General features: G+C 50.5%; 107 protein-coding genes, 2 tRNA genes, 1 other RNA gene, 1 pseudogene and 1 riboswitch (2 of these 112 running past the window's edge). Of the genes and pseudogenes, 56 read left to right on the forward strand and 55 right to left on the reverse strand.

All coding sequences use genetic code 11. The features are described 5' to 3' along the window. From ACYZZ0_RS09480 to ccmI, 10 genes are all read left to right on the forward strand, one after another. On the forward strand, window positions 1-307 hold the 3' portion of the coding sequence (locus tag ACYZZ0_RS09480; RefSeq protein WP_461536375.1) for a rhodanese-like domain-containing protein. The gene continues 185 nt to the left of window position 1, outside the view; the window shows 307 of its 492 coding nt (coding positions 186-492); its start codon lies off the left edge, out of view; the stop codon is at window positions 305-307. A 390-nt stretch (window positions 308-697) separates the two neighbouring features. Continuing rightward, window positions 698-1,378 (forward strand): cytochrome c biogenesis heme-transporting ATPase CcmA, encoded by a 681-nt coding sequence (gene ccmA / locus ACYZZ0_RS09485; RefSeq protein WP_461536376.1) that lies wholly within the window; start codon window positions 698-700, stop codon window positions 1,376-1,378. Continuing rightward, window positions 1,378-2,103 carry a heme exporter protein CcmB gene (ccmB, locus tag ACYZZ0_RS09490; RefSeq protein ID WP_461536377.1) on the forward strand — a complete coding sequence of 242 codons (726 nt, stop codon included), beginning with the start codon at window positions 1,378-1,380 and terminating at the stop codon, window positions 2,101-2,103. The genes ccmA and ccmB overlap by 1 nt, the downstream gene beginning before the upstream one ends. A 138-nt stretch (window positions 2,104-2,241) precedes the next feature. Further along, on the forward strand, window positions 2,242-2,976 hold the full coding sequence (locus tag ACYZZ0_RS09495) for a heme ABC transporter permease (RefSeq protein ID WP_461536378.1): 735 nt from the start codon (window positions 2,242-2,244) through the stop codon (window positions 2,974-2,976). Between the two features lie 7 nt (window positions 2,977-2,983). Beyond that, window positions 2,984-3,220 (forward strand): heme exporter protein CcmD, encoded by a 237-nt coding sequence (ccmD, locus tag ACYZZ0_RS09500; RefSeq protein WP_461536379.1) that lies wholly within the window; start codon window positions 2,984-2,986, stop codon window positions 3,218-3,220. After that, window positions 3,220-3,732 carry a cytochrome c maturation protein CcmE gene (ccmE, locus tag ACYZZ0_RS09505; protein ID WP_461536380.1) on the forward strand — a complete coding sequence of 171 codons (513 nt, stop codon included), beginning with the start codon at window positions 3,220-3,222 and terminating at the stop codon, window positions 3,730-3,732. The genes ccmD and ccmE overlap by 1 nt, the downstream gene beginning before the upstream one ends. After that, complete coding sequence (locus tag ACYZZ0_RS09510; RefSeq protein WP_461536381.1) at window positions 3,729-5,723, forward strand: heme lyase CcmF/NrfE family subunit; 1,995 nt, start codon at window positions 3,729-3,731, stop codon at window positions 5,721-5,723. Before ccmE ends, ACYZZ0_RS09510 begins: the two co-directional genes overlap by 4 nt. Further along, window positions 5,723-6,265 carry a DsbE family thiol:disulfide interchange protein gene (locus tag ACYZZ0_RS09515; RefSeq protein ID WP_461536382.1) on the forward strand — a complete coding sequence of 181 codons (543 nt, stop codon included), beginning with the start codon at window positions 5,723-5,725 and terminating at the stop codon, window positions 6,263-6,265. Before ACYZZ0_RS09510 ends, ACYZZ0_RS09515 begins: the two co-directional genes overlap by 1 nt. Before the next feature lie 2 nt (window positions 6,266-6,267). Further along, the gene (locus tag ACYZZ0_RS09520; RefSeq protein WP_461536383.1) at window positions 6,268-6,762 is read left to right on the forward strand and encodes a cytochrome c-type biogenesis protein; all 495 of its coding nucleotides are present in this window, start codon (window positions 6,268-6,270) and stop codon (window positions 6,760-6,762) included. Next, window positions 6,762-7,994, forward strand: coding sequence for a c-type cytochrome biogenesis protein CcmI (gene ccmI / locus ACYZZ0_RS09525; protein ID WP_461536384.1), 1,233 nt, complete (start codon window positions 6,762-6,764; stop codon window positions 7,992-7,994). The genes ACYZZ0_RS09520 and ccmI overlap by 1 nt, the downstream gene beginning before the upstream one ends. An 86-nt stretch (window positions 7,995-8,080) precedes the next feature. Here the strand turns inward: ccmI and ACYZZ0_RS09530 are convergent, their stop codons facing one another. Continuing rightward, window positions 8,081-8,296, reverse strand: a complete 216-nt coding sequence (locus ACYZZ0_RS09530; protein WP_461536385.1) for a hypothetical protein — start codon at window positions 8,294-8,296, stop codon at window positions 8,081-8,083. A gap of 366 nt (window positions 8,297-8,662) precedes the next feature. Here ACYZZ0_RS09530 and ACYZZ0_RS09535 point away from each other — a divergent pair, with 366 nt between their 5' ends. Further along, on the forward strand, window positions 8,663-9,154 hold the full coding sequence (locus ACYZZ0_RS09535; protein ID WP_461536386.1) for a hypothetical protein: 492 nt from the start codon (window positions 8,663-8,665) through the stop codon (window positions 9,152-9,154). A 207-nt stretch (window positions 9,155-9,361) separates the two neighbouring features. Here the strand turns inward: ACYZZ0_RS09535 and nrfA are convergent, their stop codons facing one another. From nrfA to ACYZZ0_RS09575, 8 genes are all read right to left on the reverse strand, one after another. Further along, window positions 9,362-10,795, reverse strand: a complete 1,434-nt coding sequence (gene nrfA / locus ACYZZ0_RS09540) for an ammonia-forming cytochrome c nitrite reductase (protein WP_461536387.1) — start codon at window positions 10,793-10,795, stop codon at window positions 9,362-9,364. Then, window positions 10,785-12,680, reverse strand: coding sequence for a heme lyase CcmF/NrfE family subunit (locus tag ACYZZ0_RS09545; protein ID WP_461536388.1), 1,896 nt, complete (start codon window positions 12,678-12,680; stop codon window positions 10,785-10,787). Before ACYZZ0_RS09545 ends, nrfA begins: the two co-directional genes overlap by 11 nt. A 5-nt stretch (window positions 12,681-12,685) precedes the next feature. After that, entirely contained in the window at window positions 12,686-13,279 is a 594-nt protein-coding gene (locus tag ACYZZ0_RS09550; protein WP_461536389.1) for a NapC/NirT family cytochrome c, read from the reverse strand. Window positions 13,280-13,491: 212 nt separating this feature from the next. Next, complete coding sequence (locus ACYZZ0_RS09555) at window positions 13,492-14,094, reverse strand: transglycosylase SLT domain-containing protein (RefSeq protein WP_461536390.1); 603 nt, start codon at window positions 14,092-14,094, stop codon at window positions 13,492-13,494. Beyond that, window positions 14,091-16,127: an NAD-dependent DNA ligase LigA gene (gene ligA / locus ACYZZ0_RS09560; protein WP_461536391.1), complete on the reverse strand. Its 2,037-nt coding sequence runs from the start codon at window positions 16,125-16,127 to the stop codon at window positions 14,091-14,093. Before ligA ends, ACYZZ0_RS09555 begins: the two co-directional genes overlap by 4 nt. A 126-nt stretch (window positions 16,128-16,253) precedes the next feature. After that, window positions 16,254-17,423, reverse strand: coding sequence for a cell division protein ZipA (gene zipA / locus ACYZZ0_RS09565; protein ID WP_461536392.1), 1,170 nt, complete (start codon window positions 17,421-17,423; stop codon window positions 16,254-16,256). 341 nt (window positions 17,424-17,764) lie between these two features. After that, entirely contained in the window at window positions 17,765-21,268 is a 3,504-nt protein-coding gene (gene smc, locus ACYZZ0_RS09570) for a chromosome segregation protein SMC (RefSeq protein WP_461536393.1), read from the reverse strand. 328 nt (window positions 21,269-21,596) lie between these two features. Then, window positions 21,597-23,552, reverse strand: a complete 1,956-nt coding sequence (locus ACYZZ0_RS09575) for a hypothetical protein (protein ID WP_461536394.1) — start codon at window positions 23,550-23,552, stop codon at window positions 21,597-21,599. A gap of 345 nt (window positions 23,553-23,897) precedes the next feature. On the opposite strand from ACYZZ0_RS09575, the gene ACYZZ0_RS09580 reads away from it, so the two are divergent. Both ACYZZ0_RS09580 and ACYZZ0_RS09585 read left to right on the forward strand, forming a co-directional pair. Then, the gene (locus ACYZZ0_RS09580; RefSeq protein WP_461536395.1) at window positions 23,898-25,019 is read left to right on the forward strand and encodes a hypothetical protein; all 1,122 of its coding nucleotides are present in this window, start codon (window positions 23,898-23,900) and stop codon (window positions 25,017-25,019) included. Next, window positions 25,016-26,083, forward strand: a complete 1,068-nt coding sequence (locus ACYZZ0_RS09585) for an acyltransferase family protein (RefSeq protein WP_461536396.1) — start codon at window positions 25,016-25,018, stop codon at window positions 26,081-26,083. The genes ACYZZ0_RS09580 and ACYZZ0_RS09585 overlap by 4 nt, the downstream gene beginning before the upstream one ends. 55 nt (window positions 26,084-26,138) lie before the next feature. On the opposite strand, the gene ACYZZ0_RS09590 is transcribed toward ACYZZ0_RS09585, so the two are convergent. After that, a complete protein-coding gene (locus tag ACYZZ0_RS09590) occupies window positions 26,139-27,317 on the reverse strand; it encodes a pyridoxal phosphate-dependent aminotransferase (RefSeq protein ID WP_461536397.1) in 1,179 nt (392 codons plus the stop codon). 259 nt (window positions 27,318-27,576) lie between these two features. Between ACYZZ0_RS09590 and uvrB the strand changes: the two genes are divergently transcribed. Beyond that, window positions 27,577-29,595 carry an excinuclease ABC subunit UvrB gene (gene uvrB, locus ACYZZ0_RS09595; RefSeq protein WP_461536398.1) on the forward strand — a complete coding sequence of 673 codons (2,019 nt, stop codon included), beginning with the start codon at window positions 27,577-27,579 and terminating at the stop codon, window positions 29,593-29,595. Between the two features lie 52 nt (window positions 29,596-29,647). Here uvrB and ACYZZ0_RS09600 read toward each other — a convergent pair whose 3' ends face one another. Continuing rightward, entirely contained in the window at window positions 29,648-31,111 is a 1,464-nt protein-coding gene (locus tag ACYZZ0_RS09600) for a hypothetical protein (RefSeq protein WP_461536399.1), read from the reverse strand. A gap of 152 nt (window positions 31,112-31,263) precedes the next feature. Between ACYZZ0_RS09600 and ACYZZ0_RS09605 the strand changes: the two genes are divergently transcribed. Next, a tRNA-Val gene (locus tag ACYZZ0_RS09605) sits at window positions 31,264-31,340 on the forward strand. A gap of 34 nt (window positions 31,341-31,374) precedes the next feature. Then, window positions 31,375-31,451, forward strand: a tRNA-Val gene (locus ACYZZ0_RS09610). An 80-nt stretch (window positions 31,452-31,531) separates the two neighbouring features. Here ACYZZ0_RS09610 and ACYZZ0_RS09615 read toward each other — a convergent pair. Next, window positions 31,532-31,699: pseudogene (locus ACYZZ0_RS09615) on the reverse strand (hypothetical protein); the annotation flags it as partial. 645 nt (window positions 31,700-32,344) lie between these two features. Here ACYZZ0_RS09615 and ACYZZ0_RS09620 point away from each other — a divergent pair. The 7 genes from ACYZZ0_RS09620 to ACYZZ0_RS09650 all read left to right on the forward strand — a co-directional run bounded on the left by ACYZZ0_RS09620 (window position 32,345) and on the right by ACYZZ0_RS09650 (window position 37,631). Continuing rightward, window positions 32,345-33,160, forward strand: coding sequence for a tetratricopeptide repeat protein (locus tag ACYZZ0_RS09620; RefSeq protein ID WP_461536400.1), 816 nt, complete (start codon window positions 32,345-32,347; stop codon window positions 33,158-33,160). A 446-nt stretch (window positions 33,161-33,606) separates the two neighbouring features. Next, the gene (locus tag ACYZZ0_RS09625) at window positions 33,607-34,191 is read left to right on the forward strand and encodes a hypothetical protein (RefSeq protein WP_461536401.1); all 585 of its coding nucleotides are present in this window, start codon (window positions 33,607-33,609) and stop codon (window positions 34,189-34,191) included. Then, complete coding sequence (locus ACYZZ0_RS09630) at window positions 34,181-34,879, forward strand: hypothetical protein (protein WP_461536402.1); 699 nt, start codon at window positions 34,181-34,183, stop codon at window positions 34,877-34,879. Before ACYZZ0_RS09625 ends, ACYZZ0_RS09630 begins: the two co-directional genes overlap by 11 nt. A 75-nt stretch (window positions 34,880-34,954) precedes the next feature. Then, the gene (locus ACYZZ0_RS09635) at window positions 34,955-35,794 is read left to right on the forward strand and encodes a DUF2971 domain-containing protein (protein WP_461536403.1); all 840 of its coding nucleotides are present in this window, start codon (window positions 34,955-34,957) and stop codon (window positions 35,792-35,794) included. Window positions 35,795-36,090: 296 nt separating this feature from the next. Next, complete coding sequence (locus tag ACYZZ0_RS09640) at window positions 36,091-36,420, forward strand: hypothetical protein (RefSeq protein ID WP_461536404.1); 330 nt, start codon at window positions 36,091-36,093, stop codon at window positions 36,418-36,420. Beyond that, window positions 36,417-37,220, forward strand: a complete 804-nt coding sequence (locus tag ACYZZ0_RS09645) for a DUF2145 domain-containing protein (RefSeq protein WP_461536405.1) — start codon at window positions 36,417-36,419, stop codon at window positions 37,218-37,220. The genes ACYZZ0_RS09640 and ACYZZ0_RS09645 overlap by 4 nt, the downstream gene beginning before the upstream one ends. A 63-nt stretch (window positions 37,221-37,283) precedes the next feature. After that, entirely contained in the window at window positions 37,284-37,631 is a 348-nt protein-coding gene (locus ACYZZ0_RS09650) for a hypothetical protein (RefSeq protein WP_461536406.1), read from the forward strand. Between the two features lie 46 nt (window positions 37,632-37,677). On the opposite strand, the gene nfi is transcribed toward ACYZZ0_RS09650, so the two are convergent. Beyond that, window positions 37,678-38,427: a deoxyribonuclease V gene (nfi, locus tag ACYZZ0_RS09655; RefSeq protein WP_461536407.1), complete on the reverse strand. Its 750-nt coding sequence runs from the start codon at window positions 38,425-38,427 to the stop codon at window positions 37,678-37,680. 53 nt (window positions 38,428-38,480) lie between these two features. Between nfi and ACYZZ0_RS09660 the strand changes: the two genes are divergently transcribed. From ACYZZ0_RS09660 to recR, 5 genes are all read left to right on the forward strand, one after another. Then, complete coding sequence (locus ACYZZ0_RS09660) at window positions 38,481-39,269, forward strand: ParA family protein (protein ID WP_461536408.1); 789 nt, start codon at window positions 38,481-38,483, stop codon at window positions 39,267-39,269. Between the two features lie 91 nt (window positions 39,270-39,360). Then, window positions 39,361-39,458, forward strand: an RNA gene (ffs, locus tag ACYZZ0_RS09665) — signal recognition particle sRNA small type. Window positions 39,459-39,671: 213 nt separating this feature from the next. Next, complete coding sequence (dnaX, locus tag ACYZZ0_RS09670; RefSeq protein ID WP_461536409.1) at window positions 39,672-41,684, forward strand: DNA polymerase III subunit gamma/tau; 2,013 nt, start codon at window positions 39,672-39,674, stop codon at window positions 41,682-41,684. A 26-nt stretch (window positions 41,685-41,710) separates the two neighbouring features. Next, window positions 41,711-42,037 (forward strand): YbaB/EbfC family nucleoid-associated protein, encoded by a 327-nt coding sequence (locus tag ACYZZ0_RS09675; RefSeq protein WP_461536410.1) that lies wholly within the window; start codon window positions 41,711-41,713, stop codon window positions 42,035-42,037. 61 nt (window positions 42,038-42,098) lie between these two features. Then, window positions 42,099-42,701 (forward strand): recombination mediator RecR, encoded by a 603-nt coding sequence (gene recR / locus ACYZZ0_RS09680; RefSeq protein ID WP_461536411.1) that lies wholly within the window; start codon window positions 42,099-42,101, stop codon window positions 42,699-42,701. 239 nt (window positions 42,702-42,940) lie between these two features. Here the strand turns inward: recR and ACYZZ0_RS09685 are convergent, their stop codons facing one another. The 5 genes from ACYZZ0_RS09685 to ACYZZ0_RS09705 all read right to left on the reverse strand — a co-directional run bounded on the left by ACYZZ0_RS09685 (window position 42,941) and on the right by ACYZZ0_RS09705 (window position 48,866). Further along, window positions 42,941-43,561, reverse strand: a complete 621-nt coding sequence (locus ACYZZ0_RS09685) for a peptidylprolyl isomerase (protein WP_461536412.1) — start codon at window positions 43,559-43,561, stop codon at window positions 42,941-42,943. Window positions 43,562-43,610: 49 nt separating this feature from the next. Continuing rightward, complete coding sequence (locus ACYZZ0_RS09690; protein ID WP_461536413.1) at window positions 43,611-44,099, reverse strand: hypothetical protein; 489 nt, start codon at window positions 44,097-44,099, stop codon at window positions 43,611-43,613. A 46-nt stretch (window positions 44,100-44,145) separates the two neighbouring features. Beyond that, a complete protein-coding gene (locus ACYZZ0_RS09695) occupies window positions 44,146-46,614 on the reverse strand; it encodes a tyrosine-protein phosphatase (RefSeq protein WP_461536414.1) in 2,469 nt (822 codons plus the stop codon). A 38-nt stretch (window positions 46,615-46,652) separates the two neighbouring features. Continuing rightward, window positions 46,653-48,116, reverse strand: a complete 1,464-nt coding sequence (locus tag ACYZZ0_RS09700) for a hypothetical protein (protein ID WP_461536415.1) — start codon at window positions 48,114-48,116, stop codon at window positions 46,653-46,655. A gap of 180 nt (window positions 48,117-48,296) precedes the next feature. Beyond that, entirely contained in the window at window positions 48,297-48,866 is a 570-nt protein-coding gene (locus ACYZZ0_RS09705; RefSeq protein ID WP_461536416.1) for a YecA/YgfB family protein, read from the reverse strand. Window positions 48,867-49,032: 166 nt separating this feature from the next. Here ACYZZ0_RS09705 and recQ point away from each other — a divergent pair, with 166 nt between their 5' ends. Then, a complete protein-coding gene (gene recQ, locus ACYZZ0_RS09710) occupies window positions 49,033-51,189 on the forward strand; it encodes a DNA helicase RecQ (protein WP_461536417.1) in 2,157 nt (718 codons plus the stop codon). A 22-nt stretch (window positions 51,190-51,211) separates the two neighbouring features. Here recQ and ACYZZ0_RS09715 read toward each other — a convergent pair whose 3' ends face one another. Then, window positions 51,212-51,712 carry a SprT family zinc-dependent metalloprotease gene (locus ACYZZ0_RS09715; protein WP_461536418.1) on the reverse strand — a complete coding sequence of 167 codons (501 nt, stop codon included), beginning with the start codon at window positions 51,710-51,712 and terminating at the stop codon, window positions 51,212-51,214. Window positions 51,713-51,999: 287 nt separating this feature from the next. Then, entirely contained in the window at window positions 52,000-52,602 is a 603-nt protein-coding gene (locus ACYZZ0_RS09720; RefSeq protein ID WP_461536419.1) for a Yip1 family protein, read from the reverse strand. Window positions 52,603-52,780: 178 nt separating this feature from the next. Between ACYZZ0_RS09720 and ACYZZ0_RS09725 the strand changes: the two genes are divergently transcribed. Continuing rightward, a complete protein-coding gene (locus ACYZZ0_RS09725) occupies window positions 52,781-53,662 on the forward strand; it encodes a glucosaminidase domain-containing protein (protein ID WP_461536420.1) in 882 nt (293 codons plus the stop codon). A gap of 149 nt (window positions 53,663-53,811) precedes the next feature. Then, a complete protein-coding gene (locus ACYZZ0_RS09730; protein ID WP_461536421.1) occupies window positions 53,812-54,690 on the forward strand; it encodes a DUF547 domain-containing protein in 879 nt (292 codons plus the stop codon). 29 nt (window positions 54,691-54,719) lie between these two features. Here the strand turns inward: ACYZZ0_RS09730 and ttcA are convergent, their stop codons facing one another. Beyond that, window positions 54,720-55,658, reverse strand: coding sequence for a tRNA 2-thiocytidine(32) synthetase TtcA (gene ttcA, locus ACYZZ0_RS09735; protein ID WP_461536422.1), 939 nt, complete (start codon window positions 55,656-55,658; stop codon window positions 54,720-54,722). Between the two features lie 222 nt (window positions 55,659-55,880). Between ttcA and ACYZZ0_RS09740 the strand changes: the two genes are divergently transcribed. Beyond that, window positions 55,881-56,207: a TraR/DksA family transcriptional regulator gene (locus ACYZZ0_RS09740; RefSeq protein WP_461536423.1), complete on the forward strand. Its 327-nt coding sequence runs from the start codon at window positions 55,881-55,883 to the stop codon at window positions 56,205-56,207. Window positions 56,208-56,214: 7 nt separating this feature from the next. Here ACYZZ0_RS09740 and ACYZZ0_RS09745 read toward each other — a convergent pair whose 3' ends face one another. The 13 genes from ACYZZ0_RS09745 to ACYZZ0_RS09805 form a co-directional block, all read right to left on the reverse strand. After that, complete coding sequence (locus ACYZZ0_RS09745; protein ID WP_461536424.1) at window positions 56,215-56,757, reverse strand: hypothetical protein; 543 nt, start codon at window positions 56,755-56,757, stop codon at window positions 56,215-56,217. 186 nt (window positions 56,758-56,943) lie between these two features. Next, window positions 56,944-57,735, reverse strand: a complete 792-nt coding sequence (gene fnr, locus ACYZZ0_RS09750) for a fumarate/nitrate reduction transcriptional regulator Fnr (RefSeq protein WP_461536425.1) — start codon at window positions 57,733-57,735, stop codon at window positions 56,944-56,946. A 310-nt stretch (window positions 57,736-58,045) separates the two neighbouring features. After that, a complete protein-coding gene (hemN, locus tag ACYZZ0_RS09755; protein ID WP_461536426.1) occupies window positions 58,046-59,431 on the reverse strand; it encodes an oxygen-independent coproporphyrinogen III oxidase in 1,386 nt (461 codons plus the stop codon). Window positions 59,432-59,785: 354 nt separating this feature from the next. Then, window positions 59,786-60,475 carry a sulfite exporter TauE/SafE family protein gene (locus tag ACYZZ0_RS09760; RefSeq protein WP_461536427.1) on the reverse strand — a complete coding sequence of 230 codons (690 nt, stop codon included), beginning with the start codon at window positions 60,473-60,475 and terminating at the stop codon, window positions 59,786-59,788. 2 nt (window positions 60,476-60,477) lie between these two features. Continuing rightward, window positions 60,478-60,687 carry a cbb3-type cytochrome oxidase assembly protein CcoS gene (ccoS, locus tag ACYZZ0_RS09765; protein ID WP_461536428.1) on the reverse strand — a complete coding sequence of 70 codons (210 nt, stop codon included), beginning with the start codon at window positions 60,685-60,687 and terminating at the stop codon, window positions 60,478-60,480. After that, the gene (locus ACYZZ0_RS09770; RefSeq protein WP_461536429.1) at window positions 60,684-63,191 is read right to left on the reverse strand and encodes a heavy metal translocating P-type ATPase; all 2,508 of its coding nucleotides are present in this window, start codon (window positions 63,189-63,191) and stop codon (window positions 60,684-60,686) included. The genes ccoS and ACYZZ0_RS09770 overlap by 4 nt, the downstream gene beginning before the upstream one ends. Beyond that, complete coding sequence (locus tag ACYZZ0_RS09775; RefSeq protein WP_461536430.1) at window positions 63,188-63,757, reverse strand: FixH family protein; 570 nt, start codon at window positions 63,755-63,757, stop codon at window positions 63,188-63,190. Before ACYZZ0_RS09775 ends, ACYZZ0_RS09770 begins: the two co-directional genes overlap by 4 nt. A 164-nt stretch (window positions 63,758-63,921) precedes the next feature. Continuing rightward, complete coding sequence (gene ccoG / locus ACYZZ0_RS09780) at window positions 63,922-65,343, reverse strand: cytochrome c oxidase accessory protein CcoG (RefSeq protein ID WP_461536431.1); 1,422 nt, start codon at window positions 65,341-65,343, stop codon at window positions 63,922-63,924. Between the two features lie 117 nt (window positions 65,344-65,460). Next, window positions 65,461-66,384 carry a cytochrome-c oxidase, cbb3-type subunit III gene (gene ccoP, locus ACYZZ0_RS09785; RefSeq protein ID WP_461536432.1) on the reverse strand — a complete coding sequence of 308 codons (924 nt, stop codon included), beginning with the start codon at window positions 66,382-66,384 and terminating at the stop codon, window positions 65,461-65,463. Then, window positions 66,377-66,565 (reverse strand): cbb3-type cytochrome oxidase subunit 3, encoded by a 189-nt coding sequence (locus tag ACYZZ0_RS09790; protein ID WP_461536433.1) that lies wholly within the window; start codon window positions 66,563-66,565, stop codon window positions 66,377-66,379. The genes ccoP and ACYZZ0_RS09790 overlap by 8 nt, the downstream gene beginning before the upstream one ends. A gap of 2 nt (window positions 66,566-66,567) precedes the next feature. After that, window positions 66,568-67,179, reverse strand: a complete 612-nt coding sequence (gene ccoO, locus ACYZZ0_RS09795; protein ID WP_461536434.1) for a cytochrome-c oxidase, cbb3-type subunit II — start codon at window positions 67,177-67,179, stop codon at window positions 66,568-66,570. A 23-nt stretch (window positions 67,180-67,202) separates the two neighbouring features. Further along, entirely contained in the window at window positions 67,203-68,642 is a 1,440-nt protein-coding gene (gene ccoN / locus ACYZZ0_RS09800; protein ID WP_461536435.1) for a cytochrome-c oxidase, cbb3-type subunit I, read from the reverse strand. Between the two features lie 345 nt (window positions 68,643-68,987). Continuing rightward, window positions 68,988-69,926 carry a Dyp-type peroxidase gene (locus tag ACYZZ0_RS09805; protein ID WP_461536436.1) on the reverse strand — a complete coding sequence of 313 codons (939 nt, stop codon included), beginning with the start codon at window positions 69,924-69,926 and terminating at the stop codon, window positions 68,988-68,990. A gap of 243 nt (window positions 69,927-70,169) precedes the next feature. Between ACYZZ0_RS09805 and crcB the strand changes: the two genes are divergently transcribed. From crcB to ACYZZ0_RS09825, 4 genes are all read left to right on the forward strand, one after another. Further along, the gene (gene crcB / locus ACYZZ0_RS09810) at window positions 70,170-70,550 is read left to right on the forward strand and encodes a fluoride efflux transporter CrcB (protein ID WP_461536437.1); all 381 of its coding nucleotides are present in this window, start codon (window positions 70,170-70,172) and stop codon (window positions 70,548-70,550) included. 13 nt (window positions 70,551-70,563) lie between these two features. Beyond that, the gene (locus tag ACYZZ0_RS09815) at window positions 70,564-71,211 is read left to right on the forward strand and encodes an alpha/beta family hydrolase (RefSeq protein WP_461536438.1); all 648 of its coding nucleotides are present in this window, start codon (window positions 70,564-70,566) and stop codon (window positions 71,209-71,211) included. Between the two features lie 93 nt (window positions 71,212-71,304). Next, entirely contained in the window at window positions 71,305-72,630 is a 1,326-nt protein-coding gene (locus ACYZZ0_RS09820; RefSeq protein WP_461536439.1) for an MATE family efflux transporter, read from the forward strand. Between the two features lie 397 nt (window positions 72,631-73,027). Continuing rightward, window positions 73,028-73,774 carry a class I SAM-dependent methyltransferase gene (locus ACYZZ0_RS09825; protein WP_461536440.1) on the forward strand — a complete coding sequence of 249 codons (747 nt, stop codon included), beginning with the start codon at window positions 73,028-73,030 and terminating at the stop codon, window positions 73,772-73,774. A 4-nt stretch (window positions 73,775-73,778) separates the two neighbouring features. On the opposite strand, the gene ACYZZ0_RS09830 is transcribed toward ACYZZ0_RS09825, so the two are convergent. Further along, complete coding sequence (locus tag ACYZZ0_RS09830; RefSeq protein WP_461536441.1) at window positions 73,779-74,480, reverse strand: class I SAM-dependent methyltransferase; 702 nt, start codon at window positions 74,478-74,480, stop codon at window positions 73,779-73,781. A gap of 174 nt (window positions 74,481-74,654) precedes the next feature. Further along, window positions 74,655-75,143, reverse strand: coding sequence for a hypothetical protein (locus tag ACYZZ0_RS09835; RefSeq protein ID WP_461536442.1), 489 nt, complete (start codon window positions 75,141-75,143; stop codon window positions 74,655-74,657). Between the two features lie 328 nt (window positions 75,144-75,471). Between ACYZZ0_RS09835 and ACYZZ0_RS09840 the strand changes: the two genes are divergently transcribed. Further along, window positions 75,472-76,965 (forward strand): peptide ABC transporter substrate-binding protein, encoded by a 1,494-nt coding sequence (locus tag ACYZZ0_RS09840; protein ID WP_461536443.1) that lies wholly within the window; start codon window positions 75,472-75,474, stop codon window positions 76,963-76,965. A 197-nt stretch (window positions 76,966-77,162) separates the two neighbouring features. Here the strand turns inward: ACYZZ0_RS09840 and ACYZZ0_RS09845 are convergent, their stop codons facing one another. Beyond that, complete coding sequence (locus tag ACYZZ0_RS09845) at window positions 77,163-77,486, reverse strand: antibiotic biosynthesis monooxygenase family protein (protein ID WP_461536444.1); 324 nt, start codon at window positions 77,484-77,486, stop codon at window positions 77,163-77,165. An 83-nt stretch (window positions 77,487-77,569) separates the two neighbouring features. Between ACYZZ0_RS09845 and tusA the strand changes: the two genes are divergently transcribed. Further along, complete coding sequence (gene tusA, locus ACYZZ0_RS09850) at window positions 77,570-77,806, forward strand: sulfurtransferase TusA (RefSeq protein ID WP_461536445.1); 237 nt, start codon at window positions 77,570-77,572, stop codon at window positions 77,804-77,806. Between the two features lie 65 nt (window positions 77,807-77,871). Here tusA and ACYZZ0_RS09855 read toward each other — a convergent pair whose 3' ends face one another. After that, window positions 77,872-78,579 (reverse strand): hypothetical protein, encoded by a 708-nt coding sequence (locus tag ACYZZ0_RS09855; RefSeq protein WP_461536446.1) that lies wholly within the window; start codon window positions 78,577-78,579, stop codon window positions 77,872-77,874. A gap of 329 nt (window positions 78,580-78,908) precedes the next feature. On the opposite strand from ACYZZ0_RS09855, the gene cdd reads away from it, so the two are divergent. Further along, window positions 78,909-79,790 carry a cytidine deaminase gene (cdd, locus tag ACYZZ0_RS09860; protein WP_461536447.1) on the forward strand — a complete coding sequence of 294 codons (882 nt, stop codon included), beginning with the start codon at window positions 78,909-78,911 and terminating at the stop codon, window positions 79,788-79,790. A gap of 65 nt (window positions 79,791-79,855) precedes the next feature. On the opposite strand, the gene ACYZZ0_RS09865 is transcribed toward cdd, so the two are convergent. From ACYZZ0_RS09865 to ACYZZ0_RS09875, 3 genes are all read right to left on the reverse strand, one after another. Next, entirely contained in the window at window positions 79,856-81,259 is a 1,404-nt protein-coding gene (locus tag ACYZZ0_RS09865; RefSeq protein ID WP_461536448.1) for an MATE family efflux transporter, read from the reverse strand. A gap of 183 nt (window positions 81,260-81,442) precedes the next feature. Then, entirely contained in the window at window positions 81,443-81,994 is a 552-nt protein-coding gene (locus ACYZZ0_RS09870; protein ID WP_461536449.1) for an elongation factor P hydroxylase, read from the reverse strand. Between the two features lie 3 nt (window positions 81,995-81,997). Continuing rightward, entirely contained in the window at window positions 81,998-82,204 is a 207-nt protein-coding gene (locus tag ACYZZ0_RS09875; protein ID WP_461536450.1) for a YqaE/Pmp3 family membrane protein, read from the reverse strand. Window positions 82,205-82,341: 137 nt separating this feature from the next. Between ACYZZ0_RS09875 and pdxB the strand changes: the two genes are divergently transcribed. Beyond that, window positions 82,342-83,496, forward strand: coding sequence for a 4-phosphoerythronate dehydrogenase PdxB (gene pdxB, locus ACYZZ0_RS09880; RefSeq protein ID WP_461536451.1), 1,155 nt, complete (start codon window positions 82,342-82,344; stop codon window positions 83,494-83,496). Between the two features lie 85 nt (window positions 83,497-83,581). On the opposite strand, the gene ACYZZ0_RS09885 is transcribed toward pdxB, so the two are convergent. Continuing rightward, complete coding sequence (locus ACYZZ0_RS09885; protein ID WP_461536452.1) at window positions 83,582-83,776, reverse strand: PA1571 family protein; 195 nt, start codon at window positions 83,774-83,776, stop codon at window positions 83,582-83,584. Window positions 83,777-84,072: 296 nt separating this feature from the next. Between ACYZZ0_RS09885 and ACYZZ0_RS09890 the strand changes: the two genes are divergently transcribed. Then, the gene (locus ACYZZ0_RS09890) at window positions 84,073-85,191 is read left to right on the forward strand and encodes an ATP-NAD kinase family protein (protein ID WP_461536453.1); all 1,119 of its coding nucleotides are present in this window, start codon (window positions 84,073-84,075) and stop codon (window positions 85,189-85,191) included. A 76-nt stretch (window positions 85,192-85,267) separates the two neighbouring features. Here the strand turns inward: ACYZZ0_RS09890 and htpX are convergent, their stop codons facing one another. After that, the gene (gene htpX, locus ACYZZ0_RS09895) at window positions 85,268-86,140 is read right to left on the reverse strand and encodes a protease HtpX (RefSeq protein ID WP_461536454.1); all 873 of its coding nucleotides are present in this window, start codon (window positions 86,138-86,140) and stop codon (window positions 85,268-85,270) included. A 186-nt stretch (window positions 86,141-86,326) separates the two neighbouring features. Here htpX and ACYZZ0_RS09900 point away from each other — a divergent pair, with 186 nt between their 5' ends. Further along, window positions 86,327-86,569: a YecH family metal-binding protein gene (locus ACYZZ0_RS09900; protein WP_461536455.1), complete on the forward strand. Its 243-nt coding sequence runs from the start codon at window positions 86,327-86,329 to the stop codon at window positions 86,567-86,569. A gap of 295 nt (window positions 86,570-86,864) precedes the next feature. Continuing rightward, window positions 86,865-88,640, forward strand: a complete 1,776-nt coding sequence (locus tag ACYZZ0_RS09905) for a hypothetical protein (protein WP_461536456.1) — start codon at window positions 86,865-86,867, stop codon at window positions 88,638-88,640. 54 nt (window positions 88,641-88,694) lie between these two features. On the opposite strand, the gene ACYZZ0_RS09910 is transcribed toward ACYZZ0_RS09905, so the two are convergent. Further along, window positions 88,695-89,270 (reverse strand): TetR/AcrR family transcriptional regulator, encoded by a 576-nt coding sequence (locus ACYZZ0_RS09910; protein ID WP_461536457.1) that lies wholly within the window; start codon window positions 89,268-89,270, stop codon window positions 88,695-88,697. 300 nt (window positions 89,271-89,570) lie between these two features. Here ACYZZ0_RS09910 and ACYZZ0_RS09915 point away from each other — a divergent pair, with 300 nt between their 5' ends. Further along, window positions 89,571-90,770: a BaiN/RdsA family NAD(P)/FAD-dependent oxidoreductase gene (locus ACYZZ0_RS09915; RefSeq protein ID WP_461536458.1), complete on the forward strand. Its 1,200-nt coding sequence runs from the start codon at window positions 89,571-89,573 to the stop codon at window positions 90,768-90,770. Between the two features lie 61 nt (window positions 90,771-90,831). Here ACYZZ0_RS09915 and ACYZZ0_RS09920 read toward each other — a convergent pair whose 3' ends face one another. The 5 genes from ACYZZ0_RS09920 to ACYZZ0_RS09940 all read right to left on the reverse strand — a co-directional run bounded on the left by ACYZZ0_RS09920 (window position 90,832) and on the right by ACYZZ0_RS09940 (window position 94,848). Continuing rightward, window positions 90,832-91,320 (reverse strand): universal stress protein, encoded by a 489-nt coding sequence (locus ACYZZ0_RS09920; protein ID WP_461536459.1) that lies wholly within the window; start codon window positions 91,318-91,320, stop codon window positions 90,832-90,834. Window positions 91,321-91,413: 93 nt separating this feature from the next. Then, the gene (locus ACYZZ0_RS09925; RefSeq protein ID WP_461536460.1) at window positions 91,414-92,742 is read right to left on the reverse strand and encodes a TRAP transporter large permease; all 1,329 of its coding nucleotides are present in this window, start codon (window positions 92,740-92,742) and stop codon (window positions 91,414-91,416) included. A gap of 13 nt (window positions 92,743-92,755) precedes the next feature. Then, on the reverse strand, window positions 92,756-93,286 hold the full coding sequence (locus ACYZZ0_RS09930) for a TRAP transporter small permease (protein WP_461536461.1): 531 nt from the start codon (window positions 93,284-93,286) through the stop codon (window positions 92,756-92,758). Between the two features lie 11 nt (window positions 93,287-93,297). Further along, window positions 93,298-94,362, reverse strand: a complete 1,065-nt coding sequence (locus ACYZZ0_RS09935; RefSeq protein WP_461536462.1) for a TRAP transporter substrate-binding protein — start codon at window positions 94,360-94,362, stop codon at window positions 93,298-93,300. A 96-nt stretch (window positions 94,363-94,458) separates the two neighbouring features. Continuing rightward, window positions 94,459-94,848, reverse strand: coding sequence for a 5-carboxymethyl-2-hydroxymuconate isomerase (locus ACYZZ0_RS09940; protein WP_461536463.1), 390 nt, complete (start codon window positions 94,846-94,848; stop codon window positions 94,459-94,461). 248 nt (window positions 94,849-95,096) lie between these two features. Between ACYZZ0_RS09940 and hpaH the strand changes: the two genes are divergently transcribed. The 12 genes from hpaH (at window position 95,097) to ACYZZ0_RS10000 (ending at window position 107,729) form a co-directional block, all read left to right on the forward strand. Next, window positions 95,097-95,900 carry a 2-oxo-hept-4-ene-1,7-dioate hydratase gene (gene hpaH, locus ACYZZ0_RS09945; RefSeq protein ID WP_461536464.1) on the forward strand — a complete coding sequence of 268 codons (804 nt, stop codon included), beginning with the start codon at window positions 95,097-95,099 and terminating at the stop codon, window positions 95,898-95,900. Between the two features lie 17 nt (window positions 95,901-95,917). Then, a complete protein-coding gene (gene hpaI, locus ACYZZ0_RS09950) occupies window positions 95,918-96,724 on the forward strand; it encodes a 4-hydroxy-2-oxoheptanedioate aldolase (RefSeq protein ID WP_461536528.1) in 807 nt (268 codons plus the stop codon). 30 nt (window positions 96,725-96,754) lie between these two features. Further along, window positions 96,755-97,423, forward strand: a complete 669-nt coding sequence (locus ACYZZ0_RS09955) for a fumarylacetoacetate hydrolase family protein (RefSeq protein ID WP_461536465.1) — start codon at window positions 96,755-96,757, stop codon at window positions 97,421-97,423. 2 nt (window positions 97,424-97,425) lie between these two features. Continuing rightward, the gene (locus tag ACYZZ0_RS09960; RefSeq protein WP_461536466.1) at window positions 97,426-98,208 is read left to right on the forward strand and encodes a fumarylacetoacetate hydrolase family protein; all 783 of its coding nucleotides are present in this window, start codon (window positions 97,426-97,428) and stop codon (window positions 98,206-98,208) included. Between the two features lie 92 nt (window positions 98,209-98,300). After that, window positions 98,301-99,833, forward strand: a complete 1,533-nt coding sequence (gene hpaE / locus ACYZZ0_RS09965) for a 5-carboxymethyl-2-hydroxymuconate semialdehyde dehydrogenase (protein WP_461536467.1) — start codon at window positions 98,301-98,303, stop codon at window positions 99,831-99,833. Between the two features lie 107 nt (window positions 99,834-99,940). Further along, complete coding sequence (gene hpaA / locus ACYZZ0_RS09970) at window positions 99,941-100,852, forward strand: 4-hydroxyphenylacetate catabolism regulatory protein HpaA (protein ID WP_461536468.1); 912 nt, start codon at window positions 99,941-99,943, stop codon at window positions 100,850-100,852. A 99-nt stretch (window positions 100,853-100,951) separates the two neighbouring features. Then, entirely contained in the window at window positions 100,952-101,374 is a 423-nt protein-coding gene (gene hpaR, locus ACYZZ0_RS09975) for a homoprotocatechuate degradation operon regulator HpaR (protein WP_461536469.1), read from the forward strand. Between the two features lie 241 nt (window positions 101,375-101,615). Next, window positions 101,616-102,542 (forward strand): 3,4-dihydroxyphenylacetate 2,3-dioxygenase, encoded by a 927-nt coding sequence (hpaD, locus tag ACYZZ0_RS09980; protein WP_461536470.1) that lies wholly within the window; start codon window positions 101,616-101,618, stop codon window positions 102,540-102,542. A 47-nt stretch (window positions 102,543-102,589) separates the two neighbouring features. Further along, on the forward strand, window positions 102,590-103,813 hold the full coding sequence (locus ACYZZ0_RS09985; protein WP_461536471.1) for a Bcr/CflA family multidrug efflux MFS transporter: 1,224 nt from the start codon (window positions 102,590-102,592) through the stop codon (window positions 103,811-103,813). A gap of 220 nt (window positions 103,814-104,033) precedes the next feature. After that, window positions 104,034-105,203 (forward strand): p-hydroxyphenylacetate 3-hydroxylase oxygenase component, encoded by a 1,170-nt coding sequence (locus ACYZZ0_RS09990; RefSeq protein WP_461536472.1) that lies wholly within the window; start codon window positions 104,034-104,036, stop codon window positions 105,201-105,203. A gap of 84 nt (window positions 105,204-105,287) precedes the next feature. After that, window positions 105,288-106,208: a p-hydroxyphenylacetate 3-hydroxylase reductase component gene (locus ACYZZ0_RS09995; RefSeq protein ID WP_461536473.1), complete on the forward strand. Its 921-nt coding sequence runs from the start codon at window positions 105,288-105,290 to the stop codon at window positions 106,206-106,208. An 84-nt stretch (window positions 106,209-106,292) separates the two neighbouring features. Continuing rightward, a complete protein-coding gene (locus ACYZZ0_RS10000) occupies window positions 106,293-107,729 on the forward strand; it encodes an NAD-dependent succinate-semialdehyde dehydrogenase (protein ID WP_461536474.1) in 1,437 nt (478 codons plus the stop codon). Between the two features lie 82 nt (window positions 107,730-107,811). Here the strand turns inward: ACYZZ0_RS10000 and ACYZZ0_RS10005 are convergent, their stop codons facing one another. The 6 genes from ACYZZ0_RS10005 to ACYZZ0_RS10030 form a co-directional block, all read right to left on the reverse strand. Next, the gene (locus ACYZZ0_RS10005) at window positions 107,812-108,774 is read right to left on the reverse strand and encodes an ABC transporter substrate-binding protein (RefSeq protein WP_461536475.1); all 963 of its coding nucleotides are present in this window, start codon (window positions 108,772-108,774) and stop codon (window positions 107,812-107,814) included. 54 nt (window positions 108,775-108,828) lie between these two features. After that, complete coding sequence (locus ACYZZ0_RS10010) at window positions 108,829-109,578, reverse strand: ABC transporter permease (protein ID WP_461536476.1); 750 nt, start codon at window positions 109,576-109,578, stop codon at window positions 108,829-108,831. Beyond that, on the reverse strand, window positions 109,575-110,348 hold the full coding sequence (locus ACYZZ0_RS10015; protein WP_461536477.1) for an ABC transporter ATP-binding protein: 774 nt from the start codon (window positions 110,346-110,348) through the stop codon (window positions 109,575-109,577). Before ACYZZ0_RS10015 ends, ACYZZ0_RS10010 begins: the two co-directional genes overlap by 4 nt. A 110-nt stretch (window positions 110,349-110,458) precedes the next feature. Beyond that, window positions 110,459-110,570: riboswitch (TPP riboswitch) on the reverse strand. 136 nt (window positions 110,571-110,706) lie between these two features. Beyond that, window positions 110,707-111,552 carry an SDR family oxidoreductase gene (locus ACYZZ0_RS10020; RefSeq protein ID WP_461536478.1) on the reverse strand — a complete coding sequence of 282 codons (846 nt, stop codon included), beginning with the start codon at window positions 111,550-111,552 and terminating at the stop codon, window positions 110,707-110,709. Window positions 111,553-111,769: 217 nt separating this feature from the next. Next, window positions 111,770-112,366, reverse strand: coding sequence for a TetR/AcrR family transcriptional regulator (locus ACYZZ0_RS10025; RefSeq protein WP_461536479.1), 597 nt, complete (start codon window positions 112,364-112,366; stop codon window positions 111,770-111,772). Window positions 112,367-112,387: 21 nt separating this feature from the next. After that, on the reverse strand, window positions 112,388-114,316 hold the 3' portion of the coding sequence (locus tag ACYZZ0_RS10030) for an acetyl/propionyl/methylcrotonyl-CoA carboxylase subunit alpha (protein WP_461536480.1). The gene runs 75 nt beyond the window's last position; the window shows 1,929 of its 2,004 coding nt (coding positions 76-2,004); its start codon lies beyond the right edge, outside the window; its stop codon occupies window positions 112,388-112,390.

The raw sequence follows: 114,316 nt of genomic DNA on the forward strand, positions 1-114,316 counted from the left end.
ATGGGAATGGGGGCATGTTGAAGGTGCTCACAGCCTTGATCTGGGATCGGCCTTTTCACAACTCAGCTACCGGGATGATATCGACCGGGAAACTCCGATGGTGATCTACGGCAACAGTTCGTATCACATGCAGGGTGCTTTCGCGAGTTATCTGGCATCACTCTGGGGTTACAAGCGTATCTTTTATCTGCGTGAAGGCTACTTCAGTTGGCTGTCAAAGGACTTTCCGGTGGACCTGACAGCAGAGCGTGACCCGGCTTGTCTGGCACAGGCAGAACTGCCCGCATCTGACGCCAAAACCTGCTAGTTTTTTACCCTGTCTTCGATAAAACCCGCTTTCAGGTTGTGCCTGGAAGCGGGTTTTACCTGTCCTGATTCCTTCCTTGCATAAAAATGACCTTGATCATTGCTGTTGGCAATATCTTTTTATGTATAATCCGAACCGGTTATGCAGGTCCGACCCCTCCGGACAAATGTTGGTGATGCCTTTGACCAGTCTGGCAAGACGCCAGAGTGAATGCTGCACACATATTCGACAGGACTCGTAATCTGTGCCGCTATGTACGCATTGTCATTCCCGGCAGGCGCTGTATCTTGGGTCACGTATTCTGGTCAATATTTCGTGGTCAACTGTATAAAGAGATAACTCTGGATTTGCTCAGAGTTGCGATGAAGATCAAAACCAAGAGAGCTGCCCTTGCTGGAAGTTGTCAATCTTGCCTGTGAGCGTGATGAACGCGTACTGTTTTCAGGCCTGTCCTTTACCTGCCCCAAAGGCAGTATTACCCGCATTGAAGGACCCAATGGCTGTGGTAAAACAACACTGCTGAGAATCCTCGGGGGGCTGGGGGTTGCAGCTGAAGGTGAAGTCTTCTGGGCGGGCCAGTCAATAATTGAAGAACGTCATCTCTATCTTTCCCATCTGAATTACTGCGGACACCAGCCCGGTGTGAAGCTGAGTCTCACCGCGGCTGAAAATCTGGCTTGGTATGCCGGTCTGCATGTGAACATTGAGCGCAAAGAGCTGGAACTGTTGCTGGCCGATGTTGGCCTGCGAGGTTTTGAAGATGTGCCCTGCTATCGGCTGTCTGCCGGTCAGCAACGCCGGGTTGCACTGGCAAGATTGCTGCTTAACCGTCATGTGAATAACGATAATGCCGGTCAGCTGTGGATTCTGGACGAACCTTTTACTGCTATCGATATCAGCGGTGTCCATGAGCTGGAACAGCGACTGATCGATCACGCCAACCAGGGCGGCATCGTGGTACTGACTACCCACCATGAAATGGTGCTGGACAACTGCACCTTCCAGTCAATCAAGTTGGGTGAGTTTGTGCCCACAGCTGATCAACTGATCCAGGAAGAGGAGGACTTTTAATGACCACTTCTTCCGCAACTACACATTCCACAATTACACAATCACATTCCGTATCTTCCGGTCAGGCATTTATGACCCTGCTGCGTCGGGATATGCTGCTGGCAATTCGCAACAAGGGTGACTGGGTCAATCCGCTGTTCTTCTATCTGCTGATTGTCATGTTGTTCCCGCTGGCGATTACACCGCAGAAAGATTCCTTGATCGAAATGGCCGGTGGTGCCATCTGGATTGCAGCACTGCTGTCAGTACTGCTTTCGATGGACAGTCTATTCCGCTCCGACTTCGAAGACGGCAGCCTTGAACAGTTATTGCTGGCGCCCCATCCGCTGTCACTGATGGTGATATCAAAACTGCTGGCGCACTGGTTGCTGACCGGTCTGTTGCTGACCCTGTTTAGCCCGTTGCTGGCGCTGCTGTTGCACCTCCCTTTTGAGGCTGGAAAAGCACTGTTTGCCGGTCTGCTGGTGGGTACACCCATTCTCAGTATTCTCGGTGCCATTGGTGTGGCACTGACAGTTGGTCTGCGTCGCGGTGGTGTTTTGCTATCGCTGCTGGTGATGCCGCTGTATATCCCGATTCTTATTTTTGGCAGTGGTGCCGTGCTGGCAGCGCTGGACGGTCTATCATGGGCTGGGCATATCTACTGGCTGGGTTCGTTACTTATGCTGGCGTTGACACTCGGACCTTTTGCCATTGCCGGAGCACTGCGTATCTCGCTTGAGTGATATGCAGGAATGAGACAATACCGGAATATGACAAGCACAAAATTAAATCCGGGGAGTTATGGTACACTCCCCGCAATTTTCAAGCTGACCCCTGTACGAGGATGATGTACGAGGATATGCGTACATAGCGATAACGATATGAACTGGACTTTTTTTCACAAGCTGGGCTCGCCCAAATGGTTTTATGAGATCAGTGGCCGCTGGTTGCCCTGGCTGGTGATCTCCAGTGCAATTCTGATGACAGTGGGACTGGTATGGGGACTGCTGTTTGCGCCACCCGATTATCTGCAGGGCAACAGCTACCGCATCATCTTTATTCATGTGCCGTCTGCATTCCTGGCTCAGGCCACTTATGTAATGATGGCTGTGGCCGGTGCCGTGGCACTGATCTGGCGGATGAAGCTGGCTGACTGGGCGCTGAAATGCGGCGCGCCGATCGGTGCGTCCTTTACCGTGATGGCACTGGTCACCGGCGCCGTCTGGGGCAAGCCGACCTGGGGTACCTGGTGGGTATGGGATGCCCGTCTGACCGCCATGCTGATTTTGCTGTTTCTCTATATCGGTATTATTGCCCTGCGTGATGCCTTTCCAAGTCAGCAGACCGCCAGCAAGGCCTGCGCCATTCTGGCTCTGGTCGGCGTCGTCAACATTCCGATTATCAAATTCTCGGTGGAGTGGTGGAACACTCTGCATCAGCCCGCAACCCTGAAACTGACCGAAAAGCCCGCCATGGCGCCTGAAATGCTGATCCCGTTGCTGATCTGTATGGCCGGCTTTTACCTGTTCTTCCTGACGGTGTTCTTTCTCCGCCTGAGAAATGAAATCCTGCACCGCGAGCAGCGTACCCGTTGGGTCAGAGCATTGTTTAGCTGAGGTAGTTATGGCATTCGAAGATTTTGCGAGCTTTATCGCGATGGGGGGGCACGGACTGTATGTCTGGACCAGCTATGCCGTCGCTGCCCTGGTTGTGATCTTTAACCTGGTGGGGCCCTGGCGTGAAAAGCGTCGGATTCAGGCCAGCATCAGCCGGCAAATGCGCCGGGAAACCGCTGCACCGAAAACAAAACCTGTACAGCGGTCAGCACCGATGAAGCCAGCTCACGGAGAAAGTGTTTAATGCATCCACAACGAAAACGTCGACTGATAGCTGTACTGTTGATTGTACTGGGGGTTGCACTGGCGGCTGGTCTGGTGCTGATGGCGCTGAAAGAGAATATCAACCTGTATTACTCTCCCAGCCAGATTGCGGCCGGTGAAGTAAAGGAAGGCCAGCGCCTGCGTGGTGGTGGTCTGGTAGTTCCGGGCTCGCTTAAGCGTTCCGAAGACGGACTGGATGTTGAGTTTGAAGTGACCGACAACCAGGCCGTGGTCAAGGTCAAGTACCGTGGCATTCTGCCGGACCTGTTCCGTGAAGGGCAGGGTATTGTCGTCACCGGCAAGATGGAAAACGGCGTAATCAATGCCTCTGAAGTGCTGGCCAAGCATGATGAAAACTACATGCCGCCGGAAGTACAGAAAGCGATTGATGAAGCCCATCCCGGTGCCGTCGAAAACACACCTGCGACAGGTTACGGTGCAGAAAAACCGGACGCTGAAGCAGTGAAGAAAGAAGGGGAGACCCAGCAGTGACCCCCGAGCTAGGACAACTGGCCCTGATACTGGCACTCGCCATGGCAGTATTTCAGGCAGTAATACCGCTGGCAGGCGCTTCGCGCAACCAGCCGGTATGGATGGCCATGGCGCGCCCGCTGAGCTGGGCGCAGTTCTTCTTTCTGTTACTGGCTTTTCTCTGCCTGGTGCAGGCATTTGCCACCGATGATTTCAGTGTGGCCTACGTGGCCAATCACTCCAACTCGGCGCTACCGCTGGAATACAAGGTCAGTGCCGTCTGGGGCGGACATGAAGGCTCGCTGTTGTTGTGGGTACTGATTCTGAGTGCCTGGGGCTTTGCGGTCAGTCTTTACAGCAAGTCATTGCCACTGGTGATGGTGTCCCGGGTATTGAGTGTGATGGGGATGATCAGTGTCGGCTTCCTGCTGTTCGTACTGATGACATCCAATCCGTTCCTGCGCAATCTGCCGTTCCCGCCAACCGATGGTGGTGACCTGAATCCGCTGCTGCAAGACCCTGGACTGATCTTCCATCCGCCGATGCTCTACATGGGTTATGTCGGCTTCTCTGTTGCCTTCGCATTCGCGATTGCTGCCCTGCTGGGTGGCCGTCTTGATGCCGCATGGGCGCGCTGGTCCCGACCCTGGACAACCGTTGCATGGTGTTTCCTGACCCTGGGTATTTCCCTCGGCAGCTGGTGGGCTTACTACGAGCTGGGCTGGGGCGGCTGGTGGTTCTGGGATCCGGTAGAAAACGCTTCCCTGATGCCATGGCTGGCCGGTACCGCACTGGTACACAGTTTGGCGGTTACCGAAAAGCGCGGTGTATTCAAGAGCTGGACCGTGTTGATGGCGATTCTGGCCTTCTCCCTCAGTCTGCTGGGTACCTTCCTGGTACGTTCCGGTGTGCTGACTTCGGTACACGCCTTTGCGGCTGATCCGGGCCGCGGTATGTTCGTACTGGGCTTCCTGCTGCTGGTTGTCGGTGGTTCCCTGACACTGTATGCATTTAAGGCACCTGTCGTTCGATCCAAAGGTGAGTTCTCGGCACTGTCCCGTGAAACCCTGCTGCTGGGTAACAATGTACTGCTGGCCGTAGCACTGGCGGTGGTACTTTTGGGTACCCTGTTCCCGCTGCTGTATCAGGCATTGTGGAATGACATGATCTCTGTGGGACCGAGCTATTTTAACTTCCTGTTTGTACCACTGTGCTGGTTGACCGGATTGCTGATGACCGTGGGCGTTATTGCCAACTGGAAGAAATCCCTGCTGAGCTGGCTGGGTCGTCAGCTGATGTTCTCGGCAATCGGCAGTGTAGTACTGGGGGTTGCCCTGAGCCTGATGGTCAAGGGTGACTTCACCTGGCAAGCACTGATTTCCTTTGTTGTAGCACTGTGGATTGTGGCCGGTATTCTGCTGGATCTGCGCGCCAAGACCCGTAACAAGCCAACCCTGTGGGCGGGTCTGTCATCGCTGAAACCGTCGCTGTATGGCATGCATCTGGCCCACCTGGGTCTGGCTGTAAGCATTGTCGGTGTGGTGATGACCACCAACTACTCCCAGCAGGTTGATATTCGCATGACACCGGGGCAACAGGCTCAGGTCGGCGACTTCACTTTCAAGTTTGAAGGTGTGTCTCGCGGAGCCGGTCCGAACTATCTGGCCGATATCGGTACCCTGCGGGTGTATCGTGATAACGAACAGGTCACCGTGCTGAACCCGGAAAAGCGGATGTATCAGGTACGCGGACAGGTGATGAGTGATCCGGGCATTCAGGCCGGTTTCTTTGAAGACTTGTATGTTGCGCTGGGCGAGAAAATGGATAACGGCGCCTGGTCTCTCAGGCTACACGTCAAACCTTATGTACGCTGGATCTGGCTGGGATCAATCCTGATGGCGCTGGGTGGTGTATTGGCCGTTGCTGACCGCCGTTACCGGATTGCCGTCAAGAAAAACAGCAAGCAAAAGGCCGGGAATGCAGCCATGGAAAAAGCAGGGAGTATGGCCTGATGAAACAGAATTCACGACTGAAACTGTTCCTGCCGCTGGGCATCTTTCTGGTGCTGTGCGGCTTCCTGTATGTCGGCCTGTTCCTGAACAAGACCGACCTGCCTTCGGCACTGCTGGATGAGCCGTTTCCGGAGTTTCAGGCGGTCGGCCTGAAAGATCCGAGTCAGGTGATTACCCGCAAGGATGTCATTATCGGCAAACCGGCTCTGGTAAACGTCTGGGCCACCTGGTGTATAGCCTGTAAGGTGGAGCACCCGTTCCTGACCGATCTGGCCGAGCGCGGTGTTGCCATTATCGGCATCAACTACAAGGATGACCGGGCTGAAGCACTGCGATGGCTGGATCAGCTGGGCAACCCCTACCTGTTCAATATTGCCGATGAAGATGGCCGTCTGGGTCTGAACCTGGGGGTTTACGGTGCACCGGAAACCTATCTGATCGATGCCGAAGGTGTGATTCGCTACAAGCATATCGGGATTGTTGATGAGAACGTATGGCAAGACATTCTCAAGCCCCGCTATGAACAACTGCAGGTGAAGTAAACGTGCAAGGTCGAGTATTTAATACATTGATTGCGGCACTGGCAGCACTGGTTTTCAGTGCTGCACTTCAGGCCAATGTTGAAGTTTATAACTTTGACAAGCCGGAAGACCGGGTCCGGTTCTACAGCCTGACCGACGAGCTGCGTTGCCCCAAGTGTCAGAACCAGTCGATTGCCGATTCCGATGCGCCGATTGCGACAGACCTTCGCCGGGAAGTTCACCGCATGATTCAGGAAGGTAATTCCGACGATGATATCGTCAACTTCATGGTCAAGCGTTACGGTGACTTTGTCCGCTATACCCCGGCGTTGACCAACCGCACCTGGATTCTCTGGGGCGGGCCGCTGCTGCTGTTATTGCTGGGTGCTTTTGCGATTATGCGAATGGTGCGCAAAAACCAGACGTCAGCCGTCAGTGACGAGCCTGAAGAGACCACGCAGGAAGACAAGGCAGCACGCATGCAACGGGCAGAGCAGATGCTGAAGGAGCGTGACTGATGACAGAATTCTGGATTGTTGCGGCACTGATGATCATCATTGCCGCCGCGTTTGTGCTGGTACCAGCACGGATGTATCAGAAGCGCAACCTGGCTGACAGTGCGGCCGAAGGTGTGCTGGAAGATGCCAATGCCGCGGTTTATCGTGACAAGTTGCGTGAGCTGGAAACCGAACATGCAGAAGGTCGTCTGAGTGCAGATGAACTCAGCGAGCAGAAGCAGGATCTGGTCAAGCGACTGGAAGAAGAGCTGGAAGCTGAACCGGCTGGTCAGGTAAAGACTGAATCCAAAGGCAGTTTGACGCTGCCGCTGGTTATGGTTGCGATTCTGCCACTGTTCGCCATCGGACTTTACTTCCAGTGGGGCGCTTATGATGAAGTGACCTTCCAGCAGAAAATGCAGAATCCCCAGTCCGGGCAAAGCCTGCCGGAACTGCTGGCCGAGCTGGAAACCGTACTGCAGAAACGGCCGGACAATGTTCAGGGCTGGTATATGCTGGGCCAGGGCTATATGTCTGCGCAGCAATTTGACAAGGCCGCTGCCGCTTTCCGCAAGCTGCTGGACCAGACCGGTGCTGATGCCGAAATCATGAGCCAGTATGCTCAGGCCAGTCTGCTGGCAAACGACAACCGTATGACGCCGGTCGTCGCTGAAATGGTTGAGCGGGCGCTGCAGCTTGATCCGGATAACCGCACCGCACTGGGTATTCGTGGTATTGCGGTATTCGAGAAAGGTGATTATCGCGAGGCGATCCGGGTCTGGCAGAAACTGCTGGAAGGCACCACTGCCCAGGAAGGCCGTCAGGCACTGCTGGCCGGTATTGAACAGGCCCGTGCCCGCCTGAAAGAGCAGGGCGAAAATGTAGACGATCTGCCGGTGGTTAGCACCGACAAGGCAACAGCTGGCAATGGTATTCAGGTTTATGTCGAACTGGGTGGCAAGCTGAAGGATCTGCCGCCGCAAACCCGCGTCTACCTGTTTGCAAGAGCATCCGGTGGCAGCAAAATGCCGCTGGCCGTTATGCCGTTAACAGTTGCCCAGCTGCCGCTGAAAGTCGAGCTGAATGACACTCATGCCATGATGGACGGACTCAAGGTATCCGACTATGAGAAGTTTGATATCGTGGCCAGAGTTTCACTGTCCGGTGATGTGATGAATGCGGATTATGAATCTGTTGTACCGGGATACAACAAGGGTTCTGATCAGCCAGCTCAGGTTATTATCGAGGGTTAATAGCTTACGGTATTCTGAGTAATGAAAGGCGCTGTATTAATAGTGATACAGCGCCTTTTTTATATCCAGTCGAATGGGCAAGGTCTCTACTGCCCCGGGCGCTGCTTTTTTATCCAGAGCTTCCAGCCGTGGCCGCTGTATCTGGAGAGCAGGAGTGACAGCCCAAAGATAAAACCGGGTACCAGCAGCATCATCCAGGCACCTGACTTTTCCGCCTGTGAAATACCGACAATACATCCGACCAGGACAATGATGCCAAAGACCGTAAAGAGGTTAACCACCCCCCTGAAAATACCCGCCATTACTCAGCTCTCGTAAAAAGCTCTCAATATAGCAATATCAACCTGTTGGGCAATGCGTGGATATGCTTGATGTTGAACACAGAATGCATGTTCTCTAATTTTCCACAAGTTTGAATATCTGATAGATCAGATTTGAGATGTAGTAGAGTTGTGGACAAATCAGAGCTCTTCTCATGGTTTTGTGAGTATGTATGTTCAGTCTAAGAAAGAGGTATGGTAGTCACTGTATGTATTTTAAATGAATAGCCTTATCATATTCTGACCGGTGAAAAATATTTTAAATTTACAGTTTGCTATTATGCCTCATTAGTAAGAGAAAATATTTATAATTTGAAGCTCAGTAGTGTTTCTTTAGCGAGTTGAAAAATGAATATAGTTATCTCTGAAAGTGATCTTTCAGTTGAGGTCATTTCTAAACTACTTATTGGAAATGGGTTCAGGGTCACAGATACACATTATTGGTCAAAAAATAATTTTTTTGTTGATGCAATCAAAGATAAATATGCATTTAGGGTCGTGGTAATAAAATATGAGTATGGGCGATACGCTGCTGCTAATATGTCAATAAATTTAAAGGATATATATGACGACGGAATAAAAGATACATTGAGGGTCTTGATTAACAGGCTTAATCTTGATGATTCAAGTCAGTTTGTGAGGGTTTCTGTAGAGTTTGATGATTCAATTTCTGTTCCGTCAAATGAGGCTTATATTACCACTCAAGCAAAAATAAATGCCTCTGGAATAATGGTTTTTAATCACTTCCTTTTTCAAATGAAGGAAGCATTGAGAATTCATGAGCAGATTATTGATAGCTTAAAAGAAAAAGAAGTATCTTTTTTATTGTATTCGGCATGACAGCTTTAGAAGCTGAATTTTACCAGTCGTTACATATCTATCATCATATGAATAAGCAGTAAATCTTTAATTCGGGTGGCTTCAGGTTATTCGGATTATGATATTTGGAGAATTAGTCCTATATGTTCATGATTTAATATCGCCAGATAGCAAAAAACCGCTGCTACAAACGTAACAGCGGGCTTGAAAAAGAAGTCAGGTCAGCAATTACAACAAACCTTTCTCCTTCGCTTCAGCATCCCACTTCGGCAGGATTTCTTTCTTGAACTCTTCCTTTTCTTTCACCAGTTTTTCCATATCCAGACCGATGAACGCCTGAGCCTTGGCCTTGGAAGAAAGATCCGGCATGGCAACAGCGTCGTTGATACCGTGTTTGGCCAGTACCCGGGCGATTTCCAGACGGGCTTCACCAGCCTTCTCTACAGCAGTACCCAGAATCCGCAGGGCTTCTTCAGGCGCGTGGAAAGATGCACCGTGAGAGGCAATGGAGAAGTCCCAGCGCCATTGAGCGTGACGGATCAGCTTCAGGGCGTTGGCCATTTCTTTTTCAGTTGCACCGGCATCCCAGGCAGCCTTGGCTTCGATATGCGCTTTAACCAGCAGATCTTCAGCTTTCAGCTTGATCTCGTCGATCTGTTCCTGACGGGTGTAGGTGGCTTCCAGCAGATACGCCTTGTCCTGGCTGTGGCAGGTTTTGCAGGTGCCTTCGATATCACGCAGCGGACTTACGACACGGTGGTCAGTAAAGGTCACACCCTTGTCCTGCTTCTTGGACATATGGCAGTCAGAGCAAGATACATTGTTCTTGCCGTGTACGCCCTGTTTCCACATTGCCCAGCCCGGGTGCTGTGCTTTCAGCATCGGAGTTTTGGATATTTTGTGGGTCCAGTCCTTGAACTCCAGCTCATCGTAGTACTTCTCCATATCCTCAACCTTGAGGCCGTTCTTCCATGGGAAAGTGACCTCCTTGTTGGGGCCGGCAAAGTAGTATTCACTGTGGCACTGAGCGCAGACCAGTGACTTCATATCCTGATGGGAAGCCTTGCTGATATCCTCGCCCATGCTGGCCAGACCGTCTTTCAGCCAAGGGTTGCCCGGTTTCAGCGACATGTTCTTGCCTTCACCGGCATCATGGCAGTTTACACAGCCAATTGGATTAACAATTTCGGAGCCTTTGGAGGCCCACTTGCCACTGAAGTAGTCTTCCTTGCCAATCTTGTTGATCAGGCGCGGAACGTCCGGGCTCTTACAGCTCCAGCAGGCGCTGGGCATCGGGCCGTCTTTATCAGTTTTGGGTGCACCGGTACGGAGCGTATTACGTACGTCAGTAATCGCATACATATGGCCGCGTGGCGCATTGTAGTCCTTGGAGAAACCGTAACCGGCCCACAGCACGACCAGACGCGGGTCCTTTTCCAGTACATCTTCAAATGTATTGCCGAGATGTTTGCTGTGGAAGTCCATATCAGCAGTACTTTTCCAGCTGGCATGCTGGCGTGGAAAACCTTCTTTAAACATGTCGTTGCGAGATTCGAAGGTTTTATCTGCAGGATCGGCTGCGCCTGCTGTCATGGCTACCGCCAGCAGACCGGCGAGTAGCGGGGAACCCCGTTTTATAAACGCCCGCAGTTTAGTGTTCATAACGTTCTCCTGTATGAATTGCGTGCAATTTGTCCTGAAAGGAAGTGTGTGTTGTTATGCTTTGTCGGGTAGGGAGGAGGGTAAGCAGCCCCCCGAGAATCATTAACAGCGCGCCGCTCCACAGCAGGCTGATAAACGGTATCAGTTTGATCCGTACTGACCAGGAACCATCGCCGTAGGGTTGTCCCAGCGCGATGTAGACATCTTCAAAAACGGAAGACTTGATGCCTACTTCAGTCAGTGCCAGATCGAAGTAGGGATAGAAACGCTTTTCGGAAATAACGGTGTCGGTTTTATCTTCTCTGGTGACATCAAAGAAGGCGTAATCGGACAGGTAGTTATTCACCATACGGGGTGTTGTTCCGCCGAATTCAACCTGATAGTGCCCCAGCTGGGCAGACTGCCACGGATATAACCTTTGCTCGGTTTGCTGCATACCGATCATTGAGAATGCAGAACCGGCAATAGCCAGCCCCAGTCCGGCATGAGTCAGGCAGGATGCAAAAGAGTAACCCTGTTTCCAGCGGCTGAAGCTGGCGGTCAGCACCAGCAGTGAGATGGTGATCGCTGCCCAAGCTGTCCAGTCAAAAGCTATTACGGTGCAGGTAACGGCCAGAGCCAGTGCAGCACAGCCTGTAAACTGGAGTACAAGATTTTTAATGCTGGAACCTTTCCGACCGGATGACAGCCAGAATGCTGCGCCCATCAACAATGCCAGCGGAACAAAAAAGGTATTGAAGTAAGCGGCACCCACAGAAATAGAGCCCAGCCCGGCCGCCATAATAATGATTGGGTAAACAGTACCCAGTATCACTGTGGCACAGGCAACCAGCAGGCAGAGCACAACTATCAATAGGGGAATATTGATCTTCCGGGGCAGCGTCAGTGCTTTTGAAATAACCGGAGGGCGAATGCCGTACAGGGTAAACGCGGTACCGGCAGTCAGCATCAGCAGTGCCAGAATAGCAATACCCCGGGCCGGATTGACGATAAAGGCATGAACTGAAGACAGGACACCGGAACGGACAATAAACATCCCGACCAGTACCAGCGCCAGACTGGTAATTGTCAGCAGCACTACACCCTTGATGGCTTCAGGCCAGCGCTTGCACAGTAATAACTGATGAATCAGCGCGGTAATGGTCAGCCAGGGCATCAGTGAAGCATTTTCGGCCGGATCCCAGAACCACCAACCGCCCCAGCCCAGTTCGATATACGCCCACTGACTGCCAAGTACAATGCCGGCGGTCAGGAAGGTCCAGCACAGTAACAAGTGCCGGCGGATGATAGCGGTCCATTTCTCCGCAGGCAGCTGAAGCCACATGGCGGCCATGGCGATACCGAAGATAACTGTAGCGCCGGCATATCCCAGATACAGTGCCGGAGGATGAACCGCCAGTGCCGCATCCTGCAGCATCGGGTTAAGTCCTTTGCCGTCCAGAGGAATATCCCCGGCAGTGCTGACAAAGGGAGAAGAGAGCAACAGCAGTAGCTGCATACCCAGACTGACCAGTGCCATAAACACCAGACCCAGCCGTTTCAGTGCGGCAGGCTGAATGCTGCGGGAGAGGCTGAAAGCAGCAACCCAGCCAGCCTGTAACGCAATCCAGAGCAGCAGTGAACCTTCATGCCCACCCCAGGCGGCAGTAACACGATAGAGCAAAGGCAGGCGTACACTGCTGTGACTGACGACATAGGCAAGGGAAAAGTCATGCTGCACCAGCGCCATAATCAGAATGGCCATGGCACCAGACAGAGTCAGAAAGACGAGTGCAGGCAGGTAGCTGGCAATAGCCACCGGCTTTTTCGCCAGCAACAGCAGAAGTTGCAGGGCGGTCAGTGCCAGTGCCAGCCAAAGCAGCAGGTTGCCGATTGCTCCAGACATGATCGTTACTCAGCCGGAATCGGCTTTTTCATCAGCTTGGTATTGGGCAGCTTGTGTGCAATACCCTGATGGCAGTCGATGCAGGTCAGCTTTTCATCAATCATTTTCTGGTGATTGACGCGCGCCCATTCGTACTGGTTATCCAGAGAGGTTTCCAGATTGACGTGGCAGTGACGGCAGGCAGCAGAATCATTGGCTTGCATCTTGTCCCACACCCGTTCAGCCATGGCCAGACGATGTTCTTCGTATTTTTCCGGCGTATCGATAATACCGGTGAAGTGGCCGTAAACTTCACGTGCCGCTTCTATCTTCCGCAGTACCTTGCCGACGAAATCGTGAGGAATATGACAGTCGCCGCAGGTGGCGCGGGTGCCGGTGCTGTTGCTGTAGTGAATGGTGTCTTGCAGTTCGGCGTAGGCATTCTGTTCCAGCTCATGACAGCTGATGCAGAACTCTTCAGTGCTGGTGGCACTCATGGTCCAGTTAAATGTTCCCCAACTGGCCAGACCGAAAACAATGCCAAAAATGATAAGGCCGCCAGCCGAATACCGGGCCGTTGGCTTGGAAGCAAATTGGAGCAGCTGTTTAAGAACTCTCATGGCAGATCCCTGGTGCTCGTATTGTGTGTGACTGACAGAATTAAGAATTTTTTGTGTGTAAAGGAATTGTCAGTCTTTCAGGGATTCATTACTTGATTGATGTCACAACTAGGCACGAGTTAAAAAACAAATATTCAATATGCCTGTTTTATGAAAAGTTAGTGTGTGATAACTATTCTCATTCAATTTTGAAGGAAAAGCGGGCCTGATGATTACAGGCCACGGCAGGTGCGAAGCTGCTGTCCATACTCTTTTGCGCGCCAGTGTACTTTATTGGCGACATTCAACAGCCATTTCTTCTTTTTGTGAGTGCCCCGGCGATAGCCTCCCATCCCCTCGTGATAATTCAGATAGAGATGATCTGCCCGCCACAGGGAAACACCGTTTACCTTGCGTGATTTGCGGGTATACCAGCCAATAAAATCAATCGCGTCAGCAAAGTCATCCCGTTTTGCGAACCAGCGGCCGGCTTCTTTCAGATACTCCTGCCAAACGCCATCCAGTGCCTGGGCATAGCCGTATGCAGTGGACGGTCGTGGACCGGGAATAAAACCAAGATAACGTTTTCTTGGCGGGCGGGCGTTGTGCTTGAAGGAAGACTCCTGATGCATGATGGCCATCATGACATGGACAGGCGTCCCCCAGCGTTTATTGCTTTTCACTGCAGCCCGGTGCCAGCCGGACTGGTTTTTGAACATATGACACAGGTTGTGGGGTTTGGATGGCGGACGGGTTGTCGTGCCGGCACAGCCGACCAGAATCAGACAGAACAGAATAATACTGCAAGACTTTAACCGGCCGCCCCTGTGTATCATGGTTGCAATCCATGCTCCGTTAGCAGTTCGATAAATGCTGATTCGTCCAGAACCTGAATACCCAGCTCGGTTGCTTTTTTCAGCTTTGAACCGGCTTTTTCGCCGGCGACCAGTGCGGTGGTTTTGGCGGATACACTGCCGGCAACCTTGGCACCGAGTTGCTGCAGCAGTTTCTTACCGTCATTACGCCCCATACTCTGTAACGTACCGGTCAGTACCCAGCTTTGTCCAGCCAGCGGCTGTTCTGATGCATCCTGTTTGACCGGTTTTTCCCAGTGAATACCGGCGGCAATCAGGCTGTCGATCACTTCAAGGTTATGGGGTTGTTTGAAGAAGCGGGCAATATGGGCAGCGACAATGGGGCCAACGTCGGCGACTTCAATCAGAGCCTCTTCTGTGACCACTCGCAGTTCATCAAGGCTGCCAAAGTAGTTGGCCAGGTTCAGTGCAGTGACTTCACCGACTTCACGAATACCCAGGGCAAAGATAAACCGGTTGAGGCTGGTTTTTTTGCTGGTTTCCAACGCTTTCAATAGATTCTGAGCTGACTTGGGGCCCATTCTTTCCATACGAACCAGCTGGGCTTCGGTCAGGCTGAACAGGTCCGCTGCAGTTTTAATCTGTTCCTGATCGACCAGTTGTTCGACCAGCTTGTCACCCAGACCTTCAATATCCATCGCCTTGCGAGAAGCAAAGTGTTTGATCGCTTCCTTGCGTTGAGCCTGGCAGTAAAGGCCGCCACTGCAACGGGCTGCTGCTTCGCCTTCTTCCTGTTCAATATCGGAACCGCAATCGGGACAGCTGGAAGGCAGTACAATTTCCCGAGCGTCTTCCGGGCGTTTGTCGGCCAGGGCACGGGCAACCTTGGGAATAACATCACCGGCACGATGGACGACAACCGTATCGCCAATCCGCAGATCCAGTCGTTCGATTTCATCCATATTGTGCAGGGTGGTATTGCTGACGGTAACACCACCAACAAAGACCGGCTTAAGCCGAGCAACTGGCGTTAATACACCGGTTCGGCCTACCTGAAACTCGACGTCCAGCAGTTCAGTCGTAGCTTCCTGTGCCGGGAATTTACGAGCAATAGCCCAGCGTGGGGCCCGTGCAACAAACCCCAGCTGTTGTTGCTGCGCAAGATTGTTGACCTTGAAAACAATGCCGTCGATCTCGTACGGCAACTGCTCACGCTTTTGTTCCAGCTTGTTGTAGTAGTCGACACAGGCTTCGACCCCGGAAACAACATCCATTTCCGGGTTAATGCGGAAACCCCACTGGTTCAGTTGCTTCAGAATGGCGCCGTGAGCTTCAGGCAGTGAACCTCCTTCAACAATCCCTGCACTGTAGGCACACATTTCCAGCTGGCGCTCGGCAGTGACCTTGGAATCCAGTTGACGCAGGCTGCCGGCGGCGGCATTGCGGGGATTGGCAAACAGTTTGTCATCCTTTGCCTGCTGGCGCTGGTTCAAAGCTTCAAAGCCGGCTTTGGGCATGTAAATCTCACCCCGAACTTCCAATCGTGCCGGCCAGCCGGTGCCGCGCAACTTCAGCGGAATAGACGGTATTGTTCGAATGTTTTGGGTAATATCTTCGCCAGTATAGCCATCGCCTCGAGTGGCGCCACGAATCAGACGCCCGTCTTCATATAGCAGACTGACGGCAATACCGTCGAGTTTGGGCTCACAGGCATACTCGATAGCACCGGCTGCCTTCAGACCTTCACTGACCCGACGGTTAAAGTCGCCCAGCTCTTCATCACTGAAAGCGTTATCCAGCGACAGCATCGGTATTTCATGTTGAATACTGCCAAAGCCTTCCAGTGGTGCAGCACCCACCCGCTGGGTCGGTGAATCAGATTGCACCAGTTCCGGGTGATTCTGTTCCAGTTGTTGCAGTTCGCGGAAAAGAATGTCGTATTCAGCGTCAGAAATTTCCGGCTCATCCAGCACATGGTATTGATAATTATGGCGGTCGAGCTGTTCGCGCAGAGTGGAAATACGCTGATGAGGTGAGATTTCAGTTGTATTCATGGGGATTTAATATCTTTGAACTTCACTGCAACAAGGCCGTCGGTCTGCCTTTATAACAGCTGGCCTTGTCACAGTCAGCACAGGGAAATGCAGGAAAGGACCCCTGTGCTGTTTAAATAATGAATATCAGTCGTTCAGGTTAGGCATTGTCAGCTGCTTCCGCTCATAGTCCCTGATACGCTGGCGATAATGTTCCAGTGTCTGTTGCGTAAAGACGCTGTGGTTTTCATCCTTCAGCTCGCCGTTCAGAGCTTCAGCCATACCACGCGCGGTTTTTTCCATCCGGTTCAGGGTTTTGACCGGCGCATCCGGTCCCGGCAGGCTCATAAAGAAACTGATCGCGGTGGTTTCCAGCTGCTCCATTTCATCCAGATTGAAAATGCCGGGTTCTTCCGCATTGGCCATGCTGAATTCGATCACATCCCGACCGTTCTGCTCCATGAAATGGTGGAAGATATTCATCTCACCAAAGCGCAGGCCGCGGGACATTACCTGTTGCAGCAGCTGCTCACCGGTAAATCGTTCTTCCCGGGCAAACACATGAATAATAAAATATTCATCAGGTTTGGGGCGTGGATCAGTAGCCTGTTTGGCTTCAGCCGATTTTTTGGCCGGCTCAGGTTCTGCATGACTGCGGCGACTGTCTGCAGCATCGGCAAACAGACTGTCACTACTGAGTTCTGCAGGAATCTCGGGTTCGGCTGCCAGTGGCCGGGTGATTGAAACATCTTCAATCCCGCCTGGAGTATGGGTCTCGGTTTTCAGAAAGGCGTCTGTTTCCTGTTTTACAGGCTCAGGCTCAGGCTCAGGCTTCGCTTCCGGAAATTCGAGTTGGTCGATATGGGGGGTATGCTGCTCTTTAACTGTCTGATCGTTAAAGGGCTGCTCATTGAAAGCCGGTTCATTGAATGAATGGGCAGAGAAATCATCTGAGAGGGAAACCTGGGCGTCGTCGTTTCCGGTATGGTCCCGGCTTGCCTTGTTTCCGGCTGGACGGGGGCTGGAAATTTCTGAAGAGCTGCCACCCATGTCACCCAGGGGATCGCTGAAATCAGGCTCGATACGCTGGCGCCTTTCCTGCTGGGGCTGCGGTTTGGCCTGTTCCGTGCGTGACACGCGGGCACCGCCATTGGGCAGTTCACTGCCGTAGGTTTCCGCACTGCCTTTGACTTCTTCGAGGCCGAAGCGAAGTTCATTGGCACGCTTGCGCGCCAGCCACATCCTTCGGAATCCATCCACCAGAATGCCAATCAAAACAATGACTCCAATTATTAACAGCCACTCACGTAGACTCATATCCATGCTGCCTGTCGAGTTTACCTATGGTTACCCGATTTGACCCCGGGAATCCCTGTGCCGTTCAAGCAAGCGCTCGAGCGGCACGTCATAAAATCCAACGCAAGTATAACTGACCTGATATAAGAAAGACTCGTCGTATAGCTCTGTTTTTACATATTTATGTCAGCAGCTAATCTTGTCCGTCCATGTCGCCATGCACCCTGCGGTTCGGGTAATACTTGCGTGGCGTAACTACTTCTTTTGATTAGCAAATATAATGCCGAAAAAAAATCCTGGCTGTTTGCCTTTTGTGAATAATTGGCTGCATAACTTTTACTATTTTGCAGCCCGGTTTACATTCAGCTTATCGCCATGGCAGCCGCTTCTTCAATGTCTACAGATACCGGTCGTGACACACCGGGTTCGTGCATGGTGACACCAATCAGCTGATTTGCGGCTTCCATCGCAATCTTGTTATGGGTGATATAAATAAATTGCACTTTTTCTGACATTTCTTCAACCATTCGTGCGTAACGACCCACGTTAGCATCATCCAAAGGCGCATCAACCTCATCCAGCATACAGAAAGGAGAGGGGTTCAGCTGGAAGATGGAGAAGACCAGTGCAATCGCTGTCAGGGCTTTTTCACCACCGGATAGCAGGTGAATGGTGCTGTTCTTCTTGCCCGGCGGCTGAGCCATAATGGTGACACCGGTATCCAGCAGATCTTCGCCGGTCAGTGCAAGGTAAGCACGGCCACCACCAAAGACTTTCGGGAACAGTTCCTGCAGACCGGCGTTAACCTTTTCAAAGGTAACCTGGAACCGGTTGCGGGTTTCCTTATCAATTCGGCGAATGGCGTTTTCCAGCGTTTCCAGTGCTTCCACCAGATCGTCATTCTGGGCATCCAGATACTTCTTGCGCTGGGACTGGGTATCGTACTCTTCAATCGCTGCCAGGTTGATGGCACCGAGGCGTTGAATCCGGTTACCGATTTTTTCGAGGATCTCTTCCCATTCGTTCTCGGTGGCACCTTCAGGGAGGTTGTCGATCACGGTCTGCAGATCGAAATTACTTTCAGCCAGCTGTTCTTTCAGGGTGTTACGACGTACCTGCATGCCCTGCCAGTCCATCCGCAGCTTTTCCAGTCGACCGCGAATATTGGCAGTTTCCTGCTCAGCCTGATGACGTTCCTGTTCAAACTGGCGCAGCTGATGCTCAACCCGTTCCAGTTCACGACGGGCTTCGGCCATTTCCTCTTCAACGGTCAGTCGCTGTTCCAGCAAGGCTTCCAGCTGAAGTTCCAGATCATCGGAAGGGGATTCGGCTTCTGCAAGGGAGTCCAGCAACATTTGACGCTGGGCATCCAGTCTTTGGTTCTGTTGCTGCAGTCGTTCAATACTGGCTTTGGTGGATTGAATCTGGGTGGTTGCAGCCTGCTGGCGCAGCGCTAACCGGTGAGCACGATCACGCTGGTCACGGGCCTGCATCCGCGCCTGATCCAGTCTGTCGCGCAGCACTTCCCGTTGTTCCTGCAGTTCTTCCCGGCGGGCAGAGTCATCTTCCATCCGGTCCAGCGCTTCCTGCAACAGTAACCGGGCTTCACCCAGCTTTTCCTGTTCCAGTGACTGTTGTTCCTGGATATCGCGCCGTTCTTCTTCAATTCGCTGACGCTGCAGGGTGAACTGTTCAACCCGCACTTTTTTACCGGCCAGTTCTGCCTGAATACTGGCTTGCTGCTGACGCTGTTCGTTCAGGGTGCGGCGCAGCTGCTCACGATCCTGTTCCAGCTTCTGCAATTGTTCTCGCAGGGTCTGGCGCTGGGATTCCAGAGTGTTCAGTTCATTGTTATTGCTTTCGGTGGACTGCAGCAGTTGTTCAATTTCCTGCTTGCGGGCCAGTACGCCGGATTCAGACGTATGTTCCCGGTTCAGTCGCAGCCAGTCTGATCCCAGCCAGATACCGTCAGTAGTAATCAGGGATTCGTGAGCTTCCAGTCCGGAGCGGAGCTGTAAAGCGCTGGTCAGACTGTCAGCAACATAAACCGATGCCAGTCGGGTTGGTACCGGTCCGGCGGTAACCAGCGATGCCAGTGAGGTAAGGTCAGAGCGACCGGAAGCCGACTTATGTGGGCCGGTTTCCAGCAGGGTAACCCGACCGTCTTCAAGGCCTTCCAGACCTGCGGCGAGATTATCCAGGCTATCAACACAAACTGCCTGGACGTGATCACCCAGTACCGTTTCCAGCGCAATATCCCAGCCATCCTTGATCTGGATGTTATCTGCCAGTCGGGGTTTGTTATCCAGCTGCTGGCTTTCCAGCCACTGGGCAGTGCCTTCGGAGTTGCTCAGGGCTGCCTGCTGCAGTGCTTCAAGTGATGACAGGCGTCCCTTGTCGCGGCTGAGCTGTTCCCGCAGATCATCTGCCTGAACGGCTATATCTTCCAGTGCTTCCCGGCGACTGGAGATTTGATGGTCAGTATCTTCCAGCCTGGTTTCACTGGATTCTACTTCCAGCTCGGCTTCAGTCTGGCGCTCCAGTAGCAGTTCGATTTCCTCTGCAACCGGGTCGTGCTGCATGCTATCCAGTTCTTCCTGCAACCGGCGACTGCGTTCCGCAACCCGTTCCATAGCCTGTTCCAGATGCTGGATGCGGGACTGTTCAACTTCAGCCTGACGTCGGGGTTCCTGGGCATTCTGACTGAAACTGTCCCATTCCTGCTGCCAGCGGTGCATGGCTTCTTCGGCAGAGGCCTGAAGGTCAGCCGCGGAATCATCACTGGCCTGCAGCATTTCCAGTTCGGGTGCCAGGGTTTCAATCTCGGTTTCCAGCTGAACCAGTCGTTCCTGGTCGATGGCCAGATGTTCTTTGGCTTCTTTCCAGTGCTCTTCAGCCTGGGCCAGATCATCCTTCAGCTGCTGGCTCCGCTCTTTGCGGTGCTGAATAATCTGTTCCAGTCGGGTGATTTCGTTACCGGTGCTGTAGTAACGACCCTGAACTTCATTAAAACGGTCACTGAGTCCGGTCTGTTCATCCCGGGCTTTTTCTATGCCGGTATCATTGGAGCGCTGTTTGGCAATACTGGCTTCCAGCTGAACCTCGAACTCGCGAATTGCTGCTTCCTGACTGTTGGCTCCGGTATCAATGGCCTGCCAGCGTAAGGCGTGAAGCTGGGCTTTTTTCAGGCGTTCTTCTTCTTTCAACTGTTTATAACGCTCGGCAGCTTCGGCCTGGCGTTTCAGGTGAGAGAGCTGGCGTTCAAGTTCGTCCCGCAGGTCGGTCAGACGCTCAAGGTTCTCGGTGGTGCGGCGAATCCGGTTTTCAGTCTCGCGGCGGCGCTCCTTGTATTTGGATATACCAGCGGCTTCTTCAATAAATACCCGCAGTTCTTCAGGTTTACACTCGATCAGGTTGGAGATAATACCCTGACTGATAATGGAGTAGCTGCGTGGACCCAGACCGGTACCGAGGAAGATATCCATAATATCCCGGCGGCGGCACTTGGCATTGTTGAGGTAATAGAAGTTCTTGGAGTCGCTGGTCAGCAGGCGCTTGACCGAGATCTCGTTAAAGGCCGCGTACTCGCCGGTTACCTTGCCTTCAGTATTATCAAAAATCAGTTCGACCGATGCCTTGGCGGCCGGTTTCCGGCTGTTGGAACCCTTGAAGATAACGTCCGTCATGGACTCGCCCCGCAGGTTCTTGGCGGAGGACTCCCCCATCACCCAGCGAACGGCGTCGATAATATTGGACTTGCCACAACCATTGGGGCCGACAACGCCACACATGTTGGTAGGGAAGTAAACGGTTGTCGGGTCAACAAAGGACTTGAAACCAGCCAGTTTGATACATTTGAGCCGCATCGGTTCCTCGATATATGGCGTGTGGTTAGAACACGTATCCCTGTGTTTCTAGGCTAGGGGCAAGCACAAAATCCCCTCTCTACTGTTATTTTCGGGGGGGATAAGTACAGGCTACTACATGTAAAAGGAAAAGTTTACATCCAGCGTGTGGCAGATAACAGTATGGGTTTCACGGTATATAGCGAAGCTAAGTCGATCAGTTTTATTACTGATTAGCTGATCTTGAGAGTTGAGGGCGCTGATGCAGAGCTACTATATCCAGGCAGTTTGATCTTTGCAGCTTGCAGGACCACACAAGGCAACAGCTCTGCCGGATCAGTCACCAGTGTCAGGGCTCGACATGGCATTCCGGTGATGCAATCTCAACCCATGTTCCGGGTCCGGTCAGGATGTTTTGCATCATACTGGATATGTAACAGGTTATCCCTTTGGCGCCTGGAGGATAAGTAGCGGTTGACGCAGGCATAGTTACATATTGCCACTCAGGCGTTATAAAGTGTGACTTCAGGCCCACCGCAAGGCCGTCGGTATTTCGGTTGATATATGACATCACTGAGCCTGGCTGGCTTGATTTGATCCAGCAGGACTGGGAAATCTGCCGCCCCCGGGCCACATCAACACCAATTGCAGTCGACTGGGTCAATGTATTGTGACATTCGTCCTGACTATACCAGTCAAGCCTGAGCGCATTCCTGGTGGGTGCCGGGCCAGTATTTACAACAATGCGTCCTTTGTTTTTGGCTACCTGTCCTGCAGAAGTCCACAGTACCCAGTTGTCGGAGGGAGTCGTATCCACTGTTTCGAAGCGGAGATCCAGCCCTGCAAATTCGATCCAGTCTCCCTGGTGCTGGAGGATACTGCCCAGATTTGTGCCCAGATAAAAAGTCAGCCCGTTGGGAGTGGTGAATTCTGTACTGAGTACTTTGTGCCTGACAACAATTCGAGTCCACTCAGGTGTCACCTGATATTCTTCAAAGCTAAGGTTTTTTCCATCTCCGTTACGGCTCAGGCTGGAGTAGAGGGTGCCCATTTTGTCTTTTGTGCGCACCCAGCCGGACAGTACAGCTTCCTGACCAACCATAGCTGTTCGGCTTTTAATTTTTTGTGTCAATGCGCTAACAGGGGCAGCACCGTATTCTATGTGAATGATTTTCTCCCCGGACCATTGGTAGGGGCTGCCTGGATCATCCCGAAACATCTGAGCTGTTGCTGGAGAGGGAACACCCTGTGGCGACCATAGTTGCCATTTTCCGGGAGTGGAATCAGAGCAATCCAGTAATGCCAGCATTTTTTGGCGTGGTGTGCAGAAATCAAAGTTCTGCAACAGATTCTTCTTAACACCCTGCTGTTGTGTTGCTGCATAGGATGTTTGCTTTGGAGCAGGTAGTACTGTTTTAGCCTGTGGCAGACCTTCAACATCTAACCGGCCATGAGGGGGAGTCTGAACACCGGTAAAAACCTCGAAGAGCCGAGCTGTGTCACGATTCAGCATTCCTGAATTAGCGAGTACAGAGCGAAGCTCCGCAAATGAAAACTCAACAGGCTGTGGGATGGCTCCGACTCTATAGTCGATATGTTGCTGTAGAGCCCTGCCCCTGGGAGAGCCAGCGCCTGCGGCTTTCATAAACTGAGCCGGTAAGCCCTTGGGTGTATAAGCAACATTATCTGTAGTCAGTCGCTCAGAACTGGATACTATATGAAATGTTATCGCAATGGTGTCTTCGGCATCAGGCCTGATATTGGTCTGTGGAGACAGAATGGCAACAGAAATACCGGAAAAATTCAGGTGGTTTTCGGGGCTAAGCTGCCCTTGAGTAATGCCAAGAATATCCGGAGAAATCATTCCTCCGTTATGGATGTTTTGCCAAATGCCAAGCAGACCATCAGGGTTGAAAGGGGTTTCATTGAGAGAAACAGGCAGAATCTGGGCAGCCAGGTCATCCAGAGTTGTGCCCCAGAAACCGACTTCCGCAAAAATATCCAGACTTCCATCTCCGTTTCCGGCTGAATACTGTCCCTGAGGATCGGCCCAGCTGTGTAATTTGAGCTGCATTGCTCCTGCATCATAAGCAGGACTCGCCTGAAGATGCAGAAATACACGATATTTTTTATCTGTCGGTAATAGCGTGTAGATGTAAGCCGGAAGAACCCGCTGTACTCTCGCAGCGTCCTGCATACCAAAGTCGATATAGCCAACGCTTCCGGAGAACACACTGGGGTCATAGGTGTCAAAGAATGGCGCCGGGCGAAACTCACGGTGTGAGATTGCGGGCGGGTTTTTCATATTACTAAAGGTCAGCGTGCTGAATGGACTGGCCTGAACATAAATATCTGCTGCCTGTATGCCTGATGTGGCAAAGAGCAGAAATAGAAGGAAAAGGCTTATAAATACAAGAGAGATAAAATGCCTCATTGTCATTATCTCCTGTATATGCCTGAGGAAGAAGAGGAATAGTTTGCTTTATTACCCCTGAGTTGTTATGTCTTTTACTAAATGATAAATGAAAATAAATATAAACATATTAGATTAAAGTATGATTGCTGTGACCTATCATATGAGTTGAATGTCAATATGTGACTTACTTTACTCTTTATTAAAAATTATGATTGGTAGTGAGGTTCTTTCTAGATGAGTGCTCTGTCAGAAAGCCAGTTGCCTCTTGTGTCACGGCGAAGCTCAATAAACCTTTTTCACTGGGCTTTATTAGTTGTAACCCTGATACCTTATGTTGCCCTGGCGGCACAGTTTGCTGGGGTCAGTGGTGCTACATTAACGGTCGTTATTATTGGTTTTATTGCTACTGGTCATGTGCCTGCAACAGCATACTTGTTAACAGATCCTGATATCAGGAATTATATTAGAAAATATCAGGGGCGAATGATCTATTTCTGTGTTGCCATTGTTTTGTTGAATTTTATTGTTTTTGGGCTGTTGGCTGAAAATGTTGGTGGCGGTGCACCGGTCATTGTCTATTTCTTTATGCTTTATTACACGCTTTGGCAAACGTGGCATTTTGCAAAGCAAAATTTAGGTGTTTTTTCTTTTTCATGTATATGTTCGAAACGTAAGCCTGGGTTGAAAATTGAAAGGTGGGCTGTTCTTGGTGGAGGTATTGCAGGTGTAATTGGCGTCTATCAGGCGGCTGGAGAAGGTCTAAAGGTTTATTACCCAAGTGAAAATTTATCTTACATGGATTTTTTGTTTTCACAGCTTTGGTATCTAGGGCTTTTTATATTGGTTCTCAGTATTTTTCTGGCTGTGTATTCATTATGGATTCGTCGTAAAGAGCTGAAACCAGTCAATGTCTTGTTGCTTTTATCCAGTACAGCTTTTTTTACACCATATTTTTTTACAGGAGATGCCTTGCTTGCCTTTGCGTCCTTTACATGGGCTCATGGATTGCAATATATATTGATTTTGTGGGTGCATTCGGTAAGTCGAAGAGATGTTGAAGGTGTTTCGTCTGCTGGCTTCAAGTGGCGTTGGGCTTATGTAGCAGGAGCTGCATTGTTCTTTATGCTTTGTAGTTTATTCGTTCGTGATTTGATTGTTTGGTCGACTCAGTTTGGAACTGCGACTGCAGCCCTCCTGAATATTCAGGCTAATTATCCTCTTATTTTGAATCTTGTCGTGGCGACACTAACAAGTATTACCATGATCCATTTTATATGGGATGCTAGATTGTGGCGACTGAGTGAGCATGAACCTCGAGCATGGGTAAGAAAACAATTTGGGTTTTTGTTTGAATGAATATCGCAGAAAGACGCTCGGACTATGATTCGATAAGAGCTGTTGCTGCTTTGATGGTTGCTTTTGCCCATTGGTTTATGGGCAGTGCTCTTGCAAACTCTTTTATGTTTGGTAGAGCAGGGGTGGTAGCATTTTTTGTGTTGAGTGGCATGTTTATCGGGCGTATTTTGTTTTATCAGTCCAGCATTGAAGGAGAAACAAGGGTTTCAGTTTTTTTGAAATTTGCTTTGAGTCGAATTTTAAGGATTGTTCCGCCATATATTTTTGCAATATTTTTGATATATCTCCTAGGTTATCAATATGTTCAAAGCAATATTGATGCATTGGTTTTGTTTGTAAGTAATTTCGACATGGTTTCAGGCTCTCTCTATGGTTATGCAGTTCATTTTTGGACAATTTCTGTTGAGGTGCAGTTTTATATTTTTTGGGCGGTTTTGTTCTTTTTGATGCCGTCTGAAAAACTGCGAGCTAAAGTTTTGTTATTAATGATTGTTTTTGGGTTTTTCTGGAGGCTATTTAGTAGCTATACAGATCAGGGTTGGGTTTTTTCTACTTATCTTTTGCCGGGCTGTATTGATTCTTTTGCTGTAGGGCTCCTTTTGACCAGGGAAAGAAGGGTTCGAAATAGTGGGTTAATGCTATTGTTGTCCATTGTGTTTTTACTTTCAGTCATGGCTGCTGTTGACTTTAAGCCATATGAGTCTGTAGATTCAGTTTGGTTTCCTGCCGTCCAGGATGTTTCTTTTACTGTTTTGACTGCCTGCCTGATTATTTATATGGATAATCATAAAAATTTAATTAATGAAAATTTTCTTTTCAGGAAGGTTCTTGCTCCTTTGGGACTGATTAGTTACGGGTTTTATATCTGGCACTATTTTGCGATACCTTTTTGGGCGCAGATGGGCGTTAGTTTTAATTCAGATGAGTATAAATTTTTAGCATATTTCTCTTTCTCCTTCATAGCTGCAGGGTTGTCATGGTTCATAATTGAAAAGCCAGCGATGAAACTCAGGAGAAGCATTGTGAAAGTACTGAAGATGAAGCCTGCAACAGCTGATCAATGATGATTCACGATGCCCTGTGTGAGTGTACGGGATCGTGAATCATCAAAGTAATTGGTTATTTTAGAGAGGCTTGCATACGATCAAGGGCTGTTTGCAATGCTTCTCTGCTGGTTGCAAAAGAAATCCGCGCATAACCCTCAGCGCCAAATGCCGAACCAGGCACCAAAGCAACACCCGCTTCCAGAAACATCTCGGCCAGTGCGGTATCAGATGAGATACCTTTCATTCGCATAGCGTCCCTGAAACAGGGGAAGGTATAAAAGGTACCATCGCTTTCCAGTGCATTGACGCCGGGCATTTCATTCAGGCGCTTCACCACATAGTCATGGCGTTCTTTAAACGCTTTTACCATTTCCCTGACAGGTTGCTGCGGGCCATTCAGTGCTTCAGTTGCGGCTGCCTGGGCAATGGAGCAGGGGTTGGACGTGCTCTGAGACTGAATTTTTTTCATGCTGGCAATCAGCCATGAGGGTCCGCCGGCATAACCGATTCGCCAGCCGGTCATTGAATAGGCCTTGGATACGCCGTTCAGAACAATGGTACGGTCATACAGTTGAGGGCAGACATTGAGGATATTGCAGAACGGCTGATCTCCCCAGACAATATGCTCGTACATATCATCGGTGGCGATCATGATATTTGGATGCTTCAGCAATACATCTGCCAGTGCTTGCAGTTCATTCTCGGTATAGGCCGTACCGGTCGGGTTAGACGGACTGTTAAGAACAACCAACCGGGTGCGGGAAGTAATTGCCTGCTCCAGCTGCTCCGGTGTCATTTTGAAGCGGCTTTCCTGACTGGTGGAGACGATAATCGGAGAGGCTTCCGCAATACGTACCATATCCGGATAGGAAACCCAGTAAGGAGCCGGAATAACAACTTCATCACCGGGGTTGAGCAGCGCCAGAGCCAGGTTGAAAAAGCTCTGCTTGCCACCACAGGAAACCAGAACTTGGTTAAATTCATATTCAAAGCCGTTATCACGCTTGAACTTGTGGATAATGGCCTGTTTCAGCTCGGGTGTGCCGTCGACGGCGGTATATTTGGTCTTGCCATCAGTGATGGCCTGAATAGCAGCGGCTTTTATATGATCAGGGGTATCAAAATCCGGCTCGCCGGCACCCAGACCGATAATGTCCTTGCCGGAAGCGCGTAATTCTGCAGCGCGGGTGGTTACGGCCAGAGTCGGGGATGGCTTGATAAGGCCTACGCGATGAGAAAGCTGCTGGTCCATCTGAATTCCTCTTGGTATACATGCCGGTAATCAATGCAGTTACAGTCTTGCTGGTTGTTTTAATACTGCATTGCGGGTCAGCATGATGGTGATGGATTTCGCCCTGAGCCTTTGTCGCTTGCCTGTTTGCAGTGCAGCGGCATAATGATCATAGCGACCGGTTGTGCGGCTGGTATTTTCACTTGTGGTTGTAGTGGAAAACCAGTATGAGTCCGGCGGTTAGTGATAATACACCATCCAGACAGATTGCAGGAAGAGAATGGGGCGTCAATTCAAGGTTCATTCCGCATTTAAGCCAGCCGGCGACCAGCCCGGCGCGATTGAGCAGCTGGTAAAGGGTATCGATGCAGGACTGGCCTGCCAGACTCTACTGGGGGTTACCGGTTCCGGTAAAACCTTTTCCATTGCCAATGTGGTAGAGAAGCTGCAGCGCCCGACCATTGTAATGGCGCATAACAAAACGCTGGCAGCCCAGTTGTACGGCGAGTTCAAAGAGTTCTTTCCGGATAATGCGGTCGAGTATTTCGTTTCCTATTACGACTACTATCAGCCGGAAGCCTATGTGCCGTCGTCTGACACCTATATCGAAAAGGATGCCTCGGTTAACGAACATATTGAGCAGATGCGACTGTCGGCCACCAAGGCGCTGATGGAACGTGATGACGCACTGATTGTTGCAACCGTCTCTGCGATTTACGGTTTGGGTGATCCGGAATCCTACCTGAAAATGATGCTGCATCTGAGCCGCGGCGATATGGTGGATCAGCGCGATATCATGCGTCGGCTGGCGGAACTGCAATACAGCCGCAACGATGTCGAACTGAAGCGCGCCACTTATCGGGTACGGGGCGATGTTATTGATATTTTCCCGGCTGAATCAGAAAAAGAAGCTGTTCGTCTCGAGCTGTTCGATGAAGAGCTGGAAGAAATCAGCTGGTTTGATCCGCTGACCGGTGAAGTGTTGCGCAAAGTGCCTCGCGTAACCATTTATCCCAAGTCCCACTATGTCACACCCCGGCAAACCCTGCTGGATGCTGTGGACAAAATCAAGGATGAGCTGACAGATCGACTCAAGGTACTGCGGGATAATAACAAGCTGGTGGAAGCCCAGAGACTGGAACAGCGCACCCGGTTTGATATCGAAATGATTATGGAACTGGGTTACTGCACCGGTATTGAGAACTACTCCCGCTATCTCTCCGGTCGTGCGCCGGGAGAGCCACCTCCGACCCTGTTTGACTATATCCCGGACAATGCCCTGCTGGTTATCGATGAGTCCCATGTCTCGGTACCGCAGGTTGGTGCCATGTATAAAGGCGACCGTTCCCGTAAGGAAACACTGGTAGAACACGGTTTCCGCCTGCCTTCGGCACTGGATAACCGTCCGATGAAATTTGAAGAATGGGAAGCCAGACGACCGCAGACTATTTTCGTTTCAGCGACTCCCGGCGTCTACGAGAAAGAACATCAGGATCAGGTTGTAGAACAAGTAGTCAGACCGACCGGGCTGGTTGACCCTGAAGTTGAAGTGCGCCCGGCAATGACCCAGGTAGATGATCTGTTGGCAGAGATTCGGGAACGGGTTGCGGACAGTGAACGGGTGCTGGTCACCACCCTGACCAAGCGCATGGCAGAAGATCTGACGGATTATCTGAGTGAACATGATGTACGGGTGCGCTATCTGCACTCGGATATTGATACCGTGGAGCGGGTGGAGATTATCCGTGATCTGCGACTCGGTGTATTCGATGTGCTGGTGGGTATCAACCTGCTGCGGGAAGGTCTGGATATGCCGGAAGTCTCGCTGGTGGCAATCCTTGATGCAGACAAGGAAGGTTTCCTTCGCTCCGACCGGTCACTGATCCAGACTATTGGCCGGGCTGCCCGTAACCTGAAAGGCAAGGCGATTCTTTATGCTGACCGGGTAACCGGTTCCATGCAGCGTGCGCTTGACGAAACCGAACGGCGCCGCACCAAACAGCTGGAGTTCAACAAGCAGCATGGCATTGTGCCCAAGGGCGTTACCAAGTCCGTTGCCGACATTATGGAAGGCGCCGTGGTACCGGGCAAAGGACGGGGTCGCACACAGGCAGCGAAAGTGGCCGAGCCGGCGGCCGGATATGCAGTGGATAAATCACTGACGCCGGATCAGTTGGCGAAGAAGCTCAGAACGCTGGAAGAGCAGATGTACACTCATGCGCGTAATCTTGAGTTTGAGCAGGCGGCTGCAATTCGGGATCAGATTGAGCAGTTGAAAGATCAGGTGCTGGGCGGGTGAGTCGAATCAGACAACAGGCCCCGAAAGGCCTGTTGCTTTCTCTCATACTGACTTAAAAGTTGTAATCCAATTGAATGACACTGCTGTCTGTCAGGATAAAGTGTTCGAGCATGTGCGGGTGCAGTTCAGTAGGTAATGTGCCTACAGTGCAGCAATCCGTCCAGATCAGAGAAGCAGGTGGTAGTAAGGTCCTGTCTGAAGGTTCCGGCCAGTCTGTCACCTGCAGTTTAAATTCATAATTGCCAGCCGTTGCCTGAACTTCCTCTAGAGAGGGCTGCGATTGGCCGACAGTTACGCTATACAGCCTGCCCTTAAACGGTCTTGTCATTACACGATATTCATCATGATCTTTTTCCGAGAGGGTCGAATCTCTGAGAACCCTTGATTGTGGGCTATCAAAGAGCATCAGGTTGCGACAGTGTCGCAGGTCTTGAGGCGCTACAGCCAAAACGTCCTGAATCAAGGCGCCCTGATGATGGTGCATAGAGAGACTTACCCTGCGGCACGTTGTATCTGTGCAAACATCGAAAATATCACCGAAGTTGTTGTTTTTGTATTCTCTATCGCCGTGCTCGTGATCTTTTATACGAAGCCGGGCTGAAGCCTGTGCAATATTTGTCTGCTTCCATTCCTGATCTCCCGGCTTCAGCGCGGTTTGATACAGAATAAAGGCTCTGCCGTCATCCTGCCTGCCTGCTTTTGTTTCCCTGCGTGTTGCATCCAGGCTGGCCACAATGTGGTACTGGTCATTGACGCCTTTAACAAGATCAATGCCTGTCGACATATAGCGGCGACCCGGCAAAGGGTTTTTGAGAGAGGTGGCTGTTTGTGGATTGTCACAAACTTTATTACTTCCGGGGGCAGGGAAGGGTCGTATGTTAATCGTTTGAGACTGACTTGTTGCTGTATCTGGTGCTTGCGGGGGAATATCAAGGATGAAACAGCGCTCATCGCTGGCGACAAAACAATGCGTCGCACCATCCGCTGTTTTAAAGGCGGTAGATACACTCATGGGAGAAAACAATTCCCGGGGCTTGCCTGTGGCAGAGATAATCAGCGCGCCTAAAGATGAAGATGCAGTGGCACTGTTGATTTCTGTCTGGGTTTGGTAATCAGGGCAGCCGCTGGATGCCTGGGTCATTTGGGCATGACACACATGCTTGTAGTAACCTGATGCTTCAGGTTGAGCAGTGAGATCAAAGATATAGATAAAACCGTTGGGACTAAGAAAAACAGGGTGGTTGTCATCAACAATGCCCAGCCTCGTAAGGTATTGCCGGTTCAGACCCCCATGGTGTTCGGCCTCAGGCAGATGAAGCCTGAAAACCTTTCTGTCCTGGCCAGCCTCTCCGATATTGGTGATTCTGATCAGATGGGCAACAACCCCTGATCTACCAGGTGTCTTGCTTACATCTTTATCATATGCAACAAAAAAGCCTGTCATCGCCACCGAGCAGGGCGCTATGAAGGACAGATAAAGCAGGCTGATGATTACTGCAAAACGCTTAAGCTTCATTGCTCTACTCCGTGTAGATGAGTGCTAACTGAGAGTGGCTACAGAATGAAAAGTTCAGCCTTTTTAACGAGCCGAAGAGCGAAATAAGTGAAAAGCGTAGCCATTTGGGCTTGCCTTTTTTCATATGAATCAATAAGATTCAAAACCTCTTCAGGCGGTTAGCTCAGTTGGTTAGAGCGCAACGTTGACATCGTTGAGGTCGCTAGTTCGAATCTAGTACCGCCTACCAGTTTTCCCTGTTTGAGTCTTCAGGCAGTGTCTATAGTCGGTTAGCTCAGTTGGTTAGAGCGCGTCGTTGACATCGACGAGGTCGCTAGTTCGAATCTAGTACCGACTACCATTATTTTCTTTATATTCAATATCTTACTGCCTGTGTAAGTATCCAGTCCGGATTTTTTTGGATAAATTTTGGATAAATAATTACAGCTTGATCTCCTTGAGCGGCGCTGAAACCTGCTTGAACCTTCCCTCGTGTTCCTTCAAATAAATCTCGGTTGTCTCCGGATTGGTATGACCCATGACAGCCTGGATCGCGGTTATATCTTCTCCGAATTTCTTCATGAGGTGTGCTGATAAAGCACGGATCTCGTGAAACGTTGGTTACTGCAGAGCGGGGACATCATCAAACAGCCCGGTTGCTAACCGGGCCTTCTGTAGTTGTTGTTGGGCATAGCGGAGATTGATTTGGGTTCAGTGCTCTTTGCTTGCACATCGGCAGACCATTGGATTGACAAGTTACCTGCCTTTTTAATTTATGCACTCCGAACTCTTTTTCACCTGCTTAAATGCAATTTCATGCACTTTTGTCTCATGATAATATCCGCTTTTTGTACGACATGTTGCGGTCACATTCGGGGCAGGAACAATCCATCATAGCCATGAAGGATGGCGGTAGCGTGGCTATCTCAGGCTGATATTTCGCGTGAAACAGTTCGTCTATGTGCAATTGCAGGCCTTGGATAACTTGCTGTTTTGTATATGAAATACAGTGGTATCTGAAAATCTGTTAGTTAAGCGACAAATATATGAAACACAAAATGCGACATGGCAGCTAAACGAACTGGAACAGGGAGTAAGGCGGGAAGGCTTATCAGCTCTGACTTCCAGAGAAGTGCGTCTTTCACGCAGATAGCTCGTTAAGCGAAACTGGTTCGTAAAAACAACTGTTAAGTGGCTCATCAAATTCATCATCAAGCCTTAAGGCATATTTTTAATCAATAGACAAAGTAATTTATGAAAAAGACTATTCTCGCAATAACATTATCATTGACATGCACTTCTGCATTCTCTGCATCATTAGAAAAAGCAGAGTTGCTTTCTGAACATGGATTGACCAAAGAGGCAAAAATAGAACTGATTGATGTGGTTTTTAGTAAAACATCAAATGCAAATAAATCAGCTGCATATTATGAGCTTGGAAATATCGCATTCGAAAATAATCAAGTCGCATCAGCATTAAAGACGTGGACGCAACTTGTATCTAAATTCCCAAGTTCTAAAGAATCTGAATTAGTTAAAAGCAAAATTGAACTGCTCTCCGAAATTGTTGGAGAAAGTGCCAAGGAAAACGTTGATAATGCAATTGCTGCATCTTATATAAAGCATGCTGATTTCTGGTCTTCAGACCGAGATAGTAAATTTACTATTGATTCTAGTTGGATACCTAAAGTTGAAACTGCAAATAAATGGTATGATAAAGTGATTACCGAGTTTCCGAACACTAAAGCTGCAAGGATTGCATACGAAGAAAAAATTCGTACCCTTCTTGGCTGGAAAGAAAGAGGAAAGTACGGCTCTTCATATGGTGTAGAAAAAGATTTTAATGCATATATGCCGCAAGTATTAGAGACTTTTTCTGCTCTTGAGGGTAACTTCCCCAAAGCTTCAACTTTACAAGCCTTTCGCTATCAAATTGCTCAAGCTTATTGGGGTAGAAAAGATTGGAAAAATACTCGTCTATGGTTGAATACAATTATTGAAAAATCTGGCGATAAAGATAGTTTCTACAGAGATACTGCACAACGTCGCTTACAAAAGGTTGAATACTAAGCAACAGCCACTTAGACATAATGACTCCCGCTGACGGGTAAAAGCTGGCCTCCGAATAAAACGCGGTGTTGTGGTAGTAGTCATTGCCCGGGAGCTATCGGCATTTATGTGGGAAATCATCACGAAGGGTATGGATCAGCAACTGCAGGCAACTGCCTGAGTCATCAATAGAGAAAGCCGTTAAAGAGGTTCACCCATTCTGACGCTGCAACTCCGGCCAGTGAGTAACCCTCGATCTTGTTAGGAGCTCAGGCAGTCATATGCTGAGTGCTCGATCCTAGAGAGAGGCAGGCTCACACGACGGATACATGAAAAGTGGTTTCAGCCCACGAATATCAGCGTGCCAGCCGTCGCAATTTCAGGTTCCAGTATCAGAATGGGTATTTAATATGAGTTTAAAACGAACGTATTTAAAACCCGCTTGACCGCGGGAGTCATATCAACAAGTGGTTCCAGGTGACGCCTACGGCGCACCTGAATTGGGCGTTAGATTTAACATTAAGGTAAATATGTCCAACATAATTAACATTGAAAACTTTGATTTTCCAGGCTTTAGCGGGATCGAGTCAAAATGTTCTGTCAGCTTGATTTTTCCGGAAAATAAGGAAGATTGCATTATTGTAGCTTGCACACAAAAGAAAGATTATACAGGAACGTCAATAACTAACGGTTTTGAAAACATTCTACAGAAGCTGTGCAAAGAAGGTTTGAATGGGAGTCATGGCGAAGAATTCAAGAAGCTATTAACAAAGAGCATTGAACAAGAAAGTAGCTTTTTTGCAAAGCTAAAGTCGTTACTCAAGAGTAATGTCGAGTTATCACCAAATTACCTTACCCTTTTTGAAGAAGGCATACTAATTTGGCTGGAAATATATCCTCCTGGAACAGGGATAGTAGATGACAGAATAACTGTTCAAAGAGTCTACATTACTGAAGATGGATCACCTGTTTGGAGCAATCTTTTAAGCAGAGAATACTTTGAAAATAAGCTAGGAGTGAAGTACGAAGGAATTGTTAAGTATGCCTTATAACCCTGATTATGAATGGGCTGTTCTTTTAGGGCGTAGCTTAGTTAAGAAAGCAATATCAAAGCTGGATGATGACGAGGCTGAAGGCTCAAAGGAAGTTACAGAGAGTTTTCTACAGGAAGAAGCATTGAATAAATTGCGTGCTCTTCTTCCATCTTCAAACTTAAAAAACAAAGAGTTTTCTATTCGAGATGATTTAGGATTTGAGAATTCACGGAATCCATGCGCAGATATTGTTATATTTAATCCGTGGGAGGATCCAGAAAACAAAAATGTGTATACAATTGCTGAGATCAAGCGAAGCTATGAGAGATCTTCTAATAAAAAAGAAATAATTCAGGATATAGCAAGACTTGCAGTATTAGCGAAGAGAAGAAATGTTTCAACTTACCTGTTCTTGTGTGGTCGAGATACTAATATATCTAGATTATTTAAAACTTCAGTCAATGAATTTATAAGTCAAGATTCATCTAGTCCAACTATACAATTTGAAGGAAATGTGCTTTCTAAAGATCTTGATACAATTTACATAGATGCGTTAAATAAAGCTGGTGTACAGAAAGTAAAAACAAAACTACTTCAGCCGTTTAGTCTTGATGGTTACTCGTCTTATGTATGGAGAGTGCAAACCCAACAAGATGAAGAAATTCGAGATAAAATAAATTACTGGGTATATGAGTCAAAAATCTAACAAGCGCATGCATAAGGACAGCCGCCGCTTCGCGTCGTCTGCCTATGATGCGGGCGTTAGATTTTAAGCAAACATATGTATAAATATCTAGATGAGAATGGTGTTCTCGTATTAGAACACGGGACGCTAAAATTCGGCACTGCTAGATCATTCAATGATCCTTTTGAACTAAGACCTGTTATTGACAACATTGCTAGTGACAGTGAAATTAAAAATCATTTTGAAAGTAATTTTGATGAAATAGTAGAGGATACATATCAATCTCTTTCAGAGCTAGAGAAAGCAGTCTTCCCGATCGATTTACTCAAACAAATAACTGAAGGAAGTAGTTCCTCATTATTAAGTGGAGTAAAGGCATTACAAAAGCCAGTAGCAAACCTTCTTCAAGGGAAAGCACATGATACTTTGCAGGAAACTGTTGGTGTTTTATGCCTGACCGAGAATGAGAATGATCATTTGATGTGGGCACATTATGCAAATTCACACAAGGGTTTCATGATAGAGTTCGACACCAGCAACATTTTTTTCAATCAAAGAAAAACTGAGTCTGACTCTCTCAGGCATCTTGTTCAAGTTGATTATGATCCTCAACGAAGACACTACACACTATCAGAATTAAGTGAAGAAGATCTATATACCTTCAAAGATGAAGCATGGCGCTATGAAAATGAATGGAGAATGATGGTTGCACTCTGTGATGCCGATGAGACGAAGATAGTTCATGGAGAAACCATTCACTTATTCAAATTCCCATTTGATGCAATCAAACGAGTGGTGCTGGGTGCTAACTCAGATGACAACCTTGAGAAAAGGGTTAAAGATTCTTGGAAGAAAAACTTCCCTCATGCAAGTATCTTTAAAGCGGTTGTCGATGAAAAAGAATACAGCCTGAAGTATGAGAAAATTAAAATCTAACGAGTGACTGTGGTATTTGGCCAAGATTATCCAGATGATATTCTCTTCCAAGCAAGCACCATTTTTTAAATCATATCTTGGGTATCTCGACTGCTCTTTGCATTCATGAAAAGAGAGGAAGTTTAGGGAGTCTGAAAAATCATTCGAGCATCAGTGCCAGACTAGAGCAAGATTCAGCAAGTATCATAAAATCCCGAAAGAAAATGCCCCAGAACACAGTTCATGTCTATGGCATGATACTCCTCACGCGTCTTCCAGAATAAAAAGTACTTTTAAACAAGCAAGGAGATTGCTTTATGAAAATAATAAAACTAATGGCCACCATGCTAGTTCTCACAAGTACTGTCGTGCAAGCCGAAAGCGGAGCCTCTGACCAGTCAGCAACTGCCAGCAGGCACTCTGCATTAGCCGCTTACCACGGTACGTCTGCAACAGTTAAGGTAGGCAGTGCTGTATCCGCTGTTCCTCTTGTTGTTGTGGGTGGTACCAGCCAGGCCTCAACCCAGGCAGGAACTGCGATGATCGAGTTTGCCACCCAGCCGGCGGAATTGCCTGTTACTGAGAAGACAATCACCGCAGCGCCGTCACCCCTGCAGATGATGAAACAGCAGGATGCTGCTCAATGAAGGCACTTAATTCATGCTTTGCAGTCCTGCTGTTTTCCTTTTCAGTCTTGAGTCATGGTGGCAGTGCCCAGACTGAAGATGCTGTATACAGTGTCGAGCAGATCGAGGCCTTTGCTAAATCCGTTGAAAAATATGCGGCAAAAAAAGGTGCGCAGGTCTTTATTCTCGGGCGTGTAGGTCGCAATCCTGCTGATTTGCCGAACGGTATCAACTTTACCCATACCGCGATCGGTGTTTATTCAACCATTACCCTGGCAAGCGGGGAGAAGGTCAACGGTTATGCTATTCATAACCTTTACCAGGTTGCAGGCCAGCTGGATAGAAGTGAGCTGGTAGTCGATTACCCGGTTGATTTCTTCTGGGGAGTAAACGCTCTCAGAGCGGGTATTGTTATCCCGACGGCTGAGCTGCAGCAACGGATCATGAAAGCCATTGCTACCGGTGTGCCGGCACGACTGCATAATGGCAGTTACTCGGTAATTGCCAATCCGTTTAGCCAGGATTATCAGAACTGTACTGAGCATACGCTTGATGTGATTAATGCATCGATCTATCAGACCACTGATATTGCCCAGCTCAAGGTTAACAGTGCCGCTCATTTTGACCCTCAGCATGTCGATGTCAGTCCGGTAAAAAGAATGCTGGGTAACTGGTTTGTTGATGATGTATCAACCGATGATCATGACGGCGAAATCTATACCGCTACCCTGACGACGATCGCTAAATACCTGGACAAAAATAAACTGCTGACCGATGCAGTCTACCTGCACGCAGACGGCAGTAGCAGTCGTTTATATTAACCTTGCCGGGCGGGTCAGCCCGGTTATCACAACAATAAGTCGATCTAAAAAACGGAATTTAGAATGAAATTTTTCAAGTATCTTATCGTGCTCACAATCTCCGCTGTTCTAACCGGTTGTGGAGGGCACGGCTTTGAAGGTGAGTATGAGGCCAAAGCTGATTCTTCCAACAAATTTTTGAGTTCTATGGCCGGTGCCATGGGTTCGGACAAACTGGTTATTGGTGCTGACTTTATTGAGTCCGGTGGTTCCAGAACAATGTTTGACGAAATCTTTGTGCGTGAGTCCGGCTCAGAAAAGTATCTGGTCTTCAAAAACAAGGAAGGTGAAGAGGGGTGGAAGATCGTTGATGATAATACCCTGATTCAGGGTAACGGACTGGTGAGTGTCAAGCTGACCCGTGTGAATTAAGAATAGAGGTGCATGCCGCTCCGAATACTGTTGGCAGTTGTTGAAGTCACGGTAACCGGGTGGTGTGCTCCAGTCTTTTCATAAAAGAAGCCCTTCTTGATGCAATGCCGTCAGCCCAGCGAATGGGTTCCGGCAGTCGATATTTCGGCGCAGCCTGTAATACCAGTTGTGTCGCTGTTTCCAGTGAAACCCGGTGACCGGTAGAGATATAAAGCGGTTTGACGCCGGTTCGGGTTCTCAACACATTTCCAATCACTTCATTATTATCTGTCAGCGGGCTAATTGCGCCCCGTTGATCCGGTACCGCCTGGTGCTCGCCGGTAAGCCGGCTTTTGCCAACGCCAATGGTGGGTATATTCGCCAGTATGCCCAGATGGGAGGCAACACCGAGCCGGCGCGGGTGGGCAATGCCCTGGCCGTCGCAGAAGATCAGATCGGGTTGAGCCGGAAGTTGCTGCAGGCATTCAAGCAGGGCAGGGCACTCGCGAAACGAGAGCAGGCCGGGAATATAGGGAATACGTGTAGGCTCCCGGTAAATGCGATAATCCAGTAATTCCAGCTGTGGCCAGGACATCAGGGAAATCACGGCCCGGGTTGTCTGGCCGTTATCTTCAAAACCCACATCGGCACCGGCGACCTGCCGGATTTCACCGAAGCTGTCCGTTCGAATAACTTGTTGTGCCAGCTCGGACTGCTGTTGTCTGGCCTGGGCATAATCCATAGCTATATCCAGATTAAGGTTTTCAGGATCGCCGTGGCGGCAGTTGAATTCACCGGGGCATCCCGATAACGTCATGTTACCTGCAGCAGCAGGATAAATAACAATAGTTCAGGGGGAGGGGCGGCCAGATGCGCCGGGTTATATTCAATCAGAAAGGTGGTGTGGGAAAGTCCAGTATCGTCTGTAATCTTGCGGCAATTAGTGCGTCCCGAGGGTACAAGACGCTGGTTGTTGATCTTGATCCGCAGGGTAATTCAACCCAGTATCTGCTGGGGCTGAAGGATGAAAAGCTGCGTCATACCATTGCCGATTTTTTTGAGCAGTCACTGTCTTTTAATCTGTTTTCCAAAGAGCCAAAGGACTTTGTTCATAAAACGCCTTTTGCCAATCTCAGTGTGATGCCTTCCAGTCCGTTGCTGGACGAGCTGGAGCACAAGCTGGAAACCAAACATAAAATCTACAAATTGCGTGATGCGCTGAAGTCGCTCGGTTCAATCTATGAGCGGATTTATATTGATACCGCACCGGCGATGAATTTCTATACCCGCTCGGCATTGATTGCGGCGGACCGCTGCCTGATTCCCTTTGACTGCGATGCTTTCTCTCAGCGGGCGCTGTACAGCATTCACAGCGAGATTGCCGAACTGAGTGAAGACCATAACCGTGATCTGGTGATTGAAGGTGTTGTGGTCAACCAGTTCCAGCCCCGGGTAAAACTGCCCCAGGCACTGATTGAAGAGTTGATGTCCGATGGCTACAAGGTGCTGCCGGATTATCTGGGGCAGTCAGTAAAAATGCGGGAATCTCATGGTGCCTCAAAGCCACTGGTTTATTTTGCACCCGAGCACAAACTGACCAAACAGTATGAAGCGCTGTTCGACCGGATTGAGGACGTTCAGCTTCCGCTTGAGGTCTGAACAGAAAGATTGCGGATGTGGCTTGCAATGCCGCCGCCTTTCAGCGAGAATGCAACGCGTCCGAGCAATTCGGAACTGCAATGGTGGGTCCTGTCGGTCCCCCCGCAACAGTCAGCTGTGAATCCCGCCAGGTCCGGAAGGAAGCAACGGTAGCAGTGCGAGTGTGTGCCGGGGTGTCGGCTGGCAGGATCTGCCTCCAAACTCTTCTCTACAAATTATCCTTTATATCCCTTCTTTTTTATCCTGTGTTTACTGGCCGGTTTTGCCGTATCGTGCAATTTCCTACCGAGTTGGTTAGCATAGAGTTTTTCCATGGCCCCTGTTCAATGTGCGGTTTCGCTTGATGCTTTCGCGTGGGCGCCGTTTTGATTAACAGGTTTGTTCGGAGCACTGATCCGGCTCATGAGCTATCAGGTACTGGCCCGCAAATGGCGGCCAAAAACATTCAAGGAACTGGTTGGACAAGTCCATGTACTGAAGGCGCTGGTCAATGCGCTGGATACGGGACGGTTACACCATGCCTATCTATTCACCGGCACCCGTGGGGTTGGTAAAACCACCATTGCCCGGATTCTCGCCAAGTGCCTGAACTGTGAGCAGGGTGTCAGCTCGGAGCCCTGTGGCGTCTGTTCCGCCTGTACGGAAATTGATGAAGGCCGGTTTGTTGACCTGATTGAGGTTGACGCGGCGTCCCGTACCCGGGTGGATGATACCCGCGAGCTGCTGGATAACGTGCAGTATGCACCGACCCGTGGCCGCTACAAGGTGTACCTGATTGACGAGGTGCACATGCTCTCCATGCACAGTTTCAACGCCTTGTTGAAAACATTGGAAGAGCCGCCGCCCCATATCAAGTTTTTGCTGGCGACCACTGATCCGCAGAAGCTGCCGGTGACGATTCTGTCCCGCTGCCTGCAGTTTGGTCTGAAGAATATGTCGCCCGAGCGCATTGTTGGTCATCTCGACAATGTACTGAAAGAAGAAAAGGTGAGTTTCGAGCAGGAAGCCCTGTGGCAGCTTGGTCGCGCCGCTGATGGCAGCATGCGGGATGCCTTGAGTCTGACAGATCAGGCTATTGCTTTTGGTAATGGCAATGTCACTGCAGCGGATGTCAGCTCCATGCTCGGCACCATCGATCGTAGTCAGGTACTGCGACTGGTGGAGTTGCTGATCGGACATAATGGTTCCGGCATGTTGCAGGCAGTCGCTGAACTGGCTGAGCATGCACCGGACTATGCTTCGGTGCTGGCGGAAATGCTGTCGGTATTGCATCACATCGCTATTGGCCAGAGTGTGCCAGGTGCGGTGGATAACAGTCAGGGTGACGGCGAAAAGATTAAGGAACTGGCGGGCAGGGCAACCGCAGAAGATGTTCACCTGTTTTATCAGGTCGGCATGATTGGCCGGCGTGACCTGCCTCTGGCACCAGACCCGCGCACCGGCTTTGAAATGGCGCTGCTGCGAATGCTGGCTTTCCGACCAGATGGTGCGCCGGTAGAACAGCCGCTGCTTCCAGGGGCGGATCAGCCGGATAATACCCCGCCCATTGAACCTGTTGCTGATTCCGGGGTGGAGCATACAGTACCGGAAGCGCCTGTTGATACGGGTGCAGAAAGTAATCCAGACAGCACTGCCAACAATGATGATTTATTACAGGCAGAGCCAGCTCCGGTAGTTGAAACAGCACCAGAGCCTGTAGCTGAGGTTCCGGTTCAGGAATCACCTGCCGAAGCACCGCAGCCATTGCCTGATCTGGCTCCGCAGGAAGAGCCACCTCACCCGGCAGATATGGCAGGTATTTATGACAGTGGTATGCCGCCTGAAGACAGTGCGCCTGCTGCTGATCTCAGTCAGATGCCTCCGGCTCATACTGAAATTGCACCTGAACCTCAGGTTGTTAAGCCGGAAGTTGAAACGGCCCCACCTGCTGTAAAGCAGGAGCCTGAACCAAAAAAAACTGAACCGTCTGCAGTTGCAGTAAACCCGGAACTGCCGGCGGAATTACCGGAAAAGATTACTCCAGGCAACTGGTGGCAGGTATTTGAGCTGCTGGGTCTGAGAGGTGTTACAGGCACCATTGCATCGCACTGTGAGCTGGTATCAGCTCAACCGGACCGGATCGAGTTAAGGCTGGACCAATCCCATGCCACGCTGCATAACCCGACCCATGACCAGCGAATTACCAAGGCCATGTCTGAGTTGCTGGGACACCCGGTACAAGTCGCGGTAACATTGGGCACCGTTGTTTCTGAAACGCCGGCCGCCCGGCGTATCCGGCTGAAGGCAGAAAGGCTGCAGCTGGCGAAAGACACTATTTACGCAGATAACCATGTACAGCAACTGGTCGAACGGTTTGCAGCGCAGGTTATCGATGAATCCATTGCTCCGCGGGATCCTGTCAATCAGCCCGCGTGAGCGTTAATGTGAGAATGAGGTAGAGAATGCTGAAAGGTGGTATGGGCAATCTGATGAAGCAGGCCCAGAAAATGCAGGAGCAGCTTCAGAAGGCTCAGGAAGAGCTGGCCAATGCCGAAGTTACCGGTGAATCCGGCGCAGGCATGGTTAAGGTAGTAATGACCGGTCGTCATGACGTCAAGCGTGTCACCATTGATGACAGCCTGATGGAAGAAGACAAGGAAATGCTGGAAGACCTGCTGGCTGCAGCGGTGAACGACGCTGTTCGCAAGGTCGAAGCCAACAATCAGGAAAAAATGGCCGGTATTACCGGCGGTATGGGCATGCCGGGCGGCATGAAGATGCCTTTCTGATAACTGTTGACGCAAAGTAAAACGGAACTCACACGGAACTAGACCGGAACGATATCGAACTATGTCATTCAGCCCGCTGATCAGGGAATTGATGGATGCACTGCGCTGCCTGCCGGGGATTGGTCCCAAGTCGGCCCAGCGGATGGCACTTCATTTACTGGAACGTGACCGCAGTGGCGGTCAGAGTCTGGCCAGAGCCCTGGACCGGGCAATGGACGGCGTAGGTTACTGCAGCCGTTGTCGAACGCTGTGTGAAACGGATGTCTGTAATATCTGTTCCAGTGACAAGCGTAACGCTACTCAGCTGTGTGTGGTGGAAACCCCGGTTGATGTGCTCGCGATTGAACAGACGGCTGGTTACGACGGCCTTTACTTTGTGTTGATGGGGCATCTGTCACCACTGGACGGTATCGGCCCTTCGGATATCGGTGTTGATTCACTGATAGACAGGGTACGGGCGAGTAAGGTGAAAGAGCTTATTCTGGCTACCAACCCGACAGTGGAAGGTGAAGCGACAGCGCACTATATCGCCGAGCAGCTGCGTAACGATGCGGTAGATGTGACCCGTATCGCTCACGGCGTACCGTTAGGCGGTGAGCTGGAGTTTGTGGATGGTGGCACGCTGAGCCATGCCTTTGCCGGACGTCGTCAGTTCAGTGACTGAGTCCTGAGGTTATCTTCAGACCTAAGAGCCTGTTCACAATCTTATCGTGGGCTGCAAATGCCGATAAAAACCTCAGGTGCTCCGCTTTTCCTCGTTACATAGCACCACTATGCGCCTCGAAAAATCGAAGCACCTGAGGTTTTTCTCAACATTTTCGCTATCCACGAAAGATCATGAACAGGCTCTAAACAAAAAGCCGCTCTGATTCAGGGCGGCTTTTTGCTTTCTGGCGAAGAATCTTATCCGCCCTGAGCCGGGGCTTTGGCTTTTTCTTCCGGCTTAATAACCTGTGCTTTTTTGATCAGGATATCCTGCTCTGGTACATCACGATAAAAGCCGAGGGTCTTGGTGGGTGTTGCGGCAATCTTGTCCAGTACCGGCAGGCCTTCAACCACTTTACCAAATACGGCGTAACCGGCGCTGCGGGAGCTGTAATCCAGGTTCGGATTATCAACTTCGTTGATAAAGAACTGGGCAGTAGCACTGTCCGGGTTATTGGTGCGTGCCATGGACAGAGTGCCGCGTTCGTTCTTCAGACCATTGTTGGCTTCGTTCTTGATAGGTGCTTTGGTGTCTTTCTTCTTCATGCCCGGTTCAAAGCCGCCGGTTTGAACCATAAAGCCTCTGATAACCCGGTGGAACACAACACCGTCGTAGTATCCGCTGTTCACATAATCCAGAAAGTTCTTCACAGTGATGGGCGCTTTGGCCGGGTAAAGTTCTACCACCATCTTGCCGGCAGAGGTATCCAGTTCAACACGGGGCAGGGCAGTAGCATCAGGTGCGGTCGCGGCATTGACGTGCAGGGTTAGCAGCAGGGTGGCAAAAGCCGTCAGGCAACGGAGCCAGATTGACTTCATAGCGATATCCTTGAACAGATTATAAATATAGAAAGTAACAAGCCGGCTGCTAACGAGGTTCCAGTGCGAGGTGACTGGTATCCGGAGGGGGCGGTGCCGGCGTCTGATTCTGTTCCACAATATAACCCTGTTGTGGTGAGATATCGAGATGGCCGGTGTCGGGTTCTATAAAATGTGCGGGTTTGGGTTCGCCAATGGATGTGCCTGGGGGCATCACTTCCCAATCAGGGGTTGGTTGTTGAGTACTGGGTGAATGCCCTTGGTTACTTGATTTAGTGATATCTTTTACGGCTGATTTTGCTCTGGGGCGCTGAAACTGGATTTTAGACATAACTCCAGCTTTCAGCAGAGCTGTTTTGTATTTTTCTGCGGTTTGTTTGTCCAGATTGTGTTTAAGAACAACAGGCTGTCCGGATAACATACTCTCAACTTTTTTGGCCGTTGCCTTGAACAACTTCTGTAACCGCTGGCTGGCCTGCTGGAGAGATACGCCATCGCATAACTGCCCATTGAGTATTACAGAATATTGTTCAGGCATGGTTATAAAACCTGCTTAATGTGACAGCTGAGAATACTGCATCAAGTTAATTGCCGGTGACAATTCCAGATTCCCAGAAAACATTGCTAACGGCTGACGCAGCTCCAGGGATACGCTGTCTTGCGGCAATTTCATTGATATAACTTGCAGCTTCGCCTATTGCTGAACTCCAGTCATCATCTTCCAGCCTCCAGGGGTTGCGTTGTACCTCATTAGCAAATTCCTGTGCCAGCTGTTGCAAACCGTATGCATCAAGCCGGGCTACGTCACGGTGGAAATCTTCAATGGTGTTGTAAGGCGTAGCTGTTTCGCTGTTGCTGCCAAAGAATTTTTGCGCCATAACATCTGGGCTGATTTTGGGTTGTTGTGACGCCCTTAATAATTGTTCACCTGAAATACCCTGTGTACTGGACTGGGTAACAGGCTGGCTTCTGGATGTCGGTGCAGGACTACTTGAATTCAGAATACTTAGTCCTTGAGTCAGCAGTAATTTGAGCTGCTGGGGGCTTTGAACAAACTGTTCTCCACGCTGTTTGCGTCCCTCGTAAACCAGCTCGGTTGTTTTGGTAAAGAGGTTTTCACGGGTAATTTCTCCGGACGCGATTCCCTTTTTGAGTTGATCAAGAACGATGAATGTTCCGGTTCTGCCCACACCGGCCTTACAGTGGACACATACCTTTCCTGTTTTAGGATGCTGCTCTATCGCAGTATTAAATCGTTGGAAAGCTTCGAGATTCTTTCCGGAAGGAACACCGTGATCTGGCCATTTGTGGAAGTGGAAAATCTTGACCTCTTTGGCTGGTCGGGAGGATAAGTTGGCATATCCATTGGACTTGTCACCACCCAGCTGCAGGGTTATGACGTCATAATCCGCTCCCGCCTCAATGTGCTTGGTTGTGACTTTCATGCCACCTTCAACATAAAAGCTTTTTCCCTCTGCCGGCCAGTATTTGACTTCCAGACTTTTTCCGCCGGCACCTTTGAGATCTTTGTTATTCGTCAGATTCACTACAGTATTAGTACCCTGCTCATAGAACATGTTGAAAGTGAGGTCTCTTGAGCGTGGATTTCCTGCCTCACTTGTGTTCATGACACCTTGCAGGGCAATGAAGTCTCCGACGTAGTTGGCGTTGATGGCTTCCTCTTCACCCTTTGGGCCAACTAAAACTTCAGATGCCTTGGGAGGCAGAATATTCCGGAAGCGTAACCCACCGGAAATAGTAGTTGCGTTGTGCAGGTCTTTCGCACTGTGAAGCTGTGCGCTTGCTGTTCTAAGGTCAGTAAATAGTTGGTCACTATTCTGATTGATTGATTCCTGCGATGCTGTTTCCTGAGGAACTTTACTTGCAAGTTGTTCTGGTAAACGGGGTGTTGTCTGCTGCCGGGGTGCTGGTACAGCGTTTTGAGTTGACTGTGAGCTTGCGTAGCGAATCTGGTGGATCTCTCTCAACCCATCAGCCAGTAATGGAACGTCAATGCTGCTGTAGTAGCTGATTTTATCTTGAACTGCCTGTTCTTTATTGACGATGCCGGGATCGTTGTAAATTTCATCAAGCTTTTGTTCTGCAAGCTTATTGTGAGTCAGTTTTGCTGCTGCATTAAACGTTGGCTCTGTTATCCGGCCACTTTTCAGCAGACTAGAGAGTTCGGTATTAAGCTCTTTCACTGAAGTTTGGTCGCTACCTAATGAGCGTAGCTGGGCTTGAAGGCCAACGACGCTTGGACGTTTAGTAGCTGTTAGGCCTTTAAGAGCTAGAGGGCTCAGGTTTGTTTTTTGCGGTTGTGGTGTTTCAGACCTGGTCGTATCAACCTTTCTCTGGGGTTGTGGTGACCTTCTGTGTTGTGGGACAGGTGGAGCGTCGACAGTTGGCAGATGTTGATCCAGTAATTGTGAAACCTGATCACTAAAAGGAGTATGTTGATATTCGAGTTTTAGATGAGCTGCCTGTCTTAGTAGCTGGTCTGGTGACAATGGTTGTTTCAGTAGCGCATTAACCTTGTGTTCAGCTACTTTCCCCTGAATCAGATTTGTAGCTTGACGCCAGACTTGGGGGTCAAGGTCGCTCTCGAATGCTTTATCGGCCAGACTTTCATAAAATTGCTCTACTGAGTGAGCATTCTTGGAGGTGCTCAGATATTTCTCTAAATATTGAAGACTCGGGGAATTATCTGAATCACCTTGCAGCTGCTGTAGCGCCCGATCGGCAGGGCTCAGGATCGCGGCGTATGCTTGGCCGGTTGTCGGTGCCGGCTGGTGTAACACGCGAATGGGAGAAGTTTCTTTAGAAACCTTGTATTGTTCAAGGGGCTTGGACTCTTGCTGTCGAGCTGCCGCGGCTCCTTTTTTGTTAGGGCTATAGCTTTTTTTAGGGCTGAAAAAGGATACGAAGCGCTGCTTCCAGCTTTTTGTGGCTTTTGGAGATGCCTCTGATTCCTGGTTCTTGCTTGCAATTTCAGCCAGTGGGGTTTTAATTCCGCCCCTGTAGCCTCCAACTCCACCTGGTCCGCCGCCCATTGTTTTGCTCCTGCTTTAATTTGCTTCCTGGTTCTATGTTACTGCCGGTCTTTTTTAGGTCCGGATGCGATTGTCCGGCGGGGAGTATCATAGTGATTTTCCAGTTTCTGCTTATCTATATCCAGTTGTAGCGCATCACGATTTGCATAATCAGTACTAGGGTTGTAGTCACTGAATTTCTCTGGATTTTGGTTCAAATCATCCAAAGTAGAGGGGTTCTCATATGTTCGTTCTTCTGAGGACTGTTTTCTGAGAACACTTCCTACTGGCTTCATTTGTTCGTAGGGACTGTCTTCAGGGCGAACCATGGTTTCTTGTACCAGGCGCTGGTAAATAGGCGTGTTTGAGGGCAGAGGCCTCACTGGTTTGTCATAGATAACATCTGAAAAATCAGGTGGTGGCGGAGGGGCAGGAATTGTCGGGGCAGGACTGTGAGTAGTCAGTGTCCCCTCTGTAATCGATCTTTGCTTGAAAGATATTCCTGAGTCGAGCTTAATACCAGCCCTGTCTATACGTCGACTGTGCTTGTTAAGTAATTTATCCACTTGTTGCTTGAGAAAGTCGGCCTGTTGCTCGAGTGAAGCCCCCTTTCTTTGGAGCTTTGCATGTTTTTTCTGCAACCGATTGATCGCAAAACGTACTCGCCAGGCGGTATGCTTGGCTTTCAGTTTAACTTTCAGCTCGTTAAGTGTTTGTCTTGCTTCCGTGATTTCCCGGGTGAATTTTGCAATCTGCTCGCGCTCAGCTCTGGGCACAAAGTTTTCAGGGATGGTGTCATAAACTTTATCTTCCTCAACCTGAGGTTCTGTATCAAATGGTTCTGGAGGTTCAACAAACTCCAGTTCATCACTGAAATTAACTTTTCTGGTCTCTTTTGCCTCGGGTGTTGGTGGCTGCGGAGCCGGGTGATCAGGCGGATTCGATGTGGTTTTCTTTAAAATTGACTTTTGAGTTGCTTCTGGTTGGGGTGTTATTCCCGCAGGAGCTGAATGGTGCCTTTGAGGCTGTGAAGGTTTGACCTTTTCAGAAAGCCACGCAGGTTTGGGTGGTGGTTCCGGTCTGGTCCCACGAGGCTTAACTGTTTCAACATTGGTTGGTTTTTGGCTGGAGACTGCGGTTGCTACTTCATTGGCAATTCGGGTAGCCCGCTGTTGTGCTTCTTTGGCTTCTTTCTTGTGCCCGGTTTCTTTTGGCTGAGCGAGAGTGTAGCTATCCTTGTTGCGAGTGAATATACCTTTAAAAGAGTCCCAACCTTTTGCGAGCCTCTTTCCAATGGAAACAGGGGGGCCCGAATGGCCTTCCGCCTGACGCTTGAAAGCGCTGACAAATTTTTTGCCTTCACTTTCCAGAGTCTGGGATTTGACGCTACGGGAAAAGGCTCGACCTTTTACTGGCTCTTGTTGCTCGAGCTGGTCTGGAGCTTTGTCAGTATCATTCGTCACTGACACTGACGATTGGTCGGTTGTGGTTGGCGTCGACGGTCTTATTGGATCAAGAGGCATACTGCATCTTCCCTGAGCGTATGAAATAGAAATGTCTACTTCATAGCATAGGACAAGGAGAGCGGCTGTATCCTCTAAAGTCGTTTCATTTTTTTAATCGAAATTAAAAAGTTATTTATTATTTCTTTTTTAATTAACAGCAGCACATTCTAAAGACTGTACTGCTGTTATCAGAGCGCATTACTGTGCTGAAGCTCTCATCAGCAGGTAAAGCTCGGTCACAACTTCCGGGATCTGGCAGCACATATCCTCAACCAGCTCCTTGTCCTTGTACATGGCCTTGAACTCGGGCTCATCATCGAACAGGCCGGAGGCCAGCATGATGGGCAGCAACAGTTCGCTGACTTCCTGTTCATTATCAGAGAACCAAGCCGGCTCATTGAGATAAACGGCTTCCATAAAGCCGAAGCTCCAGGCTCTCAGCTCCGATTCGTCCGGGTCTTTACCCAGAACCGGGTCGCAGGGCAGTTCGAGGGTTTCTTCCTCATTGATTTCACGGTCAATGCGGGCCAGCTGCTCCAGCAGGGCAGCTTCAACCTGTTGTTTTTGCTCCGGGCTTTCCCACTTGGGCTCGGTATTCAGCAGGCATTCCATCCATTGGGACTGAGGGACGTCTACCGGCGAAATAGACAGTGCTGTCATGAAACCATGAGCAGACAGGTAATCCAGTGCTTCTTCATCAACCCGGTCAGATAGCAGGAAATCTTCCAGAAAGGTTTCCAGATCGTGGGGTACTTCAGTGTGTTTCATCAGCAGGAACGCCACAGGAATAAAACGCTGATTGTACTGCGCAGTGCTTGCAGATCATAGTCTGATGCCTGATAACCGGAGTATTGGCAGGAATGGCGCGAGTTGTGACTGATTGTGAGTATAATAAAGGCCTCTTTCCCCTCTCTCAGTAATATGGATGCCGTATATGCCGGATGCAGCACTTGATGTTCTGCGTAATGTCTTTGGTTATGACTCTTTTCGTGGTCAGCAGCAGGCGATTATCCAGCGGCTGGTGGAAGGTGAGGATGCATTGGTACTGATGCCAACCGGGGGAGGTAAGTCCCTGTGTTACCAGATTCCGGCCAGAGTGCGTCCCGGCGTCGCTATTGTGGTCTCGCCGCTGATCGCTCTGATGCAGGATCAGGTAGAAAACCTCAATCAACTGGGCTTCAAGGCGGCATTTCTGAACTCTGCACTATCTGCGGGAGAGCAGCGGGAAATTGAATGGCAGCTGCAGCGGGGCGAGCTGGAACTGCTGTATATGGCACCGGAACGACTGCTGCAGGAAAGAACGCTGGTATTACTGCAGCAAATGCCAATATCGCTGTTTGCCATTGATGAAGCACACTGTGTATCCCAGTGGGGTCATGACTTTCGGCCTGAATACCGGCGTCTGCAGTTATTAAAAGAGCGCTTTCCTGATGTGCCCCGTATTGCTTTGACGGCGACAGCTGATGATCGCACCCGGCAGGAAATTATCAGCGGGCTGGGGCTCGAGCATGCAAAGGTCTATATCAGTAGCTTTGATCGGCCCAATATTTTTTATCGAATTACCCAGAAACAACAGGCTCGCAAGCAGTTACTGGATTTCATTCGGCGCTCCCATGCTGAGGATGCGGGTATTGTCTATTGCCTGTCCCGGCGCAAGGTGGAGGAAACCGCAGAATGGCTGAACACCCAGGGCTTCAGGGCACTCCCATATCATGCAGGGTTAACGACCGAGGAGAGAGCATCCAATCAACAGCGGTTCCTGAAAGAGGAAGGCGTAATTGTGGTGGCAACCATTGCCTTCGGAATGGGGATCGACAAACCGGATGTTCGCTTTGTGGCCCATCTGGATCTGCCAAGAAGTATTGAAGCTTACTATCAGGAAACCGGCCGGGCAGGGCGGGATGGATTACCGGCTGATGCCTGGATGGCTTACGGGCTACAGGATGTCATTCTGTTGCGCCAGCTTCGTGAACAGTCCGATTTGGATCCCCAGATCCGGCTTATAGAGCAGCAAAAGCTTGAAGCCATGCTGGCATTATGCGAAGTCACAGGCTGCCGCCGTCAGGCTTTGCTGGCTTATTTCGGAGAAACGCTGGAAGAACCATGCGGACACTGTGATCTGTGTGTTAATCCTGCCCCGGTATGGGACGGAACTCATGTTGCCCGTCAGGCGCTGTCCTGTGTCTATCGTACCGGGCAGATTTATGGTGTGGCTCATCTTTGTGATGTATTGCTGGGGAAAGAAACCGACAAGGTTGTCAGCGCCCGTCACAATCAGGTGTCGACCTTTGGTATTGGAAAAGAGCAAAACCTGAGCCAGTGGCGTTCAGTATTCCGCCAGCTGATTGCCAGAGGCTATCTCAACGTTGATGTTGACGGTCATGGCGGACTAAAGCTGAATGACAAGTGCCGCCCGCTGCTTCGTAATGAAGAAGTGTTAATGCTGCGGGAGGACAGGGGCAAGATCGCAGCAGTAAAAGAGAAGAAACAGTCGGCGGATATACCGGAAATTGAATCTGAAGAAGATCAGGCGCTTTGGAGCAACCTGCGTGAGCTTCGGCGAACACTGGCGCTTGAACAGGATGTCGCGCCCTATATGATCTTCAATGATAAAACTCTGAGGGAAATAGTGGCATTCAAGCCGACCTCTCAGGACGAGTTATTACGCCTTAATGGCGTCGGGCAGCATAAGCTGGAAATGTATGGAGATGCCTTCCTGAACCTGATTAATAATCAGAGTGATGAGGCTCGAATGGAGCGCCAGCGCCAAGACCGTGAAGAAATTGTAGTGCTGGTTCAGTCCGGCATGCATGTGGATATGATTGCTGCCCAGCGGGGAATTACCGAGAGCACCGTCTATGCCCATATGGCCGGCGCGATTCGTGATGGTGTTGCTGCGTTGCGTTCGCTGGTGGATATCAGACCGGATGATCTGTCCAGTATCCGCCAGCAGTTGGAGCAGTCCCGAGATGGCTCTACTATCAAAGCGATTCAGACGCAGTATGCAGACACTTATCCTCGGGGTGTACTGCGCTGTGTTATCGCGGATATTCAGTTACAGGCAAGGCTGAAAGAAGAATACCCAGCCTGACTCTCAAATGCTGTAAAGGCTGTCAGGTAGACTCTTTGTATTTGACAGCCTGACCACAGGATTGGCACAGGTAAACTGTTCCTCGCTTGATCCGGTTGTGTCGAATACCTGTCAGGGGAATCTCTCTTCCCGGGCAGGCACATTCATAGATATAGCTACGTCTTGTCGTATGACGTATATCGTAGGAGTGACAACGTTCGGCCGGTAAATTGAATACCTGCTGCATCACGTATTTCCATTCCTTGCCGTGGGGACGAATCCGGTCACCATATACCTCAGGTGCAATCAAATGTGCCACTTCATGGGCAACGGTCTGGTGAATAAAGTGATGTCTGTTTTCGCGCAACAAAACCGGATTCAGCCGAATCAGGTTTCTGGTGGGCCAGGCCTGCCCTGCCGCTTCACCTCTCAGGTCAAGCTGGATATCAGGCTGTTTGAACGTACGATGAAAGTATCTGTTTGCCTGTTCGAGCAGTGAGCTGACCCGTCGTTCTATCAGGAGTTTGTCGTTCAGGGTATTCATGTCAGCGCCCGTTGCTCAATTTAAGTGTTCACCAACAAATGTCGATTACCTGATTGGTTTTGGCAGGTAGCTTGTCCAGAGCACACATTTCTGAATCACAGCCTGCGGGGAAAACAGTCTATAAACTGTTATGAATCCTTGCCAGTCGCAGTGTTGCGTATTTTTAATGTGATTTGAAATATGAGTAAAGATTAGTATTGCTACTCATAGTAGAGGAAGGTTGTGAGGAATAGGGCACGGCCGTTTTGATTGAACGACCATGCCTGAGAGTTAGAGAGTATCCGGGGTTAGAGGTACTCTGGTCCGATATCCATGCCCCAGAAAATGACGGTAATTGCCAGCATGGCAACCATCATTACCAGACCGATGCACAGAATTGCACTGGCAAAGACAAAGCTTTTTTCCTTGGGTAGATCCATGAAAATGGGCAGCCCGCCATAAAGCAGCCAGACTGAGTAACTAACCGATCCGATACCGGCAATCATGGCCAGCCACAGCGATGGCCACAGGGCACTGATGCCGGCCAGAAAGATCGGGGTTGCAGTATAGGCACTGAACGCAATGCAATCAGACAACGCAGGCTTGCGGTCAAAGGTCTGTGCCAGCCACTGAATGTAGCCGCCCATAACTGCAACACCCACCATCATGGCGCACCAGGCCAGAACGCAAATGGTGAGAGCGCTGTCGGCGGTCAGGCGGTGTATCTCGCCACCACCCGGCAACGTCCAGCCGGTCATGGTGGTTCCGATATAGCCGCATACAGCCGGTATGGCCGCCAGTAGCAAAATATGGGATAAATACAGTTTGAAAATACTTGAGTGTTCCTCTCGGATACTATGCCACTCACGGTCGGGATGAGCCATCAGGCCCCAGACGTGGGAAAGGATCATGTGCGATGCCTCCTTTGCCGGCAGGACCCTCTTGAGGGTGAGACGACAGCAGTCGAGCCGGAGGGTTTAGTGTTATTATTATCGCGCTTACATTTTTCAGGAGCATTGCCAGTCCCTGGTAAATCAGCCCCTAAGATCAGACTATTTAAAAAAACCGATAATATCCAGCGGAGTGTGAATGCAACGATTTCTTTCTGTCACCACTTTTCTACTGTTTCTACTGATCTGCCTGCATTTCAGCCTGGGTGAAAAACCGGCAGAAAAACCGGAAAAAAAGGCTGAAGAGCCTGTTGTTGCTGAAATTGAGCGTGGTGAAACAGATACCGTAGAAGAGGTCGCGATCGATACCGGTGATCTGCCTAATTTTGGAGCGATCACGGACGTCAAAGAAAAGAAAGCGGCTTTTTTCGATTTCATGCGGCCTTTTGTTAATGCGGAAAACCGGCGGGTGATGTCTGATCGACGTCGTATTATGGATATACAGGATGATCTGGCGGCAGAAGAAGACGACCTTGAGTGGGTACAGGCACTGGCCCGTCGCTACCGGATGTCACCGGACCGGGTCATGGATGAATCCTGGTTTGATGATCTGCTGATGCGGGTTGATCAGCTGCCAGTATCTATGGTGCTGGCGCAGTCTGCCAATGAATCAGCCTGGGGTACCTCTCGCTTTGCCCGTCTGGGCAACAATATGTTTGGTCAATGGTGTTTTTCCAAAGGTTGCGGCATTGTGCCTTCCGGCCGTCCTGAAGGAGAAACCTATGAAGTACGTAAATTCGACTCTGTCGGGGACTCGGTTTCAGCCTACTTCCTGAATATCAACACACATCCGGGCTACCAGGGATTGCGAGAACTGCGAAGCAATGGTCGGGACAATCAGATATTTATTTCCGGCCTCTATCTGGCTCCCGGGCTGCATGTCTACTCTGAGAGAGGTGCGGAGTATGTTGATGAGATCAGTGCGATGATTCGAGTTAATGATCTGGTTCGTTATGATGCACCCATTGCAACGGCCGAGGCTGCGGAACCGAAAGAGTGGCTGGATCGCTCGTCGTCCTGAGTTTCCTTCCAGATTGCTCCGGTTTGAGGTGAACGGAGCTTTTACAGGCCTGCCATTGCTGTAATAGTATAAAACTGTTTCAGCAATGGCAGGCCTGAGGTAAGCGGGCCTGATAATACGCTTGCCATCATCGCAAGAGATGGTCGTTCATGTCCGTGATAATAAAAAACAGCTGGCGGGTTATTGTCGGGTTTTGCTTGTTGCTGTCTTTTCAGTTGCAGGCTGCTCCTTCCAGCGAATACTGGTCACTCTGGGATCAGAGTGACGAGAAATCAACTGCAACAATCAACCATTCCCTGTGGCAAGAACTGCTGGATGACTATCTGGAAGATGTTGCTGATGGCCATTACCGGGTTTTTGACTATCGTGCTGTCACCGGAGCTGACCGCAAGCTGCTGGATGACTATCTGACCCAACTTCAGAGTCTGGATCCACGCAAATATCGCAAGGCAGAGCAGTTTGCTTACTGGGTCAATCTCTACAATGCCCGCACTGTCGCCCATATTCTTGATCACTACCCGGTAGGTTCAATTACCAAAACCGGCAGTGGCTGGTTCAGCTTTGGACCATGGAATGATTCGCTGCTCAAAATTGCCGGCCAAAAGCTGACGTTAAATGATGTAGAACACAGAATTCTGCGCCCCTTGTGGCAGGATAAACGTATTCACTATGTTGTGAACTGTGCCAGCCTGGGTTGCCCGGATCTTCCGCTGCAGGCTTTGACAGCAGCCAATGCTGAGGCCCAGCTTGAAGCAGCAGCCAGTCGCTTTATCAATCAGCCGAAGGGTGTCAGCTTTGCAGATGGTCGCCTGATGCTGTCACGTATCTTTGAATGGTATGCGGATGACTTTGGTAGTAGCCGGCAGGATCTGCAACAACATCTGGCGCAGTATCTGCAGCCGGAGCACAAAGCAAGAATGCTGAAATATGGCGGCCCGCTGGAATATCAGTATGACTGGAAACTGAATGAGCCGGACAAGTCCCTCTGGAAAGAACCAGAGGGGCAGGGCAATGAGGATCAGGAGTAAACCAGAGGAAAAAGGTTTACTCCCAAGCTTCAGCCGGCAAACTGAACAATATTGACCGGCTGGGCTTCGGTCTCATCGTCATCCAGTTCTTCGGCAGATGGCTGCCAGCTGATTTCCGGAGCATCAAAGGCGGTATCACCATCTTCTACCGGTGAGCCGGTCGCTTTCAGGTTGACGAAATCAAACAGATTGGTGTCAGCCAGATGGGACGGAGCCACATTGGTCACCGCTTTGAACATGCTTTCGATACGACCCGGGAAGCGCTTGTCCCACTCGGTCAGCATCTGTTTGATGGCCTGACGCTGCAGGTTTTCCTGTGAACCGCAGAGGTTGCAGGGAATGATCGGGAATGCTTTCTGGTCAGCAAACTTGATGATGTCCTTTTCGCGGCAGTATGCCAGTGGTCGAATGACCACATGCTTGCCGTCGTCACTGACCAGTTTGGGTGGCATACTCTTTAACTTGCCACCATAGAACATGTTCAGGAACAGGGTTTCCAGAATATCTTCCCGATGGTGACCCAGTGCGATTTTGGTGGCACCCAGTTCTGAAGCAGTGCGATAGAGGATACCCCGGCGCAGGCGGGAGCACAGCGCGCAGGTGGTTTTACCTTCCGGCACCTTTTCCTTGACGATGCTGTAGGTGTCCTCTTCAACAATACGGTAGTCAACACCGATGGACTTCAGATAGTCCGGCAGAATGTGCTCGGGGAAACCGGGCTGCTTCTGGTCCAGGTTGACTGCTGTGACCTTGAAATTAACCGGTGCGTATTGCTGAAGATTCATCAGAATATCCAGCATGGCATAGCTGTCTTTACCACCGGACAGGCAAACCATGATGTGGTCGCCGTCTTCAATCATATTGAAGTCGGCAATGGCCCGACCTACGTTGCGTCGCAGGCGCTTTTGCAGTTTGTTGAAATCGGCTTTTTTGCCTTTTGAAAGCGTCGGGTTTTCAGTATTCGTCATGTAGGGGACCGTATCCTGGAAGCCTTTCCAGACCTGCAGGTGAAGCTGTTGTCATGATTGGGTTTGGGGCCATTATAAACAATTGCAGCTGCAGGGGCAGTTGCGGTGCGCCGTAGCCGGCATTCAGGGAGCGTTATGCGCTTTATGAATTTGTCTAGCGGAGGGGCGGCTACGACCTAAAATGCAAGGACGCTGCATGAAATGTAGAGGAAGAAAAATACAATGAGCCGTTTTGACAAATTTCAGCAGATCCTGACCAGCCGTCGTACTGAGCTGGAAACCCGGCTGGGTAAAATTACCCGGGATGTCAGCAAGAAGGCCAGTGCAGACTGGTCCGAGCAGGCCCAGGAGCGGGAAAACGATGAAGTGCTGGATGCGCTGGGCAATGAAACCGAACTGGAATTACGCCAGGTCGTTAAAGCGCTGGATCGCCTGAATGAGGGGGATTACGGGATCTGCGAGCGCTGCGGCGTTGATATTCCGGAAGCACGGCTCGAAATCATGCCCTATGCAGCGTTGTGCGTGAAATGTGCCAATGAAGCAAGCTGACCCGGCTTTAATGCTGCCAGGCCGTAATTTTGTGTGCACCAGTCTGACCCAGTGACTGAATCTGGGTCTCTTCCAGAATCAGGGTATGGTAATTGGCTACAAAGGCTTCAACTGTACCGTGGGCGTGACTGTGATAGTGGCGATGCCAGTAGCGCCCCAACAGGTTCAGATCTTCCGCAGCCTGTGCCGGTAGCGGGTGCCCGGTTCTCAGATAAATCACCCAGGCAATGGCGGTGGCATAGGACAGGTTAGTGGCTAGCTCCAGGTGGGGGTGAGCCAGAAATTCCCGCTGGCTGGCCAATCCCCTGATCTTGCTTGCCAATTCCGGATCCTGAGCCAGATATTTATCCCATACATTTTTATGCATTCGGGGGCTGATCTGATAGATACCCAACGCCCTGTGGTTGGCCTGTTTGAGATGAAAGCCGAGACCGGATTCCTGGGCTGCTGTACCCAGAAGCAGGTTTTCAGCGGCTTGGCTCCATTGTCCCAGGTGGCGCAGGGTTGGTCTTACTACGTAACGGCGAAGCTCGTCGGCACAAATGCCCATGACAGATTCCGTTCTTTGAGAAGATCGTTGTGTGGGATCGTTCTGATCACAGTTAGAAACAACTATCGGCCTGCCAGAATTCAACTGTAGCCAGATAAAAGAAAGGAGTGCTAAAGCAGGGAATGGTGTGGGTAGGATTATTCCTGCCAGCACCGGATTATTCAGCGCTGGCAGGTAGCAAGAAGCTTAGTGAACTGAAGTCAGTTCGATCTGATCGCGGGCTTTGCCACCGGCCATACGGCTCAGGGCCTGCGGATCAAGGATTTCGATTTCCTTGCCGACCGCATGAATCAGATCCTGCTTCTGGAAGCGGGTAAATACCCGGCTCACAGTCTCAACTGCCAGTCCGAGATAGTTGCCCATTTCATTACGGGACATGGACAGGCGGAAAGACTGGGAAGAAAAACCGCGACGACGGAAGCGGGATGCCAGGTTCACCAGGAAGGTGGCAATCCGTTCGTCAGCGTTTTTCTTGCTGAGCAGCAGCATCATCTGCTGATCATCACGAATTTCCTTGCTCATCACACACATCAGCTGGCGACGCAGTTGAGGGTGTTCTAAAGCCAGTTCTTCCAGCTTGTCGAATGGAATCTCACACACCATGGTGGTTTCCATTGCCTGGGCTGATACCGGGTAGTGATCGGTATCCATGCCGCTCAGGCCTACCAGCTCGCTGGGAAGATGGAAGCCGGTAATCTGTTCTTCACCTTCATTAGTAGAGGTGTAGGTTTTCAGGGAACCGGAACGTACGGCAAACACCGAAGTGAAAGCATCACCTTCAAGAAAAAGGTGTTCACCCTTTTTCAATGGACGACCACGTTTGATTATATGGTCGAGATTGATGATGTCTTCCTCAAAGCGCAGTGCCGTGGGCAGGCACAATGGGCTCAGGCTGCAGTCCTTGCAGGAAACATTCGTACATTGACGGACGTTGGCCTGTCTGACTGGTGTTTGGCGGAGGTTCAGTTTGGATGTCATCAAAAGAGGCCTCTCAAACAGTCATACCCAGGTACCTTGCTTTCTTCTTCGAAAGATAAGAGTCGCTGGTATGGCTAAAAAGCTCATATTGCTCAAGGTAAACGGTAGCTGTCATCGATTTACACTTCGTTTACCCGGTAGTCGCTAATACGCCGGCGAAATCATCAATAAAACGTGATGGAACGCACGGTGTTAGCGGCTTTCGAGTCGATTGAGGCCATTCTATGCGAATGAACCACAATCTGTAAGATGGTAATGACCGAAGTCAATGTTTACAGATTGTGGTAAGAATCTCAGGTTATATTGTGTGCTAAATAACCCGGGAGTATCTGTTTTTGTGTGTTTTTTTGTTCAGGTGGGCATCAAACAACATGCAGATATTGCGGATTAACAGTCTGCCTGCCGGGAGTACTGATATTTTGTTGTTAGAAAATGTCAGCAAACCGTCAGCTTGCATCTGCTCTAATGCCGGTATTGTGTCAGCAAAATAGGCATAAAAGTCGATTAAAAAGCTGCTTTCAATGCCTGATATATCAAGCTTGAAGTGACAGATCAGTTCGTTAATCACCTGCTGGCGCAAATGATCGTCGTCGGTCATCTGCAGTCCACGGTAGTATGCCAACCGGTCGCCGTCGATGGCTTCCATATAAGGCTCCATTCGTACCGGGTTCTGGACATAGCAACCGTCAACCTTGCCAATGGACGACACACCCAAACCAATCAGGTCGCAGTGACTGTGAGTGGTATAACCCTGGAAGTTACGATGCAGGGTCCCGTTTTCCTGAGCCATGGCCAGTTCATCATCCGGCAGGGCGAAGTGATCCATGCCAATGTAAACATAACCGGCCTGCTGCAGGCGGGTGGTGGTCTGTTCCAGAATCTTCAGTTTTTCTTCCGGTGAAGGCAGGTCGGCTTCATTGATGCGACGTTGGGGTTTGAAGCGTTCCGGCAGGTGCGCATAGTTGAAGACCGAAATACGGTCCGGACGCATTTCAATCACCGTGTCGACTGTTTTCAGAAATGACTCGCAATTCTGATGCGGCAGGCCATAGATCAGATCCATATTGATGGAACGGAAGCACATGGTGCGTGCGGCATCCAGAATGGACTGGGTCATTTCCTGACTCTGGATCCGGTTGATTGCTTTCTGAACCTTGATATCAAAGTCCTGAACACCAAGACTGATCCGGTTAAAGCCCAGATCACGCAGGTGGCAGATGGTACCCCAATCGGCTTCACGGGGATCAATCTCGATTGAGAAGTCTGAAGAGCGACCATCAGCCAGGCTAAAATGCTTGCCGATATGATCCATCAGGTTCTGCATCTGTTCCGGAGACAGAAACGTCGGTGTGCCACCGCCAAAGTGCAGCTGCTCAACAACCTGATCGCGGCTGAACAGGCGGGACTGCATCTCGATCTCTTTATACAGATGCTGCAGATAGGGTTCTGCCTGCTCCCGGCGTTTGGTAATAATTTTGTTACAAGCGCAGTAGTAACATATGGTGGAGCAGAACGGGATGTGAATATAAAGCGACAAAGGACTGTTTTTGTCGCGACTGCGGGCAGCTGCCTCTATATAGGCATCCGGCCCCAAATCTTCGGTAAACTGGACAGCTGTCGGGTATGAGGTATAGCGTGGTCCCGCCGTGTCATAGCGTTTGATCAGCTCTTTATCCCAAATCAGCTCATTCGTCATGGTGAAAACCTGTTCCAAGCCTTATCGTTATACTAGTACCCATGACGGGCAGTGATTGTGCTTTTCTGAAATCCTTTCTTATTCAACTAAATGAAAAACTATTACATTCAGAAAAGGCGCTGACAGTTTATAAATAAAGCCAAACACGCGTCTTGATATGTATCAACACGTACGCCATGGTCTTTATTAACTGTTAAAATAATCGGTTTTGATGCTGTAAGTCAGTTTTCGGCATCAGTATGCCAAAGTGACTACTAAATTACTGTAGGCGCATAAAAATTTATTTAGGCAATATCAGGACGATATATGCCAGAACTCAGCTTTTTTTGTATAAAAGCTTTTATATAGCTGCTGCTACATGAAAAATGCCTGATGCGGCCCCGGAATTGTCCATAACCCACATCCGATGACGATCAGTGCGGCTGTCGTGCGCACCTGACGTTTCTGCATAATCGAGGTCAGTTGGCTCGCCAGCATGCCTGTGAGTAATAGTGATGGCAGTGTGCCGAGGCCGAAGAAAGCCATCAGTATACCGGACTGCAAGCCATCCCCTGAAGATGCGCTCCAAATCAACGTGCTGTATACCAGTCCGCACGGAAGCCAGCCCCAGAGTCCACCCAGTAGCAGTGCCTGCAGCGGGTTCTTGGCGGGAAGCAAGCGGGAAGCCATTGGCTGAACCTGTTTCCATAATATGCCGCCAGCCTGTTCCAGCCGGGTCAGGATTCGCCACCAACCGCCTATATAGAGCCCCATAAACACCAGCATCAACCCGGCCAGCCAGCGCAATGCTATCGCGCCGGCAGGGTTGGAAGCTGCCAGCCAGCCAAATGAGCCAACAAGGCTACCGGCTACTGCATAGCTGAAGATGCGTCCGGTATTGTAGGCCAGCAGCATGGGTAATACTGCTGCCGAACGATGCTGGCCGGAAGGCATGCCGGCTCCGAGTGCAGTGGTAATGCCTCCGCACATGCCGATGCAATGGGCACTGCCCAGTAAGCCAAGGGAAAAGGCTGTGACAGCCTGGGCAACTTCAGGCAGTGGCATCGTCAGGATTTGTCCGTGTTACGGCTATTGTCGTTTGGTTGCTTGCCATATTCAGAGGCCAGGCTGGCCTCTTCATCATCATCGTACAGGATGCTGTAAGCTGGTCCTTCCAGGTCATCAAACTGACCATTGTCCACTGCCTTGAACAGTACCCAGACGGCAACCGCAACAAATACGACAGCAACAGGGATCAGAATAAAAAGACTATTCACGAAGCAACTCCACGAGGTGATTGCTGCAGTACCGGATCCTGATGAGTGTCTTTGTCAGCGCTTTGCTTGACTGGCATGCGGGAAAGGCGTGAGGCGTTGCCCACTACAATCAGGGAGCTGGTTGCCATGCCGATGGCGGCCATCCAGGGTGCAATCCAGCCTGCGGCTGCCAGCGGAAGAGCCAGCAAATTATACAGCAGAGCCCAACCCAGATTCTGGCGAATGATATGACGAGTCTGACGGGCAATACCTAAAGCTGTACTGATATGCGTCAAACCGCCCTGCATTAATACCGCATCGGCACTGGTTCTGGCCAGATCAGTTGCCTCTCCCATCGCAAGAGATATGTCGGCGCGGGCGAGTACCGGGACATCATTAATACCGTCGCCGACCATTAATACCCGGGCACCGCCTTCCTGCAGTTTGCTGACTCGCTGCATTTTCTGATCGGGAGACATAGCACCTTGATAACGGTCGATGCCCAGCTTTTCAGCCATAGCCGCGACCACAGGTTCCCGGTCGCCGCTCAGTAACTCAACGTTTAGTCCCAGTTGTTGTAGCTGCTTTACCAGTCCTGGTGCTTCAGGGCGAAGCTGGTCATCCAGCCTGAACCAGCAGATTGGATTCTGCTGTTCAGCCAGCAGTAACCACTGACCTTCATTTTCAGGAGGTGACAGGTTTTGGCCAGACGGTTTTTGGCCAGGTACTGCAAACTCGGGTTTGCCAATCCGGTACTGTCTGCCATCGATAACACCTTCCAGCCCCTCTCCGGTAAAGGTTTTAACCTGGTCAGCCTGTAGCTGAATTTTGGCATCAAAGGCGCGGGCAATCGGGTGTTCTGAATGCTGCTCTAGTGCGGAAGCAATATTCATCAGTTCAGTTTTTGTGAGATTGGTTCCGGAGCAGGGGTGAATCTCTTTCAGTGTCAGCTGGCCAGCTGTCAGCGTACCGGTTTTGTCAAAGACGACGTGGGTTACCTGATCCAGGGTTTCAAGTACATGCCCCCGGGTGACAAGCAGTCCTGCCTTTTGCAGTGTTCCGGTAGCGGCGGTCAATGCTGTCGGTGTGGCCAGTGACAGGGCGCAGGGGCAGGTTACTACCAATACCGATAGCGTAATCCAGAAGGCATGATCTGAACCAAGCCAGGTCCAGGCGCAGAAAACAACGACAGCGGTCAGTAGTACGGCGCCGACAAACCAGGATGCAATACGGTCGGCCAGTCCCGCAACCTGTGGTTTTTCTGCTGCAGCACGATTCAGCAGGCGGACAATGGTGGATATTCGGGTTTCTTGACCGGTCTGCCTGACTTCAAGCTCTATCGGTTGCTCGATATTGAGGCTGCCTGCCATAACCGTTTCGCCTTCACGGCGGGTGACCGGCATATATTCACCGGTCAGTGCAGACTCATTTACGCTGGTATGACCGCTCAGCAGAATACCGTCTGCCGGCATCGCCTCACCAACCAGTACTCTTACCTTGTCGCCCGGTTTCAGATCGCGTACCGGAACCCGGACAAACCGATCATCTTCAAACCGGAGACAGCTGGCAGGCATCAAGTTATGCAAGGTCTGGCCGGAACGGCTGGTACGGTGCCGGGCCCGCATTTCCAGAAAGCGTCCTAGCAACAGAAAGAAGGTAAACATGCTCACCGAGTCGTAATAGACTTCGCCGCCCCCCTGCCAGGTAGCCCACAGGCTGGCAATCCATGAACCGCCAATGGCGATGGCAACCGGTACATCCATACTCAGATGACGTACCTTGATATCACGCCAGGCGGCCTGAAAGAAGGGCGCTGCGGCATATATCACTACCGGTGTTGATACCAGAGCGCTGACCCAGCGGATCAGGCTCTGATACTGGGCCTCCATATCCTGTTGAATCGCGCCGGCATAAAGGGCGATGGCATACATCATGACCTGCATTGCACCGATACCGGCAACAGCAAGTCGTCGTATAGCCTGACGCTGTTCCTTGCGAAGCAGGTGTTCCTGATGATCCGAGCGCCAGGGATGAGGCTTATAGCCAATCTGGTGAACGGCGAGTAACAGCTTGCTTAAGCTGGTTGTTTCAGGATCCCAGCGTAGTTCCGCGCCGTGGGTACTGAGATTTACGCTGAAACTCTCAACCCCGGGTTGGGATGAAACATGATTTTCCAGCAGCCAGATACAGGCTGCACAGGTAATGCCTTCAATCAGCAGATTGGCTTCACGCAGGCCCTCGTCCTGAAGTGTGCGGACAAAATCTGCCTGAATATCGTCCCGATCCATCAGCTCAAGTTCTTGCAGCAGACGTTGATCCGGCTGCTGCTGTGAGGCGGGTTCGGTACGATACTGGTAATAATTGGTCAAGCCGCCCCCGGCAATAGCTTCGGCTACGGTCTTGCAGCCGGGACAGCACATCGGGCGATCTTCACCGTTAATCTGTGCGGTCCATACCCTGCCATCTTCGATCGGAAGATGGCAGTGGTAGCAATGGGAGTCGGAATGCGGGGCGGAATCACTCATAGGTGAGTATCCGGGGCAAGGGTGAAACTGTGTACTTCGTTTTCAGGATTTTCTTCGAACTGAACTTCCTGATCCAGTCGCCAGCCTTTGAGTGACTGTTCATGAGCCAGAACCTCTGCACCCTGCAGGGTTTCCAGCTGAATATAGCGGCGGCCGTAATGGGATTTGTTGAGTTGTCCGACATAGCTGCCGGTTGCACTCAGGCGCAGGGTGATTTCGTCATCCTGTCGAGCCAGAGTCGGAGACATGATGCGAAGCAACAGCTTGTCAGCCTGTTCCGGATTGTCACCACTCAGCCGGACATGTACTTCACCGGTCAGTCGATCCATGCTGACCACAGCTTTCAGATTCAGTTCGGCAGCGTTTTTGTCGCGGGCCAGATCGGCATTAATTGCACGTCCGGCTTTGTAGTAATTGTCTTTGACGACAGTGTCAGCTTGTTTCATGGAAACGCTGACCTGGACAAATCCCCAGGCAAATGTCACCAGCATGATGCCGATAATAAACCAGGGCCAGGGTTCCTTGTACCAGACAGAAACATCTTCGTCGCGCGGCTTTGCCGTCATTCTTTCACTACCTCGGGCTGTGCTGCAGCCTTTTTACCTGATTTTTGAGCCTGATACCAATCAGTGTGACCCCTGAAATTATAATCCTGACAGTCACACTGTTGGTTAAGGCTTCAGGAAAGCACACCCCTGCCAGAGTCAGCAGATGTGCTTTCACTTCCCTGTTATTGCGGTGCAATAAAACTGCTGTTGATCGAAATATCCGGATAGCCGTCATCGGCATCCAGTTCCGGACTGATGGTAAAGGTCAGGTTGATTGAACCGGAATCTTTCAGTTTCGCCGGATCAATTGCAATACGCACCGGCACAGTTTCAACACCGCCAGTCGAAACACTGACTTTGGTCGGGCCGTTATAAACCAGTCCGGGGAAGCCGGAAACACTCACAGTAAAGTCGTGAGACTGCTGATCCTTGTTGATCAGTTTCAGCTGATAAACGTTCTCAATCTGGCCAAACCGGTTTTCAGTAAACAGCGAGTTACGGTCTCTCTGCACACCCAGCTCATAAGGCACGCGGTGGTCGAGGTTCCAGATCAGGGTGCTGATCATAATCACCAGCGCGGTGAAGTAACCGATCATGCGGGGACGCAGCAGATGGGTCTTCTTGCCATCGAGCTCGTTGGCTGATGTGTAACGTACCAGACCCTTGTCGTAACCCATCTTTTCCATAATGGTGTCGCAGGCATCGACACAGGCAGCACAGCCGATACATTCGTACTGCAGACCTTCACGGATATCAATGCCGGTGGGGCAGACGTGAACACAGGCTTTACAATCGATACAGTCGCCCAGGCCTTTCTCTTTGTAATCCATACCGCGCTTACGGGGACCGCGATTTTCACCACGCTTCTGGTCGTACCAGATAGTCAGGGTGTCGGAGTCAAACATAACGCTCTGGAAGCGGGCATAGGGGCACATGTGCATGCAGACATTTTCACGCAGCCAGCCGGCGTTCAGATAAGTAGCAACAGTGAAAAAGCCGATCCAGAACAGAGCCCAGGAGCCTGCATCAAACGACAGCAGTGCCGGAATGAGTTCCTTGATCGGAGTGAAGTAGCCGACAAAGGTAATACCGGTTACCAGGGCAACACTGAACCAGAGGCTGTGTTTGGCGGCTTTTCGCCACAGCTTTTCAACACTCATCGGGCCCTTGTCACGCTTCATGCGCTTGTTGCGATCACCCTCGGTGACGCGCTCGGCCCACATGTAAACCCAGGTGAAGACACTTTGCGGGCAGGTGTAACCGCACCATACCCGGCCTGCCAGTACAGTAATAAAGAAAAGGCCAAAGGCACAGATAATCAGGGTCCAGGACAGCATCATGAAATCCTGGGGCCAGAATGTAATTCCAAAGACGTGGAACTTTCGGGCTGGCAAATCAAACAGGACGGCCTGGCGACCTTCCCATTCCAGCCAGAGGACACCGAAATAAAGAATAAAGAGTAACGCGCCGCCTGCTATGCGCAGGTTGCGGTAAAAACCTTCAAACGATCGCGTGTAGATTTTATCCGGCTTCTGGTGAAGAGGTATGAGTTGGGGGTCCTTTGGTGAACCGGCTTGTTTCCCGGTGCCATCCTGAGGTCTCATAGTGTACTCCGAAGCGGAATTTTGTGTGTGTATAAAAACTGTCATGGCGGGAAAACCCGCCATGACAGGAAAAACACCTTGTATTGCCTGTCACATCATAAGACAGGCGTCTGGTGCTTACTTCTCGGCTGCAGCGTCAGCAGGAGTGCCTTTGCCGCGGGAGATGCTGTAGATGTAGGCAGAAACCAGGTGAACCTTCTCTTCACCCAGAATGGCTTCCCAGGGAGGCATTACACCGTTACGACCGTTACGAACAGTGTATTCAACCTGTGCCTTGGAAGAACCGTACAGCCAGGTGTTGTCAGTCAGGTTCGGAGCACCCAGTGCCTTGTTACCGCTACCGTCAGCAGCGTGACATACAGAACAGGTGGTCTGGTACAGGCCTTTACCGGCTTCCAGATCAGCTGCGCTGGCACCGGTGTCGATACCGCTCATGTTGCGAACAAAGGCACTGACCTGAGCCACGCCTTTCTCACCAAGAACAGGACCCCAGGCTGGCATCTGACCCTGACGGCCGTGCAGCAGAGTGGCCTTGATGGTGTCGAATTCGCCACCGTACAGCCAGTCGCCATCACGCAGGTTCGGGAAGCCAAAGCTGCCACGAGCGTCAGAGGCGTGACAGATTGCACAGTTGTTGGTGAAGACACGCTCACCCATAGCCAGAGCCTTCGGGTTTTCCAGTAGCTCGTCTACAGACTTGGCAGCCAGACTGCGGAACTGTTCACCGTACTTGCGATCGTGCTTGGCCTGTGCCGCTTCCAGTTCACCGGCAGAAGTCCAGCCGAGGTAACCTTTCCAGGAACCCAGACCCGGGTACAGGAAGAAGTAAACGACAGCAAACAGCAGGGTGAGGACAAACATCCAGGTCCACCACTGTGGCATAGGATTGTCGTACTCTTCGATACCATCGAAAGCGTGACCGGTAGTTTCGTCGGTCAGTTCTTTACGCTGGCTCTTGACGGTGCTGTAAAGCAAATATGTTACCAGACCCAGGCATGTCAGGGTCAGAACAATGATCCACCCGCTCCAGAAACTACTCATTGTTGTTCTTCTCCTGCTTGCTGTGTGTTATCCCTTCTGCCAGATCGTCATCTGCAAACGGCAGGTTGGCTGCTTCATTAAAAGCGGTCTTGCGGTGGCTGCTGTAAGCCCACAGGCTTACACCGATAAAGGCGATGGCGGCGAGCACGGTCGCCAGCCCTCTGAGAGTGTTGATATCCATAATCAACGCCTCTTGTCGATCACGGTGCCCAGAGACTGCAGGTAGGCAACGATGGCGTCCATTTCAGTCTTGCCACGGACTTCGTCCGGGCCGGCAGCGATCTGTTCATCGGTGTAAGGAACACCCAGGGTCTGCATTGCCGTCATCTTGGCTGCAGTGTCCTTGCCGTCCAGCTTGGCAGTATTCAGCCAGGGATAAGAAGGCATAACAGATTCAGGAACTACGTCACGCGGGTTGTACAGGTGAGCACGGTGCCAGTCGTCAGAGTAACGCTGACCAACACGGGCCAGGTCAGGGCCGGTACGCTTGGAGCCCCACAGGAACGGGAATTCCCAAACGCTTTCACCGGCTACAGAGTAGTGACCGTAACGCTCAACTTCAGCACGCAGCGGGCGGATCATCTGGGAGTGACAGCCAACACAGCCTTCACGGATATAGATGTCGCGGCCTTCCAGCTGCAGTGCGGTGTACGGCTTGAGGCCGTCAACCGGCTTGGTGGTTTCATCCTGGAAGAACAGGGGTACCAGTTCAACCAGACCGCCAAAGCTGATAGCGATGACGATGAAAACCATCAGCAGGCCGGCATTCTTTTCTACGATGTCGTGTTTTTTCATTGATTTATTCCCCCACGTCCCGCTTAAGCTGAAGCTTCGAGGGTGGCTGAGTGTCCTTTGTTCTCCGCCGCTTTGGCCTGAGAAATCGTACGCCAGACGTTGTATGCCATCAGGAACATACCTGTCAGGAAGAATGCGCCGCCAATAGCACGAACAATGTAACCCGGGCCGCTGGCCACAACAGATTCAACAAAGCTGTACATCAGGGTGCCGTCGCTGTTCACTGCACGCCACATCAGACCCTGGGTAATACCGTTAACCCACAGTGCGGCGATGTACAGTACAGTACCGATGGTAGCCAGCCAGAAGTGAGCGTTGATCAGGGTTACGCTGTACATCTGGGTCTGGCCCCAGAGGCGCGGAATCAGGTGATACATGGAGCCGATGGTTACCATGGCAACCCAGCCGAGAGCGCCGGAGTGTACGTGACCGATGGTCCAGTCGGTGTAGTGAGACAGGGCGTTAACAGTCTTGATGGCCATCATCGGGCCTTCGAAGGTGGACATGCCGTAGAAGGACAGGGATACCACCAGGAAACGCAGGGTCGGGTCAGTACGCAGTTTGTGCCATGCGCCGGACAGGGTCATCATACCGTTGATCATGCCACCCCAGGACGGAGCCAGCAGAATCAGGGACATAACCATACCAATGCTCTGAGCCCAGTCAGGCAGAGCGGTATAGTGCAGGTGGTGCGGGCCGGCCCAGATGTAGATCGCAATCAGTGCCCAGAAGTGGACGATGGACAGGCGATAAGAGTAAACCGGACGTTCAGCCTGCTTCGGTACGAAGTAGTACATCATGCCCAGGAAGCCGGCAGTCAACATGAAGCCTACGGCGTTATGGCCGTACCACCACTGGATGGAAGCATCCATCGCACCGGCGTATGCAGAGTAAGACTTGAAAGCGGTAACCGGAAGCGCCATGTTGTTAACAATGTGCAGCATGGCAATGGCAATAATGAATGCACCGAAGAACCAGTTGGCTACATAGATGTGCTTGGTCTTACGCTTGATCAGTGTGCCGAAGAACACAAAGATATATGCGACCCAGACAATGGTGATCAGAATGTCAATTGGCCATTCCAGTTCGGCGTATTCCTTACTGCTGGTCATACCCAGAGGGAGGGTAATTGCTGCCAGCAAAATTACCAGTTGCCAGCCCCAGAAGGTAAAGGCAGCCAGTTTGTCGGAAATCAGGCGAGCCTGACAGGTACGCTGAACCACATAATAGGATGTGGCAAACAGTGCTGAACCGCCAAAGGCGAAGATTACAGCGTTGGTATGAAGAGGTCGCAGACGGCCAAAACTCGTCCACGGCAGATCGAGGTTGAGGGCCGGGAATACCAGCTGGGCAGCGATTAACAGCCCCACTGCCATGCCAACAATCCCCCAAACTACAGTCATAACGGCAAATTGCCGCACGACCTTGTAGTTGTATGTAGGATGCATTGCTTCTGTCATCATTATCCGGATCCGTGCTCGGTTTATACGTATTTTGTGCGGCGCCATTGTGAGGAAACACAGGGTCAAATTCAATGATTTGTATCAAAGACGTAAGGAAAATAACGGATCATTATAAGTAAAGAGTTTTATTCTTTTTTTTACTGTCATGAACTTGCAGGTATGTTGGCGCTAACATCACGTAAATTGGCGCGAATGGCTGTGTTTTGGGAAGGTTACCGTTTATCGGAAAGTAAGTGTTTGTAAGTGTCTTTTTAGTGATTGTCAGCTACAGATTTGCTGACAATCACATCGGTTGAGTTCCCTCTGTCAATTATTCGGAAACTGTCTGCTATTTCAATGCGCCTGTTACCCGGAAATCGGTACAGTATTTTGTTGCAGGAACTCGATTGAAGGTGCAAAGAATTCACCACCGGTAACCGCGGTGGTGTAATTCATCAGATGATCATAATGACCATGTGCGTCTGACTGCATCATGGCTGCCAGCATATCGTTGAAGATCGACGGAGTGCGGGCATAGGCAATGAAAAACAGTCCACGTTCGTCCATGTCACCATAGGGCATGCTGTGGCGGAGAATTTCCCGGCTGCGACCCTGCTCATCTTTCAGGTTGACCCGCTTGATATGGGCGGTGGGAGCCTTCTGTTCCGCGCTGAACTCAATGTTGTCCTGCTTGGTACGGCCAATGACCTCTTCCTGGTATTCAACCGGCTCATGATTCCAGCTAACCATATCATGTACATAGCGCTGCAGGCTGATATAGCTGCCACCGGTAAATGCTGAATCCTGTTCACCAACCAGAGCGACAAGTGCCCGGTTGTCGCCTTCCGGGTTTTCGGTGCCGTCCACAAAGCCGGTCATATCACGGGAATCCATGTAGCGGAATCCAGTGATCTCCTCTTCCAGCATAACGCTGCCTTCCAACTCATCCAGAATGATCGAGGCCAGCTCGAAATTCAGGTCTTTGCGGTTTGAGCGGATATGCAGAAAGATATCGCCGGGCGTTGCCGGTGCCAGCCGTTCAGCATCGCGAATGGCCTGAAACGGCTTCAGTTCAGTCGGGCGTGCATGCGGGTAAAGGGCATCCCAGATCAGACTGCCAATGCTGACAGTGCTGCTGAGTCGGGCATCCGGATGTTGAGTGGCCAGTGTTTCGGTCAGAGCAGGAATCGCGGCAAGCTGCTGCCGGATATGATTCAGACTTTCAGCGTCGTTATTGGCCAGCAGGGTGATAAACAGGGCATCGGTATTGGCTTCCGGGGTGATGCCGGACTGCGGAGTAGGCATGGGTCATTTTCCGGGTAGACTGTAAACCCGCAGAGTAAAACAGCAGCTACGCGGCACATCAAGGGCATGTCAAAACAATATTGATGTGTGACAGGATATATTCCGGATCTGTCAGAGTGTGACAGATCAAATCGTATAGCCTGCAATTGTGTTACAGTAGTTTATCCTATGACCTTTCATTGTTATGTCACTATCTCCTGAAGGTATTTCAGGAAAGTGATGCATTCTGAATCTTGACTATCTATGCTGAACTATCTTGCTGTTGCTCTGGGCGGAGCCTTGGGCGCCCTGATCCGGGTTCGTGTCTACGAGCTGTTTGCCGAGTCACGTAATGCTCATCTGTTTCCCTTGCCAACTCTGACGGTCAATATTATCGGCTCAATCCTGATTGGCATTGGCTGGTACTGCCTGGTTGAAAAATCCATGTTGCCACCGGTCTGGAAAAGTTTCGCGATCACCGGCATGCTGGGGGCGCTAACAACTTTTTCAACATTTTCACTGGACGCTTTCAGGTTGCTGCAGTCTGACCAGCCGGTAGAGGCTGTCGTGTATATTCTGGCCAGTGTATTGATCTGTCTGCTGGGAACCTGGGCCGGATATCAGGGCATTCGTCTGGTAATTTAAAGGGAAATAAAAATTGGAGCTGATTCATAACAAGCCGGATAAAGCGGGCTCTCCGGTATTGATTCTGGCTCATGGCGCCGGTGCTGCCATGGACTCTCCCTTTATGGACGACATTGCATCACTGTTGTGTGAGCAGGGCATTCATGTGGTCAGGTTTGAGTTTCCCTATATGGCGGGTCGTCAAACCAGTGGCAAAAAGCGACCACCTGATCGTCAGCCGGTTCTTTTGGATACCTGGCGCAGTGTTGTAGAGAAGGTCTCTGCAGATACCGGTGCCCGGGTATGGATTGGTGGTAAATCCATGGGTGGACGGATGGCAACAGTGTTGATGTCCGGTGCCGAGAGTGATGAAGACAAAACCCTGCCGGTAGTGGGTGTCGCTTGTCTGGGTTATCCGTTTCACCCTATCGGTAAGCCCGACAAGCTTCGAATTGAGCACTTGCCGGATATAAGTGTTCCCACCTTGATTTGTCAGGGAAGTCGCGATCCTATGGGCAGCAGGGAAGAAGTTGAGGGGTATGACTTACCTGAGCAGTTAAACCTGTGCTGGCTGGAAGATGGTAATCATGATCTCAAACCGCGCAAGGCATCCGGCTTCAGTCATGAAAAGCATATTGCAACTGCAGTGGAAACCATTGCCGAATATATACACAATCGTTAACCCGCCCTGTATTTACGATAAATAAGGATAGAAAGACAGCCTGCAGTTAGTGGAAAATCATACCTTTCCCCACTAACTGCAGGCTGTCTTTCTTTGTACAAAGAATTAAAAAAAATCTGGGATTTCTCCTGGCCAGTAACGCTGGCCAATATCACCGTGCCAATGCTTGGACTGGTCGATGCGGCGGTACTGGGGCATCTGGATTCTGAAATCTATCTGGGTGGTGTTGCGATCGGCACCACGATCTTTACCACGATTATGTGGGCCTTTGGTTTCCTGAGAATGGGTACTGCCGGGCTGGTGGCACGGGAAGCCGGTAAAGGAGATCAGACTGCTCAGGTTTCGATTTTGCTCAATTCTTTAATGCTGGGATTGGCCTGTGCATTGCTGTTGATTCCGGCCTCATATCTGCTGACTGGTCATATGCTGGGCTGGTTTGGTGCCAGTGGTGCCGTCAGTGAGCAGGCGGTGATTTATTTTCAAACCCGGCTGATCGGTTCCCCGGCTGTATTGGCCAATTACGTCATTCTTGGCTGGCTGTTGGGAATGGGCAAACCAAGGGCGCCTTTGATCCTGCTGGTCGTAGCAAATCTGCTGAATATCGTTCTGGATCTGTTTTTTGTTCTGGGACTGGGCATGGCAACCCGGGGCGCTGCACTGGCTTCTGTTATAGCGGACTGGAGCACATTACTGCTTGGGTTCTGGCTGGTGAAAGAAGTATTCAGTAATCACCAGATGGCTTTTAATCTTTCACAGCATCTTCGACCCGCAGAAAGCTGGGAAATGGTGCGGCGGGTTATCAGGGTAAACGGTCATCTTTTCGTGCGCACGTTGCTGGTGCTTTTCACCTTTGCATTTTTCACCGCTAAAGGCGCCCAACTGGGAGATAATACGCTGGCAGCCAATGCACTGTTGTTGAATCTGGTGATGCTGGTGGCGAACGGGCTTGATGGTCTGGCATTTGCCGCTGAATCGCTTTGTGGTCATGCACTGGGACAGAAAAATATCGCCAGCTTCCGTAAAACCGTAGCCCTGACAGGTGTTATGTCGTGGATTGGAGCGCTGTTGTTTACTGCCGGTTTTGTACTGGGAGGCCCACTGCTAATTGCTGCTATGACCGATATTGAAACGGTCAGAGTGGAAGCGCTGGCTTTCCTGCCCTGGTTGCAGTTGATGCCATTAGTAGCCGTAACCGGTTACTGGCTGGATGGGGTTTTTATCGGAGCGCTTCGTACCGATTTGATGCAACACACCATGATTTTCAGTGTGTTACTGGTTTTCCTGCCAGTATGGTACTTCACTCAGGATATGGGTAACCATGGCCTCTGGCTTGCTATGATAACCTTTATGTTCGGGCGCTCGGTTTCCATGCTGGTGGCAGGGCGAGTGGTCTGGAAGCAGCCACCGGTTTTACATTAATTTCTGATTGTTCCTGCCTAGGGGCTGTTGACAATTAGACATTCGACCAGTTCATCACACAAGCCCTCAGGTAAGGCGAACGGCGAAGGGCATGGTGGTTCCACGCTCAAGTCGTTCAACGCGGCATGAGGGCTTGTGTGATGAACCCGAAGGGCCGCTCATGGTTTACGCCATGCCGCGTTGCTCACTGTTTATGTGGAATAACCACACAGCACAGTTCGCGCCTAACCTGACGTAAACCATGAGCGGCTGGTCGTATGTCTAATTGTCAACAGCCCCTAGGTATGTGTACGTTATGAGTTTCTGGCTTTATGCTGGAATTTTGCTGTTGCTCATTTCGGGCAGCTCTTATGCAGAGTTGCCCGCTAAAACCATACCGTCATTGAGGGAGAGCTCAATGCAGGCAGAGACCGCAAGCAGCCATTATGCAGAACTGGGATCCGGTTTTGATCAGGCCTGGTTTTTTGCTTCAGGCTACAGGGAGTGGCTGGCAAACCGGATTTGTCTTCAGCTGCAGCTGGGAGCAGAAGATGTGCTGGTTGATATTGGTGGAGGAACCGGACTTTTTTCTGAACTGGTGCGTCAGCAGGCTGGCTTGAAGCCGGATGTTGTCTGTGTTGATCGTTGTCCGGAGTTACTGGCTGAGGCAGCGAAACGGCCGGGTATAAAAGTATGTTGTGCTGATGTGCAGCAGTATTTCATGTCACCGCTACCCGGACAGAAAATTTTACTGAAAGAAATTGTTCATCATTTGCCGCAACGGCCTCAGTTATGGCAGAACATGCATCATGCGCTGCCAGTCAAAGGCTCGGTATTGATTGTAACTCGCCCCAGACAAAGTGAATTCCCGTTATTTGCCGCAGCGCTGGAAGAATTTGCCCGGACCCAGCCTGATAGTGAAACGTTGATTGCCGAACTGCAGCAGGCAGGTTTCAGGGTTCAATGCACAGAAGAAAAATTTGAAATTAAAATGCCGACTGAGCAATGGCTGAAAATGGTGAGTAGTCGTTTTTTGTCAACGTTAACAATGATTGATGAAGAAGCTTTTCTTCAGGGATACGAAGAGTTAAAGAATCAACTGTCAGGCCGGCAGACAGTTGAGTTTGCCGACCGGATCATTTTTATTCAGGCGGTTAAACGCTAAAGGTTTATTCTGCTTTTTTTTCGAAGCAAGCTTCCTGTTTTCCGCCGCTGTTTGTGCGATAAAAATGCAGCACAGCTCCTTTAAAAGGCTGCTCCAGATAGTCTGTAGGTTTTTGGGGTTGTTCTTTGCACTGATAGCCCTGTTCCTGCATCTGTCGTATGAATTTCCGGCTGCGTCCACGGCCGGGGTCAACAATAATCACCTCACTATCAGCATGCGTATGTTGCAGAATAAAGTTCGACAGTAGTGATACATGGGCGTCTTCATAGAGAAGATCGCTGCCAATAATGACATCAAACTGTCCTAGTCCAGAATGGCGTTGGTTCCAGTCAACGCGCTGGAAAGGAATCGAGCTGCCACCATTTAACCGGTTATTGACCTCAAGAAAGTTGCCTGCTTCCGGATGGTAGTCGGTAGCAGTGATATCGGCCTGAAGATGATTCAGAGTCAGACTGGCCAGACCAATGCCACAGCCAACTTCAAGGATACGTTTGTTTTTTGTCGGATAATTCAGCAGGTAATGTGCCAGTACAATACTTGAAGGCCATACAATGCCGAACAGTGGCCAGAGGGCTGATGAAATGCCTGCTTTTGCTGCAATACCATTATGGTCGTAATACTGCTGACGGTCCCTTAATGTACGCAGGTGGATATCAATATCATCTCCCAGCTCAATGGTCTGGTAGCGTACGCGCAGTTTGTCCATAGGATCCCTGTTATGGTAGTCAGGCTGCTGTGGCCTGAGCGGGTGCTTGAATGCAATTTCTTACTACCACTTGTTCCAGACTACCGGTAAACAGCGCCGGAAGCGATAACAGGTTATGAGCTCTGGGGCGGGGCAACATAATGTTGCAGGGTCAATTCCAGGGTTGTGCTGATGTTATTGGGGTCTCTCTTTAATCAGGGTGCGTTTGGCTTTGGGTGTCAGCCGGTAGTACATGCCATAGGTACTGTTAATCGAGTGAGACTTGATCAGACCGTGATCTTCCAGCTCATCCAGTGCGGCCTCGGTTTTCAGCGTCCCCAGTTTCATCATTTTGATAACGGACGTTTTATAAAAGTAGTCGCGATCTTTTTCAATAATCCGGACAAACACATTGGCTGCAATCCGGGAGAGAGGCTCCGGAGGAACCGGTGAGGCTGCCTGCATAGCCGGTTCCGGTAACAATCCATGCATAATGATTTTGCCGGACTTGATTTTCTGCAGCTCGGATGAACAGCTTTCCAGCTGCCTTTGCAACTGAGCGTTGTTCTCCTCCAGCCGGGTGATGTGTTCATCCTGTTTGGTAAAGGCCTGTTTGAGTTGCTCAAACTCAGCGAATCCCAGTGTCCGCCCCTTCATTTTTGTTAACAGCGCTAAAATATCCATACTCTTCTGACTCTTCGTTCATGGCTGCTAAAACAATATTCCGATGCACAGGTCCCGATAGCACAGGCCCTGATAGTACAGGTCTCGCTACTGGCTCTGTGTTTGAATGGTCAGTGTGCGAATTGATTGTACTCTTAGAAGTCGACACAAACAGTCGGCTTGTTAAGTGTCTATGTAAAAGTCGAAGATATTCTCTTGTACCAGCGCAAGTCAGAGTAAAGTTATGTATTGCCGCATAAATATACGATTGCTTTGTATCCTGGTTTCTCTCTTGTTGATGGCATTTTTGTTCATTCCACAGAGCGGTTGGGGGACTGAACGTTTATCAATGAATACTCTGGTACGTACCCTGGACGGCGTGCCTGAAACACTTGATCCCCAACTGATGGAAATGGGGTATGAAGGCTGGGTAGGGTACGACCTGTTTGAAGGTCTCGTGACCTACAGTAATGAAGGCAAACTGATACCGGCACAGGCCACATCCTGGGAGGTCAGTGAAGACGGCAGGCGCTGGCGCTTTCATTTACAGCCCGGGCTGAAATGGTCTGATGGCCGGCCACTGACAGCAAAAGACTTTGAATACAGTTTCAGGCGGTTGGCCGACCCGAAAACTGCAGCGGCCTATGCCTGGTTTCTTGAAACTCTGGATGTAACCAATGCCAGTGCTGTTATTCGGGGAGAAAAACCGGTTGAGGCGCTGGGTGTTCGTGCAGTTGATGATAGTCAGCTTGAGATCAGCTTAGAGCATCCGGTTGCTTACTTTCTGGAGCTGCTGGCCTTTTATGGTTTTTTACCTGTGCCCGAGCATGTCATATCCGAAAAGGGGAGTCGCTGGATTCTGCCAGAGAATATGGTGGGCAATGGAGCGTTCAGGCTTGAGCAGTGGCGGGTGAATGAAAGCATTGTTCTCAAGCGTAATCCCCATTACCGGGATTATGAAACAGTACGACTGGACTCAGTTGCTTATGCGTTGGGTGGTGATCCTCTGGCCCGATTTCGAAGCGGTGAAGTGCATTTGAGTGGCAATATCACCCGGGAGCAACAGGACTGGGTGCTTAAAAATCAACCTGAATCGCTGCATGCTTCACCCGGCATGGGCGTCTATCTGTTATTTATTAACATCAATAGAATCTGCAGAACTCAAGATCGCCAAGCGCTTGCGCTGGCTGTCGACAGGGCAGCGATAGCACAAAGCCGAATACTCGGCCTGTCCGAGCCTGCGTGGCAGGTAGCACCGCCTCACTATGAAGGCTTTTCACCACAACTGCCTGATCTCTACCGGCTTTCGGTTCAGGAGCGAGTCAAAAGGGTAAAGCCTGAATGTCGACTTTCCAGTCTGAGAATTCTATACAGTAACAGTGCCCAGAATGATAAAAGGCTGGCCTTGATGACGCAGGAAAACTGGCAGCGTCATCTGGGTATACGGGTACAACTGGAAGGCTATGAGCGCAAGGTGTTTTACGAAAGGCTCAATGCCGGGGATTACGATGTGGTCGTGATGAGCTGGGGGGGGCCATACAACGATCCGGCTTCGTTACTGAATATATGGCATAGCAGTTCAGTGAATAACCGCAGTTTCTATCGAAGTGCTGTTTTTGATGATTTGCTGGAGCGGTCTCGTGGAGAGTTCAATACGGTACAGCGTATGTCCCTGCTGGCACAGGCAGAAGAGAATCTGATTCAGGATGTTCCGGTGATTCCGGTGGTGCACCCCAAAAATGTCAGGCTTGTTAGTGGTAAGGTCGATGGTTATCAGAGGGGGAATCCAATGGGGAGAACTTACAGTCGCTATCTGGGATTGCATAAATCCGGTAACCAGTAGCAACTGTAAGAGCCTGTTCACAATCTTATCGCGGGCTACAAATGCCGATAAAAATCCCAGATTCTCCGCTTTTCCTCGTTACATAGAACCACTATGCGCCTCGAAAAATCGAAGAATCTGGGACTTTTCTCAACATTCTCGCTATCCGCGAAAGATTATGAACAGGCTCTAAGAAGAACTTATCTTCTAATGCTGGGTCAGGTGCTGTAAATGCTGTAAACCTGAATGCTTTCCTGCTCTTCCAGCATTGGGTTAATAGTACTGATCAGTCGCTGCCGGGCTGCAGAGTGTTGCCAGGCTTTCCAGTCGGCTTCACTCTCCCATGTTGTAATCACAAGCCGGTTGCGGGGATGGTTGACCTGTTGCAGCGTAATTCCGGAAATATAACCTTCAACCTCATTCACTTCATGCAGTGTGCGCTGGATGGCTGCATCAAAATGTGTTTCCAGCCCACTGGCAACGGAACGTTTGATAATTACCTTGATCACGGTTTCTTCCCTGATATTTGTAATGGTTATCATCAACGGCTTGTCAGTAACTTCCTATCTGGTATAGCGGCGGATCGGGTGGTAGATTTAGCGCTGATTTTATTGCAGGTGCTTCAATGGATTTCAACGTCGATCATCAGCTGGATACTACCGGACTCTGTTGCCCTGAGCCGGTGATGCTGCTTCATAATAAAGTGCGCGATATGGCGGCCGGAGAAGTGCTTGAAATTATTGCCACCGATCCTTCCACTCAGCGGGATATTCCCAAGTTCTGTAATTTTCTGGAACATGAACTGTTGAAGAATGAAGCGCGGGAAGACAAATATTTTTATTACATTCGCAAAGCCGGTTAAGACCGGCTTTTGTATATGGAATAAGTTGAATTGATGAGTGTGGGGTAGGGAAAGGCAGGTATTTGTTAGTTATCAAGCAACTTGCTGAATGCTTCGATGGTATTTGCATCCCCATGCTTGATCTTGTTGGCGATCACATGGTGGAAGAAGTACTTGAAGTCTGGGTGTCTCTGGGCAGCAAATAATGAGGCATCGCCCATCAGTACCGGAGTGTTTTCCACTTTCTTTTCATCGGCCAGCATGGCCAGCAGGTCACCGTTAGCCCTGAGTTGCCAGCTGGTAACATGAATCAGGGTGATACTGCGAAAGTGATCGCTGGTCAGAATGGCGTGAGTACCTATTGGATCGGGAATTTCCTGCACAATATCTGCAGGATCAGTTGAATCATGCTTGAAATATGAAGCCGAGCTTTCAAGCTCTACCACCTTGTGCAGTGGCGCTTCAAAAAAAGCATGATCGTTGTAGGGATCAAAAAAACCTTCCCAGTGACCATTCAATGGATCCTGCAACTTCTGGCAGGGCACAATCTCGTTCAGCCAGGGCACCATGGCGTCAATGGAGCCGTCCCGGTACATGGCCCAGCACAGGATCTTCATACTGAACAGCTTGCCCGGATTGGCATCATTGGAATAGAGCATTTCGAGGCCGTCCAGCTCGGGTGCCAGCCGGACTATTTTCTGGGGTTCGTCAGCAGCCATCGGCTTGCGGGTAAACATATCAACAACATTGTTGTTGCTGTTATCCTTCCCTGAGTCGTTGGTGCCTTGCCCCATGCCTTTCTCCCTGCCATTCACATCCCTGTTGAAAAAACAGGAGCGACAGCCCGCTGCCCCATGAGATTCCTATCGGCCATGAGGTAAAGAGTGTTAGGTCGGGCTGGTCTGGGTTATCTCCCCAACTATCCCCTTGGCTATCCTCGTGAGATATGACTTGTGTCATTACTTATTGTGCAGGACTTCAATAAGCTGAACGCTAGGAATACTGCCCGTCAGTATTTTTATTCCGGTCCTCCCTCTTCCCCGGTGGTTTTTCAATTAAACGCCCCAGAGCCGGTTAAACTGACTGGCAGTGTTTTCTGGTTAATGGTCGTTGAGGATTGAGGATGAACCCCCGTTTTACCAACGCATTATCTCAAATGCCCGAAGCACTGGCGGACGCTGTTGCGCCGATGCTGACCCCCCGTTTTGCCGGGCATCTGACAGCAGGTCAGATTGAGGAACTGAGTGAAAAGTCCGGACTGAATGGTTCCGAACTGTTTCTTGCCTTGCTGCCGATCGCGGCTGCTTTAGCCTATGTCCCGATTTCAAATTTCTATGTTGGCTGTCTGGCCCATGGCGAATCCGGTGATATCTATATGGGCGCTAATATGGAACTGAGCGGCGAAGCGCTGTTCCACTCTGTTCATGCTGAACAGTCTGCTATCAGCCACGCCTGGCTGGCCGGAGAACGCAAGCTGGTGGGTATGACCGTCAATGCGCCGCCCTGTGGTCATTGCCGCCAGTTCATGACTGAAATGAACAACAATGAAAATCTGTTGATTCGCCTGCCCAATATTCCGGAAAAAACCCTGAACCACTTCCTGCCGTTCGCCTTTGGCCCTGCTGATCTGGGGATTGAAGAAGGTCTGCTGGATGGTAAGGATTACGGCATGACGCTGGAGAGTGATGATGCGCTGGTTCAGCGTGCATTGAAAGAAGCCAACCTCTCCTATGCACCCTACAGTAATACTCCGGCTGCCATCGCACTGGAAACCAAAGAGGGTGATGTATTTGTCGGACGTTATGCCGGCAATGCTGCCTACAACCCCAGCCTGCCGCCGATGCAGATGGCATTGAATGCGATGATGCGTGAAGGCATCGGATTTGATCAGATTGTCCGGGCAGTCCTTGTTGAAGGTAGCAACGGTCACGTCAGCTTTGTAAACAGCACCAGCAATGCGTTGGCTACCATCAGCTCTGTTGAGCTTGAAGCTTATCAGTGCTGATGCCTGAAACCCTGCCAGTCCTATGTCGTAAACACTGAGACTGGCAGGGCTTTTTCCTTCCCTGTTTAGACCGTACGAGGCACTTCCTGCAGTGAAGCCTTCGGACTCATCGCTTTTCTACTGACGACAATCAGTCGAGTACCCAGCAGTGCTGCAGCACAAGTTAATCCTGCCACCAGACCAATCCAGAACCCGGCCGGACCCTGAGGGGTAATGGTTTCGGTTCCCAGCCCCAGTATATAGCCGATAGGCAATCCGACTACCCAGTAAGAAATCACCACCAGAATCATCGGCCAGCGGGTATCCTTATATCCCCGTAATGCACCGGCGGCTGAACCCTGCAGACCATCGGAAATCTGGAACATGGCCGCAAACAGCATCAGGCTGGCGGCCAGGCTGATAACTTCCGGATCATTGCTGTAAATCCGGGCGATGAACTCAGGCGCTGTAACCATCAGAATGGCTGCCAGCACTGAAGCCGCTACTGCTGTTGCCACACCACAACCAGAGGCAAAGCGAGCTTGCTGCGAATCTCCAGCCCCCAATGCCTGACCTACCCGAACCGTTACGGCCATGGAAATGCTCAGCGGTATCATAAAACTCATACCGGAAAAGTTCAGGGTGATCTGGTGACCGGCCACCGTCTGAGCTCCGAGCTTGCCTATCAGCAGTGAGATCACGCAGAAAATACTGCTCTCGACAAACAACGTCAGGCCAATCGGTAATCCCAGTTTGGTCAGGCTTCGGAACGCATCCAGCTGCGGCATTTCAAACCGTTCATACAGTTTCATAGGCTGATGAATTCTCCCGTGTACGGTCCACAGCAGCATCAGCAGGAACATAAACCAGAACACAACGGCACTGGACCAACCGCAACCCACACCACCCATTGCCGGGAAGCCAAACTTGCCGTAAATAAAGATATAGTTGGCCGGAATATTCAGCAGCAGGCCGGCAATACTGATCAGCATGGTCGGTTTGGTTTTACCAATAGCGTCGTTATAACTGATCAGAACCTGGGTCAACGCCAGTGCCGGAATACCCCAGGCAATAGCATCCAGATAATCACTGGTTAATGGAATCAGCTCAGGTGACACATCCATCCAGGTCAGAACACTATCGGCTTGTCCCAGCAGCAGAATACCAATCAGGCTTACCAGCAGGGCAAGCCATAATCCCTGGCGTACCAGTGGACCAATCTCGGTATAACGCTGGGCACCGTAAAGATGTGCGACAGATGGGGTAATAGCCAGCATGATGCCGCGAATCAACAGCAGCAGTGGACCCCATACACCGGAACCAATGGCAATCGCGGCCAGATCGGCAGCACTGTAGCGACCGGCCATGGCGGCATCGACAAATCCAACCGCATGGGTTGAAAGCTGGGCAATAATAATCGGGCCCGCAAGGTACAGCAGTTCTCTAATTTCTCTCCGGCTGCGGGAGAAAAAGGTCAAATCACTCCTCATGGTTTGTTTTATCCCTGGTATAACTGGATTGAGCACAATGAGCCATGCCTTCGAAAACAAGGCATGGCTGGTTACGATTTATGAATCAGGTGACTGCCGCTGATTTGTTAAAGTCGAATTAAACGGCAATGGACTGGTCATGGATGAGGATAACAGAAACGGAATCCGATTGGACTCCGTAAATCAACGAAGTGCTTTGAGATTGAAGTTGTGCGCAACCGGATAGGGCTGACGATAAAAGTCACAAAGCACACGACACAGCTTTTCTGCTCGGGCCGGTAACCCCTTTTCAAGCCAGCGCTGGGTTTCCAGAAAAATATTCTGTCTAAAGCCGGTCAGGTCCGGTGCTGGACCATTGAGATTGTCAGCACTGACACGGAATGGATAGCCACAGCAGTGAGCCAGAATCCACTCCAGCGCCTGGGGTTTGGCTTCGACAATCTCAAAACTGGCCTGTTGACGAGCACTGCGACCATCAGGCTCATACCAGTAGCCGTAATCGACCAGTTTGCGCCGTTCGGAGCCGGCGATACACCAGTGCGCAATTTCATGCAGTCCGCTGGCAAAATAGTCCAGTGTAAACACAATCTGGTGATGCGTGCTGTGCTCGCTGGCAGGCTGATACAGTGGCTCTTCGCCATTGCCTACCAGTAGGGTATTTTCAGATATTTCAAAGCACTGGTTAAACAGCTTGACCAGATCACTGGCCAGAAAATCAGAGTCTGAGTAGTCCATTGATTATTTGTCTTTATCCGCCTGGCGAATACACTCCATCAATTTCCGGTTGCGCTTGTCAGCCAGATGACTGTTGACTACAAACAGGGCATGAATAACGCCGGGAACGATACCCAGCAGCCACAGAATCAGGTTGAGAATGGCTTGAACCGGCTTGCCGCAGAACAATACGGCCAGCGGCGGCAGTAAAATGGCCAGAAAATATAACATATCGGGTACGTTGGTTGACCTCTGTTGCTATTGGAGGGGAATATTAGAACCGCCGGCCCAGTCAGGGCAACAGGCATGTTAAATGCCGACATGTGAATTTGCAGGCATGTCCATTGAAAGTTAATCCGGATCAAGTAATGAAAATTGTCGCTGATGAAAATATTCCGTTACTCACCGCCTTCTTCGGTGAGATGGGCGATCTGGTACCACTGCCCGGGCGCAGTATGACCGCTGCGGATATTGCCGATGCTGATGTGCTGCTGGTGCGCTCGGTAACCAAGGTTAACCGGGAATTACTGTCCGGCTCCAACGTCCGTTTTGTGGCTACCGCGACCAGTGGTACCGACCACGTGGATACTGACTGGCTGAAGCAGCAGGTCATCGGCTTTTCTGCCGCCCCCGGCTGTAACGCCCGTTCAGTGACTGAATATGTTCTCAGCTCGCTGGATATTTTACAGCAGCAGCTTCAGTTCAGGCTGGAAAACAAAACGGTGGGTATTATCGGCAAGGGGGAAGTCGGATCCCGGCTGCTGGAGACCCTGACCCGGCTCGGAGTGGAGTGTCTGGTTTGTGATCCTTTTGTGCAGGCACAGGCGGAAGATGAAGATGATGTTAACTGGTGCTCTCTGGATGAGCTGTTACAGCGCAGCGATATTATTTCCCTGCATGTGCCGCTGACCACCGAGGGTGATTATCCGACCCGACATATGATCAATGCGGCCCGACTGGAAATGCTGAAGCCGGATACCATCCTGATCAATACCGCCCGGGGGCCGGTTGTGGATAACCGCGCCCTGAAAGCCTGCTTGCTGAAACGAACGGATTTAACCGCTGTGCTGGATGTCTGGGAAGACGAGCCGGTTGTTGATCCCGAGCTTTTACAAATGGTGGCCATTGGTACTCCGCATATTGCCGGCTACAGTCTTGATGGCAAACTGGCTGGCACCGAAGCAATTTATCAGGCTGTCTGTCGCCATTTCGGGCTGCCACTCAGGGTGAAACTGGGTAATGTCCGACCGATTCCGGAGCTCAGTACCATTGGCTTTTCCTGTAATGCAACGGCAGAAAAAGCAGCTTCTACAGCAATCCGGGCGGTATATGATGTTCGTCGGGATGATATGGCGCTGCGCAGGGGAATTAGACTGGGGAGAGAAGAACAGGCAATCTATTTCGACCAGCTGCGACGGGAGTACCCGGAAAGACGTGAGTTCGGAACATTGAAAGTCAATTCCAACCGTTGTCAGAATGATGTGGTTGGCAGGTTGAAGGCACTGGGTTTTGCTATGAAATAAAACTTGATGATGCAATAAAGGCCCGGAAGTTTTCTGATTTGCCTTATTCAGGCTTCCGGACCGGATTCAGAGTGTTGCACAAGTCTTAGTCTGCCTTGCCGGTGTGATTACGGATGATATTGGCCGGCGGATAAAAATTAAAATGTGAACGGCGATGCAGTCCCTGCTGAACCATAGCCTCTGTCATCGGGCACTCTGTACCATCTTCAAGGATGATGGAGCCACCATTGAACAGGTCCAGTGATGTGTCCTGTGTCTGCTTTTTGGGTTGTGCCTGCATGAGAGTTTCTCCTGTTGTCTCCTGCCAAACTGCTGTGTCACTACTTCAAGTTAGGGGGAGTACATGACAGAGTGATGACGTTGTGAATGCAATTACTCTGTCTTGTAGTTTCTACGTTATCGGATCCTCTGGCTGAGCTGCAAGACATATTCATGCATGTTATGGGGATATTTTGTGACAAATGTTATCGGGCTGTTACACCGGTGACGGGTCGTGAATAGCGTTAACGTGAATTATTATCATGCGATTCTACAGGGTCGGCAGTAGTCGGTTGCAAAAAGAGCAGGAAGTAAAAAATGTTCAGACTCGGCGTAATCATTAATCCATGGGCGGGAATAGGCGGGGCTGTGGCTCTGAAAGGCAGTGATGGTGAAGAGATTGTGCAGGAGGCGCTATCCCGGGGAGCCAAACCTGCTGCCAGTAAGAAAATGCAGCAGGCGCTGGAAGTGCTGGCTCCGTTACAGAGTCAGGTTTCTGTTTTGACCTGGGGTCGTGATATGGGTGAAGCACTACTGAGTTCGCTTGGTTATCAACCTGAAGTGTGTGGTTACCCTGAAGCAGAAGTGAGTACTGCAGAGGATACCGAACGGGCTGCAAAAGCGCTTGAAGCGGCTGGTGTGGATTTGATTCTGTTTGCCGGTGGCGATGGCACCGCGCGTAATATCTGTAATACCGTCAGTGACAAACAACCGGTACTGGGCGTTCCGGCGGGAGTAAAAATCCACTCGGGGTGTTATGCCATTACACCGCGGGCGGCCGGTGAAGTAGTGCGTATGCTGATAACCGGAGAACTGGTGAATATTCGTGAACAGGAAGTCAGGGATATTGACGAAAATGCATTCCGTCAGGGCCGGGTCAGTGCACGTTATTACGGTGATGTGCTGGTGCCGGAAGAAGGCCGTTTTATGCAGCATGTAAAACAGGCGGGCAGGGAAGTGGAAGCGCTTGTTGTACAGGATATTGCCGAAGGACTGGAAGAGGTTCTGGAAGACGATATCTATTACCTGGTCGGTCCAGGCTCTACTACTGCCGGACTGATGGACTGGCTGGGGTTGGAAAACTCGCTGCTCGGTGTTGATGTGGTGTGTAACCGCTCACTGGTTCTGCAGGATGCCACTGCTGACCAATTGCTGGAGGTTATTGCAAACAAGCAGGCAAAAATTATTGTCACTGCCATTGGCGGACAGGGACATGTTTTCGGGCGTGGCAACCATCAGTTTTCTCCGGACGTTATCCGTCAGGTTGGGATAGAGAATATTATTGTGGCGGCAACGCGTACCAAACTGAAAGAGCTGGATCAGCGTCCACTGCTGGTGGATACCGGTGATATAGAGCTGAACAAGGAACTGACAGGTTTCAGCCAGGTTGTGGTGGGTTACAGGGATGCCGTCATGTATCCGGTACAGACGGTTTAGTCTCTAATATACAAAAAGCCCCGCTCTATGCGGGGCTTTTTGTATCATACGTATGACGTTTGATCAGCTTGTAGGTTTAACGGCCGGCTTCCAGCGCTGCAATACGTTTTTCCAGCGACGGGTGGCTCATAAACAGATCGGACATGCTGCGTTTGCCATTGATACCAAAGGCAACCAGTTGACCTTCAAGCTGAGGCTCGTAGCTTTGCTGCAGACGGCGCAGGGCGGCAATCATCTTGTGACGGCCAGCCAGCTTTGCACCACCTTCATCGGCCCGGAATTCACGCAGGCGTGAGAACCACATCACGATGATGCTGGCCAGCAGGCCGAAGATCATTTCCAGAACAAAGACGGTAGCCATGTAGCCGAACATGCCCAGACCGCCTTCTTCGTCATCGCCGCGAATAAAGTTGTCGATAATGTTGGCAACAATTCTGGCAATGAATATTACAAAGGTATTCACCACACCCTGTACCAGCGCCAGGGTGATCATATCACCATTGGCCACGTGACTGATTTCATGGCCCAGTACCGCTTCGGCTTCATCCTGGGTCATGTTTTCCAGCAGGCCGGTGCTGACAGCAACCAGCGCATTGTTACGACTCATACCGGTGGCAAAGGCGTTGATATCCGGAGACGGATAGATTGCGACTTCTGGCATACCGATACCGGCATCACGGGCCTGGCGGCTTACGGTTTCCAGCAGCCACTGTTCGTTACGGGTGCGGGGTTGCTCGATGATTTCAGCACCGGTCGAGCGCTTGGCAATCCACTTGGACATGGCAAGGGAGATAAAAGAGCCGCCAAAGCCTAATACTGCGGCCAGTACCAGCAGGCCGGCCATGCTGCCCCGGTTGATACCCAGCACACTGTATATGATGCTGAGCACAATACTGAGCATCAGCACAATAGCCAGGTTGGTAGCAATAAACAGGAGAATACGTTTCATTGTTGTAATAGGACCCTTCAGTTGGGAGCAGATATCAAGTCTTTATTATGGGGCCGGGAATTACCCTTTCAACCCACTTTACATTGTAACTTTAGCAGTCCGTGGTGGCTGTATGATTACGGATGACAGGGCTTGCCGCTCTGGAGTAAGGTGCTGGTTTTATATTCAGAAAGGATCGGGGGTTTTATGTCTCGCTCTAATCACGGCCGCAAGGTACTGGAAATTGTTCGCGAAGCAGAACAGGCACTGTCCCGCGAAATGCTGCTGCAGGAAATGAACAACCGTTTCGGTGAAGGTGCTGAATTTCATACCTGTTCGGCTCAGGGCATGACTGGTGAAGAGCTGGTGGAGCTGTTCCTGGGTAAGGGTAAACTGCAGCAGGGTGAACAAGGTCTGTTTATTGGTGGTTGTGGTTGCGGTAGCCATTGATAATAAGTTATGAGCCCTCTTTAGTTTTCTCTGGAGGGCTTAGCTTCATCGTACTTCAATTTTTGATGCTTTCTTGATGAATAACTTTTTATTTCAATACTTCCGAGCGTAAAAGTATTGTTTTTTGTATAGGTCGCTAGTTAGTCAAAAAATAATTTTTAAATTTACCTTCGTTGAAGGTGTTGTGAACTTGGCTTTTGTTTTTCTTTAGTAGTGCTACGATTGTTTAGTCATGTAATTTTCCAATGTATGTTCCTTTGAATGAATATTAGATAACCGGAATCAGGTCATTCAAATGTTTTATAATTTAAAGGCCGTCTTCTCTTTTTTCCTCAAATTTATTTTTCAGTCAGTTTTATCAGGCTGGGTTGTTGTCCTTTTGTTTTTTTTTGCTGAAGTAAAAGCCGCACCAGGTAGTGCGTCAGTCATGATGCTTACAACTCGATTTAATCCAGCTGATGATGAAAGACAATTGTTTGTTGTCATGGTATACGATCAGTATCGACAGTTATGGCGCTTACCAGGAGGAGATTTGAAGCATGATGGCGAATATCATGTGAATGTGGTAGCCAGAGAAATTATGGAGGAATTAAAAATTTGCTATGGGTTTCCTGACCTGACCAATCTAAACAGAACTATTACGTATGATGGGCATACAGTATATTTGATGGGGGATGAAACGTGCAGAGGGGTGTTTTTCTGGGATGGTGTTTGCTCTGTAGATCCGACTTATAGTTTTCCCTTGAAATTTACTGCTGAAGAAATAGAAAGCAAAATTATACTGGAGCAAGATCTGAATCCTCTGGGGCCAGAAAATAAAATCTACCATGAAGTAATAAAGGTGACTCTGGTTCCGGTAAGGCGATTATGTGGCTGGTTGCATGAAAACCCGTTACAAAAACAAGAGGCTGAGCCTTTAAGTAAGTCTGTGATAATTGAAGGCCTGAGTGTTATTTCTGGGTTTAATGTTGAAAGTCGTTTGTTATGGATTTTATCTCAGGCTTCGATGATCGAATCATCAGGTATTACCTCATTAGCTATGCTGGATACGATAGCTGACCCGGCACGAAGATGCTTATTGGACAGGCTAATGGCAAAGAGTTTTATTTTAACTTATGAAGCTATCAGCCATGCTCCTGTGTTGGATTTTGATTGTACAACAGGTCATGCACCTCGCTCATTAGAAGTAACCTGTCATGAAAGCCATGAAAAAGAGGTATCAGAATCTTCATGTATTCCTTTGACTATTATGGAAGAAGAACTTAGAGACTATGTTGAAAAATATGGCGAAAAAGATAAAAAGAAAGTTTCTAAAAAGACACGCAAAAGTCGAAGGAAAGTTACTTTCGCCTCTGCAGTTAGAGAAACATATTGTGATGATCGAGATATTTTGGCTCAAAATGAATTGGATGAGGTATTGGAACTTTTTGCAGCTAAAAAATATGATGAGGTTCAAGAGTTTCTTTTTATTCAATATGTTACTGATCTGACTACATGGGCTGATGAAAAAAAACGTAAGGTTTCATATGAATGTTTAGTTGAGTTCTTGAAATCTAAAATTAGAGTAGAAGACGTTGACCAATTCGACTCTATTGTGAGAGAGGCGGAAAATAGAGTTAATGTTCAGGTTAGCTCCTCTGCAAATATTATGAATAAAAGTGGTCAGGAGTCTACATTGAAATACATTTCCAGCCTGGATGGGAAAATTGAGCGGGCAGCAACTTCTAAAGATGGATTTGCGGACGAGGCTGAAGTTGCCAGGCTTGTTTCGGAGCGTGAGGAAGCTCAATTATCACTTTTGGCGCAAAAGCAGAGAACAGTTACAGGTTGGTCGGCGAGCCAACAACTACCACCGTATGTTACTCCCCGACTTCATATTCTTAAAAAATTACTTGAAGATGGGGAAGTTGAAGATGCGCTTTCATTGATTGAAACGGCACGTAATATGGATACCGTAAAGAAGATGATAACCATGCTGGCAAGGTGTGGATACCCGCCTATCTTTACAACTGCTGCTGTACAGAGGTTACAGTATTTGCGAAAAATTGCTGAATGCCAACCAGATCACTAATAAAACAAAAAAATCCCCCATTGCAACAAGTACTGAGGGATTAATTCTGTTGTTTCAGTTTGTTGTAAGCACACCATTATTCAAAGTGTTTATAACAAGCTCTGAGGCGTCATTCCGAGCAATAAAGCCATCGCTTACAGTTTTCCAGGCGGTATAGATCATCGTGTCGATTACTGCGACAACCCAGCTCACAGGCAGCTCAGGGTTAAGGTGACCTTCTTCTTTAATTGTTTCAATGAGTTCTGTAAGAGCATCCATCTGCTGCTGATACATATCGGAAATATCAGGGAGCTGCATCGCTTTCCATTCGTACATCAGGAAGTGATAAGAGTCTCCGAGAGGAATCATGACCTGGACCAGTTCTTTCAGCTTTTCCAAAGAAGGTTTGTCTGACTCCAAAATAGGTTTGCCTACATCTCGGGAAGTCGTGAGGGAGCGTCGAACCAGTTCGGCAATCAGCTCTTCTCGATCCTGGAAGTGGCGATGGAGAGTTGCGCGTCCAATACCGGCATTGGAGGCAATTTGACTCAGGGTGGCTCCGGGGTTCTCAGCCAATAACGTAACAGCTGAATTCAACAATGTTTCCAGAGCAGGCTTTCTACGGGTCTTGGTTGTTACCTTATTCATCATAACCGCATTCTTATTGACATAATGAGGAAGAAGTCTCGCAAAAAAGAGCCAAAATGCTTAACCGCTACGGGAGCGCTACCAGTCTAATCAAAAAAAAATAAGGTGATTCGCTTTTCGAGGCTTTATGCAGTTCTGTTAGACAAGGTGCTGAAGTTAGGAGACGAACGGTTATCATTTTGGAACATTAGTTCTTCTTATACAGGTCTGTGCGGGAAAATGCACAGTGAAAGTTACTTATTGGAAACCGGGGGTGACAAACTTTATAGTGCTGCGCTTTTATCTACCGGAAAAGTAATCACCATGGCAAGTCCCGACCGTTACGATGTGGCAATAATTGGAGCCGGAGCAGCCGGGTTGATGTGTGCCATTACGGCTGGGCAGCGGGGCAGAAAGGTCGTGGTACTGGATCAGGGCAAGCGTCCGGGGCGTAAAATCCTGCTCTCCGGAGGCGGGCGCTGTAACTTTACCAATATGTATACCTCGGCCGAGAACTATCTCTCGGAGAATACCCATTTTGCCAAATCAGCACTGGCTCGCTATACCCAGTGGGACTTTCAGGCACTGGTTGATAAGTACAATATTCCTTGGCATGAGAAAACGCTGGGTCAGCTGTTCTGCGATAACAGCTCGCAGGATATCCTCAATCTGCTACTGGATGAATGCCAGGAAAGCGGGGTTGAAATTCGCTCTCGCAGTACGATTACCGGGGTGGAGCAGACACCAGAGGAATCCTTTGCTGTTATGACTGATGGTGGCTGGGTGGAAGCAGAGTCTGTTGTGCTGGCTACAGGAGGCCTGTCTTTTCCTACTATGGGTGTTTCTGATCTGGGTTACCAGATTGCCCGCCAGTTCGGGCATGATGTAACTGGCACCCGTCCGGCGCTGGTTCCTCTGACGCTGGCGCCGGAATTACTGAGCCACTACCAGCCACTTTCCGGTGTTAGTGCCGAGGTAATAGCATCCTGTAATGGTCAGTCTTTCCGGGAAAACCTGCTGTTTACCCATAAGGGATTCAGTGGCCCGGCTATTTTGCAGATTTCCAGCTATTGGCAGCCGGGCCAGAAAATCAGCATCAACTGGTTGCCGGATATTAATACGCAGGAGTGGTTGGAGCAGCAACGTGAGGAGCGCCAGAGAGTAACACTGGCTACGTTGCTGGCAGAACATGTCTCACGCCGCTTAGCCAAAGTGCTTACAGAACAGATACTGGCTGAACAGGCGGATAAACCAATAGCCCAGTGGCGCAAAGGTGTACTGGAGCGGGTTGCAGAACAGCTTGCCAATGACCAGATCCTGCCGGCTGGAGACGAAGGCTATAAAAAAGCAGAAGTCACCCTGGGTGGCGTATGCACTCGCCAGCTTTCATCCAAGACCATGGAAAGCCGGTTGCAGAAGGGCTTGTACTTTATTGGTGAGGTGGTCGATGTGACCGGGCATCTCGGCGGATTCAACTTTCAGTGGGCTTGGGCTTCAGGGTACAGTGCTGGTATGTATGCCTGATTGTATAGAGTAACTGCCACCCCTGCCTGCAAGGGCAGGGGGCACATATAATTAGATCAGTTTACCCTTCCAGCGGCACAATCATCACCGGAATCTTGCTGCGGTAAAGTATCTTGTTAGCAGTAGAGCCCATAAAGAACTTTTCCATCGCAGAGTGATGACGGGCACCCATCACAATCACATCGGCCTCAATATCTTCCGCAACCTTCAGAATGACTTTCCAGGGCAGTCCCCGCTCCACCCGGGTTTTGATATTTTCCTGGGAAAGATGGTCACTTTCTTCGAGTTCTGTGGCACAAAACCGGTCGATACGTTTGGTTACCTTGTTGCAGAGGTAATCCATACCATCCTTTTCCCGTTGCTCCAGCTCATCCTGATCCATAATATTACGTACCAGATTCTGGGCTGATGCCGGTAGTGGTTCTACCACATGCAGAAAAGTGATTTCCGATTGATAGTGTCCACAAAGGCTCATCGCCTGACGAAAGGCCGGGCGTGATCCTGGTTCCATATCAGAGGCGTATAGAATTTTCTTCATTCCGGTCAGCATGGTTGTCCCTCCTGGCCTGTTCCTGACTCTGCACAGGCAGCCTGATACTGCCTGTGGTTTTTATTGTTGTTTTAGATTTATTCTGACGTTTAATTAGCGATAAAGCAGTTCCGGCAGAAACAGGGAAATCTGGGCGATAAAAACAATCAGCAGCAGTCGTACGATATCGGCGCACCAGAAAGGGGTTACCCCCTTGAAAATGGTGCCGGTATTCACATCACGCAAAACTGCACTCAGAACAAACACGTTCATTCCGACCGGTGGTGTTATCAGACTGATCTCGGTGACAACCACCACCACGATACCAAACCACACCAGATCAAAGCCAAGGCTGGATACCAGCGGGAAGAATACCGGCACGGTTAACAGCAGCATGGACAAGCTTTCAAACACCATGCCCAGCACAACATAGATACCGAGAATCGCCAGAATCACCACAATCGGAGGTACATCCAGGTTGCTGACAAACTCCAGCAGAGCTTCCGGCAGACCTGCCCGGTTGATAAAGTCGGAGAAGATCAATGCACCGATTACCACCGCAAACAGCATGGCAGAGGTGCGCAGGGTATCGATCAGAGTGGCGAACAAAGTACCGAGTGACAGTGAACGACGGTAAAGGGCGATCACAAAAGCGCCACCTGCACCGATACCGGCAGCTTCCGTTGGAGTGAATACTCCCAGATAAATGCCGCCCATCACCAGTACAAACAGTGAAAGTACACCACCAACGCCTTTCAGCGCCTGAATACGTTCAGGCCAGGGCATCTTCTCACCGGCAGGACCAGCTGAAGGGTTACGCATCACCACATAACGGACAGCAACCAGATAAAGCAGAATACCAAGCAGGCCTGGAATAAAGCCGGCTGCGAACAATTCACGGATACTGGTTTCGGTCAGCAACCCGTAAATGACCAGAATAACACTGGGCGGAATCAGGATTCCCAGAGTGCCGCCAGCGGCAATGGAGGCCGAAGCCAGGGCATCGGAATAACCAAATTTGCGCATCGGCGGCATGGCAACCCTGGCCATGGTGGCAGAGGTAGCCAGGCTGGAACCACAGATGGCCGAAAAACCGCCACAAGCGACAACTGTTGCCATGGACAAGCCGCCACGACGATGCCCAAGAAAGGCGTACGATGCCTGATAAAGTTCCTGGGAAAGGCCCGAGCGGGTTACCAGGTTACCCATCAGGATAAACAGGGGAATCACCGACAGGCTGTACTCCTGCACGGTATCGATAACCCGGTATGAAGCCATGGACAGCACGCCGGTCCAGCGAAAGTCCGTCATGTTGTCAAAAGTCAGCCCCTGCAGCACAGCAAAGCCGAAGAAACCGACCAGTCCCATGCCGAAGGCAATGGGCACCCGAATGACAATAATCAGAAACAGGAGGATGGCAAAGCCAATAAGTACTACGGACATCAATCAATCCCCCTTATTGTTCTGTATTCCGGGATTCGCCGGAAGTAATAATTCGGTAGATGCCGTAGCTGATCATGCCGAAAGCAGTGACCCAGCTCATGGTCGCAATATACTGCACGATATATCCGGTTGGCAGCTCCAGATATTCGGTGACGACTCCGCGGCGCAGGGAGCGTTCTGCCAGCTGGAAAATGCGCACACCCAGAAAATACATCGAGGTGGATATCGCGAAAGCGGCTACCAGACCCAACACCTTGATGACGACACTGCCCAGGTATTTGTCGAGCATGTCGACAACAACATGACCTCCGCGCCAGGTCATCACCGGCATTTCTGCAAACAGCATGATGGCCAGCGCCAACTCAGTCAGTTCGGTGACACCGTCAACAGAGTTGTTGAACAGGTATCTCCCGCCAACATCGATGCAGGTCATGACCATGAGAAGAAAAAGTACGACAGCTGCCACAACTTCGAGCGCAAAGGCCAGCCATCGGACCGGCCCTGCCTCGTCGTAGTGCGCACGAACCCATGCACTCAACGACATGATGACTCCCTTTACTGCTTGTTATTTTCGGCGCTTGTTTTTTCGTAGTCTTGCGCGATGCTGCGAAGGTCAGCCAGAGCCAGCTCTGCGTTAACACCACGATCCTTAACGCTGGCGATCCAGTCTTCCTGCATGCCCTTGATCATTGTCTGGAATTCACGGGCCATGGCATCGGTTTCTGCGATTTCAATCAGGTTTACGCCAGCTTCAACTGCGGCTTCACGCCCTTGCTTGTCACCCTCATCCCAGGCCCGGCCAGCGAGCGCAGACAGCTTCTCGCCGGAAACGCTGAGAATGGCTTCACGATCACGGGCATCAAGATCTTCCAGGAAGTAGGGGTCAATAAACATGGAGAAACTGCCCAGGTACATGCCGCCCGGAATCATGGTGACGTTAGGTGCGACCTCCTTCAGGCGCAGAACTTTCTGCTCTCCCATCGGCATAAACACACCATCGATAACGCCCTGTTGCATCATTTCATAGACTTTGGGAGCCGGTGCCGCGACGGCAGTGATTTCCATGCGCTCACCGAGCTCGGTCTGGACACCGCCACCAATGCGGATCTTTTTACCCTTGATCTGATCCCATGAGGTAATCGGATCAGCAGAGTGGAGATAACCAGGGCCATGGGTAAACATGCCGATAACTTTCAGTCCGGCAAACTCGTCTGCCTGCTCAAAGTGCTTCTTGTAAACCTGCCACAGCGCTACGGATGCAGCTTCTGCACTGACTCCAAGTCCGGGCAATTCAGCGGCAACAGGTAGCTTGAAGCGGCCCGGCACATAGCCGTGATAGCTGAACGCCGCGTTGACTACACCGTCTTCTACCAGTTGAAACATGGTCTTGGGGTGGCCCAGACCATCCACGATTTTGACTTTGACCCGGCCTTCAGTCGCTTCTTCAACCCATTTGGCCCAGGTTGGCCAGACGACACTGTTTTGCGGATTGGTCGGCGGCAGCCAGGTACCAACCCGCAGTACGGTTTCTGCAAATGCTCCGGAAGACAGGGTGGATAGCGCCAGTCCCGCAACAATGGCGGCTGCTCTGGCTTTGGAAAACAGCTTTTTTATTATCATGTTCAGCTCTTGGTCTCGATTGTAAATATTGTTATGACGAGGGCTTTTGGCCTTAACGGTAGAAGGAGGGGTACCCCTTTACAGGCCACTCACTGCTTACCCGTTACCGGAAAACAGTGAATGAATGTTGTTCTTGTTGAACTTGAAAACCGGGTCGAGCTCGGTCAACTCAAAGGAGATCTGGCAATAACCGGTGTCTGTAACCGGTTTCATCCACTCACAGAAAATCGCAAAGACGGTTTCCGACACTTCCTGCTTCAGGCTGTCATCCCGACCCGGGCCGATTTTCATACTGAGGTTGATGTAGGCGAAATCCTCGCGACCATCGGCTACCCGAAAATCATCACAGCGGATCGCCCGGCTGCGAACGCCTCCCAGAGGAAAAACTCCGGTACTGACAACGTACTCATGCAATTGCTTGAACAGCGGCTGAAAGTCGAGCCTGTCGTGTAAGTTGCCTGAGTAGTCAACGATGAAGTGGGGCATATCGTTTGCTCCCTCACTTTGTTGTTATTTTTGCCTGCTTCATTTTTTATCAGCAGGATTTGCCGACAATTTATTTAACATATTAACTTATGTCAACCGGTGTATCTTTATGTGCTTTAAAATAAGGGTTATTGACTTAATTAATATGTTAAATAAAATGCCGGTAAGCAAAATAATAATCTGATGCCTGATCAGGTCTGATTCAACAGAACCTGAAACATCGAATAACAACAGGAAGCATCACCAGCATGTTAACTCCGGAACAGATTACTGCTGCCGCCAACCGGTTGCATCAGGCGGAAACCTCCCGCGAACAGATTACCGCTCTGACCCTTGAGCATCCTGAAATGACGATGGATGACGCCTATGCCATCCAGAAGGCCTGGGTGGATCAGAAGATTGCCAACGGCCGTTCAGTCATTGGTTACAAGGTTGGCCTCACTTCCCGTGCCATGCAGATGGCGGTGAATATTGATGAACCCGACTACGGTGTACTGCTGGATGACATGCTGTTCGAGGATGGCGCCACCATAAAAGCCTCTGATTTTCTGGATCCCCGGATTGAGGTAGAGCTAGCGTTTATTCTGAACAAGCCGCTGTTTGGTGAAAATGTCTCAATTTTTGATGTCTACAATGCCACCGATTATGTGATTCCGTCGCTGGAGCTGATTGCAGCACGTTGCATGCGGACCGATCCGAGTACCGGCTATACCCGCAAGATCCATGACACCATCTCGGATAATGCTGCCAATGCCGGAATTGTACTGGGTGGCCGTCCGGTCAAACCTACCGAGATGGATCTGCGCTGGGCCGGTGCTGCGTTGTACGTGAATGGCCAGATTGAAGAGACCGGTCTCGCTTCCGGTGTGCTGGGTCATCCGGCCAAGGGGATAAGCTGGGTTTGCAAGCGCTTTGCCCCTCATGGTGTAGGGCTTGAGCCGGGCCAGATTATCCTGTCAGGTTCATTTACCCGGCCGGTGCCGGTCAAGGCAGGTGACACAGTTCATGCTGACTTTGGTTCCCTCGGCGGTATCGCCCTTCGCTTTGAATAATAGCCGGAGAGCTGATGATGGATCTGCCCCAAAACCGTTTTAAACAGAAGATGACCAGTGGTCAGCCACAGTTCGGTCTGTGGCTGGGATTGCCGGATAACAGTGTGGCCGAAATTGTTGCCGGTGCCGGCTATGACTGGCTGCTGATAGACGGTGAGCACGCACCGTTTGACCTGCGCACCATCCTTGCTCATCTGCAGGCCATGGCTCCCTATGATGTGGCGCCGATTGTCCGTCCGGTTCAGGGAGACACCGCACTGATCAAGCAACTGCTGGATATCGGTGTCCAGACCCTGCTGGTACCGATGGTGGAAGATGCCGAACAGGCCCGGGGACTGGTTCAGGCTGTGCGTTATCCGCCCCAGGGGATTCGTGGTCTGGGTACATCTCTGGCCCGTGCTGCCCGCTGGAATAATGTGCCTGGTTACCTGACGCAAGCCAATGACGAAATCTGCCTGATCATACAGGTAGAAACCGCCAGTGCTATGGACAACCTGGATGAAATTCTGGCTGTTGAAGGTGTGGACGGCGTATTTATCGGGCCTTCCGACCTCTCAGCTTCCATGGGGTATATCGGTGATGCGGGTCATCCAGCTGTGGTTGAAGCTATTACCGCTGGGCTGGAAAAGATCCGCGCTGCCGGCAAGTATGCCGGCCTGCTTTGTCTGGATCCGGCACTAGCCGGGCAATATATCGACAGCGGGGCCAATTTTGTGGGGGCCGGGGTGGATACCATGATTCTTTCCCAGGGCGTCCGGAAACAGTTACAGCTGTTTCGTGGCAAGGAGCCTGCCGCTGATGAATCACCACAGGCCGGTTACTGATCCAGAAGAAATATTCAGAAGAAAGACAATATGAATAACAAGACATTGGTTAACAGCAAGCTGGTGTGCGTTGCCCTGAATGACAGGGAGCAACTGAATGCCATGGACAGTGCTTTTAATGAAGCCCCGTACAAACAGCCGCCGACGGAACCGGTGCTTTACTACAAGCCACGTAATACCTGGAATGTGGAAGGTGCAGCAATCGAATGGGCCAAAGACTTTGACGGAAATGATGTAGAAAGCATGGTTGTTGGCGCCAGTCTGGGTGTCGTTATCGGTAAGGAAGCCTGTCGCGTCAACCGTAGTCAGGCGCTGGAATATGTTGGCGGTTACACCATTGTCAGCGATTTCTCGTTACCTGAAAAAAGCTACTATCGTCCGGATATCAAGGGTAAGTGCCTGGATGGTTCTGCACCCGTAGGGCCGGAAATTATCAGTGCAGAGCAGATTGCTGATCCGGACGGACTGGTTGTTACGATTGCCGTCAATGGCGAGAGAAAAAGCCAGTTTCCTCTGCTCAATATGGAGCGCTCTGTTGCCGAGCTGATCGAAACCATTAGCCATATCATGACACTCCAGCCTGGAGAGATTATCGCTGTCGGCTTTGCCGGTGATCGTGTGCCGGTAGCCAAAGGCGACCAGGTGGCAGCGGCTATCGAAGGTGTTGGTACGCTCAATAACACGCTGGGGGGAGCATAATCATGAGACGCGCACGTATTGTTTTTCAGGGTAATGAGCTGGATATCACTATTGATGCCAACGACATTATTCGTACGTCCGCCGGTGATGTTGTTGACGTATCACTGGAGTCTGACCAGATTACCTGGCTACCCCCGGTCAAAGTGCCCGGCACCATCTTTGCGCTGGGGCTGAATTATGCCGATCACGCAACCGAGCTTGCCTTTGAGCCGCCCAAGGAACCGCTGGTCTTTATCAAGCATGCCAATACCCTGACCGGCCACAAGCAGGTGAGTTACCGCCCGGATGGCATCGAGTTTCAGCATTATGAATGCGAGCTGGTGGCTGTCATCGGCAAAACCGGCAAGAACATCAAGCGTGAAGATGCTATGGAATATGTGGCCGGCTACACCGTCTGCAACGATTTCGCCATTCGTGACTATCTGGAAAACTATTACCGCCCAAATCTGAGGGTAAAAAGCCGCGACTCACTGCTGCCTATGGGACCATGGATTGTCGATGCTGCTGATGTGGCAGATGTCAGCAACCTGCGTCTGACAACAACCGTCAATGGCGAAGTCACCCAGGACGGATCTACCAAAGACATGATTTTTGATATCCCGTTTCTGGTGGAATACCTGAGCAAAATCATGACCCTGAATCCGGGTGATATCATCGCCACGGGTACTCCGCATGGCGTAGTTGATATGCAGCCGGGGGATACTGTGGTCTGCAGTATTGAAAATATCTGCTCGCTGGAGACCCGAATGGTTTCCGAGCAGGAATATTACGGTGACAGATACTGAGTCAGTGGCTGTGTCGCGACTGGAAAGTGATTCAGCCTCAAGCGGCACTGTGCGTCATGGAATAACAACAGAAATAATTCAGGAGCTCGGCCATGAGTGATACCCAGGCAACTAATATGGAGCGCGCTGTCCAGTATCTGGAGCGTTTCAAGAACACGACTACCGGTCACTACATCAACGGTGAATTCACCCTTGGTAGCGGTAATGAGCAGTACGACAATGTTACCCCGACTGATAACACTTCAATCGGTAAAGTAGTCGCTGGCGCTGTTGCTGATATGGATGCTGCCTGTGAAGCCGCAGAGACTGCATTTGAAGAGTGGGCGGCTACACCGGGTGCCGAACGCAAACGGCTGTTGAACAAGTTTGCCGACAAGCTGGTGGAACGGGCCGATGAGATCGCATTGGTTGAATCGATGGACTGTGGTCAGGCAATCCGTTTCATGAAACAGGCTGCGGTGCGAGGCGCAGCCAATTTCCGCTTCTTTGCTGATAAAGCCCCGGAAGCCCAGAATGGTCTGGCCCTGCATCAGCCGGAACATATCAACTATACCGTGCGCAAGGCGATTGGCCCGGTGGGTATTATCACTCCGTGGAATACACCATTCATGCTCTCGACCTGGAAGATCGCTCCGGCACTGGCTGCTGGCTGTACCGTGGTACACAAGCCTGCAGAGCTAACACCTCTAAGTGCCTATATTCTGGCCGAGATCGCTGATGAAGTATTGCCGAAGGGTGTCTGGAATATGGTCAACGGCTTTGGTGAAAGTGTTGGCAAACGAATGACCGAGCACCCGGCTATCAAGGCAGTAGCGCTGGTGGGTGAGTCGGCTACCGGCTCCCATATTATGCGCCAGGGAGCAGATACCCTGAAACGGATGCACTTTGAGCTGGGTGGCAAGAACCCGGTTATTGTATTTGATGATGCTGACTTTGAGCGGGCGCTGGATGCCGTGGTATTCATGATTTACAGCCTGAACGGCCAGCGCTGTACCTCTTCCAGTCGTCTGCTGATTCAGAGCGGTATTCGTGACCGCTTTATGGAAGCACTGGAGCAGCGGGTTCGCAACCTGCAGGTTGGTCATCCGCTGGATCCTGCCACCGAAGTCGGCCCATTGGTACATACCGGTCACTTCGACAAGGTGATGAGCTATATGGATATTGCCAAAGCAGATGGTGCCACTATTGCTGTGGGCGGTAACCGTATCCTTGAACCGCAGGGTGACTTTGCTGCAGCCGGTAACTATGTAGAGCCGACCCTGTTTACCAATGCGACCAATGGTATGCGTATTGCCCAGGAAGAGATCTTCGGGCCGGTATTGACCGCGATCTCGTTTGATACCGAAGAGGAAGCTGTTGCTCTGGCAAACGACACCCAGTACGGCTTGTCCGGCTATATCTGGACCGAGAATACCGGTCGAGCGATGCGAATGGCCAAATATGTGGAAGCAGGCATGCTATGGGTGAACTCCGAGAATAACCGCAACCTGCCGTCTCCGTTCGGTGGCATCAAGATGTCCGGTATTGGTCGCGATGGTGGTGACTGGAGCTTTGACTTCTATATGGAGACTAAAAACGTCTGTATTGCCCACGGTACCCATCGTATCCCGCAACTGGGTAAATAATCTGGATAAAAACTGATTTTTCATTGCGGACGTCCGGGCAGGGAGGAGGTTTTGTGTTGGCACCTTCTTTGTGCCCGGACCTCCCATGGGAAAAACAGGGTGATGTTATGCTCACGGCAACAGCAGACTGGATACCGAATATTATCATGGGTCAAGACTATGACCGGCGGTATCTGGATGCCACTATTCACTATGCCGAGTTCGGTAATCTGGCAGTGTTTTTTGGCCGGGATATGCCGGTTCATCGGCATGCTCAGTATGTCCAGATTCATTTTATCGACCGGGGCGACATTCATTTTCATATGGATGACAAGGTATTTCACACCACCGGCCCGACCTGCTTTTATACTCCGGCCTCCGTGCCTCACTCATTTCTGACCGATGATGATGCTCGTGGTCATGTACTGACTATACATCAGTCGTTTATCTGGCAGTTGATGAAAGAGAGTCAGGATCAGCTTTTCAGTGCTCGTCTGGCTATGGGTATCTGTATCGACCATACCAGTCTGGATGATCATCAGCAGTTACAGTGGATACAGCTGAACCGGACGCTGCAGCTGCTGGGTGATGAATGGAAACGATCAGAACCCGGCAAGGATCTTGCTGTGGAAGCACTGGTGCGAATGGTACTGCTTTGTCTTATTCGCCTGTCTGATAGCAAGGCTGAAAGCACCTGTGTCAACAGTGATGACCTGCATCTGTTTAACCGTTTTTCAACCCTGGTGGAAGAGCACTATCAGCAGCACTGGCAACTGGCCCGTTATACTCAACGGCTCGGCGTGTCTGAAAGCAGGCTGAACCAGTTGTGTCAGCAAATATCTAACAGTTCGCCGAAAAAACTGATTCATGATCGCATGATCAAGGAAGCCAAACGGATGCTGACGTTTACCAAACAGTCAGCCAGTGATATTGGCTACGGACTTGGTTTTTCCGATCCGGCGTATTTCTCGCGGTTTTTTAAAAAGCATGCGGGTATCACCGCACAAAATTATCGAAAACAACAAAAAACAATTCTGTAGCACTTGGCTGGACCGTGCTTTTGGAAGCATATAGTGTAAGATCGCGCTTGTCCGGGCAGGTAAGGACTCCTGCCAGAAAAGCCAGAATGAGTGGATGCTATGCGTAAATTTCAAGATTCTATCCCCCTCAAACTCCTGAAAGCCCGTGAAGTCACCATGGGATTTTTCCGTCCGGTGCTGCAGGAAATTCCGCTGACGGAGCAGCAGTGGCGTATTATCCGGGCACTCAATGAGTATGACGAGCTGGAGTCCAAGCAGCTGGCCGATCTTTGCATTTTGTTGAGTCCGAGCCTGACCGGCATTCTTAACCGGCTGGAACAACAGGACTATATTCGGCGGCGCAAGTCTCCGGAAGATCAACGACGCATCCTTATCAGCCTGACGCCTAAAGCCAAGAAAATGTTCGATGAAGTTAGCCCCAGACTGGAAGAACGCTACAGGGCCATGACCCGAAAATTGTCTGCAAAGGACATGAAAGCGCTGGATGAGGTTTTGAATAAACTCTGCAGTATTGAACCATAAGTACCCGGCCGGGTACTTATGCACTAAAAAAACGACAGGTTTGTCCATTGACAATAGTTAGCGTATTAAATAAATTGCGAGCTAATTACTTAACATGTTAACAATAATTCGGGCTGATTTAATTCGACTGTCGTTTTTGCCGCATGTGATCTGGATACAACAGATCGGTGCTCAAGCAAAAAGCCCGTAAAAAATTATCCATAAAAACCTTCAATAACCAGAAATATAAGAGGTCACAATCATGGGGAAACTTGCACTTGTAGCCAAAGTGACACACGTTCCGTCCATGTATCTGTCTGAAATGGATGGCCCGCAGAAGGGGTTCCGTCAGGCGGCAATCGATGGTCATGTTGAAATTGGGCGTCGCTGTCGTGAGCTGGGTGTTGATACCATTGTCGTATTTGATACACACTGGCTGGTCAATGCCGGTTACCATATCAACTGTGCGCCTCATTTTGAGGGAAACTACACCAGTAATGAGTTGCCGCATTTTATCGCCAATATGCCATTTGAATACGACGGTAACCCGGAGCTTGGGCGTATTCTGAGCGACGAGTGCAAGGCTCAGGGTGTTGATGTACTGGCTCATGATGCCACATCACTGGATCCCGAATACGGCACACTGGTTCCCATGCGTTATATGAATCAGGACCGGCACTTCAAAGTCATCTCTGTTTCTGCCCTGTGTACCGTTCATTATCTAAATGATAGTGCCCGCCTGGGCTGGGCCATGCGTGAAGCTATCGAAAAACACTATGACGGTACTGTCGCATTTCTTGCCAGTGGTTCCCTGTCTCACCGCTTTGCCCAGAATGGCCAGGCACCCGAGTTTATCAACAAGATCTGGAGTCCGTTCCTTGAGACCCTGGACAAGGAAGTGATCGGCATGTGGACCCGTGGTGAGTGGAAGGCTTTCTGCGAAATGCTGCCGGAATATGCTGCCAAGGGTCATGGTGAAGGCTTTATGCACGACACAGCCATGATGCTGGGTGCGCTGGGTTGGTCTGAGTATGATCAGCCGGCGGAGGTTGTTACGCCTTACTTTGGTAGCTCCGGTACCGGGCAGATTAATGCGGTATTCCCGGTATCCCCGCAGACCGGTGCAGGAATTCCCGAACCGCAGGCATCGGTGGTTCAGGAATTCAAAGCCAACGCCAGCCGTCTCTAACAGGTGAAGGCCCGTTTCCTGATGGAGCGGGCCCTGATAATAAAAATATGACTGCAATTCCTAACCCACAACGACTACTTGTCCTGCTGGCAGCGATGCAGGCATTCGGGCCACTTTCCATTGATATGTACCTGCCCGGACTGCCACTGATTGCCGGAGAGTTGGGCAGTAGTGCCAACCATGCCCAGCTGACGATTACGTCATTTCTGGTCGGGCTGTTTATCGGCATGTTGTTCTATGGCCCTCTGTCCGACAAATATGGTCGTCGCCGGCTGCTACTGGGTGGAATTGTTGTTTATGTGATTGCCAGTCTCGGCTGTGTGCTGGTGAAAGATGCAGATCAGCTGGTTCTGGCCCGCTTTATTCAGGCGCTGGGCGGTGCTGCGGCTTCGGTGCTGGGACGCGCCATTGTGCGGGATTTGTTTCCCATCAATGAAGCTGCACGCATTCTGTCATTGATGCACCTGATCACTATGATTGCCACGCTGGTTGCTCCATTGGTGGGCAGTCTGATCATCACAACACTGGGCTGGCGGGCGTTGTTTCTGGCACTGATGCTATACGCATCTACGGTACTGATGTTCACCCTCTGGAAAATACCGGAAACCCATGCCAGCCCGTCACGAGAGCTGAGTTTACCGGCGGTATTCGGGGGCTATCTGCAACTACTCCGTGAGCCGGTGGCTGTTGGTTATATTCTGTGCATGTCACTGACGTTTGCCGGAATGTTTGCCTATATCACCGCTTCCCCGTTTGTTTATATCGAGTTTTTTGGCGTCACACCGGAGCAATATGCCTGGCTGTTCAGCCTGAATATCGGGGCCATCATTTTGTTTGTGACGGTAAACGCCAGAATAGTCAGCAGTACAGGTACGCAACGTATGTTGACTATTGCTGCATCCACTGCAGCGATCTCTGCCCTGTTGCTGTTATTGGGTGGCTGGTTTTCGACAGGGGGACTGACGCTGATAGTGATTGCCCTGTTTGGTTTTGTTGGTGTGACTGGTGTGATGGGAGCCAACTGCATGGCCAGCCTGCTGGGGCATTATCCGCAGCAGGCAGGTACTGTGGCAGGTCTGGCTATTGCGACCCAGTTTGGACTGGGAGCGCTTGCCAGCTCGCTGACAAGTGTTTTTAACGATGGTACACCGCTTCCCATGACGATGATTACAGGCTTCTGTGGGCTGGGTGCCTATGGCGCATTAATGATGGCATTGCAGGCGTTGAAGACCGTTGGAGAAGAAAAACAAAATACCGCGCAACAAAGCTGAAAAGTGCAATAAACCTGCAAAAAATTACATTTTCAGTTTGTTGTGGGTCGGGAATAATTCATCCCATAAGACTTTTGACTTGCAGTTTTTCCTGATCCGGTAAGGACTGTTCTGTTTCATAAAAACAGTCCGGTGCAAATAAAAAACCCGAATGCCATTGCAGGTTTTCAGGGAAAACAAAACTATCGTGATCGTATAATAAGAAGCAGAGAGAATAACAATGAAAAAGCAGAATCCAATGCTGGATCGTCTTACCGAGATCCTTCCTGCCATTCGCGCCAATGCCTGCAAGGCTGAAGAGTTACGTCAGGTGCCGCAGGAAAATATCGATATGCTGAATAGTATCGGCCTGCACCGTTCATTCCTGCCAAAAGCCTATGGTGGTCTGGAAATTTCCCTGCCCGAGTTTACCGACTGTATTGCTGCACTGGCCGGTGCCTGCTGCAGTACTGCCTGGGCTTACAGCCTGCTGTGTACCCACAATCATCAGTTGGCGATGTTTTCCAAGGAAGCCCAGGACGAGATCTGGGGTGAAAACCCGGACGCAGTTGCTTCCAGCAGTATTGCGCCGTTTGGCAAGCATGAAGAAGTAGAAGGCGGTGTTCGCTTTACCGGTGATATGCGCTGGAGCAGTGGTGTGGATCATGCTGACTGGATCATTGTCGGATTTAACCGTTTTAACGACGCCGGCGAGAAGATTTACAGCTTCGGTGTTATTCCCAAAAGCGAGTTCACCATTATTGATGACTGGCATTCTATCGGCATGCAGGGCAGTGGTACCAAAACTGCCAGCATCAAGAATGTATTTATTCCCGAGCGTCGGATTCAGGCTGCAAAAGATATGATGGAAGGTCGCTCTGCCGGCTTCGGTCTGTATCCGGACAGCAAGATTTTCTACACCCCTTATCGTCCCTATTTCGCCTGTGGATTCGCGGCCATGAGCCTTGGTGTCGCAGAGCGGATGTGTGAAGTTTACAAGGACATCACCAAAAACCGGGTTCGTGCCTATACCGGTGCCCAGGTCAATGCCTCAATTCCGCCATTACTGCGCATTGCCGAGTCTACCCATCAGGTAAAAGCAGCTCGTGCTTTCCTCGAAGCCACCTGGAATGATCACAAAGAGCATGGTGAGCGTAAGGAGTATCCATCTACAGAAACGCTGGCTTACTGGCGTACCAATCAGGCCTATGCCATCAAGATGTGTATTGATGCGGTTAACCGCCTGTTTGAAGCCATGGGCGCCAGCAACTGGTATCTGGACAAGGAAGGTCAGCGCCTGTTCCGAGAGTCACATATGACCGGGGCTCACGCTTACACCGACTATGACGTTTGTGCCCAGATTCTGGGTCGTCACCTGATGGGACTGGAGCCGGATCCGGCTCTGCTGTAAACGCAGCACAGGCCCGGATTCAGCCTCTTTCGAAAGAAAGGGGCTTTGTTTTCAATTTATCGACTGCATATTCAGGTGAATATCATGACTCAGGCAACCGAATTTGACTCTACTGCATTTCGTCGTGCACTTGGGAACTTTGCCACGGGCATTACTGTTATCACAGCTACTGCGCCCAATGGTGACAAGGTCGGTGTGACGGCCAACAGCTTTAATTCCGTTTCGCTGGATCCGCCGCTGATTCTGTGGAGCATTGATAAACGCTCCGGCAGTTATCCTGTCTTCAAAGAGGCAACGCACTTTGCTGTAAATATTCTGGCGGCAGACCAGATGCATCTGTCCAACCACTTTGCCCGTCCGAGTGAGGACAAGTTCGCCGGTATTGATTACGAAACCGGTTTTGGCAAGGCACCACTGTTACCTGACTGCTCTGCCGTATTCCAGTGTGAAAACCATGAAATTATTGAAGGCGGGGATCACTGGATCATGATCGGCAAGGTGGTGGCATTTGAAGATGTTGGCCGTTCGCCGCTGCTTTACCATCAGGGTAGTTACTCTGTCGTCATGCCGTTTACCCAGCAAAGCGATCAGAAAGCTGATGCCGCTGAGCCTCAGGAGCGGCTGGATAATAACTACTACTACCTGATGACCCAGGCTGTTCGGGCCTATCAGAAGAATTATCAGCCTCGTCAGCTTGCAACCGGTCTGCGTACCAGTGAAGCACGGATATTGATGGTGCTGGGACAGGATCGTGCTCTCGACAACAAGGCATTGTTGAAAGAGGTGGATATGCCGCAACAGGAAATCGAAAGTGCTACAGAAATTCTGCTTCGCAAGGAACTGATCGGTCTGGCTGACGGCAGTTACAGCATAACAGCCAAAGGCGTCGAGAAAGCCGCTGAGTTATGGCAAATCGCCGATCAGGAACAAACCAGTGTCTTTGATCAATTCAGTGCCGACGATCTGGCTACTTTCAAAAAAGTGCTTAAGGCGATCGCTAACTAAAAAGCTGAATAAGGTTTTTATTTTGAGTGACAGGCTTCTTGTTGAAGTTTGCTGTCGACCCGATCATTTCTTCAAGAGTCGGTTATGGATCTGATAAAAAACAAATCTTTGCTGTCGTGCCTGTGTGAGCCATCAGACAGCTCTATCAATGTGACAAACCCGGCAACCGGTGAGGTGTTGGGTTGCATTCCCAGCCAGTCAGAGCAACAGGTTTTTGAAGCGCTGGATCAGGCTCAGGCTGCGCAAAAGTCATGGGCAAAAACGACGGCCAAAGAGCGCTCGGCTATGCTCAGGCGTTGGTTCAACCTGATGATTGAAAATCAGGATGATCTGGCGCGGATCATGACGCTGGAGCAGGGCAAGCCTTTAGCCGAAGCCAGGGGCGAGGTGGCTTATGGTGCTTCCTTTATCGACTGGTTTGCTGAGGAAGCCAAGCGTACCTACGGAAATACCATACCGAGCCATACCGAAGACCGTCGTTTGATGACTATCAAACAGCCGGTGGGTGTTGCTGCGGCTATCACGCCATGGAACTTTCCGATTGCCATGATTACCCGCAAGGCGGCACCGGCGTTAGCTGCAGGCTGCTGCTTTATCGGCAAACCTGCGGCACAGACACCGCTGTCGGCTTATGCGGTGGTCGAGCTGGCCTGGCAAGCGGGAATACCCAGAGAGGTGATTCAGCTGGTCGTCAATCCATCCGCACGTATTATCGGTGATGCTTTTTGCAACAGCGATATCGTACGCAAGTTGTCATTTACCGGTTCAACCCAGATTGGACGTATGCTGACGGCGCAGTGTGCGCATACGGTCAAGCGGGTTTCAATGGAACTGGGTGGAAATGCGCCGTTTGTCGTGTTTGATGATGCGGATATTGATGCGGCGGTTAAGGGAGCCATTGTTTCCAAGTTCCGCAATGCCGGTCAGACCTGTGTCTGTGCCAACCGTTTCTATGTTCATGACGCTGTTTATGATCAGTTCGTTGACCGCTTTGTATCAGCAGTCAGTCAACTGAAAACCGGTAACGGTCTTGAAGAAGGCATAACCATTGGCCCGATGATCGATCAGGCTTCAAAAACCAATATTCAGTCACTGGTCGAACAGGCGGTCAGTCAGGGCGCCCGGGTTGTAGCCGGCGAGCAGCAGCGTGAAGGGCTGTTTGTGGAACCTGTGGTACTGGTGGATGTTGATCACTCCATGGATATCGTGCAGGAAGAGATCTTTGGCCCCATTGCACCGGTTATTCGTTTCAGCAGTGACGACGAACTGATCACAATGGCCAACGACACCATCTATGGTCTGGCGGCCTATTTCTACAGCCGGGATATCAACCGGATATGGAAAGTTGCCGAGGCACTGGAATACGGCATGGTTGGTATTAACGAAGGTCTTGTTTCAACCGAGCTGGCACCTTTTGGCGGTGTTAAGCAGTCAGGTTTTGGTCGCGAAGGCGCGAAGGAAGGTATCGATGAATATCTGGAGATAAAGTATCTCTGTTTCGGTGGTCTTGATAACGACTGATATTCTGCAATAGTGCGCGAAAGGACATTCCTTTCTGTATAAAAAAGGGTGCTTTCTCTCCGTTGAGAAAGCACCCTTTTGCTTAGTAAAGCTCCAGCATCAACTGACTCATATCCGGCAGTTGCTTGATTTCCTTGTGTTCTTTCAGATACTCGGCATAACGCAGGTATCTGCCCTTGTCCATGGCAGAAGGACGCAGGGCAAAGCGGTTGGCGGTGTCGTACCATGCTAGTTTATTAAGCTCGTTATCCAGCGTGCCGGGGTTGTAGCTTTTGAAAATATCCCAGGCTTCATCCGGATGGTTGGTAATAAACTGGGCACCCATTTCGACCGCTTGCAGGAAACGACGGATGGCTTCCTTGTTGGCAGTTTTGCTGTTGGCAATAAATACCAGCTCATCGTAAGCCGGAACGCCATGCTCTTCGAGGAAGAACATACGACCTTTACTCTTGTGCAGTTTCAGACTGTTCAGCTCGAAGTTACGGTAGCCGTGAAGCAGGGCATCGACCCTACCGGTCATCAGGGAAGACGACAGGTTCCAGCCGACATTAATCATTTTGACATCATCAGCGCCAAAACCGTAGGGTTTGAAAATGGTGTCGAGTACTGCTTTTTCGGTACCGGCGACGCTGAAACCGATTGACTTGCCTTTCATATCTGCCAGAGATTTGATCGGGCCATCATCCAGTACAATCAAACCATCTAGGGGTGTGGCAATCAGAGTGCCGGCCCAGGACAGTGGCAGGCCATCACTGGCAGCCTGAATCAGGTTGGTCTGGTAAAAGATGGCCAGATCCACATCGCCGGCAGCAACCAGTTTGGGCGGCAGATCAGGTTCGGCAGGCTCCTGTAGGGTGACCTTGACGCCAGTCTTGTCAAAGTAGCCCTGTTGCTGAGCAATAATGATCGGGCCGTGGTCGGGGTTTACAAACCACTCCAGCATTAGCGTCATTTCTTCCGGCTTGCTGGTCTTGGCAGGCTCACCGGCTTTGGCCAGCATGGGCAGCAGGCTGATCATTATCAGTGCAATCAGTTTTCTAAACATCGATACCTCTCATTACTTCTTGGGTAGATTGTTGGATATGTGTTTCAGTGGAATTTAATATGCTGTTTTTTGCTGCCACGGAATCAGCCAGCGCAACAGGTTGTCGGTTATGTAGTAGAGCGCGACGGAGCAGAATGCCAGTACGGTCAGGGCGGCAAACATCAGATCAACCCAGAGCCGGGCATTGGCCTGCAGCATCAGGTAACCCAATCCGGCGCTGGAACCTACCCATTCACCGACAACGGCGCCGATAGGAGCGACAACTACAGCGACACGAAGGCCTGAAGCGAGTGCAGGTAGGGCTGCCGGCCAGCGAATCAGTCGCAGCACTGAACGACCATTACCGCCCATGACATGGGCCAGATCGAGCCAGCCCTGATGGGTATGGCGCAGGCCGTCATAGCAGCAGGTTGCTACAGGAAAGAATATGACCAGTATGGTCATAATGACTTTTGAAGCCATACCGTAACCGAACCAGAGCATCAGCACCGGTGCCAGTGCAAATACCGGAATAGCCTGAGTGATCAGCAGTACCGGTAATAGCCACGGGCGAAGTCCGGCAAAATAAACCAGTACCAGTGCCATCAGCACACCAAACAGCACACCCAGGATTAAACCCAGTACCATCTCGGCCAGTGTGACCAGCGTGTGCTCCCACAACAGTCCGGCATCTGCCACCATGCGACTGAACACATCAACCGGCTCCGGCACGATATAGGGCGGAATTTCAAACAGCACGGCGGCACCCTGCCAAAGCAACAGCAGGCCTGCCAGAACAATCAGTGGCTTGATGGAATGTTTCATACACTCTCCCCGTGCTCTGCATGACGCAGGCGATCCAGCAGTTGCCCCTGCAATGCCATTAAACTGCTGTCTTCAAGTGAGCGGGGAGTCTGACCCGGGGGCTCGATAGCATCGGTCAGTTCAGCCGGCTGACCGCGCAGGTGGTAAACCTGATGCCCCAGCCGCAGAGCTTCCAGTGGATCATGGGTAATCAGAAGTACAGTACGTCCTGCCAGCAGTTCACAGGACAGGTCCTGCAAATCCAGCCGGGTAATGGCATCGACTGCGGCAAATGGTTCATCCATCAAAACAACCGGACGGTCTTCCATCAGGGTTCGGGCCAGCGCGACACGCTGGCGCTGGCCTCCGGACAGATTCTGGGGTAACTCGTTTGCCTTTGCGGCAAGGCCAACCCGTTCCAGAATAGAAAGGGCCCGGTCTTTTTGGTCCGCACTGAGCTTCGCCTTGCGGAACAGGCGGTTGCTGCGCAGCTGAATACCGGTTGTGACGTTATCCAGTACTGTGGCCCAGGGTAGCAGTGAATCCTGTTGAGACATCCAGGCAATTCGCCCGGTTAAAGGCTGATTATCACCACAACAAATCTCGCCACGGGTATTGATATTCTTCTGACGGGTCAGCCCTGCGATCATTCGCAGCAATGTGGTTTTGCCCACACCACTGCCACCCAGCAGACAGGTCCACTGGCCCGCTTTCAGGGTCAGGTCGAGATCTTGAAATATAACGTTATCCCCGTAAGCCAGTCCGGCTTTACGGAGGGTGATATCAAACACGCGAGTAAATACTCCGTCCCAAGGGCGGAGAAAGCAGACAGGAGTGAAGTCCCTTGATGCATTGTTGTTAATGCGTTGCTGTTAATACATCGTAATCAAGGGATATGCAGGTGTGCAGCCTGTCGGTTTCCTACGCCAGTATTATCTGGATCAGGTCCGTGGGTATGTCTCAGCCGCTTCGGTTTTCAGCACTCAAACCGGGCAGCACCCCAACCAACGGTGCGAAATGTATATGTTTTGTGCAAAAAGATCACCTTTTTTATCAGGGAAAAGTACTGATAACAGTAGAAGGTGAGCTTTCAATAGGGGAAAAGCGCCCGAAATCGGGCGCTGAAAGTATCACTTGGAAGAGGACTGATCAGTCGAGGTAAAGGTCGGGAAAAAGCTTGTCAGCAAGCTCAGGCTCTACGGCGTAGGAAGCAAAATCGGTGACGCCACGGCTGCCCAGAATATCCTCATCCAGCAGTGACTGTCCGGTCAGCGACATATCAGTGGTTGAAAGGATTTCATAGGCAGCATCAGCCATGATGGCAGGCTTGCGGCTGCGCTTCATAATTTCCGGACCACCGGCTTCGTACTCGATAGCCGCGGTGGCAATGGTTGTACGAGGCCACAATGAATTGACGGCAATACCATACTGCTCAAACTCTGCCGCCAAGCCCTGAGTCAGCAGGGTCATCCCATATTTGGTTACAGTGTAGGGGATGTAGGGCTTGAGCCACTTTTTATCCAGATTCAGAGGCGGCGACAGGTTGATAATATGACCGGCTTCCGATTTTTTCAGCCAGGGCAGGGCCGCTTGAGAACAAAGCAGTACTGCGCGAGTGTTGATCTGGTGCATCAGATCAAATCGTTTCAGTGGTGTAGCTTCGGCTGGGCGCAGATTGATTGCACCGGCATTGTTGATAACCGCGTCAATGCCGCCAAAATGTCCGGCCGCCTGTTCCATTACTGCATGAACCGCCGCTTCATCCCGGACATCAAGTTGCAGAGCCAGTGCAGAACCACCGGCCTCTTCGACTTCTTTGGCTACGGAATGAATAGTGCCGGGCAACTTTGGATGAGGTTCAGCAGACTTGGCGGCAATAACAATATTGGCACCATCGGCAGCACAGCGCAGGGCGATCTCGCGCCCTATACCGCGGCTGGCGCCAGTGATAACAATCGTTTTTCCCTGTAACTTGTTTTCTTTCTCAGTAGACATACAGCGCCTGTCATTGTTGTGAGTATTGTAGTAACTGCATTCTGGTGGGCAGTTTTAGAGCCTGTTCATGATCTTTCGTGGATAGCGAAAATGTTGAGAAAAAACTCAGGTGCTTCGATTTTTTGAGGCGCATAGTGGTGCTATGTAACGAGGAAAAGCGGAGCACCTGAGTTTTTTATCGGCATTTGCAGCCCACGACAAGATTTTGAACAGGCTCTTAGGGATCCTGGAACAGCATTGGCATTGCCATGTCAGTCAGTTGATCCAGCCCGAGCTGGCCGTCATCCTGATACCAGTGCGTTGTCCAGTAGAGTGCGCCGTGTACAAAACGACGCAGGATGAACGGATCTACTCCTTGTCGCAGTAAACTGCCTGCTCCATTCATTTCGGTCTGCCAGAGTTTTTCATAGGCATCGCGTCCTTCAAGCAGGGACTTCTGGCCTGACTCTGAGAGTGAGCGCCATTCATAGACCAGTACTGCAAGGGCATCCCCCTGATCTCCCCGAAGTGCCTCAAGTTCACAGCGAATCATGGCGCGCAAACGATCACGGGGTGATTCCAGCCCTTCCAGCGCCTGCTGGATTCTGCGAATCAGATTGCAGACAGACTCTTCCATCACCGCCCGCAGAATGTCGTCTTTGGACCTGAAATGGTGAAAGATACTTCCGGACTGGATACCAACCTCGGCAGCAATATCACGCACAGTGGTACGGTCAAAGCCCTTGGTACGGAACAACTGGGCTGCGCCCCGCATCAGGCGTCCACGAGGGCTGTCCGGGTCGGTAGGCTGTAATGCTAAAGCAGGTTCTGCCATTCGTTCACATCTCTGATAGTTTCAGGAAACTTCAGCCGGAGTAATTGTGGCCAGCAGTTGTTTGCTTTTAACCTGATCTCCGGCTGACACCTGTAGCTCACTCAGTACACCGTCACAGTCAGCTGTCAGGGGGTGTTCCATTTTCATTGCTTCAAGTACGACCACGGTCTGCCCTTTGGAAACCTGCTCGCCCGGTGTTGCCAGCGTAGCAATAATCTGTCCGTCCATGCTGGCGCAAAGTCGGCCGTTTGCCTTGTCGGAACCCGCTCTGGCGCAGTGCAGTGTTCTGTCCTCAAAGCAGAAATAGCTTTCACCGGTATCGATAATAATCTGACCGTTATGGTGCAAATATTTTACTGAGCGTCTAATGTCGTTTATGTGGTAAGTGACAGTGTTATTGTCAGTCGGGTAAATGGCAAGTTCTATCTGCTGATTATCCAGTGTGACCTGATAACTGTCTGGCCCGGAGCCGGTGATATCAAGGTTCCAGCTATTGCTGCTGGAATTTCGACCCGGATTATTTGCGAGGGCAAGCCTGCAACCGCGGGGTGCATTATGGGAGAAAGACCAACCGTGCTCATTTTGCGAGCGGTTATTATGGCGGCTGAGTACGGCGGCCAGAGCCAGTATCGTCAGCGGTGGCTCTCCTGATTGCAAGGCACTGGCAGAGCCGTAATGGGTCAGGAAGTCAGTGTTAAAGTCACCACTGGCAAAAACCGGATGCCTGACAATACGAGCCAGCCATGAACGGTTGGTGGTCACGCCCAGCAAGGAAGTCTGCTGCAGGGCATAATTCAGTTTACGCAGGGCTTCGCTGCGATCCCGGCCGTAGGCAATGACTTTGGCCAGCATCGGGTCGTAGTGAGGAGAAAGTGTCTGCCCTGTCTGGATACCGGCATCAATCCGGATACCGTCACCAGAGGCAGGTAACCACTGATGAATATATCCGGTCTGGGGCAGGAAGTTGCTTTCAGGATCCTCGGCATAAAGCCGGGCTTCGATTGCATGACCCTGAAGATTGATCTCATGCTGCCGTAGCGGCAGCGGGTATCCGGCGGCAACATCGAGCTGCCAGCTGACCAGATCCAGCCCGGTTACCAGTTCGGTTACCGGGTGTTCAACCTGAAGCCGGGTATTCATTTCCAGAAAATAGAACTCACCACTAGACGTCAGCAGAAATTCTACTGTACCGGCACCGCGGTAATTGCAGGCCAGTGCAGCCTGCACTGCAGCTTCGCCCATACGTGCTCGCAGCGCTTCATCAACAGCAGGGGAGGGCGCTTCTTCCAGCACCTTCTGGTGTCGGCGTTGGACCGAGCAGTCACGCTCTCCCAAGTGAACGACATTGCCATGGTGGTCTGCAAAAACCTGGATTTCAACATGGCGGGCACCGATAACCTGTTTTTCCAGAATCAGCTCGCTGCTGCCAAATGCGTTAAGCGCTTCGTTGCGCGCACTGCGCAGTAATTCGGGTAATTCTTCCGGGCTGGAAGCTACCCGCATACCGCGGCCGCCACCGCCTGCAGACGCTTTTATCATCAACGGAAAGCCGATAGTAATGGCTTCGCTGATCAGCCGCTCATCACTCTGGTCACTGTCTTCATAACCGGGAATGCAGGGGACACCGGCAGCCTGCATGGCAATCTTTGACAGCCGTTTGCTGCCCATTAATTCCACTGCATCGGCTGGTGGACCAATAAAGACGATATTCCGATCGGCACAGGCCCGGGCAAAGTCAGCATTCTCGGAAAGAAAGCCATAACCTGGATGGACAGCATCGGCTCCAGTTAGCTCCGCGGCTGCAAATATTTTTCCGGCATCAAGATAGGACTCTGTCACCGGTGCCGGGCCGATCAACACAGCTTCATCTGCTGCAGTAACATGAGGTGATGACTGGTCGGCTTCACTATAAACGGCAACAGTCTGATAGCCCTGGGCTTTTGCGGTACG

Source organism: Spongorhabdus nitratireducens, from assembly GCA_947387575.1.
Classification (GTDB): domain Bacteria; phylum Pseudomonadota; class Gammaproteobacteria; order Pseudomonadales; family Endozoicomonadaceae; genus CANDOC01.

Coding starts and splice junctions, on each gene's coding strand:
- ccmB (WP_461536377.1), top strand. CDS start 1,378: ATGACCACTTCTTCCGCAACTACACATTCCACAATTACACAATCACAT.
- ACYZZ0_RS09495 (WP_461536378.1), top strand. CDS start 2,242: ATGAACTGGACTTTTTTTCACAAGCTGGGCTCGCCCAAATGGTTTTAT.
- ccmD (WP_461536379.1), top strand. CDS start 2,984: ATGGCATTCGAAGATTTTGCGAGCTTTATCGCGATGGGGGGGCACGGA.
- ccmE (WP_461536380.1), top strand. CDS start 3,220: ATGCATCCACAACGAAAACGTCGACTGATAGCTGTACTGTTGATTGTA.
- ACYZZ0_RS09515 (WP_461536382.1), top strand. CDS start 5,723: ATGAAACAGAATTCACGACTGAAACTGTTCCTGCCGCTGGGCATCTTT.
- ccmI (WP_461536384.1), top strand. CDS start 6,762: ATGACAGAATTCTGGATTGTTGCGGCACTGATGATCATCATTGCCGCC.
- ACYZZ0_RS09530 (WP_461536385.1), bottom strand. CDS start 8,296: ATGGCGGGTATTTTCAGGGGGGTGGTTAACCTCTTTACGGTCTTTGGC.
- ACYZZ0_RS09535 (WP_461536386.1), top strand. CDS start 8,663: ATGAATATAGTTATCTCTGAAAGTGATCTTTCAGTTGAGGTCATTTCT.
- nrfA (WP_461536387.1), bottom strand. CDS start 10,795: ATGAACACTAAACTGCGGGCGTTTATAAAACGGGGTTCCCCGCTACTC.
- ACYZZ0_RS09545 (WP_461536388.1), bottom strand. CDS start 12,680: ATGTCTGGAGCAATCGGCAACCTGCTGCTTTGGCTGGCACTGGCACTG.
- ACYZZ0_RS09550 (WP_461536389.1), bottom strand. CDS start 13,279: ATGAGAGTTCTTAAACAGCTGCTCCAATTTGCTTCCAAGCCAACGGCC.
- ACYZZ0_RS09555 (WP_461536390.1), bottom strand. CDS start 14,094: ATGATACACAGGGGCGGCCGGTTAAAGTCTTGCAGTATTATTCTGTTC.
- ligA (WP_461536391.1), bottom strand. CDS start 16,127: ATGAATACAACTGAAATCTCACCTCATCAGCGTATTTCCACTCTGCGC.
- zipA (WP_461536392.1), bottom strand. CDS start 17,423: ATGAGTCTACGTGAGTGGCTGTTAATAATTGGAGTCATTGTTTTGATT.
- smc (WP_461536393.1), bottom strand. CDS start 21,268: ATGCGGCTCAAATGTATCAAACTGGCTGGTTTCAAGTCCTTTGTTGAC.
- ACYZZ0_RS09575 (WP_461536394.1), bottom strand. CDS start 23,552: ATGAAAAACCCGCCCGCAATCTCACACCGTGAGTTTCGCCCGGCGCCA.
- ACYZZ0_RS09580 (WP_461536395.1), top strand. CDS start 23,898: ATGAGTGCTCTGTCAGAAAGCCAGTTGCCTCTTGTGTCACGGCGAAGC.
- ACYZZ0_RS09585 (WP_461536396.1), top strand. CDS start 25,016: ATGAATATCGCAGAAAGACGCTCGGACTATGATTCGATAAGAGCTGTT.
- ACYZZ0_RS09590 (WP_461536397.1), bottom strand. CDS start 27,317: ATGGACCAGCAGCTTTCTCATCGCGTAGGCCTTATCAAGCCATCCCCG.
- uvrB (WP_461536398.1), top strand. CDS start 27,577: ATGGGGCGTCAATTCAAGGTTCATTCCGCATTTAAGCCAGCCGGCGAC.
- ACYZZ0_RS09600 (WP_461536399.1), bottom strand. CDS start 31,111: ATGAAGCTTAAGCGTTTTGCAGTAATCATCAGCCTGCTTTATCTGTCC.
- ACYZZ0_RS09620 (WP_461536400.1), top strand. CDS start 32,345: ATGAAAAAGACTATTCTCGCAATAACATTATCATTGACATGCACTTCT.
- ACYZZ0_RS09630 (WP_461536402.1), top strand. CDS start 34,181: ATGCCTTATAACCCTGATTATGAATGGGCTGTTCTTTTAGGGCGTAGC.
- ACYZZ0_RS09635 (WP_461536403.1), top strand. CDS start 34,955: ATGTATAAATATCTAGATGAGAATGGTGTTCTCGTATTAGAACACGGG.
- ACYZZ0_RS09640 (WP_461536404.1), top strand. CDS start 36,091: ATGAAAATAATAAAACTAATGGCCACCATGCTAGTTCTCACAAGTACT.
- ACYZZ0_RS09645 (WP_461536405.1), top strand. CDS start 36,417: ATGAAGGCACTTAATTCATGCTTTGCAGTCCTGCTGTTTTCCTTTTCA.
- ACYZZ0_RS09650 (WP_461536406.1), top strand. CDS start 37,284: ATGAAATTTTTCAAGTATCTTATCGTGCTCACAATCTCCGCTGTTCTA.
- nfi (WP_461536407.1), bottom strand. CDS start 38,427: ATGACGTTATCGGGATGCCCCGGTGAATTCAACTGCCGCCACGGCGAT.
- ACYZZ0_RS09660 (WP_461536408.1), top strand. CDS start 38,481: ATGCGCCGGGTTATATTCAATCAGAAAGGTGGTGTGGGAAAGTCCAGT.
- dnaX (WP_461536409.1), top strand. CDS start 39,672: ATGAGCTATCAGGTACTGGCCCGCAAATGGCGGCCAAAAACATTCAAG.
- ACYZZ0_RS09675 (WP_461536410.1), top strand. CDS start 41,711: ATGCTGAAAGGTGGTATGGGCAATCTGATGAAGCAGGCCCAGAAAATG.
- recR (WP_461536411.1), top strand. CDS start 42,099: ATGTCATTCAGCCCGCTGATCAGGGAATTGATGGATGCACTGCGCTGC.
- ACYZZ0_RS09685 (WP_461536412.1), bottom strand. CDS start 43,561: ATGAAGTCAATCTGGCTCCGTTGCCTGACGGCTTTTGCCACCCTGCTG.
- ACYZZ0_RS09690 (WP_461536413.1), bottom strand. CDS start 44,099: ATGCCTGAACAATATTCTGTAATACTCAATGGGCAGTTATGCGATGGC.
- ACYZZ0_RS09695 (WP_461536414.1), bottom strand. CDS start 46,614: ATGGGCGGCGGACCAGGTGGAGTTGGAGGCTACAGGGGCGGAATTAAA.
- ACYZZ0_RS09700 (WP_461536415.1), bottom strand. CDS start 48,116: ATGCCTCTTGATCCAATAAGACCGTCGACGCCAACCACAACCGACCAA.
- ACYZZ0_RS09705 (WP_461536416.1), bottom strand. CDS start 48,866: ATGAAACACACTGAAGTACCCCACGATCTGGAAACCTTTCTGGAAGAT.
- recQ (WP_461536417.1), top strand. CDS start 49,033: ATGCCGGATGCAGCACTTGATGTTCTGCGTAATGTCTTTGGTTATGAC.
- ACYZZ0_RS09715 (WP_461536418.1), bottom strand. CDS start 51,712: ATGAATACCCTGAACGACAAACTCCTGATAGAACGACGGGTCAGCTCA.
- ACYZZ0_RS09720 (WP_461536419.1), bottom strand. CDS start 52,602: ATGATCCTTTCCCACGTCTGGGGCCTGATGGCTCATCCCGACCGTGAG.
- ACYZZ0_RS09725 (WP_461536420.1), top strand. CDS start 52,781: ATGCAACGATTTCTTTCTGTCACCACTTTTCTACTGTTTCTACTGATC.
- ACYZZ0_RS09730 (WP_461536421.1), top strand. CDS start 53,812: ATGTCCGTGATAATAAAAAACAGCTGGCGGGTTATTGTCGGGTTTTGC.
- ttcA (WP_461536422.1), bottom strand. CDS start 55,658: ATGACGAATACTGAAAACCCGACGCTTTCAAAAGGCAAAAAAGCCGAT.
- ACYZZ0_RS09740 (WP_461536423.1), top strand. CDS start 55,881: ATGAGCCGTTTTGACAAATTTCAGCAGATCCTGACCAGCCGTCGTACT.
- ACYZZ0_RS09745 (WP_461536424.1), bottom strand. CDS start 56,757: ATGGGCATTTGTGCCGACGAGCTTCGCCGTTACGTAGTAAGACCAACC.
- fnr (WP_461536425.1), bottom strand. CDS start 57,735: ATGACATCCAAACTGAACCTCCGCCAAACACCAGTCAGACAGGCCAAC.
- hemN (WP_461536426.1), bottom strand. CDS start 59,431: ATGACGAATGAGCTGATTTGGGATAAAGAGCTGATCAAACGCTATGAC.
- ACYZZ0_RS09760 (WP_461536427.1), bottom strand. CDS start 60,475: ATGCCACTGCCTGAAGTTGCCCAGGCTGTCACAGCCTTTTCCCTTGGC.
- ACYZZ0_RS09770 (WP_461536429.1), bottom strand. CDS start 63,191: ATGAGTGATTCCGCCCCGCATTCCGACTCCCATTGCTACCACTGCCAT.
- ACYZZ0_RS09775 (WP_461536430.1), bottom strand. CDS start 63,757: ATGACGGCAAAGCCGCGCGACGAAGATGTTTCTGTCTGGTACAAGGAA.
- ccoG (WP_461536431.1), bottom strand. CDS start 65,343: ATGAGACCTCAGGATGGCACCGGGAAACAAGCCGGTTCACCAAAGGAC.
- ccoP (WP_461536432.1), bottom strand. CDS start 66,384: ATGAGTAGTTTCTGGAGCGGGTGGATCATTGTTCTGACCCTGACATGC.
- ACYZZ0_RS09790 (WP_461536433.1), bottom strand. CDS start 66,565: ATGGATATCAACACTCTCAGAGGGCTGGCGACCGTGCTCGCCGCCATC.
- ccoO (WP_461536434.1), bottom strand. CDS start 67,179: ATGAAAAAACACGACATCGTAGAAAAGAATGCCGGCCTGCTGATGGTT.
- ccoN (WP_461536435.1), bottom strand. CDS start 68,642: ATGATGACAGAAGCAATGCATCCTACATACAACTACAAGGTCGTGCGG.
- ACYZZ0_RS09805 (WP_461536436.1), bottom strand. CDS start 69,926: ATGCCTACTCCGCAGTCCGGCATCACCCCGGAAGCCAATACCGATGCC.
- crcB (WP_461536437.1), top strand. CDS start 70,170: ATGCTGAACTATCTTGCTGTTGCTCTGGGCGGAGCCTTGGGCGCCCTG.
- ACYZZ0_RS09825 (WP_461536440.1), top strand. CDS start 73,028: ATGCAGGCAGAGACCGCAAGCAGCCATTATGCAGAACTGGGATCCGGT.
- ACYZZ0_RS09830 (WP_461536441.1), bottom strand. CDS start 74,480: ATGGACAAACTGCGCGTACGCTACCAGACCATTGAGCTGGGAGATGAT.
- ACYZZ0_RS09835 (WP_461536442.1), bottom strand. CDS start 75,143: ATGGATATTTTAGCGCTGTTAACAAAAATGAAGGGGCGGACACTGGGA.
- ACYZZ0_RS09840 (WP_461536443.1), top strand. CDS start 75,472: ATGAATACTCTGGTACGTACCCTGGACGGCGTGCCTGAAACACTTGAT.
- ACYZZ0_RS09845 (WP_461536444.1), bottom strand. CDS start 77,486: ATGATAACCATTACAAATATCAGGGAAGAAACCGTGATCAAGGTAATT.
- tusA (WP_461536445.1), top strand. CDS start 77,570: ATGGATTTCAACGTCGATCATCAGCTGGATACTACCGGACTCTGTTGC.
- ACYZZ0_RS09855 (WP_461536446.1), bottom strand. CDS start 78,579: ATGGGGCAAGGCACCAACGACTCAGGGAAGGATAACAGCAACAACAAT.
- cdd (WP_461536447.1), top strand. CDS start 78,909: ATGAACCCCCGTTTTACCAACGCATTATCTCAAATGCCCGAAGCACTG.
- ACYZZ0_RS09865 (WP_461536448.1), bottom strand. CDS start 81,259: ATGAGGAGTGATTTGACCTTTTTCTCCCGCAGCCGGAGAGAAATTAGA.
- ACYZZ0_RS09870 (WP_461536449.1), bottom strand. CDS start 81,994: ATGGACTACTCAGACTCTGATTTTCTGGCCAGTGATCTGGTCAAGCTG.
- ACYZZ0_RS09875 (WP_461536450.1), bottom strand. CDS start 82,204: ATGTTATATTTTCTGGCCATTTTACTGCCGCCGCTGGCCGTATTGTTC.
- pdxB (WP_461536451.1), top strand. CDS start 82,342: ATGAAAATTGTCGCTGATGAAAATATTCCGTTACTCACCGCCTTCTTC.
- ACYZZ0_RS09885 (WP_461536452.1), bottom strand. CDS start 83,776: ATGCAGGCACAACCCAAAAAGCAGACACAGGACACATCACTGGACCTG.
- ACYZZ0_RS09890 (WP_461536453.1), top strand. CDS start 84,073: ATGTTCAGACTCGGCGTAATCATTAATCCATGGGCGGGAATAGGCGGG.
- htpX (WP_461536454.1), bottom strand. CDS start 86,140: ATGAAACGTATTCTCCTGTTTATTGCTACCAACCTGGCTATTGTGCTG.
- ACYZZ0_RS09900 (WP_461536455.1), top strand. CDS start 86,327: ATGTCTCGCTCTAATCACGGCCGCAAGGTACTGGAAATTGTTCGCGAA.
- ACYZZ0_RS09905 (WP_461536456.1), top strand. CDS start 86,865: ATGTTTTATAATTTAAAGGCCGTCTTCTCTTTTTTCCTCAAATTTATT.
- ACYZZ0_RS09910 (WP_461536457.1), bottom strand. CDS start 89,270: ATGATGAATAAGGTAACAACCAAGACCCGTAGAAAGCCTGCTCTGGAA.
- ACYZZ0_RS09915 (WP_461536458.1), top strand. CDS start 89,571: ATGGCAAGTCCCGACCGTTACGATGTGGCAATAATTGGAGCCGGAGCA.
- ACYZZ0_RS09920 (WP_461536459.1), bottom strand. CDS start 91,320: ATGCTGACCGGAATGAAGAAAATTCTATACGCCTCTGATATGGAACCA.
- ACYZZ0_RS09925 (WP_461536460.1), bottom strand. CDS start 92,742: ATGTCCGTAGTACTTATTGGCTTTGCCATCCTCCTGTTTCTGATTATT.
- ACYZZ0_RS09930 (WP_461536461.1), bottom strand. CDS start 93,286: ATGTCGTTGAGTGCATGGGTTCGTGCGCACTACGACGAGGCAGGGCCG.
- ACYZZ0_RS09935 (WP_461536462.1), bottom strand. CDS start 94,362: ATGATAATAAAAAAGCTGTTTTCCAAAGCCAGAGCAGCCGCCATTGTT.
- ACYZZ0_RS09940 (WP_461536463.1), bottom strand. CDS start 94,848: ATGCCCCACTTCATCGTTGACTACTCAGGCAACTTACACGACAGGCTC.
- hpaH (WP_461536464.1), top strand. CDS start 95,097: ATGTTAACTCCGGAACAGATTACTGCTGCCGCCAACCGGTTGCATCAG.
- hpaI (WP_461536528.1), top strand. CDS start 95,918: ATGGATCTGCCCCAAAACCGTTTTAAACAGAAGATGACCAGTGGTCAG.
- ACYZZ0_RS09955 (WP_461536465.1), top strand. CDS start 96,755: ATGAATAACAAGACATTGGTTAACAGCAAGCTGGTGTGCGTTGCCCTG.
- ACYZZ0_RS09960 (WP_461536466.1), top strand. CDS start 97,426: ATGAGACGCGCACGTATTGTTTTTCAGGGTAATGAGCTGGATATCACT.
- hpaE (WP_461536467.1), top strand. CDS start 98,301: ATGAGTGATACCCAGGCAACTAATATGGAGCGCGCTGTCCAGTATCTG.
- hpaA (WP_461536468.1), top strand. CDS start 99,941: ATGCTCACGGCAACAGCAGACTGGATACCGAATATTATCATGGGTCAA.
- hpaR (WP_461536469.1), top strand. CDS start 100,952: ATGCGTAAATTTCAAGATTCTATCCCCCTCAAACTCCTGAAAGCCCGT.
- hpaD (WP_461536470.1), top strand. CDS start 101,616: ATGGGGAAACTTGCACTTGTAGCCAAAGTGACACACGTTCCGTCCATG.
- ACYZZ0_RS09985 (WP_461536471.1), top strand. CDS start 102,590: ATGACTGCAATTCCTAACCCACAACGACTACTTGTCCTGCTGGCAGCG.
- ACYZZ0_RS09990 (WP_461536472.1), top strand. CDS start 104,034: ATGAAAAAGCAGAATCCAATGCTGGATCGTCTTACCGAGATCCTTCCT.
- ACYZZ0_RS09995 (WP_461536473.1), top strand. CDS start 105,288: ATGACTCAGGCAACCGAATTTGACTCTACTGCATTTCGTCGTGCACTT.
- ACYZZ0_RS10000 (WP_461536474.1), top strand. CDS start 106,293: ATGGATCTGATAAAAAACAAATCTTTGCTGTCGTGCCTGTGTGAGCCA.
- ACYZZ0_RS10005 (WP_461536475.1), bottom strand. CDS start 108,774: ATGTTTAGAAAACTGATTGCACTGATAATGATCAGCCTGCTGCCCATG.
- ACYZZ0_RS10010 (WP_461536476.1), bottom strand. CDS start 109,578: ATGAAACATTCCATCAAGCCACTGATTGTTCTGGCAGGCCTGCTGTTG.
- ACYZZ0_RS10020 (WP_461536478.1), bottom strand. CDS start 111,552: ATGTCTACTGAGAAAGAAAACAAGTTACAGGGAAAAACGATTGTTATC.
- ACYZZ0_RS10025 (WP_461536479.1), bottom strand. CDS start 112,366: ATGGCAGAACCTGCTTTAGCATTACAGCCTACCGACCCGGACAGCCCT.